Raw genomic sequence first — 113,778 nt, forward strand, 5'->3', positions numbered from 1 at the left:
GACATTCATCGACACACTGTTGAGTTCTCAAAGAACACGCACACACCATCACCACGACCCTATGGCCGCCGCTCCGGGGCAACTTTTCCAGCCTATCCCATCATGATCATCGGCGCAAACCGCTAAACATTCGGGGAAGAACTGGAGGTGAAGCACAACCATACATGATGGAAACTACTTCGAAATTTGGTCAGGCACTTCGTACAACCTCGTGTCACTCGCCGTGAAGCGGGAGTCGGTGTCCGTGTCGCTCTGACTTGGAATAAGTTACGCGAACCTTCAATCAATTCACAAATCGCCTGGTCACTACAGCGAATTGGTCAGCCAAGGCCAGGTCAGACAGTTTTGTCATTCCACCAACGACGACTAGGCCCGAGTGTGACGCCGAGCACCGATACCTATTCGGTGCCCACCCGCTCGATCACTCCCCCGAGTCCACGGAGATTCTCGACGAATCGCGGGTACCCACGGTCGATGTGGAAGATGTCGTGAACTTCGGTGGTTCCGTCCGCGACCAAGCCGGCAAGCACGAGCCCGGCGCCGGCCCGAATGTCCGAAGACCACACCGGCGCACTCGACAACACTGGAACGCCGCGGATCACAGCATGGTGGCCATCAGTACGAGCGTCGGCGCCGAGTCGGATCATTTCCTCGACAAATCGGAAGCGTGATTCGAACACGTTCTCGGTGATCATCGACGTGCCCTCGGCAACCGCAGCCAAACCGATTGCCATCGGCTGCAGGTCGGTGGGGAATCCGGGGTAAGGCAAGGTTGCGAAATTGACCGCCTTAGGCCGTTCTCGCTGGATGACACGGAAGCCGTCGACCTCGGGCGTCACCTCCGCGCCGGCTGTCCGAAGCTTGTCGAGGACCAGTCCGAGATGCTTGTGGTTCACCCCGCGAACGCGGACATCACCCCTGGTCATAGAGGCTGCGACGCCCCACGTTGCAGCGACGATCCGATCACCGATGACACGGTGCGTAGTCGGTTCCAACTTGCGGACGCCTTGAATGGTGAGCGTCGAACTTCCGCCGCCCGACACCTTGGCGCCCATCTCGTTGAGCATGTTGCACAGATCCACGATCTCGGGCTCACGTGCAGCGTTGTCGATCACGGTCTCACCACGGGCGAGGACCGCTGCCATCAAGATGTTCTCGGTTGCACCCACCGACGGGAACACCAGGCGAATGTTCGCGCCGTGCAGGTCATCTGCCTCGGCAACTACACAACCATGCTCGATCTCGCTGCGCGCACCCAACAGGCGGAGCCCGGATTGGTGCATGTCGAGGGGCCTCGAACCGATGGCATCGCCGCCAGGCAAGGCGACGACAGCGCGCCGACAACGCGCAACCAGCGGACCAAGCACACACACCGACGCCCGAAACTGTTTCACCGCGTCGAAGTCAGCGTGATACTTCGGCTCGGCCGGCGTCGTGATCCGCACTTCGGAGTCTTCGAGTTCAACTTCGCAGCCCAGACCTCGCAAGACGTCCGCCATCAGGGGTACGTCGAGAATGTCCGGGCAGTTGGTCACGACAGTTGTGCCTTCGGCCAACAGCGCAGCGGCCATCAGCTTCAACACACTGTTCTTGGCCCCTCCCACCAGTACTTCACCTTCGAGGCGGTTACCCCCGGTCACAAGAAAGTGCTCACTCACGGTTCACAGCCTAGAGCCACAACCTCGTCGGCACCGCGCCGGTACCGTAGCCCTATGTCTGTTCACCTGACGAAGATCTACACCCGGACCGGCGACGACGGGACCACGGGCCTCAGCGATTTTTCCCGCGTGTCCAAGAACGATCCGCGTCTGATCGCCTACGCGGATTGCGACGAGACCAATGCAGCGATCGGTGTGGCCGTTGCCCTCGGCACTCCCCCGGAGAATCTCCTCGCGATGCTGCGCCAGATCCAGAACGACCTCTTCGACGCAGGGGCCGACTTGTCCACCCCTGTAGTCGAGAATCCGAAGTACCCACCACTGCGAGTGACTCAGGCTTACATCGATCGACTCGAAGGATGGTGCGATGAGCTCAATGAGCAACTGGCACCGTTGAATTCGTTCATTCTGCCGGGCGGAACTGCCCTGGGATCTCTGCTTCACGTAGCAAGAACCGTCTCACGGCGTGCGGAGCGTGCGGCCTGGTCCGCCATCGATGCGAACCCGGAAGACACAAGCGTCCTCCCCGCGAAATACCTCAACAGGTTGTCGGATCTGCTCTTCATCATGGGAAGAGTGGCAAATCCGGAAGGCGATGTGCTCTGGAAGCCCGGCGCCGGGGCTTGAGCGGGACCGGTCAGGCGGTGCGTCGCCTACGGGCGCGCCCGTCCGGCCGCGACTCGACCCAGGACAGGAAAGCTGTCAATGCCCCACTGTCCAAAGCGATTTCGTAGGCCGACGATCCGTCGTTCACCTTCACGACGACGATGTCGTCGCTCATGATGTCGAATTCGGTGCCTGAAGGAGAGCGACGGCTCTCGACCTCGATACCTTGACGATCAATTCTGGAGTCCGGGCCGGGCCGCAGACTCGACAGCTTGAAAAAAACGAAAGTGGTTTCGCCGTAGCGAATGATTCCGTGCCGCCACCCGCTGTCCCCCGGGGATGGCAAGACACGAAGCAGTGCAGCAGTACCGCCTCGGCGCAAAACTACAAGACGATACAGAAAAGCCGCGACGAGAACCGCGAGCAGCACAACCAGAATGATCAATACAGTCATTCCGAATGTCACTGTTCGTCGGCTCCCGTCGCGGCTTTACTCGAGTAACTTACGCGCGCTCGACGGCCCGGAGCTGACCCTTGGCGACCGCAATCGCTTCGAGGTCGCCCGAGTTCTCGGCCAAGACAGCCTTGGCTGCCTCGACGTCGATGTCCTGTGCCATGTCCGCGGACTCGGCAAGGATCGTCACCGTCGTCGCAGTGACGGAGAGGAATCCTCCGTGTACTGCAGCAACGATACGCTCGCCGTCGACCGAGGTGATCGACACGGTTCCGCCCTCGATCAGCTGACCGAGGACCGGCTCATGCCCAGGCATGATTCCGATTTCACCCTCGGTGGTCTGAGCGCTGACCAGCGTCGCCGAACCAGACCACAAGCGCTGCTCGACGGCAACGAGTTCTACGGTCATCTCAGCCATCGTGGACTACTTCCCGGCCATCTTCTTGGCTGCAGCCTCGACGTCGTCGAGTCCACCGCAGCTGTTGAATGCCTGCTCGGGCAGGTGGTCGAACTCGCCCTTGCAGACGCGGTCGAAGGCTTCGATCGTGTCGCGGAGCGGCACGACGGAGCCGGGCTCACCGGTGAACTTCTCGGCAACGATGAAGTTCTGGCCGAGGAACTTCTGGATACGACGGGCGCGGCCGACGAGGACCTTGTCCTCTTCCTGAAGCTCGTCCATACCGAGGATGGCGATGATGTCCTGCAGTTCCTTGTACTTCTGCAGGATGCGCTTGACCTCGTTGGCAACGCGGAAGTGCTCTGCACCGACGATGCCGGGCTCCAGGATGCGGGAGGTCGAGCTCAGCGGATCCACAGCGGGGTAGATACCCATCTGCGAAATCGGGCGCGAGAGCTCGGTGGTGGCATCGAGGTGCGCGAACGTCGTAGCCGGCGCGGGGTCGGTGTAGTCGTCGGCGGGCACGTAAATAGCCTGCAGCGAGGTGATCGAGCGACCACGGGTCGAGGTGATGCGCTCCTGGAGCTCACCCATCTCGTCCGCCAGCGTGGGCTGGTAGCCCACTGCCGAAGGCATACGGCCGAGGAGGGTGGAAACCTCGGAACCTGCCTGCGTGAAGCGGAAGATGTTGTCGATGAACAGCAGAACGTCCTGGCCCTGAACGTCGCGGAAGTACTCCGCCATCGTCAGTGCGGACAGGGCGACGCGCATACGCGTTCCGGGCGGCTCGTCCATCTGGCCGAAGACAAGGGCGGTGTCCTGGAGGACGCCCATCTCTTCCATTTCCAGGTGGAGGTCGGTGCCCTCACGGGTACGCTCACCGACGCCTGCGAACACCGAGGTGCCCGAGAACTCGCGAGCGATACGCGTGATCATTTCCTGGATCAGAACGGTCTTGCCGACACCGGCGCCACCGAACAGGCCGATCTTTCCACCCTTGACGTACGGGGTGAGAAGGTCGATGACCTTGATGCCGGTCTCGAGGATCTCGGTCTTACCTTCGAGCTGATCGAAGGCTGGTGGCTTGCGGTGGATGCCCCACTGCTCGCCGTCGCGGCCGAGGCCCGGGGTGTCGAGGCAATCGCCCAGTGCGTTGAACACGTGGCCCTTGACGACGTCACCGACGGGAACCGAGATCGGCTTGCCCGAGTCGGTCACTGCAGTGCCGCGGACGAGGCCGTCGGTGGGCTGCATGGAGACGGTGCGGACCAGGTTGTCACCGAGGTGCTGTGCAACCTCGAGCGTCAGCGTCTTGGCGACCGAGGGAAGCGTGATCTCGGCGTTCAGGGCGTTGAACAGTTCAGGAACAGCGCCACGCGGGAATTCAACGTCCACGACGGGACCGATGACCCGCACGACGCGGCCGGCTACGGCCGAAGCCGAACCTGCCCCGTTGTTTTCGGTTACTGCTGCGGTCATGTGCTAGTCACTTCCTGCGCTCGAGGCGAGCGCGTTGGCGCCGCCGACGATCTCGCTGATTTCCTGGGTGATCTGGGCCTGGCGAGCCTGGTTGGCCTGACGGCTCAACGTGTTCACCAGTTCGTTTGCGTTGTCCGTCGCGGCCTTCATAGCTGTACGACGGGCTGCCGACTCCGATGCCGCAGCATCGAGAAGCGACGAGAAGATACGAGTGCTGACGTACTTCGGGAGAAGAGCGCCGAGAAGCTTCTCGGGCTCGGGCTCGAAGCTGAAGTCCGCGACGGGGCCATTGTCATGGTCGTCGTCGTGGCCGTTGGTCAGCATGTCGTCACCGAGTTCGATGCGCTCTTCCGACACGAAGACCTCGAGAGGAGCCATGCGGCGAACCTCGGGAGTCTGCGTCAGCATCGACACGAAACGGGTGTAGACGATATGGAGTTCGTCGACGCCCTCGATCGTGCCTTCACCGTTCGGAGCGGCAACCTGGTTACCCGAACCAGCCATGAACAGCTCCACCAGGTGGCGGCTGGCCTTCGCTGCATCCGAGTAACCCGGATCCTGCGAGAAGCCCGTCCACGCAGCACCGATGTCTCGGCCGCGGAACGTGTAGTAGCCAAGCCCCTTGGAACCGAGCACGTAGACGACCGGCTCCTTGCCCTCGCTGCGGAGGAGAGCCATGAGCTCTTCTGCCTGCTTGAGGACGTTGGAGTTGTAGCCGCCACACATGCCGCGGTCACTGGTGACAACAAGCACGGCAGCCCGCTTGGGCTCCGGACGCTCGTTGAGCAACGGGTGATCGAGCGAAGCAGACGCACTCGCCAATTCGGTGAGTACCTTCGTGATCTCCTCGGCATACGGCTTGGACGCGGCGACGCGAATCTGAGCCTTGGTGATACGCGAAGTCGCGATCAGTTCCTGTGCCTTGGTGATCTTCTTGGTCGAGTTGACCGACTTGATACGAGACCGCAATTCGAGAATGCTCGCCATCGATCAATCACTCTCCCTTCGGAATTCGCAGTGTCATGGGCGCGTACGTCACTTGCTGACGGTCTTGCGCTTGACGTTGATCTGCTCGTTCGCGACCTCGTCGGCGCCCAAAGCGTCAGCCTCGGCTTCGTTCACGACCCGGCTTCCGTCGGATGCGATGAAGCCTTCCTTGAACTTGTTCGTTGCAGCGATCAGCTCAGCAGCGTTGTCGGCATCGAGTGCCTTACCGCCGTTGATGCTGGAGTAGACGCCTGCAGCCGAGTGCTTGAGGTCTTCGAGCAGTTCCTTCTCGAAGCGACGGACGTCGCCGATCGGAACGCTGTCGAAGATGCCTTCGCCGGCGAGGTAGATCGAGACGATCTGGTCCTCGACGGGGATCGGGCTGTACTGATCCTGCTTGAGCAGCTCGACCAGACGGGCACCGCGCTCGAGCTGAGCCTTGGAGGCAGCGTCGAGGTCGGATGCGAAGGCGGAGAACGCTTCGAGCTCACGGAACTGAGCCAGTTCCAGACGCAGCGAACCGGAAACCTTCTTCATGCCCTTGGTCTGTGCAGCGCCACCGACGCGGGAGACCGAGATACCGACGTTGATCGCGGGGCGAACGCCCTTGTTGAACAGGTCGGACTCGAGGAACACCTGACCGTCGGTGATGGAGATGACGTTGGTCGGGATGTAAGCCGAGACGTCGTTCGCCTTGGTCTCGATGATCGGCAGAGCCGTCAGCGAGCCACCGCCGAGTGCGTCGGACAGCTTCGCCGAACGCTCCAGCAGACGGGAGTGCAAGTAGAAGACGTCACCGGGGTAAGCCTCGCGTCCCGGCGGGCGACGCAGCAGGAGCGAGATGGCGCGGTACGCCTCTGCCTGCTTGGTCAGGTCGTCGAACACGACCAGAACGTGCTTGCCCTGGTACATCCAGTGCTGGCCGATGGCCGAGCCGGTGTACGGTGCGAGCCACTTGAAGCCTGCGGAATCAGATGCCGGAGCAGCAACGATGGTGGTGTACTCCATCGCGCCCTTCTCCTCGAGGGCAGCCTTGACGCCCGCGATGGTGGAACCCTTCTGACCGATGGCAACGTAGATGCAGCGCACCTGCTTGTTGACATCGCCGGAATCCCAGTTGGCCTTCTGGTTCAGGATGGCGTCGATGCAGACCGCGGTCTTGCCGGTCTTGCGGTCGCCGATGATGAGCTGGCGCTGGCCGCGGCCGATCGGGGTCATGGCGTCGATAGCCTTGATACCGGTCTGGAGCGGCTCTTCGACCGGCTGACGCTCGAGCACCGAAGCAGCCTGCAGTTCGAGTGCACGGTTTTCGGTGCTCTCGATCTCGCCGAGGCCGTCGATGGGCGCACCCAGCGGGTCGATGACGCGGCCGAGGAAAGCATCGCCGACGGGAACCGACAGAACGTCGCCCGTGCGCTTTACTTCCTGGCCTTCTTGGATGTTCTGGTAATCGCCAAGGATGACGGCACCGATTTCGGTGGCATCCAGGTTGAGCGCGACGCCGACGATTCCACCGGGGAACTCCAACAGCTCGTTGGACATAGCCGAAGGCAGGCCAGAGACGTGCGCAATGCCGTCACTGGTGTCGGTCACTGTGCCGACCTCCTCACGGGAGGCCTCCGGGGAGTAGCTCGCGGTGTAGTTGTCGATCGCGCTACGGATCTCGTCGGAGGAGATCGTCAGCTCCGCCATGTTTTTCCTGCTCTCGGTGTCTGGTCTTCGAAAAGATCTGGAGTATGTGTTCGGCTGAAGGACTACTTGAGGTTCTTCCGCAGTGCTGCGAGTCGACCCGCTGCGCTGCCGTCGATAACCTCGTCGCCCACCCGGACGACCAAGCCGCTGAGGAGTTCTGGATCGACCTCGACGTGCACTGCTACCGGCTTCCCGTAGGTGCGGGTAAGAGTGCTCGCCAAGCGATCCGACTGCTCCGAGCTCAACGCCGAGGCGCTGCGAACGTGAGCAACGGTGGTATCGCGCTGCGCTGCGGCAAGATTCGACAGCTGATCGAAAGTGTCTGCGGGTGCAGACTTCAACCGGCCGACAGCCTGTCCGGCGAGTGCCTCGGTGACCGCGGTGACCTTGCCGTAGAGCAAGCGGGAGAGGAACTCACGCTTGCGGGCTGCGGGAACCGACAGATCCGAGAGCGTCTGCTCCAGGCTGGGATCCCCTGCCACGATGCGACCGAGACGGAAGAGCTCGTCCTCAACGGTGTCCAACTGGCTCTGATCGGCTGCGGCGCGGAGCAGAGCTTCGCGTCCGAGCAGTTCGAGCGAGTTGACCAAGTCGCGGGCCGCAGACCAGTCCTGGCCTGCAGCTGCCTTCACGGTGGCGAGCGCCTCGGCGCCGACCTTTCCGGAGAACAACTGCTCTGCCAAAGCCTGGCGACCAGCGGCCGGTGCCGAAGCGTCAGCCAGCGCGCTGCGAAGAGCGCGCTGGCCGTCGAGTACCTCGACCACCGAGAAGAGCTCGGACCCAGCCTGAGCAGAAGCAGCAGTTGCGGCTCCTGCAGAGACGGCGCCCAGGGCACTGCTCAGCGCAGAACGAGTCTGCGCCAAGGCTTCACGGCTCGCTGCGTACATGTTGCTCACTTCCTGGCTGAATCAGCGCTGACGGTGTCGAGCTCGTTGAGGAATCGATCAACCGTTCCGGCGCGCTTCACGTCGTCGGCGAGGGACTCACCGATGACCTTCTCGGCCAGGTCTACAGCGGTCTTGCCGAGATCCGAGCGGAGCTCAGCGACGATCTGCTGGCGCTGGGCAACGAGCTGGCTGTGGCCTGCGGCCACGATGCGGTCGCTCTCGTCCTGCGCCTGAACCTTCATGTCAGCGATGATCTGCTGACCCTGGGTACGCGCTTCCTCACGGATCTGCGCTGCCTCGGTACGAGCTTCGGCGAGCTGTGCGCGGTACTGCTCGAGCGCTGCTGCTGCCTCCGCCTGTGCGTCTTCGGCTTTCTTGATGCCGCCCTCGATCTGCTCGGTGCGTTCGGCCAAGACCTTCTGGAACTTCGGAAGTACGAGCTTCCAGAAGACGAAACCAACTACTACGAGCGCGACCGCGGACCACACGATGTCGTATGTCTCGGGGATGAGGGGATTGTGTTCAGTCGTCCCCTCCGCCGCGAGAATTGCGATGGTGGCTGCCATGTCGGTCTTAGAAGATGAAGCCGGCGACGAGGCCGATCAGCGCGAGGGCCTCGGTGAATGCAATACCGAGGAACATGGTGGTACGAACCTGGCCGGCCATCTCGGGCTGGCGGACCATGCCTTCGATTGCCTTGCCCACAACGATGCCCACGCCGATGCCGGGGCCGATTGCTGCGAGGCCGTAGCCGATGGCTCCGTAGCCGCGCGACTTGGTCTCGACAACTTCCTGAGCGAGGTAAGCGATGCTCATGGTGTTCCATTCCCTTTCTGTTGACCTCCGCCGGATTCGGCAAGAGGCTCAGTTCTTGGTGTAGCTGGTGAGGAGGTAAAAGGTCAGTGCTCGTCGGCGTGGAGCGCCAGATCGATGTACACCGCGGTCAGCAGCGCGAACACGTAAGCCTGCAGGAAGATGACCAGCAGCTCGAAGAACGTGAATGCGATACCGGCAATGATCGACGGAACACCGAAGATTGCCTGGAATCCGCCGGACACGAAGAAGAAGTAGTTCGTCGCGCTGAAGAACAGCACCAGCAGGATGTGGCCGGCCAACATGTTGGCCATAAGACGAACCATCAGCGTGAACGGACGCAGGATGAAGGTCGAGATGAACTCGATGGGCACCAACAGGAAGTGCAAGGGCAGCGGGACGCCGGGAACGACGATGCTGCTCTTGACGTACTTGAAGAAGCCGTACTTCTTGATTCCCACGTAGTTGAACACGATGTAGGCGAGCGCTGCGAGTACCAGCGGCATACCGATTCGCGCGTTCGGCGAGATGTTCAGGAAAGGAATGATGCTGGCCAGGTTGCTGGCGACCACGATGAAGAAGATCGTCGTGATGACCGGCAGGAAGCGCTTGCCCTGTTCCTTGCCCAGGATCTCCTCGGCGATGTTGATGCGAACGAAGTCGAGCGCAAGCTCAGCTGCGTTCTGAAGTCCGCGGGGAACCAGTCGAGGGCTGCGCATCGCGATCACGAAGAACGCTGCGACCAGCACCGACATCAGCAGACGGATCAGCATCAGACGGTCGAGCTCGAAGGGGCCCGCGTGAATCAACACGGAGGGCGGGAAAAAATCGTCTAGTGACGGCGCATGGAATTCATCCGCGGCCAGGGTGGTGACGCTCAGCGTTCTCTCCCGTAGTCGGTCCGCAGCCATCATTGACTGCGGTTCGATCGGACATTGACGATCTACAAGTCGACAAGTTCGACTCGCGCATTCGTCAGCAGCTGGAGAACCCTAGAGGGGCCTGGCGTCTGTCGGTGTCGGCGACTCTCGTCGACTCAGCGGTCAGAATTTCGACCACCTGCGAGCACATGGCATCGTCGGCTGAGTGTTACTCGGCCCACCATTGCTCTCGCTTGAACCGAACCTTATCAAGTCATCTACGACATTGTGTAGATGGGGTACCTGGAAGTCCGATTAGTTACGTCTTGTAGTACTACTCAGCGTCGTCGACGTTGCTGCTGGGAGTGGGATCGACGTACGGAGTTTTGGTTCCCAGAACACCGTAGGTCTCCGCTCCGAGCACCACGACCAGCGACATGATGATGACCAGGACGAGGGCGGTCTTGTTGTAGAAATCCATGTCCGAAAGGACAAACAGAACCACCATCGCGAGAATCATCTTCAGCAGCCAGGTACCGAGCAGAACTGCGCCGGCCGTGAGCGCGGGCAGCTTTGCCGTGAGCAGCACGCCCAGCGCCGTGAACAGGATGAACCCGCCGCCGACAGCTGCGCCGATCAAAGCGCCGTAGACGCCTTCCTTACCGGCGAAGAGCCCGCCCAGGAGCGCGCCGACCACGGCCAGCGCGATCAGCCCCATGACACCCCACTTCACGGCCGACTTCATGGCGGCGGTCGAATCAGGGATGGGTTGCGAGGCAGGTACAGGCTGCGGCGTGTTCGTCACGATGCCCAAGGGTAATGGATCGGAAAAAGTGGCTAGCGCCGCTGCTGCTTGCGATCGATCAAAGACGGCACGGCGGTGAAGAACAGTGCAAGGACCAAACCTGCCGCAACGAGTACGACAACCAGTTGCCGATTGAGCAGCGACGATCCGACCGCGCCGAAGGCCAGAACGCTGACCCACAGGTAGATGACCAGCACGACTCGTCGGTGCGAGTGTCCGATCTGCAAGAGTCGATGATGCAGGTGCATCTTGTCCGGACTGAACGGACTGACGCCCGCTTTCGTCCGGCGGATCACGGCCAGGAACATGTCCAGCATCGGGATGAACATCACGGCCCCGACCAGCAACAACGGCGCAAGAAGGCCGACCAGATCCCGGGTTCCGTAGGCAGCAAGCGGAATGCGTCCGGACGCGCTGGTGGAGATCGCGGCCAGCATCAGACCGATCAACATCGACCCGGAATCGCCCATGAAAATTCGCGCCGGGTTGAAGTTGTGTGGAAGAAAACCGAGACAAGCGCCTGCCAATGCCGCGGCAATCATCGCCGGCGGGTAGACACTCGCGTCGCCGCCCTGATCGTGGAGTAGACCGATCGAGAAGATGAGGATGGCCAGGGCAGCGATAAGCCCCAACCCGGCGGCCAGCCCGTCGAGACCGTCGACGAAGTTCATGGCGTTGATGGTTGCCACGGCAACAGCAACCGTGAACAGTCCGGATTGAATCTGATCGAGAATGATGGTGGACCCGCCGTCACCGCCGAACGGGTTGTAGATGATGAACCAACTGACGCCCATCACGACAAGAACTCCGGCAGCAGTCACCTGACCCACGAACTTGGTGAGAGCGTCGAGACCCCACCTGTCGTCGATCACGCCCACGAGGACGATGACGGCTCCCGCAACGAGTGCGGCATGAACGTCAGGACTCCCGAAGCCGAAACCCCTTGTGAGCGCGGGCAATTGCTGGGCGAACAGCAGGCCGACAGCCATGCCGATGTACATTCCGACGCCACCGAGACGCGGAATCGGCTCGACATGCACGTCCCGATCACGCGGTATGGCGACAGCGCCGAACCGCAGCGCGAACAACCGGACTGCGCCAGTCGCCAAGTAGGTCACCACCGCCGCCGTGCACAGCACGAGCAGCAGTTCACGGATGGGGACACCTGCTCCCCCGCCCCCCTGTGCAAGATATGAGGTCGCTTCGTAGGTAGTGATCACTGCGCGAGATCACCCGTTTGGCGGGGATAGGCAGGCTTTGCCCGAACCAGTTCGCGAACGCCGTCGGCAACTGATGCCAACTCGGCCTCACCGGACGTAGTGGCGGGGTCCGCGACAACTGCGCGCGCGATCAACTCCCCCACGATGCTCATGTCGGAACGGTTGAAACCCTGTGTCGTCACGGCTGCGGATCCGACACGGATGCCGGACGTGACGGCCGGCGATTGCGGATCGAACGGAATTGCGTTCTTGTTGAGAGTGATCGATGCCAGGCCGCACCTGCGCTCGGCGTCGACTCCGGTGACCCCGCTTGCGCGCAGATCGAGAAGCGCCAGATGGGTGTCGGTTCCACCGGACACGGTGCGCAGACCGCGAGCTTCCAACGACTGCGCGAGCGCCGACGCGTTGGCAACCACTTCCTGTGCATACCAACGATATTCCGGTGTCGACGCTTCTTTGAATGCCACTGCCTTTGCTGCGATCGCGTGCATCATCGGCCCACCCTGGATGAAGGGGAAGACCGCGCGATCGACAGCCGAGGCATGCCGGCTGCGGCACAGGATCATTCCACCGCGCGGGCCCCTGAGCACCTTGTGCGTCGTCGCGGACACTACGTCGGCATACGGAACGCACGACGGTATCGCCTGGCCCGCCACGAGTCCGATGAAGTGGGCGGCATCGACCCACAGGATCGCACCGACCTCGTCTGCGATCGCGCGGAAGGCTGCGAAGTCGATGGTGCGGGAGTACGCGGTCGCGCCGGCGACGATGATTTTCGGCTTGTGCGCCAGAGCCAGGGCGCGAACCTCGTCGTAGTCGATCAATTCGGTGGCCGAATCGACGTGATAGGGAACGGTGGTGAACCACTGCCCCGAAAAGCTGACCCGAGATCCGTGAGTCAGATGCCCGCCGTGCGGCAAACTCATCGCCAGTACGGTGTCGCCGGGCTTGGCGAATGCGGCGTACACCGCGAGGTTGGCAGTGGCCCCCGAATGCGGTTGGACGTTGACGTGCTCAGCGCCGAACAGTGCTTTTGCCCGGTCGATCGCCAGATTCTCGGCTGCGTCGACATACTCGCACCCGCCGTAGTAACGCCGACCCGGATAACCCTCGGCGTACTTGTTGCTCAGGGTCGAACCCAAGGCGGCCAGGACCGCGGGGCTGGTGAAGTTCTCGCTCGCGATGAGTTGAAGCCCGCCGCGCTGACGCTCGAGTTCGGCCAGCGCAATAGCCGCGATCTCGGGATCTGCCGTGGCAAGCTCACCGAAATCCGGTCCCCAGTACGTGGATTCCCCCGCGCGCTCGCCGCCGGCGCCGACCATCGTTACGAAACTCCCTCTACGAGGCTTTCCGGACTGGTGCCCAATACCTCGGCGATGGATTCTGCCGAGACGGCACCCACTCGCAAGATACGCGGTGAATTGCCGGTCAGGTCGACGATCGTGGAAGCAACGGCGTGTTCGGCCTTGCCTCCGTCGAGGTACACGCTGGCAGAGCCTCCTAGCTGATCGCGGGCTTCCTCAGCGGTGGTGGCAGGCGGACGCCCCGAAATGTTGGCGCTCGAGACGGCAAGCGGTCCGACATCGCGCAACAATTCGAGGGCAACCGGGTGCAAGGGCATGCGAAGCATGACGGTTCCGCGGGTATCGCCCAGGTCCCAGGCGAGTGAAGGGGCCTGCTCGACGACCAAGCTCAGTCCACCGGGCCAGAACGCGCGGATCAGATCCCGCGCCTGCGGGCGCACGCTGTAGACGAGTCCGTCGATGGTGTTCCACGATCCGACCAGAACCGGGACGGGCATGTCTCGTCCACGGCCCTTGGCGCGCAACAGACTCGTGACAGCTTCGCTGTCGAACGCGTCGGCGGCGAGTCCGTAGAGGGTGTCGGTAGGGAGAACTACGAGTCGGCCGGCCTTGAGCGCGTTCTTCGCGGCGGCCAAGCCTGCGGTTCGGGAATCTGTCTGACTGCAGTCGTACACGGTGCTCACTCAGCCATCCTTTCACTCTGCGCTTCGGGCGTTCGATTCCGCTGGGCTTCGACGTCAGTGGCGACGCGTCTGGCGACGACGAATCGAGGACGACCGGCAAGATCGGGATGCTGCGCGACATCGCCGAATACCCGACGCGCCGAGAACAGCGCAGCGACGCCGTCACCGTTGGTGTCGTCGTGCTCGATGCCCGCCGCACCGCCGATGCGAAGCCACCGCGCGATGTTGCTGATCATGGGTTTGATGACGGACAGGCCGTCTGCACCACCGAACAGCGCGGTGTGTGGGTCGTAATCCATGACCTCAGGCTGCAATTGCGCGCCGTCGGGGATGTACGGCGGATTGGACACGACCAGATCGACGCCACCCTCGAGCCCTGGCAACAGGTTCCGATCGGTGACATCGCCCTGATGCAGGTGGATCGGCGTATCTCCGGCGGCTTCGCGGTCGGCGGCATTACGACGCGCCCACGCCAGCGCGGCGGGCTCCTTCTCCACGGCGTGCACGACTGCGTCGGGGCGAGCCTCGGCGATGGACAGCGCGAGGACACCCGATCCCGTGCACAGGTCCAGCACTACCGGCGGCTTGCTTCCGCAACCTTCGAGGAACGAGAGCGCCCAACCCATGAGCAGTTCGGTTTCGGGCCGCGGAATGAACACACCCGGACCGACAGCGACGTCGATGTTGCCCATCGACGCGACTCCGATGATGTGCTGCAACGGAATCCGCTTCACGCGTTGCGCAACCAACTCGTCGAACGCCGCGATGACCTCGGGATCGACCAACGGAATCAATCCGAGGCGCGTGCGTTCGACACCGAGCAGGTGGGACGCCAACAACTCGGCGTCGGTGCGTGGGCTGGGCACACCTGCGGCGTCGAGCTGTTTTGCAGCTTCGATCAGCGCCAAACGAAGTGGAAGTCGACTCACGGGTACAGCCTGCCACGCTCGACCGACACGCGGTTCACCGAGTTCCCGGCGGGATCGAGGTCCGTCATGGTCTGCATCTACTCGGCCGCGAGACGCGCCTCTCGGTCCGCCTTGCCCAATGCGTCGAGAAGTGCGTCGAGCTCACCGTCGAGCACCGCGTCGAGGTTGTGCGACTTGAATCCGATGCGGTGATCGGTGATGCGGTTCTCGGGGAAGTTGTAGGTGCGGATGCGCTCCGAACGGTCCACCGTCCGTACCTGGCTCTGGCGGCCTGCCGACGCTTCCGCGTCCGCGGCCTCCTCGGCGACTACCTGCAAACGGGCTGCCAGCACCTGCATGGCGCGAGCCTTGTTCTGAAGCTGCGAGCGCTCGTTCTGACAGGTGACGACGATGCCGGTCGGAAGGTGCGTGATTCGAACAGCGGAGTCCGTCGTGTTGACGCCCTGACCGCCCTTGCCGGACGAACGGTAGACGTCGATACGCAGGTCACTTTCGTCGATCTGGACCTGCTCGACCTCTTCGGGTTCCGGGTACACCAGAACGCCGGCAGCCGAAGTGTGAACGCGTCCCTGGGATTCGGTGACGGGCACTCGCTGGACGCGGTGAACGCCGCCCTCGAACTTGAGCCGCGCCCACACTCCGTCCGGGGTATCGGACTTGCTCTTGATCGACAGTGTGGCTTCCTTGTATCCGCCGAGATCGGAGACCGTCGCGTCGAGAATCTCGACGCGCCAGCCGTGCCGTTCCGCGTAGCGGACGTACATACGGGCCAGGTCCGAGGCAAAGAGTGCGGATTCCTCGCCACCCTCACCGGACTTCACTTCGAGGACGATGTCGTCGCCGTCATGCGGATCTCGGGGTGCCAACTGATCGGTCAGCGTCTGCTCGAGTTGCGCGACCTCGGCTTCGAGATCGGGGATCTCGGCGGCGAAGCTGGAATCGTCGGCAGCGAGTTCGCGCGCGGCTTCCAGATCGTCCTGCGCGGCCGTGAGCTTGTTGTACGTCGACATGATCGGCGAGAGCTCGGAGAACCGCTTACCGACGCGCCTGGCAGCCGCAGGGTCGTTGTGCAGCGCCGGATCGGACATCTGTGCTTCGAGACCGGCGTGCTCCGCCAAGATGTCGTCGATGGCCGAGGGCTGGGTTGCGCCTGCCATGGTTCGCTCCGCTCTGAGTTTCGATTCCTACGGTGCGCGCTTGAAGACAGTTCGACGCCGGCACCCGGAAAACGCGCAAACCGAGTGCAGGCACAAAAAAGCCGACGCCCGATCTGCACATGGCAGATCGGGCGTCGGCGGAACAGCTAGGACTCGGTGGCCGGAACCTTGCTGTCTGCACGCTTGCCGTAGCGAGCCTCGAAGCGAGCGACGCGTCCACCGGTGTCGAGAATCTTCTGCTTGCCGGTGTAGAACGGGTGGCACTGCGAGCAAACCTCGACGTTGATGCGTCCGGACTCCTTGGTGCTGTGGGTCTCGAACGTGTTACCGCAACCGCAGACGACGGTGGTCGCTACGTAGGTTGGGTGGATTCCTGCCTTCATGGTGTCCCTTTCAATGGTCGCCGGGTCGACGTCGCCAATCGACATCGTGAACCGGAACCGGACTCGGCCGTTCAGTATGCCAGATGCGGTACTTCACCAGAAATTCCGCGTCTCGCACGCCTCGGGGTGGCTGTACGAAGTTGTCAACGCACTGCACCTCGGTTTTGTTCCGTCCACGCAAAAGGCCCACAACCAGCTGGTTGTGGGCCTTTCGACGTCGAGTCGATCAGTCGTCGATCGCACCCGGTGCGGTCTTGGAGACCTGCATCAGGAACTCGAGGTTGTTCTTGCTCTTCTTCAGTCGATCGATCAGCAGATCGATGGCCTGATGCGAGTCCAGACCGGACAGGACGCGGCGGAGCTTGTGCAGCACCGCAGCTTCGTCCGGGCTCAGGAGCAGCTCGTCCTTACGCGTGCTGGACGGGTTGACGTCCACGGCCGGGAATACGCGGCGTTCGGCGATCTTGCGATCGAGCTTGAGCTCGGCGTTGCCGGTGCCCTTGAACTCTTCGAAGATCACGGTGTCGCCGGTGGATCCGGTCTCGACCATTGCGGTAGCGATGATGGTGAGCGATCCACCGTTCTCGATGTTGCGGGCAGCACCGAGGAAACGCTTCGGCGGGTACAGGGCCGTCGAGTCGACACCACCGGAGAGGATGCGTCCCGATGCCGGCGAGGAGTTGTTGTATGCACGACCCAGACGCGTGATGGAGTCGAGCAGTACGACGACGTCCTTACCCATCTCGACCAGTCGCTTCGCACGCTCGATTGCCAGTTCGGCAACTGCGGTGTGATCTCCCGGCGGGCGGTCGAAGGTGGAGGAAATGACCTCACCCTTCACGCTGCGCTGCATGTCGGTCACTTCCTCGGGACGCTCGTCCACGAGGATGACCATCAGGTAGCACTCAGGATTGTTGGTGGCGACGGCATTCGCGATCGCCTGCAACACGCTGGTCTTACCGGCCTTGGGCGGGCTCACGATGAGGGCACGCTGGCCCTTACCGATGGGCATCACCAGGTCGATGACACGCGTGGTGAGAATGTGCTGCTCGGTCTCGAGGCGCAGACGCTGGTTCGGGTACAGCGGCGTGAGCTTGTTGAACTCGGGGCGCTTCTTCGCAGCCTCGACGTCGCCGCCGTTGACCGTGTCGATACGGACCAGCGGGTTGAACTTCTGACGCTGGCTGCCCTGCTCACCGTCACGCGAGACCCGGACGGCACCGGTGATGGCGTCGCCACGGCGAAGGCCGTTCTTGCGGATCAGGTTCATGGAGACGTAGACGTCGTTGGGACCGGCGAGGTACCCGGACGTACGCACGAAGGCGTAGTTGTCGAGGACGTCGAGGATGCCGGCGACCGGCTGCAGGACGTCGTCCTCACGGATCTCGGTCTCGCGCGAATCGTTGGGTGCGCCACCCTCTCCGCGGTCGCGACCACGGCCACGACGCTCACGGAAGCGGCGTCCGCGGCGTCCGCGTCCACCCTCTTCGTCGTCGTCCGGGCCGTTGTTGCGGTTGTCCGTACGCGGACCGGCGTTGTTCTGGCCTGCGTTGTTCTGGTTACCGCGGTCCTGACGATCCTGACGGTCCTGGTTGCCCCGGTTGCCCTGGTTGTCGCGCTGGCCCTGGTTGTCCCGCTGGCCCTGGTTATCGCGCTGGCCCTGGTTGTCGCGGTTGCGCTCGCGGCGGGGACGCTCGTTGCCCTGCTCGGCGGGAGCCTGATCAGCGTCGGACTTGCCCTCGGTGCGCGCCGGACGCTCGCCCGGAGCCTCAGCTTTGGCGGTCTCGTTGACCTTCGAGGTGTCGGCGGCCTTCGAGGTGTCGGCGGCCTTCGAGGTGTCCACGTCGGACTTGGCCGAAGGAGCTTCCTGCTCGATGCTCAGTTCACCCTGGTCGGGCGAACCTGCACGACGAGCGGCGCCGCGACGCTGACGTCCGCGACGGGGTGCGCTCTGATCGGAATCCTCGGCGGATTCGGTACGCGCAGGCGCTGCCTCGGCGGGAGCGGATTCTGCCGCGGGGGCCGTTTCGGCTGCGGGGGTTTCGGTACGTGCTGCGCGAGTGCTCTTGGCACGGGTGCGCGTTACGGGTGCGTCGTCGAGCGTGAGTTCGCTCTGTGCGGGTGCAGCCTTTGCGCTGCCGCCCTGGCGCTCCTTGATGGCTGCGATCAGGTCGCCCTTGCGCATGCCGGAAGTGCCTTTGATGCCCAGTTCACCCGCAAGAGTGCGGAGTTCGGTGAGCACCATGCCGGAGAGTCCGGCACCACGGCGCGTTTCGGCACGCTTCGTGGAGGTCGCCACCGCACCGTTCGATGCTGAAGATGACGCCTGAGAATTGTCGCCTGATTCCGACCCGGCGGGTGCAGAAGTGGCGATGAGGTCCGTATCGGTCACGGAGGTCCTTTCCTTCCCTCACTCGCACTGCGCAAAGTCGAGGGTTCGTCCCGCAGTTCGATTGAATACCGAACTCGGTGGTGCCGTACGTGGTTGCTGTCCAGAACTGCCGGCTTGTCCGCCGTCACATGATTGTCGGAAACTCTCGCCTCAAACTTTTCATGCGCTCGCAAACCTGCCCAACGCGCCTTCGTCGTCGATTCACTCCCCCGTGTGGTGAACCCCAGAGTTGTGGAACCTCTGAGTGTTCGATCCGCGGAGGATCCAACCTTCGGAGAAGGTACAAGCGCGAGGATCATGCCTGCGAGAATCATGCCAAGGACTGTGGACCCCGATTGGGAAGGAGTTTTGCCCCCTGGTGATGCACCGGCGACTGACGCGCACGATGTACGGACATAGCCCAGGATAGCGCCCAAACCTGAGTCCGGCAAGAATTTGGACGAGTGGGTGTGTCAGTTCACTACCGATCGGTAGTGCGCGATCACCAGGACCAAGGCGGGGATCAGACCGTGGTCGTGGATACTTCGACGCCGTCGGCGATATCCAATTCGAGCACACGGAGTCCGTCTGCCCGCGCCGCTTCGGCGAGTTCGACGGGGAAAGGTTCTGTGCTGAGCGCCAACACAGTGGGACCTGCTCCGGAAACGGTCGCAGCGATGCCGGCCTCACGCAGGATGCCGATCCACCGAGTCGTGAGCGGAAGAGCGGGCGCGCGCTGTGCCTGATGCAGGCGATCCTCGGTGGCTGCCATCAACAGATCGGGACGAGCCGTGAGCGCGACGACGGCCAGTGCACTGCGGCTCGCGTTGAACGACGCATCCTGGTGCGGAACCAATTCGGGCAGGAGCCCACGGGTGTGTGCGGTGGACGACCGTTCCTCGGGAACCAGTGCAACGGCACGGATATCGGGATGTACGTCGAGTTTCGCCGCCGAGTAGATCGGCTCGTCGCCTTCGACGGCCGGCGGGCAACTCCACGAGACGACTGCGCCGCCGAGAACACTGGCAGACGCATTGTCCGGGTGACCTTCGAACTCGGAAGAGAGCTGAACCAACTGCTCTTCCGTCAAACCGATCTCGGCATCGAGTGCGCGTGCCAGACCGTTGGCTGCTGCCAGTCCACCGACGGCCGCGGAAGCCGAGGACCCCAGCCCGCGTGAATGCGGGATCGCGTTGCGGCACAACACGTCCAGGCCACTGGCCCACACTCCAGCCGCTTCGAGACCACGCTCGATTGCGCGAACTACGAGATGCGAAGGACCCCAAGGGACGTCGGCGGCGCCTTCACCTTCGACGCGAATCTGGAGACCTGAATCCGTTGTGGTGACCACGATTTCGTCGTACAACCCCAACGCCAGACCGAGGGTGTCGAACCCCGGCCCCAAGTTTGCACTCGAGGCCGGTACGCGAGCAGTCACCGAAAGGCCGATAGGCAGGGTTATAGTCATGTCAGACACCGGATTCCGCGGAGTGGTCGATGAATCCACGGACACTATGCAAGCTCGAGGGCAGCCGCAACGGCAACGGGATCGACACCGATCGGCTCGACGTTCGGCATACCCTTCAAAGCCGTGTCAGGATCCTTGAGACCGTTACCGGTCACCGTGCACACGACGGTCAGGCCCGGCTCGAGCCAGCCCTCTGCACGTGCGGCGAGCAGGCCGGCGACGCTGGCTGCCGACGCCGGTTCGACGAAGACGCCCTCGGTGGCGGCGATCAAACGGTAAGCCTCGAGGATCTTCTCGTCGGTGGCGGCACGGAATGCACCGTTCGACTCTTCCTTCGCGGCGACAGCGCCGTTCCAGGAAGCGGGGGAACCGATTCGGATTGCGGTAGCGATGGTTTCGGGATCCTTGACGGGTGCGCCGTTGACCAGCGGAGCCGCACCGGCAGCCTGAACGCCGAGCATGCGAGGCTTGACCGTGGTCAGACCGTCCGCGTAGTACTCCGAGTAACCGCGCCAGTACGCGGTGATGTTTCCGGCGTTTCCGACCGGGAGGGCGTGCACGTCGGGAGCCTTGCCGAGCACGTCCATGATCTCGAATGCCGCGGTCTTCTGACCTTCGATGCGCACCGGGTTGACCGAGTTGACCAGACCGATGGTGGGGAATTCCGCCGTGGTCTTGCGTGCCAGCTCGAGGCAGTCGTCGAAGTTGCCCTGGACCTGAATGATCTTGGCGCCGTGCATGACTGCCTGCGCAAGCTTGCCCATGGCGATCTTGCCCTGCGGGATGAGCACGGCGCAGGTCATGCCGGCCTTGGCTGCATACGCAGCGGCCGAGGCGGAGGTGTTGCCGGTGGACGCGCACAGAACTGCGCGCTGGCCACGGGCCAAGGCGTCGGTGACGGCCATCGTCATGCCGCGGTCCTTGAAGGAACCGGTGGGGTTGAGACCCTCGACCTTGAGGTAGACGTCGCAGCCGGTGATCTCGGAGAGGTGGCCGGCCGGCAGGAGCGGGGTGCCGCCTTCGCGCAGGGTGACGGTCTTCCAGTTGTCACCGATCGCGAGACGGTCCCGGTATGCCTCGATGAGACCCGGCCATGCCTTGTGGACGGGGTTGACGATGCCGGTCATTGTTCAGTGCCTTCCAGTCGCAGCACGCTGGTCACAGCGGTGACGAATTCGAGTTCGTTGAGGGCCGCCACGGTCTCGGACAGAGCCGCGTCGGTTGCTACATGAGTGACGACCACCAGACGCGCGCCGGCGCCGGCGCCCTCCTGGCGGACGACGGAGATGCTCACGCCGTGCTTGGCGAACTCGGCGGCGACTGCGGACAGCACGCCTTCCTTGTCCGCGACCTCCATGTTCACGTAGTAGCGCGTGAGGATGTCGCCCATCGGGGCGACCTTGAGCTTGGCGTACTTGGACTCACGGGGGCCGCGGCCGCCGTGAACCTTGTTGCGCGCCGCCATCACCAGGTCACCCATCACCGCGGAAGCGGTGGGGGCGCCGCCTGCGCCCTGGCCGTAGAACATGAGCCGGCCGGCGTTCTCTGCTTCCACGACAACGGCGTTGAACGCGCCGTTGACCGAAGCGAGCGGGTGGCTGAGCGGAACCAGCGCCGGGTACACGCGAGCAGAAATCCGCTCCTTGCCCTTGGGCGTGATGATGCGCTCGCAGATCGAGAGCAACTTGATCGTGCAGTCGAGTGCCTTCGCCGACGCCAGGTCGGCAGAGGTGATCGTGGAGATTCCTTCGCGGTACACGTCCGCGGCAGTGACGCGGGTGTGGAATGCGATCGACGCGAGGATCGCCGCCTTCGCTGCCGCGTCGTAGCCTTCGACGTCCGCGGTCGGATCGGCTTCCGCGTATCCGAGGCGTCCGGCTTCGGCCAGTGTCTCCTCGTAGTCGGCGCCGGTCTCGTCCATCGCCGAAAGGATGAAGTTGGTGGTGCCGTTCACGATTCCGGCGACCTTGTTGACACGGTCTCCGGCCAAGGACTGCGTGAGCGGGCGGATCACGGGGATCGCGCCGGCAACAGCGGCCTCGAAGTACAGGTCGACCGAGTTGGCCTCTGCAGCCTCCGCCAATTCACCGGTGTGGTCCGCGAGCAGCGCCTTGTTGGCGGTGACGACCGACTTACCGGAATTGAGCGAGGAGAGAATCAGCTTGCGAGGGAGCTCGATTCCGCCGATCACCTCGACGACGATGTCGACGTCGTCACGACCGACCAGGGACTCGGCGTCCGTCGTCTGCAGTTCCTCGGGGATTCCGCGGTCCGAGCCGATACGACGAACGGCAACTCCCCGCAGTTCCAACGGGGCGCCGACGCGGGCTTCGAGTTCCTCGGCCTGCTCACGAATGATCCGGACGACCTCGCTCCCGACGTTGCCGAGGCCGAGAACGGCCACACCGATAGCGCGATGCGCCGATTCGCTCGTCACTGCGATACCTCCAAGCTGAGCAGATCTTCCACTGTTTCCCTCCGCAGAATCACGCGTGAGACTCCGTCACGCACCGCCACCACGGCTGGGCGGGTGAGCAGGTTGTACCTGCTCGACATCGAATAGCAGTATGCACCGGTCGCTGCTACCGCTAGTAAATCACCGGGCCCGACGTCCTCGGGCATCCAGGTGTCCCGAATGACCACGTCACCGGACTCGCAGTGCTTACCGACGATACGTGCAACGACGGGATCAGCCTCGGAAGTTCGCGAAACCAACTTGGCTTCGTACTCCGCACCGTAGAGGGACGTGCGGATGTTGTCGCTCATCCCGCCGTCGACGCTGATGTAGCGGCGTGTCAGCGAGCTACCCACCGTGACGTCCTTGATGGTGCCGACCTCGTAGAGCGTCACCGTGCCCGGTCCGGCGATGGCGCGGCCGGGTTCGACGGCAAGCGTCGGCTCCGGCAGCCCGGCCAGTGCGGACTCGTTGCGCACGATGTGACCGAGCTTTGCTGCCAGTTCGTCGACGGGCGGCGGGTCGTCGGACGGGATGTACGAGATCCCCATGCCGCCGCCGAGGTCGATGATCGAAATCTGCTTGGTCTTCTCGACGCCGAACTCGGTGACGACCTCGCGGAGCAAACCGATCACGCGGTGCGCTGCCACCTCGAAACCGTCGACGTCGAAGATCTGCGAACCGATGTGGCTGTGCAGTCCGACCAGTCGCAGGTTTTCGGCGGCGAAGACGCGGCGGACCGCGTCGATTGCCGCTCCCCCTGCCAGCGAGAATCCGAACTTCTGATCTTCGTGTGCAGTGGAGATGAATTCGTGCGTATGCGCTTCGACACCGACGGTCAGGCGGATCAACACGTCCTGAACGACACCGGCCTCACCGGCGACACGATCGAGTCGATCGATCTCGATCGCCGAGTCGAGCACGACGTGCCCGACACCCGCGGCGACACCGGCGGCCAGTTCGGCGACGGACTTGTTGTTGCCGTGCATGGCAATTCGTTCGGCCGGGAAATCAGCGTGCAATGCGATCGCCAGTTCGCCGCCGGAACAGACGTCGAGCGAGAGGCCTTCGTCGGCAACCCAGCGTGCGATCTCGCCGCAGAGGAACGCCTTGGATGCGTAGTGCACCTTGGCATCCGGGCCGAAGGCGCGCGCCATGTCACGGCAGCGCGAGCGGAAGTCGTCCTCGTCGATGACGAACAGCGGGGTGCCGTACTTCTCGGCAAGTTCACTGACCTTGACACCCGCGAGGGTTACTTCGCCGTCGTCACCGCGAGAAGCGTTGCGCGGCCACACCTGCGGTGAGAGTTCGGCGAAGGCTTCGGGGCTGGTTGGACGGTCGGGCAAGCCGGGGGCCTGCAACTGCTCGGCATGCTTGGGGCCGGCGGGGTGCGCGTTCACATTTGCTCCGGTGCGGTGACGCCGAGCAGTTCGAGGCCGTTGGCCAGGACCTGTCGGGTGGCGGCGCAAAGAGCCAGACGTGCGCGATGCACGTCGGTGGCGTCTTCGTCGCCTTGCGGAAGGATGCGGCACGCGCCGTAGAAGCGGTGGTACGCACCCGCGAGTTCTTCGAGGTAGCGAGCAATACGGTGTGGCTCACGCAAATTCGCTGCGCTCGACACGACGCGCGGGTACTCGCCGATCGTGCGGATGAGGTCACCCTCCTGCTCGACGGTGAGCAGAGCGAGGTGGCTCGCGTCGGCCGAGAGTCCGAGGTCTGCGGCGTTGCGGGCGATCGCGGAAAGGCGGGCGTGCGCGTACTGGACGTAGTAGACCGGGTTCTCGCTGCTGGTCTTGGTCCACAGGTCCAGGTCGATGTCGATGCTGGAGTCGACCGACGAGCGGATCATGACGTAGCGCGAGGCATCGACGCCGATTGCCTCGACCAGGTCGTCGAGGGTGATGACGGTGCCTGCACGCTTGCTCATCTTGACGGCGGTGCCGTCCTTGACGAGGTTGACCATCTGGCCGATCAGCACCTCGACGGTGTCCGGATCGTCACCGAAAGCGGCGGCGGCAGCCTTGAGACGGCCGATGTATCCGTGATGGTCGGCACCGAGCATGTAGATGCAGAGGTCGAACCCACGGGCGCGCTTGTTCTGGAAGTAGGCGATGTCACCGGCGATGTAAGCGGCGTTGCCGTCGCTCTTGATGACGACGCGATCCTTGTCGTCACCGTAATCGGTGCTCTTGAGCCACCAAGCACCGTCTTCGTGGAAGAGGTTGCCCGAACCCTTGAGGGATTCGACGGCCTTCTCGACAGCACCGGATTCGAAGAGCGAGTTCTCGTGGAAGTACACGTCGAAGTCGACGCCGAAGTCGTGCAGGGTCTGCTTGATGTGCGTGAACATCAATTCGACGCCGATGGCCCGGAAGGTTTCCTGCTGCTCGTCGGCCGGCAGCTCCATGACGTCGGGGCGCTGCTTCAGCACCGAGGCGGCGATGTCGGCGATGTATGCACCGGCGTAACCGTCTTCGGGAGCAGGTTCGCCCTTCGCTGCAGCGATCAGCGAACGCGAGAAGCGGTCGATCTGGGCACCGTGGTCGTTGAAGTAGTACTCACGTGTGACCAACCCGCCCTGCGCGGACAGAATGCGTCCAAGCGCGTCTCCGACTGCGGCCCAACGGGTTCCACCGAGGTGAATGGGACCGGTGGGGTTGGCCGAGACGAATTCGAGGTTGATCTTCTTGCCGGCGAGGGAATCACCCGAGCCGTACGACGCGCCGGCTTCGAGAACCGACACGACGATCGCGCCCTGGGCATCTTTGTCGAGCCGAATATTGAGGAAGCCGGGTCCGGCGATCTCGGCGGATTCGATTCCGTCGGCAGCGGTGAGGGCTTCGGCGATCCAGCCCGCCAGCTCGCGGGGATTGGTACCGACCTTCTTGGCTACCTGCATGGCAATGTTGGTGGCGTAATCGCCGTGCTCGGGGTTGCGTGGTCGCTCGACGGTAAGGGTTTCGGGCAGCACGGATACGTCGAGGCCACGATCGGCAAGGACGCTCGCTGCGGTTCCGCGGAGCAGTTCGGCAAGGTCAGCTGGAGTCACAGGTATTCATCCTATTGCCTGGACACCGGAAGTGGAGACTCGCCTCACGCCTCGCACTCGGCGAAGCTAGTCGAGGCCGCTGTGGCGTGTCGCACGCCACTCTCAAAGTTTGCCCTCAGACTCGGAAAGTACAGTGGTAATGCCCGAGCTACCACCGCGTACCTACATGCGCGGGCGCGCTTCACCTCAAGCCCACACACCGAAAGAGCCCAATCGATGCCAAGCGGTTCCGATAGTCGCGGTCCCAACAAGAACTCCGGGGCCAAATCAGCCAAGGCCATCAAGGCCGCCAACAAGAACAGTCGGCCGGCCAAGAAGGGCAAGGGTGGCGTCCCCGCTCCCCGCCAGATCCCCTGGCTGTCGATCGGCGCCGGTGTGGCTGTGCTCGCACTCATCGCCGTGCTCGGTATCAATCTGTGGCCCAAGGTCGAGGAGCGGCAGGCCCTCGAGCCGTACAAGTACAGCTCGGAGAACAAGGATCCGTCAGACAAGATCGACGGTGTCCTCAAGATCGAGTACCCGGCGGGCCAGCACGTCGATTCCACTCAGCGCGTCGCGTACGACCAGACCCCGCCGTTCGGTGGCCCGCACGACGCCACCTGGGCGAACTGCACCGGAACCGTGTACGCAGACCCGATCCGCACCGAGAACGCCGTCCACTCGCTCGAGCACGGTGCCATCTGGATCACGTACAACCCTGATCTCGTCGATCAGGACCAGATCGACAGCCTTGCCGGACGCGTCAACGGCAAGTCCTACATGCTGATGTCGCCCTATCCCGGCCAGAGCAGCCCCATCTCTCTGCAGTCCTGGGGCCATCGCCTCGAGGTCGACAAGGCCGACGACGATCGCATCGATCAGTTCATCACTGCGCTGAACCAGAACCCGAACGTCTACCCCGAGGTCGGCGCGAGCTGCACCAACCCGCTGTTCACTCCGTCGACGTCGCCGTTCGATCCGACGCCTCCGGGCCCCGGCGCCATTCAGATGGACGGCACGGGCGCTACCCCGGCCACCGACGAGCAGGTTCCCGCCGGTGGATAGTTCACAGACCACCGATCAGTCTTCGAAGCCGAGTCAGCGCACCGCGCTGCTGATCATCGGTCTGATCGGCGCGATCGCCGTCGGTTTTGCATTGGGCGCATTCACCAATCTCCTCGGGCCCGACGCGAAGTCGTCCCTGACCGTTCCGGCATCCGATTCGGTGGACGTCGGATTCGCGCAGGACATGAGCGTGCATCACAGCCAGGCCGTCGACATGGCGTCGATCGCTCTGACGAAGTCCACCGACAACGACGTGCGCACGCTCGCGTTCGACATCTTGACCACGCAGCAGAACCAGCTCGGTCAGATGCAGGCGTGGCTGACCATGTGGGATCAGCCGCTGTCCAAGGTGGGCCCGTACATGGAATGGATGTCGTCCGATTCGGGCTCCGGCCACGGATCGCACGGGACTTCGGCCACGATGGACATGGCTCATTCGGGCCCGGTCGACACCATGCCAGGCATGGCGTCCCCCGAGGACCTTGCGGCGCTCCGCGCAGCGGAAGGTCTGCAACTCGACACCTTGTTCCTGCAGCTGATGCTTCGTCACCACGAAGGTGGGCTTCCGATGATGGAGTACGCAGCAGCTGACGCCACCGAGGGGCCGGTGCGCAGCCTGGCGCAGACCATGGTCAACACACAGCAGAGCGAGTCCAAGCTGATGACCGATATGTTGGCAGCTCGCGGCGCAGTGCCGCTGCCCATGAACTGAGCAGAACTGAACTGAACTGAACTGAGAAAATTCAGACCCGAACTGGGCCTGGTCCTGAAATTTCAGGACCAGGTCCAGTTTTCTACCTCCGGCATGTCTTCGAGGTGCTCGACGATGTAGCGCGAGTGCTTCTCGAGCTGGGTGCGGCAGAACTCCGCCAACTCGGACGCGCCGGCGGGCCGACGCTTGGAGCGTCGTAGCGCCTCGATCACCAGGTGGTAGCGGCTCATCTTGTTGAGGACAACCATGTCGAACGGTGTTGTGGTTGTTCCCTGTTCGCTGAATCCGCGAACGTGGAAGCGCTCGGGACTCGGACGCCCGTGAATCAGTTCGTGCACCGCACGCGAGTAGCCGTGAAACGCGAACACGACGTCGGTCTGCGCGGTGAACAGATCGAGGAAGACCCGCTCCCCGAATCCGTGGGGATGCTCCGTCGGCGTCAGCAGCGCCATCAGGTCGACGACGTTGACGACTCGGGTGATCAGTTCCGGCGTGTGATCGCGCAGCAACTGTGCAGCAGCCAAGATCTCCTGCGTCGGTACGTCTCCCGCTGCGGCCAGCACCACGTCCGGTTCCTGTCCGCGAGCTTCGGTCCCGGCCCACTCCCACACCGAAGCCCCCGCCGCACAGTGCTCGTGAGCCTGCTCGAGTGTGAGGTATTGCAGGTGAGGTTGCTTGTCCACGACGATCAGGTTGACGTGGTCGGTACTGCGCAGACAGTGATCGGAGATCGAGAGCAAGGTGTTGGAATCCGGCGGCAGCCACACGCGGATCACGCTGGGAGCCAAGGGAATGACGGCGTCGATCATGCCAGGACCCTGATGCGAGAATCCGTTGTGGTCGTTGCGCCAGCACGTACTGGTCAGCAACACGTTGAGCGAGGCGACCGACGCTCGCCACGGCAGGTCGACTGCGTGTTGGAGCCACTTGGCGTGCTGGATGAGCATCGAGACACTGACCATCGCAAACGCTTCGTAGCTCGCGAACATCCCGTGTCGGCCAGACAACAGATAGCCCTCGAGCCAACCCTCACAGAGATGCTCGCTGAGAACCTCCATGACGCGTCCGTCCGCGGACAGTCCGTCGTCGTAGTCGGTGATCGGCAGTTGCCAGCAGCGGTCGGTTGTCTCGAACACGGCGCCGAGGCGATTGCTCGACGTCTCGTCCGGGCAGAAGAGTCGGAAGATCCCGCCACTGTCCTCGGTTTCCGTGGCGGCGTAAATGTCGCGCAGAAGCTCGCCGAGCACTCGCGTCGTCTCGTGGAAGGTCGAACCCGGGGATTGGATGGGTAGCGCGTATTTTTCGAGCGGCGGCATCGGGAGATCGACGCGAAGTCGTCCACCGTTCGCGTACGGAGTGCTCCCCATACGCTTGTCCCCCGCCGGCGAGAGCGCCGCCAGTTCCGCGGCCAGTGATCCGTTGGCGTCGAACAACTCGTCCGGACGGTACGAGCGCATCCACTCTTCGAGTTGCCGCAGATGTGATTCGTTGCTTCGCACGCCGGACAACGGCACCTGGTGCGCACGATGTGTGCCCTCGACCAAAATTCCGTCGACGGTGTGCGGTCCGGTCCATCCTTTCGGCGTCCGCAACACGATTGCCGGCCACGAACCCGTCCACTCCTCTCCGCGGCGTGCGGCACCCTGCATCTCGCGGATCTTCTCGTGCGCCTGCGAGATCGCTTGATACAGCTGAGGAAACACCACGTCGGGATCGTCACCGGAGACGACGATCGGCGCCCACCCCTGTCCACCGAGGTAGGCCTGGATGTCTTCGTCGCTGCTGCGTCCGTACACCGTCGGCCCGGCTATTTTGGCGCCGTTCACGTGCAGGATCGGCAGGACCGCGCCGTCGCGTCGTGGATTCAGGAACGCCGGGAGCTTCCACGAGCCGGACAACGGCCCGGTCTCCGCTTCGCCGTCGCCGATCACGCAGGCCACCACGAGGTTCGGATGATCGAAGGCAGCACCGGCCGCATGGGCAAGGGCGTAGCCGAGCTCGCCGCCTTCGTGAATGCTTCCGGGTGTCTGCACACTCACGTGGCTGGGCACCCCGCCGGGAGCGGAGAATCGCCGACACATCCGGTGGATACCCTCGGCGTCGGCCGAGACTTCCGGATAGATCTCCGAGTACGTTCCCTCGAGATACGTCGACGCGACCAGGGCCGGACCGCCGTGCCCGGGACCGGTCACGTAAAGCCAGTCCGCATCGGTGGCGACGATGTGCCGATTGAGGAGCGTGTAGATCATCGACAAACCGGGACTGGTCCCCCAGTGCCCGAGCAGACGAGGCTTGATGTGCTCGGCGCGTAACGGTTCCCGCAGAAGCGTGTTGTCTTTCAGATAGATCTGCGCAACGGTCAGGTAGTTGGCCGCTGCCCACCACTTCAGGTCGAGCGCGAGCTGGTCTTCGGAATAGTGGTGATCGGTCATCAACGACTCCCGTACCTCACGAGGGTGCCCGAGCAGTCCGCCCGAGCCTGTGCTCACAGGCGAGCCTAGGCGTAAAAAGCATCCGAGTCAGTCGGTACAGATGATTCGACGACCATGGTCCCCGGCCGCATACTCGACAGCCTGGAGCGAGGACGCCATGCCGAGACGGGGACCGGTTTGGTCCTGTGGCCCCGTGATGCGCTACGCTAACGCAGCCCAATCGGCACACCGAAAGTTCGGTGCGCCCCCGTAGCTCAGGGGATAGAGCGTTCGCCTCCGGAGCGAAAGGTCGCAGGTTCGAATCCTGCCGGGGGCACCACGAAGACACAGGTCAGCGATCCATCTTTCGCCTCTTCACGGTGCCACGTCAAAAGTTTCAGGGTCATCTGCCCGACTGCTGTCGATCTCACACCTCGCATCGATCCTGCTCCCACGTACACGATGCGTCAGCTGCCGCGTTTGTCGCAGTAGCCGAGACCGGGACGACGCGGTAGCCGCGGCTCGAACGCGCGCTCAAAGTTCAACTGTGCGTTCGCCGTCGCTCATTCGGCATTCAACTGACTCTCACCGGCGGATCCGTCCTGGTGCGTGAGCGGGCACTACTTCAGCAAGCCGAAGGCAGCTCGGCCGCGCAGGAGTCTCTCCTACGCGGCCGAGCGCATTCGCGGATGAAGCAAGTATTCAGTTGACCTCGGCCAACTCCTTTTCTTCCTCAGCGCGCCTTTCACGCACGGATCTTCCACGCAGCGAGCTCCCACGTACGAGCGGCGAGACGGTGATCGCCAAGCCCACCAGCGCGACCCCGGTGACAAGGATCAGTCCGGGATGGAACTGCTCGAACCCGGCGGTACCGGCGCCGGACGCGGTGTGGGATCCGGCGGTCACGAGGGCAGTAGTCAGGGCGAGCACGAGCGCCGCACCGACCTGAGCAGACGTGTTCACCAGACCCGACGCCAAGCCCTGCTCGGAGTCGTCGACGCCCGAGGTGGCCTGAGCCATGATCGAGGTGTAGCCCAACGCAAATCCGAGTCCGAGCAGGATGACGCTCGGCAGAATCGCCACGACGTACGACGGTGAATCGCTGCCCGCGAAGAGGAACCAGAGGTACCCGACGCTGAGCGACGTCAATGCCGCGATGATGAGCTTGGCACTGCCGTACAGGTCGACCAGCCGTCCGACGAACGGCGATCCGAATGCGACAATGATGCCCGCGGGCAGCAGTGCCATCGCCATCTTCAGGGGCGACCAGCCGAGGGCCGACTGCAGGAAGATCGTCATCATGAACTGGAAGCTCAGGTAGGAACCGAAGAGCGCGATGATGGCCAGATTCGCACGAACGATAGTGCCGACGCGCAGAAGCCCAAGTCGCACAAGCGGATGCGCCACCTTCTTCTCCACGAAGAAGAACGTCGCCAGAAGCACGGCGGCGACGGCGAACGAACCCAACGTCATCGGGTGTGCCCATCCACGGGTCGGAGCCGAAACCATCGTGTACACCGTGAGAAGCATTCCCGTCACCAGGGTGACGGCGCCGACGAGGTCGTGTCCCCCGGTATCTGCGGGACGGTCCCGCGGAATGAGGAAGTACCCACCGATCAGCGCGATGACGGCAAACGGAACCGGCATCAGGAACGTGAATCGCCAACCGGCACTGGTCAGCAGCCCACCGAGGATCAGACCGGACGAGTAACCACTGGCGCCGAACACGGAGAACACCGACAGCGCACGGTTACGGGCCGGACCTTCCTTGAACGTCGTGGTGAGAATGGACATTGCGGTCGGAGCGGTGAAGGCCGCAGCCAATCCCTTCACGAATCGTGATGCGATCAGCAGTGTTCCGTTGTCGACCAGTCCACCGACCAGCGAGGCGATTGCGAAGACGGTCAGCGCGATCAGGAAGACCTTCCTGCGCCCGAGAAGATCGGCGGTACGTCCACCGAGTAGCAACAGGCCGCCGAATCCGAGGACGTAGCCGTTGATGATCCACTGCAGCGAGGTAGTGGTCAGGCCCAGTTCATTGCCGATGGACGGAAGAGCGACGCCCACCATCGACACATCGAGACCGTCGAGGAACAACACGAGGCAGAGCACCGCGAGGATGCCCCACAGCTTGAGGGACCAGCCCTCCCCTGTGGCCGGATCCGAGGATTCCGTAGAAACCGGGGCTTCCGGCGAATCGAATGGTTTGAGTGTCGAGTCTGTGCAAGTCACGTCAGCGAGAATAGATGCACATGCACATAATGCACAAGCATTTAATGCAATTGCACGTAATCGAGTCTTCAACTAGAATGCGGTCGTGACGTCGGAATCCGAATTGCGCAACACCTGGCGCTCGCTGTCGACCAGCTACAACGACATCGCGTGCGAACTCGATCGCCAGATGCAGTCGGCGCATGGGCTGAGCATGAGCGACTTCGAGGCTCTCGACCGACTCATGGACGCCACGTGCGAACGTCCACGCATGCAGGAGCTTGCCTCGGAGATGTACCTGAGTCCCAGCGCGCTCTCCCGTAGCGTGGCCCGTCTCGAGAAGGCCGGACTGGTTCAGCGAGCACTGTGCGAGGCCGACCGGCGCGGAGTCTTCGTCGACGTCACCGACAAAGGACGTCAGGTACACGCGGACGCCAGCAAAATTCAACTGGCCGTACTGGATTCACGCCTGCGCGAGCAGTAGCCGCACGTCAGAGGAGCACCACAGAGCGCCCGGCCACCGGGCGAGGGCCGTTCCGGACTAGACTGACGACATACCGACGCGCCTTTCTGTTGCCGTCGGCGATCGACAGCAGCGCAGCCAGCACGCTTTCACGCGGTCCTGGCCGAGGCAATCTGCCAGCGTTTCTGCGGCTTCTGCTAGTCCCTCAGGCTCCTGCCTGACATCTCTACCTGCTCCTATCGAGAGATACACAATTGAACAACGCACGCACGCTTGGAGTCATCGGACAGTCGAGCAAACCGGCAGAACGCCGGTTGCCGATCCATCCTGCGCATTTCGATCGCATCGATGCCGAACTACGTTCTCGGATCTACCTCGAAGAGGGCTACGGCCACCCCTTCGGCTACTCCGACGACTACCTCTCGCGACTGGTTGCCGGAATCCGCACGCGCAAGCAGATTTTGGCGGAAACCGATGTGGTTCTGCTACCGAAGCCGTTGGTGCGTGACCTCGCCGAACTACGATCCGGTCAGGTTCTCTGGGGCTGGCCGCACTGCGTCCAGGACACCGAACTGACACAGATCGCGATCGACAAGAAACTGACTCTCATCGCCTTCGAGGCCATGAACTTCTGGCACAGCGACGGATCGTTCAATCTGCATGTGTTCCACAAGAACAACGAGCTCGCCGGCTATTGTTCGGTACTGCACGCCCTGCAGTTGATCGGTTCCACCGGAGACTACGGCCGCCGTCTCACTGCTGCCGTGATCGGTTTCGGAGCCACTGCACGCGGCGCGGTCACAGCACTCAAGGCGCACGGTATCCACGAAGTGGACGTCCTCACCCAACGTGGAGTCACCGCGGTCAGCTCCCCTATCCACTCGGCGCGCATGGTCTCGTTCGACAACAACAACGGTGACGTCCGTGGCAGCCACGTGATGCTCGACAACCACAGCGTGCCGGTACCCGGCTTCTTGGCCGAGCACGACATCGTCGTCAACTGCGTACTGCAGAACACCGACGCCCCACTGACTTTCCTGACCGAGGAAGACCTCATGGACTTCCAACCCGGCAGCCTCATCGTCGACGTGTCGTGCGACGAAGGCATGGGCTTCAGTTGGGCTCGCCCCACCTCGTTTGCCGAGCCGACCTTCATCGTCGGTGACAACATCACCTATTACGGCGTCGACCACAGTCCGTCGTACCTGTGGAACTCGGCATCGTGGGAAATCAGCGAGTCTCTTCTCCCCTACCTGCCCACCGTGATGGCGGGAGAGACGGCATGGAAGGCAGACGAGACCGTCGATCGGGCCATCGAAATCCGTGACGGCGTCATCGTGAATCCGGCCATCACACGGTTCCAGCACCGCTCGCCGGACTACCCGCACGCCGTCATCGCGGAGTAGCCGCCCCGATCAGGCCTGGCCGGCTGCCGCGTTGATCGGCGCCATGTCGAAATAGTCGCGCCAGGCACTGATCTGTCCGTCCGCGACTTCGAATACCCCCATCACCGGGAGCGCTACCTCGGCGCCGTTGATGGTGAAGACGTCGACGCGTTCGTTCATCACGACGCTGCCGTCCGCGACCTGACGCTTGATCTGAAAGTCGATGTTTCCGAAGGCACCGACAAATTGCTCGATGAACGCGCGGACGGCCTCGCGGCCGACAACGGGCTCCATCGGAATGTTGTGATAAACGACGTCATCGGTGAAGTACTCGACGATCTTCGCGACATCGGCGTCTGCCCACAGTGCGCAGAATTCGCTGACCAGCTTGTCCGGTGTCATTGTGTGCCAGCCTCTTTCGAATTGTCTTCGTGGGGTTCGATGATTGCCATAATGCTTTCGATCTCGCCTGCCGGTATCCCGAAGTACTCGGTGACGAAAACCGTGACGGCCGGCGCCTGGCCAGGTGTTCCGAGGTCCAGCAGATACCGCGCTACGACGCTCTCGCCCCACTCGCGCAGCGCGAGTTCACGTATCGCCACGATTCCGCGATACTGCTGCCCCTGTTCGAGCTCGTTGCTGATGAAAGCACCGGTGTCACCGGTTCGCTGACCGTTCTCGACTCGCCAGGCGTCGGCGGCAAAACGGACCTTCGTTGCGTCATGAGTGAGCAAGGCGTTCACGTATTCACGAGCCATGGCGACGCGCCCGCTGACCGCAGACTCCGTGGAGTGCTTGGCAATTGCGCCGAGGATCGACTCAGCCAATGCTGGTCGGCAGATCACGAGGTCCGGCAGGTAGGGGTGAGATTCGTTGTAGAGCAACGGCGAACCGTCGATGCGGCTGCAATGCAGTCCTGCTGCCTGCGCGACGCCGACCGGTGCCGCCGAGTCCCATTCCCACTGCCCACCGGCGTGCAGATACGCATCGACCTCACCACGCACCACCGCCATCGCCTTGGCGCCGGCCGACCCCATGTGCACAACGTCTGCGCCGAGTTCGGCAGCCACGGCTTCGGTGAATGCGGGCGGCCGCGAGCCACTGACGACTACCCGGAGCGGAGAGTTGGCAGTCACCGAGACTGCCTCGTCGCCACTGGAATAGACGGCGCCGAGCGCGGGCTGCGACACCGCGGCTGCGGTAATCCCGCTATCGCGCTCCCAAAGCGCCACGTGCACTGCCCAATCCGAATGATCCGGGAGTCCGTATTCCTTGGACCCGTCGAGCGGATCGATGATCCAGACTCGGGACGCCTCCAGGCGACTGCGATCATCGGCCGATTCTTCCGAGAGCACGGCATCGCCCGGCCGCTCGGCCGCCAACCGGTCGAGGATGTAGGAATCGGCGGCCTTGTCGCCCCGCCGACCCAGCTCACGACCGTCGTCGACACCCAGACCCTCGGCTCGGATCCCCAGGAGGATCGCACCAGCGGCCTGCGCCAATTCCGCCGCGAGTGCCTCGTCGGCGATTCTGCTGTGTGTGGATTCGCTCACCGGTCCAACACTTCCATAATTCGCAGCGCAAGTTCGGTAGGCGTTCCGTCTTCGGGTCTGATCACCAACTCGGGGCTTGTCGGAGCTTCGTAGGGATCGTCGACGCCGGTGAATCCCTTGATTTCCCCGGCCCTGGCCTTGGCGTACATACCCTTGGGGTCTCGGGCTTCACATTGCTCGATCGGGGTGTCGACATAGACCTCGACGAACTTCAGTCCAGCGGCCTCATGCGCCGCCCGCACTCGATCACGATCTTCGCGGTACGGGCTGATCAGGCAGGCCACTGCCACGGCCCCGGAATCAGCGAACAATTGCGCCACCGAGCCGACTCGGCGGACGTTCTCGGCGCGGTCATCGGCACTGAATCCCAGATCCGCGTTCAATCCGTGCCGGAGGTTGTCGCCGTCAAGGCGGTACGCCGGGATACCCGCGGCCACCAAACGCCGCTCGAGTTCCACCGCGATCGTGGACTTACCCGAGGCCGAGAGACCGGTGAGCCACACAGTCCCGCCGGTAGTCGCACGTTCCTCGCGAGAGACCTCCGAACTGTGCCAGACGACGCGCGATTCCTTGAGTGTCGGTCCGTTGATCATTCCGGCGGCGACGGTATTGCCCGTGGTTTCGTCCACGAGAATGAAGCTGCCTGTCACGCGGTTGCGGCGGTAGGGATCGAACATCAACGGCTGCTGCGTTTTGATCGAGATGCGACCGATCTCGTTGAGGGACAGAGATTCTGCCTTCTCGTCGCGGTGCAGAGAATTGACGTCCAGGCGATAGTCGAGCTTGACGATCTGCGCCTTCGTGGAGCGCGTGGTGTGCAGCAACGAGTAGCGATTGTTCTCCGACAGCGTGGTCTGTTCGGTCAGCCAACAGACCATCGCATCGATTTCCTGCCCGACCTGCGGCCGGTTGTTGAGCCGACACAATTGGTCCCCACGGCTGACGTCGAGATCGTCGGTCAGTTCGATGCACACGGCCGCGGGCGCAAACGCCTCGTCGATCACGTCGCCGCCCGGCCCGTGCACTGCCTTCACCGTCGACGTGAATCCAGAAGGCAACGCCACGATTTCGTCGCCCGGCTTGAAGACGCCACTGGCCACCGTTCCCGCGTAACCACGGAAATCGTGGAGGTCGGCGTCAGTCTGCTTCTGCGGACGGATCACGTACTGCACTGGAAACCGAGCATCGATCAAGTTGCGATCCGAAGCGATGTGCACCTGCTCCAGATGGTGCAACAGCGACGGCCCGTCGTACCACGACATGTTCTCAGTCCGCGCAACGATGTTGTCTCCCAACAGCGCCGAGACTGGAATGAACGTCAGATCGTGGACGTCCAACTTGATCGCGAACTGCCGGAATTCTTCCTTGATCTCCTCGAATCGTTCCTGAGACCAGCCCACCAAGTCCATCTTGTTCACACACAACACGAGGTGGGGAATACCCAGGAGAGTCGACAGGAAGGCATGGCGCCGCGTCTGTTCGAGCACTCCTTTACGGGCATCCACCAGGATCAGGGCGAGATCTGCCGTCGAAGCGCCGGTCACCATGTTGCGGGTGTACTGCTCGTGCCCGGGAGTGTCCGCGATGATGAACTTGCGGTGAGGCGTCGCGAAATACCGGTGGGCCACGTCGATCGTGATGCCCTGTTCACGCTCGGCGCGCAATCCGTCGGTCAGTAGCGCGAGGTTGGCGTACTCGTCTCCGCGTTCTCGACTGCTCCGCTCCACGGCCTCGAGTTGATCCTCGAAGATCGACTTGGAGTCGTAGAGCAACCGGCCGATGAGTGTGGATTTGCCGTCGTCGACACTGCCCGCCGTAGCGACTCTCAGCAGTTGCGGCATCAGAAGTACCCCTCTTTCTTACGATCTTCCATGCCGGCTTCGGAAATACGGTCATCAGCTCTGGTTGCGCCGCGCTCGGTAATGCGGCTCGCAGCAACCTCTTCCACGACGGCGGCCGGATTTTCGGCCGACGATTCGACGCATCCGGTGCACGTTGCGTCGCCGACCGTGCGGAAGCGCACCAACGCCTCGTAGGACTCCTCACCCGCGCGGAGCTCGAGGAAGCGGGTGCGTGCCAACAGCATTCCGTCCCGCGGAACCACCTCACGCCGATGGGCGTAGTAGATGCCGGGAAGGTCGATCTGCTCGATCTCGATGTACTGCCAGATGTCGAGCTCTGTCCAATTGGAGAGCGGGAAGATCCGAATATGTTCGCCCTTACGGTGTTTGCCGTTGTACAGGTTCCACAGTTCAGGCCGCTGCACCTTGGGATCCCACTGCCCGAACTCGTCCCGGAAGCTGAACACTCGCTCCTTGGCTCGCGCTTTCTCTTCGTCGCGGCGAGCACCACCGAACACTGCGTCGAACTTGTTGTCGCGAATTCCGCGCAGCAACGCGTGCGTCTGCAGGCGATTGCGACTGGAACCGACTCCGGTGTCCTCGATGACGCGTCCGGCGTCGATGTCGTCCTGCACGCTGGAGACGACAAGGCGCAGGTTGAAGCGATCGACCGTGCGGTCACGGAACTCGATCACCTCGTCGAAGTTGTGACCGGTGTCGACGTGCATCACGGCGAACGGCAATGGCGCAGGCCAGAATGCCTTCGCCGCTACGTGCAGCATCACGACAGAATCCTTACCTCCGGAGAACAGGAGGACCGGCTTTTCGAAAGTCGCTGCGACTTCGCGGAAAATATGGACCGCCTCCGCTTCGAGGGCTCGCAGATGCGACAACTCGTAGGCGGGCGGGGTCTGGAGTGTTGCCATGTCTTTCGCTCCTGAGCATCACTGACTCCGTTGCGGGAACTTCGTCACCGCATCGGTACATTTATGTACCGGACTGGTTCTAAATTGAACGCAATCACAGAATAGAACTCGTTCTACCCAAAGGTCAATGAGCGGCAACCAGACGTCACAGACCGCGAACCGGACTCCGTCCACCAACTTCCGCCGTCACCGCATCCGCCGCCGCAACCAGAGCCGCGGCGCGTCGCTCGATCTCGGCACCCGAAATTGCGCCGCCGACATACAGCGTGAGCACCAGCGCCTGGTGCCCTTCGGCGTCGTAGGTCGGGGCGGCGATGAGACTGACCGGATGCTCGTCGTCAGAGCTGATGTCGCGCCCCAGGTACACCCGCTCGCCCAGGCTCGAGACCATCTCACCGAGCAGCTCACGCACTTCGGGCGGAAGATCGTGCGTCGCAACGCCCGCCATCAACGTGTGAAGTCGCTGCCCCACCGGATCCAGACTTTCGACCAGGTACCCCGCGGATCGGCACTCGCGGACCACGTTCCACAGGCGCTCGCGATCCAAGCGCACCGGCAAGCTCGGCTCCTTGCTCAGCCAACTGTCCATGTCGTGATCCGAACCCCAGAGGACGTACATCAGTCCGACCGGCGGAGCGAACGGATACACCTGACCGACCTTGGCGGTGCGACGCGCGCCGATCGGTCCGGTCACTTCGAGAACACTGATCTGATCACCGATCACACCGGACGCCGTGCACGTCGTGCCGAACTCCGCGCTCACCTTCTCCAGGTGGGTGCGGGCAATAGGTCCGACGGCAAACCCTCGCTGAGCTGCACGTCCGGCCGCGATCAAAGCTGGACCGAGTCCGTATGTCTTGGACACCTCGTCCCGTGTCAGGTACCCACGGTCAGCCAGCGCCGTGAGAATTCCCAGGCAGGTCGGCTTGCTGATCTCGAGGGCGCGGGCGAGTTCCGACAGCCCGAACCGCTGGTCAGGGCGGCCGACGAGGTAGTCGAGCACCTGAACCACCCGTTCGGTGGGAGGCGATTGCCTCCCCCTCGAGCGACCCTCTTCAGGCGCCTTCTCCGGTCCACCCATTGACCACTCCCTAGAACGCGTTCTATTGTCGGAATACCAAACATCTACCCCATAGGTACATATTTGTACCACGACGCTCTGGGCCGGCGACATAGTCGGAACTGTGAGGAGCCAGCGTGCTGACGGACCCGTTTGCCGAGGCGATCGCCGAAGCCGAGAAATTGATCGAGACTGCGCCGCACATCAGATCCGAGCAGGATCTACTGGAGGGATACCAATATCTGGCCGGCGGAATCATCGCGACGACGCATGCCGCGTGGGCCGGCGAAAAGACCCATCCGAGTTTCATCCAGGGCACCGGACCGTTCACCAAGATGGGCCTCGACAACCCGGACACCCTGTACTTCGGCGCTCGTATCAACGACGACAAGGAATACAAGGTCACCGGAAAGCGCGGCACCACAGCCGATCTCAGCTTCCAGGTGTTGAGCGGGAACTACACCAACTCGAATGTTCCCGGCAGCGAGATCGCCTTCGACGACCGCGAGCTGGAGATAGACGACGACGGCAACTTCGTCGCGTGGTTCGGCCCCGGTCCTGCCGACGGACGAGCCAACTATTACACCCTGGCGCCAGGATCCTCGCAGTTGGTCGTGCGCGAGGTCTACAGCGATTGGAGTCAGCAGCGCGGCGTGATCCGCATCGAGCGCACCGATTCGATCGGGATCGCGCCGCCGCCCCTCACCGCGGAAGACACCGAGAAGCGGTATGCACGGGCCGGGAAGGCTTTGGTCACGCGGGTCAAGACGTGGCTGCAGTTTCCGGAGTGGTTCTACCTCAAGCTCACGGTCAACACCATGACCGAACCGCGACTGACTCCGGGCGGACTGGCGACGCAGTACTCGTCGGTGGGACATTACGAACTCACCGACGACCAGGCGATGATCATCACCGTTCCGGCGTCGGACGCACCGTATCTGGGATTCCAACTCGGGAGCCTCTGGTACATCTCGCTCGACTACGTCAATCATCAGACTTCCCTCAACAACGGCCAGGCACAGGTGGATCCGGACGGGATGGTCCGAATGGTGGTCAGCGCGAAGAACCCCGGTGTCACCAACTGGATCGAAACCGTCGGGCATCCGCGCGGCATTCTTCAGTTCCGTTGGCAGCGCGTATCCCGTGAGCTGACGCCCGAGGACGGCCCAACCGTCGACATCGTTCCAGTCGAAGATATTGCGAAGCACCTGCCGCATTTCGACACCAACGCCATCACCGCCGAGGAGTGGGCAGCGCGAATCGCCCAGCGCCAGGGCGCCATCGACAACCGAATGCTGGGGTAATCATGACCGCATTGCTCGAAGACCGTGTAGTAGTCATCTCCGGAGTCGGTCCGGCACTCGGCCGCGCTTTGGCCCTTCGTTGTGCGTCGGCCGGCGCGAGTCTTGTTCTCGCAGCGCGCACACAATCGCGACTCGACGACGTCGCGAAGGAAATCGTCGATGCCGGTGGACGCGCCGTCACCGTGTCCACTGACATCACCGACCAGGCTTCCGCCGAGAATCTGGTGGCCGAATCCATTGCCGCCTACGGCAAAGTCGACACCCTGATCAACAATGCATTCTCGATACCGTCGATGAAACCGTTGGCTCGCACCGATTACCAGCACATCCGCGACAGCATCGAACTGACCGTACTGGGTGCGTTGCGTCTGACTCAGCTGTTCACGCCGGCCCTTGCCGATTCGGACGGCTCCGTGGTGAACATCAATTCGATGGTGTTGCGGCATTCGCAAGAGCGTTACGGCAGCTACAAGATGGCGAAGTCCGCCCTGCTCGCCATGTCGCAGTCCCTGGCCACCGAGCTCGGTCCGCAGGGAATTCGTGTCAATTCGATTGCACCCGGCTATATCTGGGGCGACACCCTCAAGGGTTACTTCGCGCATCAGGCCGAGAAGTTCGGCATGACCGCCGAGCAAATTTACGAGCACACCGCCTCGAACACCGACCTCAAGCGCCTACCGACGACAGATGAAGTATCCGACGCGGCGATCTTCCTGGCGTCTCCGATGGCCAGCGCCATCACGGGCCAATGTATCGACGTCAACTGCGGCGAATTCCATCATTAGGAGCACCATGACTGAACGCACTCACGTCGGCACCGTCGAGGATCTCCACGCCTCGGCAACGCGGATGACCGGACTTACGGATTTCGGCGTCGACGATTACACCGAGGCTCTGTCGGTCCTCCTCGAGTCCTACGACCGCGACGAGGATCTGACCCCCTTCGGCAGCAAGATCTCTCGGGTATTCCTTCGCGGCGCGCTGGTGGCACGTCTGCTCAGTGAATCGGCATGGAAGGAACACCCTGAGCACGCCGACGTCAAGATCGAGCGTCCGATCTTCGTCACCGGATTGCCGCGCACCGGCACCACGGCCCTGCACCGCCTCCTCACAGTCGACCCGGCCCACCAGGGCCTCGAGATGTGGCTGACCGAGTTTCCGCAGCCTCGACCACCTCGTGACACGTGGGAGTCGAACCCGGTCTTCGCCAAGATCGAGGAGACGTTCGGCCAGCACCACGTCGAGCATCCCGAATTCATGGGCGTGCACTACATGTCAGCCAGTGAAGTCGAAGAGTGCTGGCAGCTGCTACGCCAGACGTTCAAGTCCGTGTCCTACGAGTGCCTGGCGAACCTGCCCACGTACTCCGCATGGCTGAAGGACCAGGAATGGTCGAATGCCTATGCACGACACAAGAAGAACCTGCAGTTGATCGGTCTGCCCGATCAGGATCGACGGTGGGTCCTCAAGAACCCGAGCCACCTGTTTGCGCTCGACGAATTGATGCAGGCGTACCCCGATGCGCTCGTCATTCAGACTCACCGCTCCCCTACGACGATCATTCCGTCGGTGTGCAGCCTGGCCGCTCAGGCAACGGATGGTTGGTCGAACACGTTCACCGACAAGGTGATCGGCGAAAGTCAGCTCGAATTGTGGGCCAGGGGTCTCGAGCAGTTCGACAGTGCACGCGCACACCACAATCCCGCACAGTTCATCGACGTCGACTATCAGGACTTCGTCACCGATCCGCTGGGCACCGTCGAGAACATCTACACGCACTTCGACATCCCGTTGACATCTGCCGCGCAGCAGTCGATGGAGGCCATGCACGAGGAAAGCCGCTCGGGTGCTCGCCGACCTTCGCACAAGTACACGCTCGAGGAGTTCGGTCTGACGAAGGAGCAGGTGGAAGAGCGATTCGGAACTCGCTGACCACCGCTGGCCGACGACCTCGCTGACAACTGAAGCCCCGCCGATCGGCGGGGCTTCAGTGATCGAAACGCGTTCAGCTGCTGAGATGCTCACCCAGCAGTCGGTCCAACTCGTCCGGCGCCTCGTCCGGAATCCAGTGGCTCACGCCGCTGAGAACCTCGAACCGGTAAGGGCCGTCGACAAACGCGGGGGTGAGCGCAGAACCCTTGGGCCCGATGGCAGCATCGCCGTCGCTCCAGACGTGCATGGTCGGCACGGTAACCCGGGCAGTTGCGGGGTTCGGCTTGGTCATCCACATCGCGCGATACCAGTTCAAGCCACCGCGCAGGCGGCCGGGAGCCAGCATGGCATTCAGATCGCGCCGTGCGTTCTCCGGCGTCTGTCCGCTCGAGATCAGGAACTTCTCACCCGCCGACGTGGAGGACAGAACCTTCTCGGGAACGAAGGGCAATTGGAACGCCCCCATGTACCACGATTTCAGTCCCTGTGTGCTGGTCACCATCGCCTTGACGAACGCCAGTGGATGCGGAACCGACACCGCGGTAACGGTATTGAGCAAATCGGGCCGCTCGGCAGCGACCTGCCATGCAACTGCGGCACCCCAGTCGTGGCCGACCAGGTGCACCTTCCCCACACCGAGTGCGTCGATCAATGCGACAGAATCTGCGGCAAGCTCGGACCCGCGGTACGCCCAGCGCGCTTTCGGCCGCGCGCCGGGTGAGTAGCCTCGCTGATCCGGTGCGACGGTACGGAAGCCACGGGCGTGCAGTAGCGGTGCGAGCTGATCCCACGAGCTCGAATCCTGCGGAAAACCGTGCAGGAGGACCACGACCGGACCGTCGATCGGCCCTTCGTCGCGTACGTCGAAGGTCAGTCCGGACCGGGAGTACGAGGTGAGGCGATCCGCCGGTGAAGTCATAGCGCCACGCTAGTCTTCGCGACACCCGTAACCGGAGCCTTTTCGCCGGCGCGCAGGAATTGACCCGTCTTTTCGGTTCCGAATCCCGGGGCGAATTCGCCGTCGCTGTAAACGAGTCGGCCGTTGATCACGGTCGCGACGGCTGCATCGTCACTGCGGTTGACCATCCGGCTGATTCCGCCGTACTCGGGGACGATTGCCTCGAACAACCCGTCGACCGACTCGTCGAGCCCGGCCGGGTCGATGACAACGAAGTCCGCACGGTCACCCTGGCGTAGATGCCCGGCATCGATTCCGTACCAGTCCGCCAGTTCACCGGTCAGGCGGTGGATTGCGCGCTCGATGGTCAGGAACGGCTTGCGGTCACTCTGAGCGTCCTTGACGCGCTTGAGGAGTCGCACCGGGTAGTTGTAGAACGCCATGTTGCGCAGATGCGCACCGGCATCGCCGAAGCCCATCTGTACGCCGGAACTCGCGGCGAGTTTCTTGGCGAACTTGGGACGATGATTTGCAATGGTGGTGCGCCAGCGAAGATCTCGCCCGTACTTGACCACCAAGTCGAGGTACGCGTCCACCGGGTGCACCCCCCGGATGTCTCCGACCTGACCGAAGTTCTTGCCGATCAACGTCTCGTCCGGGCAACCGACGATGACGGCGTCGTAGAAATTGCGGTGCCAGATGCGGGGTGAGAACTTGTTGTCGTAGTCCTTGCGGAATGCGCGGCGGTACGACTCGTCCTGGAGCAGCTTGTTGCGCTCCACCTGGTCCTTGAGATGCAACGCGGCGGCGCCGGCACCGAACTCCTCGAACACGACGAGGTCGATTCCGTCTGCGTAGACCGTGAAGGGAACCGGAAGGTGCTGCCACTTGAAATCGGTCTTGGCGAAACGGTTCAGCAGTGGGGCCGCAGCGAGCATGAAGTACACGATCACCGGGTAGGCCTTCGAATCCGCACCGGAGAGCAGCGAAGTCTTGAGCGGCTTCTTGCGTCCGATCGCAGAACTCTCGGCGAAGAACGCCGCGACGTTCGGATGCAGGTTGATGGTCGGAGCGCTCTGCAAGATCTTTCCGCGATCACGAAGGATACGGTTGAGGAATCGGAACTCCTTCCACCGCGCGTACGTCGACGGCAAAGAGCGAGAACGGTATTCGTCGCCGTCGATCTTGTCGAGGGCATTGGTCATCGACGACAGACCCAGCATCCCCGCATCGATGGCGTCCTCGAGCATCGAGCCCATCCGGCCGAGTTCCGAGCGGCTCGGCTTGACCTTCTTGTCTGTGCCTCGCCCCAAACCGAGTACGTGCGTGCGAATGTCGGAGTGACCGATGAATGCTGCGACGTTGGGTCCGAGCGGGAGCGCGTCGAGTGCGGCGGTGTAAGCGGCGGGGCCGCTCCAAGTCTTGTTCGCTTCGAGGATGCTCAGCACCGCATCGTGGGGAACTGCTTCGACTCGGCTGAACAGGTCCGCGATCTCGCGCGGGGTCGAATACACCGTAGACAGTGAGCAATTACCGAGCACGACCGTCGTGACGCCGTGGCGAACCGATTCCGGAAGCCCTGGGCTGACCAAGGCTTCGGCGTCGTAGTGCGTGTGGACGTCGACAAAGCCCGGGAGAACCCACTTGCCGGCCGCATCGATCACCTCGGTGTCCGGTCCGATTTCGAGGCGCGTCGTGGACACCTCCGCGACCACGCCGTCTCGAATTCCGAGATTTCGACGCAGACCAGGAGCCCCCGTCCCGTCGAACCACAACCCGTCGTTGACCACGATGTCGAAAGCAGACACTGTCGGACTCCTCGCCTCACGTATGTGTTACCTCACGTTATAGACAGCGTTGAGTAAAAGTCAATGAACCTTTCGAGCCAATACATAAGATGACGGAATGCCTGCAGTCCCCCGCTCCCCCGAAGACCGTCAGAGGCAAATCCTCGAGGTAGCAGTACACATGTTGCGGACCGAGCCTTTCGACCAGCTGTCGATGGATCGCGTCGCAGCCGAGGCCGGTGTCTCGCCGCCACTGCTGTTCCACTACTTCAAGAACAAGAAGGGTTTCCAGAACGCCATACTCGAGGCCGCCTCGGCCGATCTCGAAGATCGAATGCGGCCGGATCCCGAGCTACCGATCACGTCCCAGCTGCGTTCAGGTATCGAGACTTTCGTCGATGCCGTTATCGAGCACCCCACCATTTACCTCGCCGTTATGCGGATGGCCGGCAGCGGCGACGTCCGGATGCGCACGATCTACCGCGGGATGCGCCGCACCTTCACCACGTGGATCGTCGCCGCGCTCACGGATCTGAGCATCGAGTCGAATGCGACGGTCGAGGCAACCATTGCCGGATGGCAGGCATTCATGGAGGAAATCGTCGTCAACTGGATCGACGAGCCAACCCTCGAACGAGGCGAGATGGTCGACCTCTGCGAACGAATTTTCTACCACTGCCTACCGGCCGCCGGCATCAGCGTCGAGCAAATTGTGGCGGCAACGGTGGCTGCGACAGCTAGCGAGTCCGGCGCAACACAACTGTGATCTGCGCGCCGGGGTTTCACAGGTGGTCACGATTGGGTATCTTGCTTGCAGTGGCGCTGGACCACGACCCCAACACATAAAGGATCCAACATGGAGTCTGTCGAAAACGTATTGCCCGAGGGTGTCAAGCTCGAAGACATCTTGAGTGTTCTCAAGGTCGCAGTTGCGGGCATCGGCCTCATCAGCGCGTTGTCGGCATTCAGCTGATCGCAAAGCGTCATCGACAGGCCGGACTTCGGGGAGCCCGGCCTGTTTTTTGTTTCCGTTCCTGAACAATCCGTGAACTTCTCAGCAACTTCAGCGCAAAGTGGTCATTTCGACCCAAACAAGCGTCCAATTTGCTAGTTTGTGTCTGCGACACGAGGTCGCATGGAAACACCACGCAGACACAACCTTGTACATACACACCTGTACATACGACACGGAGGACCGAAACATGGGTTCCATCAACACCCTCAGCGCCGTCATCGACATCATCAAGGTCGTCCAGCCGTTGATCGCCAAGCTCAACCTCAGCTGATTCGCTTGCACCACACCCCTGCCAGGGCGTAACTCGAAATGGGGCCGACAATGTCGGCCCCATTTTCCGTCGGCGCCTTACCTCAGCCGAGCGCCTTCTTGATCTCTCCTGCCAGCGCCGAGGCTAGTTGCGGCGGCACCGCATTGCCGATCATCGTGCGCACCGCTCCCCACTTGCCTTCGAAGACGTAGTCGTCGGGAAAGGTCTGGAGGCGAGCAGCTTCTCGAACGGTCAACGAACGGGTGTGTTTCGGATGCACATTGCGTGAAGCCGAGATCATCCCGAAAGTGGTTCCGACCGTCGACGCCGGCTCGTCCCACCGCAGTCGCTTGTACGTCGTGTTGTATCCGGACGACGGTCGCATGGCCGGATCTTCGTTGTCGTGAGCCGACATTCCTTCCGGCACATCGCGCAGCCACCGCAGGACGTGCTCGGGATGCTCGACGGCCCAGTGCAACGGATCTGTTTCGCAGGCCTGCCCCGATTCCAGCGGGGCCAGGTCGACGGTGGCGTCACGAAAAGTTCGCAGCGGCGCAACACCATTCACGCCGTGAGTCTTCGGCGGAAAACGCAGTGGCCCGATACCACTGTCCCGGCGCGTCGCCACGATGAACACTCGCTCCCGGAACTGCGGGACTCCGTAATCCTGCGCGTTGACCGTATTGATCGACGCGTCGTAACCGCGTGCAGTCATCTCGCCGAGAATCCGGTCGACGACCATCCTGCCGTCCGGGTCTTTCATGCTCAGCAGCAGCCGAACGTTTTCCATCACCACGACCTTCGGCCTCACCAGATCGGCGAGCTCGAGTAGGTTCCGGAAGAGATGGTTACGCGGATCGTCGCGGTCTCGGCGGCCGGCGAGACTGAAACCCTGACACGGCGGCCCCCCGGCCAACACATCGATGTCCACTTGTGCCAGAAGATCTTTCACACGGCCTTCGTCGATCGCCCGGATGTCCTCGCCGAGGCACTTCGCGCCGGGGAAGTTCCGATCGAAGGTAGCGCGCGCCTCCGGCACGACTTCGATGTATCCCTCCACCGAAAACCCCGCCATCCGAAAGCCTTCGGCCATACCGCCACAACCCGAGAACGCCGTCAATACGGTGGGGCCGCCGCTTCCTGCCCCTTCGATTGCACGCCGGGTCACCGAGGCGGGGTCGTTGACGGGTGTCACCCGACGCGCGCGGGTGCTACCGCTCGATCGCTTCCGCGGCGCCGCGTAGGTGCCCTCACGCTTCGCGGATTCCAATGCGGTGAGGGCCGCGAGAACTGCTCGCTCCGCCGGTGGTTTGGGATACGCCTTGTCGAGTTCCCACGCGGAGACGACGGCTGACGAGACTCCCGCGAGGCGGGCGAACTGGAACTGACTGATCCCCACGTCCATGCGCCGCGATCGCAGGTCCTGTCCCGAAATCAAATCAGTGCCTCACTCATGTGGTCCGCTCGCTCCGGCAGCCCAGACTATCTCAGCCGACGACGTGAACCAGGACTACACAAGAGAGACCGGCAGGCGGTATGCCTGCCGGTCTCCGACACGAGCGGATGACGGGATTCGAACCCGTGTGAACGGCTTTGCAGGCCGGTGCCTAGCCACTCAGCCACACCCGCGTCAGTGAGTAACTCTGCCCCGAGTGACGGCGTCGAACCACAGTTCCGCTCAGCATGATTCGAGTGCAATCCCACCAAGCGTTCCATTCTCTGGGAAAACTGCGGGCCCTTCGGGAACAAATCGGTCAGTCTCGATGCTGACTCCCTCGGTGGGCGCAGGTCATTCGATTGCGGCCCAAATTTCGACCGAACGACCGAGCAGTTCGCCAGACCCAGACAACCCAGAAGGTTTCATGAGTGCCGAGAACACCGCCATCGCCCCGCCTGTGAAGGCAGCGCCGCCGTTGGAGGCGGCCCCGCTGGAAACGAGCAGTGTCGACCGTAAGCCGAGCGTCGGCAAGATCCTGGCCCTCGGTTCCATGACGGCGCTTGGGCCCTTCACCATCGACATGTACCTGCCCGCGCTGCCGGATATCGGCGCCGATCTCGGAGTCTCGTCGTCAACGGTTCAGCTGACGATCACCGGAACTCTCATCGGCCTCGCACTCGGACAGCTGTTGGTCGGGCCGCTCTCGGACACTCTCGGCCGCAAGAAGCCGCTCCTTGCCGGAATCGGCGTGCACATCCTGGCGTCGCTGCTGGCTGTCTTCGCACCGAGCATCGCGGTCCTCGGCATCCTGCGGGTATTCCAGGGCATGGGCGCGGCAGCCGCGGCAGTGGTCACCATGGCGATCGTCCGCGACCTCTACAGCGGTAACACCGTTGCCGTCGTGATGAGCCGGCTGATGCTCGTGCTCGGTGTTGCACCGATCCTGGCGCCCAGCATCGGCGGCGCTCTCCTCGTCGCTCTCGACTGGCGCGGGATCTTCGTCGTCCTCGCATTGATCGGCGTCGGCACGGCGATGATCGGTGCGTTCGGACTTGCCGAAACACTGCCGCGGGAAAAGCGTCGCCCGAGCGGATTGAAGTCGGTTCTCCGTACCTACGGTTCGCTGCTCGGCGACCGCACGTTCATGGTCCTGACGCTCGTCTCCAGCGTCGGCATGGCGTCGTTGTTCGCGTATGTCTCCGGGGCGTCGTTCGTCTATCAGGACCAGTACGGCCTCAATCAACAGGAGTTCGCGCTGCTCTTCAGCGCAGGCGCTATCGCGTTGATCGGTGCTTCCCAGGTCAACGTCCGACTGCTCGACCGCTGGACTCCTCAGCAGATCACCAAGTGGGCGCTCGTCGCTGCGGTTGTCTCCGGCGCGGTAGTTATCACTGTCGCGGTCCTCGAACTGGGCGGGCTGGCCGGATTCGTGATCGCACTGTGGGTCATGGCCGGCGCCATCGGCTTTGTTCTCCCCAACGCCCCGGCGCTGGCTCTCGCTCGTCACGGCGAAGCGGCCGGTACTGCTGCGGCGATGCTCGGTGCGTTTCAGTTCGGCGTTGGCGCGGCCATCGCGCCCGCCGTCGGCCTACTGGGAAACACCAGCACGGCTCTAGCCGTCACGATGACGGCGTGTGTGTCGCTCGGGCTGATCGCTCTTCTGGCTACTACCCGAAAGAGTGAATCGGTCTAACCGGCAGCGGAGAACCACTCGCTGTAGAAGGTGGCAAGTCCCAGGACGCACGAGATCGCGACGAAGATCCAGAATCTTGCGATCACGACGGTTTCCGGCCAGCCGAGTAACTCGAAGTGATGATGGATCGGGGCCATCTTGAATACGCGTCGGCCGGACGATCGGAACACCAGAACCTGGATGATCACCGACAGGATCTCAGCGACGAACAGGGCGCCGATGATGACCATCAGCAGCTCGGTGTGCGTCGTGACGGACAGGCCGACCACCAGGCCGCCGAGCGCCAAGGAGCCGGTGTCGCCCATGAAGATCTGAGCCGGGGCCGCATTCCACCAGAGGAAGCCCAGGCACGCTCCGCCTGCTGCGGCAGCGACGATCGCGAGATCGAGAGGGTCACGAACGTCGTAGCATCCGGCGGCGGGCTCGAGGACACACGAGTTCCGGTACTGCCAGCCGGCGATGACGACGTAGGTCCCCAGGATCATGCCCATCGAGCCGGCTGCGAGACCGTCGAGACCGTCGGTGAAATTGACGGCGTTGGACCAGGCGAACACCAGAATGCAGAAGAAGACCACAAAGCCGATGGCCCCCATCGAGAACACCGAGATGTCACGAACGTGGGACAGATACTGACTGCCAGGTGTGACTCCGTTGTTGTTGGAGAACTGCAGGAACAGAATGCCGAAGATGATGGCGCTCGCCAGCTGACCAACAGTCTTGGCCGTCTTGTTGAGCCCGAGGTTGCGCTTCTTGCGGATCTTGATGAAGTCGTCGAGAAAGCCGACGATTCCCAGTGACGTCGCGAGCGCGAGAACCAACCAACCGGACGCAGACAGCCGCGGTAGCCGCGAGCCGAAACCGATGATGTGTGCCGCCAGGTAGCCCGCCCACATGCCGGCGATGATCGCGATGCCGCCCATCGACGGGGTGCCACGCTTGCCTTGGTGACTCTGCGGGCCCTCGATCCGAATCTCGTGCCCGAGCCCCTGCCGCGAAAGCACACGAATGAGAAACGGAGTCAGGAAGAGGGCGACGAACAACGAGACGCCACCCGCGACGAGGATTGAAATCACCCGTGGGACTCTACAGACGTAAGCGGCTGCGACACACAATCAGACAAGGCACCCGACCGCTTCGGAGCATGGGATGATCGACCTTATGTCTCCCCCCGCACCGCTCCCCCTCGACCCCATCGAAGAGGCGCATCGTCAGTGGACGGAGCACGGGTGGAGCGACGTCGCCGACGGTATGGCTGCGGTCACGTCGGTGATGCGAGCCCAGCAGATCATGATGGCGCGGGTCGAAGAGGTACTCAAGCCGCTCGGGTTGACCTTCGCCCGCTACGAATTGCTGACGCTTCTCACCTTCACCAGGTCGGGCGCACTCCCGATGGCCAAGGCCAGTGCCCGCCTCCAGGTTCACCCCACCAGTGTCACCAATGCCGTCGACCGTTTGGAGAAAGCGGAGTTGGTCAGGCGGGTCCCGCATCCCAGTGATCGACGCGCGACGCTCATCGAGATCTCCGACGCCGGTCGCGCACTGGCCCTCGAAGCGACCGAAATGCTCAACAGCAAGGTGTTCGCTCACCCCGGACTCCAGCAGGACAAGCTCGAACAATTGGTGACGATCCTCACTGAGCTTCGCAAGAGCGCCGGGGACTTCGACACCGGCGGCGCGCCCACCAAGTGGTGAACCGACCACCCGTACACAAAGAAACTGCCCTCACACTCTCGACGAGTGTGAGGGCAGTTTCAGCGGTCTAGAAGTTCAGCGGGCTCGAGTTCAGCGGTGCTTGAATTCGGCCGACCGCTTCTCCACGAATGCGGCCATGCCTTCCTTCTGATCCTCCGTCGCGAAGGTCGAGTGGAACACCCGACGCTCGAAGCGGACGCCCTCGGCGAGGGTGGTCTCGAAGGAGCGGTTGACTGCTTCCTTGGCCATCATCGCAATCGGCAGCGACATCTCGGCGATGGTGGTTGCGGTCTTCAACGCGTCGTCGAGCAAGTCGGCGGCAGGAACGATCCTGGCGACCAGGCCTGCACGCTCGGCTTCTTCTGCGTCCATGTTGCGGCCGGTGAGGCACAGTTCCATGGCCTTGGCCTTGCCCACGGCGCGCGTAAGGCGCTGCGAGCCACCGATACCCGGAATGACACCGAGCTTGATCTCCGGCTGACCGAACTTCGCGGTATCCGAAGCGATGATGAAATCGCAGAGCATCGCAAGCTCGCAGCCACCACCGAGCGCGTACCCGGAGACAGCTGCGATCAGCGGCTTACGAGCTGCTGCAACGCGGTCCCACGGGGTGAAGAAATCCTCGACGTATGCGTCCATGTACGTCTTGGACTGCATTTCCTTGATGTCGGCGCCGGCGGCGAATGCGCGCTCGGAACCGGTGATCAGGATGGCTCCGATGCCGTTGTCCGCTTCGAGGTCGGCAACCGCAGCGACGACCTCGTTCATCAGCTCGGAGTTCAGTGCGTTGAGAGCCTTCGGGCGGTTGAGCGTGATGACGCCGACGCGACCCTTACGCTCGAGGATGATGGTGTTGAAGTCGGTCACTACTGTCCTTCGGTCGAACGGTCACGGATGTCGTTGATGATGGCAGAGAAGTCCTGACCGCCACCGCCCGCAGCGTGGAAGCGACTGTAGAGTTCGGCGGCCTTGAGCCCGATCTCCGCATCGACGCCGTTGTTGCGCAGCGCATTTGCAGCCAGACCGAGGTCCTTGTCCATCAGCGCGACAGCAAAGCCGGGCTGGTAGTCGTTGTTGGCCGGGCTGGTGGGCACCGGTCCCGGTACCGGGCAGTTGGTGGTCAGTGCCCAGCACTGCCCCGAGGCGTTGGACGCCACGTCGAAGAGCGCCTGGTTGCTCAGGCCGAGCTTCTCGCCCAGCACGAACGCCTCGCTGATCGCGATCATCGAAATGCCGAGGATCATGTTGTTGCAGATCTTGGCAGCCTGGCCGACACCGGCGGCGCCGCAGTGAACGACCTTGCGGCCCATCACGTCCAGCAACGGTGACGCGGCCTGGAAGTCCGCTTCGGAACCGCCCACCATGAATGCGAGAGTGCCTGCGGTTGCCCCGACGACTCCACCGGAGACCGGTGCGTCGACGCTGCGGTGACCGGCTGCTTCGGCTTTGTCGTGTGCCTCGCGGGCATCGGCGACGTCGATGGTGGAACAGTCGATGAACAGCGTGCCCGGTGTTGCCACCGGCAGCAGTTCTTCGTACAGACCGAGAACATGCTTACCGCTCGGCAGCATCGTGATCACGACGTCAGCACCGCGAACGGCGTCGACTGCCGAATCCGCTACCGATGCACCGTCTTTGACTGCCTGCTCCAGCGCCGCAGGTGCCAGGTCGAAACCGACGACCTTGTGTCCGGCCTTGACGAGATTGGCCGCCATCGGGCCACCCATGTGACCGAGTCCGATAAATCCAATGGTGCTCATTAGTGATGCTCCTTCGGCGGTGATCAGTTGCCTTGCAGTTGAGGGGCGAGTCCGAGCTCGTTGTCGCCCAGCGGGGCGAAGTAGGCGTCGACGGATTCTGCGGTGACATCGTCGAGAGTTGCCGGCAACCACTTCGGGTTTCGGTCCTTCTCGACGACCTGGGCGCGAATGCCCTCGACCAGATCGTGTGAGGCGAGCGCAGCCGTCGAGACCCGGAACTCCTCATTGAGGACTTCTTCCAAGCCTGCTGCTTCCTTGGCATGGCGCAGGGACCGCAGGGTCACCGACAGTGCGATAGGCGACTTGCCGAGAATCTGCTCCGCGGCCTTCTCCGCCTCGGGGATTCCACTTGCGCGAAGACGCTCGACGATGGTGGATACGTCGTCGGCGGAGTACGCGGCGTCGATCCAGCTCTGCTGGGCCAACAGTTCCGACACCGGAGCCGGCTCCGCGTACTGCGCCACGGCGTCGGCAACCGAAGACGAGGCGAGCGCAGCGATGAACGTCTCGATGTTCTCCGACGGGATGAAGTGATCCGCGAAGCCTGCTGCGATGGCATCGCCAGCGCTCAGACGCGCTGTGGTGAGCGCGATGTGCGTTCCGAGTTCGCCGGGAGCACGCGAGAGCAGGTACGTTCCGCCCACGTCGGGAATGAAACCGATTCCGGTCTCGGGCATTCCGATCATCGAGCGCTCGGTCACGATGCGAATGTCGCCGTGTGCGGACACTCCGACGCCTCCGCCCATGACGATCCCGTCCATGATCGCGACGTACGGCTTCGGGTAGTTCGCGATCTCGGAGTTGAGGATGTACTCCTCACGCCAGAAGTCGAGCGAACCGGTCTTGCCGTCCTTGGCGTCGTGGTAGATCGAGACGATGTCGCCGCCGGCGCACAGACCACGTTCGCCGGCGCCCGTGAGTACGACTGCCTTGACGTCGTCGTCGGACTTCCATTCCTCGAGTGCCTTGGCCATCGCCTTGACCATCGAGTGGTTGAGGGCGTTGATCGCCTTGGGCCGGTTGAGGGTGATGAGCCCCAGCCCATCACGCTTTTCGATCAATACCTCGAGCTCGTCGCTCATGCTGCTCCCTGCTTTCCCTGACCTGATGCGACCACGCTGCGCGCGATGACCACCCTCATGATCTCGTTGCTGCCTTCGAGGATCTGATGAACACGAAGATCGCGAACGATCTTCTCGATCCCGTACTCAGCAAGATAGCCGTACCCGCCGTGAAGCTGGAGGGCCTTGTTGGCAACGTCGAATCCGGTGTCGGTGGCAAAGCGCTTGGCCATCGCACACAACTCCACGACGTCGGGCGCTCCGTCTTCGAGTGCTGCGGCGGCGCGCCACAGCAGTGTCCTGGCCGCTTCGAGTTCTGTGCGCATGTCGGCGAGCTGGAACTGCAGGGCCTGCGACTCGATCAGTGCCGAACCGAAAGCCTTGCGGTCCACCAGATATGCAACGGCCTTCTCCAGTGCCGACTGAGCCCCACCGACCGAGCAGGCGGCAATATTCAGCCGACCGCCGTTGAGACCCTTCATGGCGATGCGGAATCCGCTGCCCTCTTCACCGAGCATGTTGGCAGCGGGAACGCGCACGTCTTCGAAGATCACCTGACGAGTGGGCTGCGCGTTCCAACCCATCTTGACCTCGTTGGCACCGAAGGACAGTCCAGGTGAATCCTTGGGCACGATGAACGCCGAAATGCCCTTGGCACCTGCAGATCCGGTGCGGGCCATCACGACGTACACGTCGGAAGTGCCTGCGCCGGAAATGAACTGCTTGACGCCGTTGAGGATGTAGTCGTCACCGTCGCGAACAGCCTTGGTGCTCAAGCCCGCAGCATCGGATCCCGCACCGGGTTCGGTGAGGCAGTAGCTGCCCAGTTGGTCCATCGAGCAGAGCCCGGGAACCCACTTGTGGCGCTGTTCGTCATTGCCGAACTGGTCGATCATCCACGTGACCATGTTGTGGATGGAGATGTACGCGGCGATCGACGGATCACCCTTGGCGAGCTCTTCGAAGATCCGGGCAGCGTCGACGCGGCTCAGCTCACTGCCGCCCACGTCTTCACGAATGTAGATACCGCCCATCCCCAGGGACGCCGCCTTACGGAGGACGTCCACCGGGAAATGCTTGGTCTGATCCCACTCCACTGCGTTGGGCGCCAGATGCTCGGCCGCGAAGTCGCGGGCAGTGTCACGAATCGCCCGCTCGTCATCGGTCAGAGTAAACATGGAAAGTGTTCCGATCAGTTCATCGTGGGGATGACGAAGTGGTTGTCAGGAGCGGAGTCTACGGAGCGACCCTCCTGACCTGCTTCCTTCTTGCCGGAAGGCCAGCGCTGCGTCACGGTCTTGGTCTTGGTGTAGAAGCGGAAGGAGTCGGGACCGTGCTGGTTCAGGTCACCGAATCCGGAGCGCTTCCAGCCACCGAAGGTGTGGTACGCGATCGGGACCGGGATCGGCACGTTGACGCCGACCATGCCGACGTTGACGCGAGCGGTGAAGTCACGCGCGGTGTCGCCGTCGCGGGTGAAGATGGAGACGCCGTTGCCGTACTCGTGTTCGGTCGGCAGACGAAGTGCCTCTTCGTAATCGGCAGCACGTACCACCTGAAGGACGGGTCCGAAGATCTCTTCCTTGTAGATGCGCATGTCCGAGGTGACGTTGTCGAACAGGGTTGCGCCGGCGAAGAATCCGCCTTCGTGGCCTTCGAGGGTGAAGCCGCGGCCGTCGACGACTGCCGTTGCGCCCTCGTCGATGCCGATCTGCACGTAGTTGTTGACGCGGTCGAGGGCATCCTGGCAGACCAGGGGACCGAAATCGACGCCTTCGTCGTCACTGCGACCGATCTTGAGCTTCGCGACGCGTTCCTTCAGCTTCGCGACGAGAGCGTCCGCGGTCTCCTCGCCGACGGGAACGGCAACCGAGATGGCCATGCAACGCTCGCCGGCGCTGCCGTAGCCCGCGCCGATCAGGGCGTCGGCAACCTCGTCGAGGTCGGCGTCCGGCATGACGATCGCGTGGTTCTTGGCGCCACCGAAGCACTGTGCGCGCTTGCCGTGAGCTGCGGCCGTCTCGTAGATGTACTGAGCGATCGGCGTGGAGCCGACGAAGCCGACGGCTTTGATGCGATCGTCGGTGAGCAGAACGTCGACAACTTCCTTGTCACCGTTGACCACGTTGAACACGCCGGCGGGCAGTCCCGCTTCGAGGAACAACTCGGCCAGGCGCAGCGGCACGGAGGGGTCGCGCTCGGAGGGCTTGAGGATGAAGGCGTTACCTGCGGCGAGGGCGGGGCCGGCCTTCCACAGCGGGATCATCGCGGGGAAGTTGAAGGGCGTGATGCCGGCAACGACGCCGAGCGGCTGACGCATGGAGTACACGTCGATGCCGGTGCCGGCACTCTCGGTGAATTCACCCTTGAGCAGGTGCGGAGCGCCGACGGCGAACTCGATGACCTCGAGGCCGCGCTGGATGTCGCCCTTGGCGTCGGCGACGGTCTTGCCGTGCTCGGACGAGAGGAGGCGGGCCAGGGAATCCATCTCCGCCTGAGCGAGCTGCAGGAACTTCATCAGCACGCGGGCGCGCTTCTGCGGGTTGAACGCTGCCCACACCAGCTGCGCCTCTTCGGCATTGGCGATGATGGCTTCGGTCTCGGCCTTGCTCGCGAGGGGGACGCGGGCCTGCACCTTGCCGGTGTTGGGATCGAACACGTCTGCAAATCGATCAGATGTCCCGGGAACACGCTTGCCACCGACGAAGTGCGTCAACTCGTGAACCGTCGCATTTTCAACCATTGTGCTAACCCGTTCCTTGCTCGTATGGACCGCCGAGGAGGCAGCAGTGAATATGTCTACCATCCTATAGTTGGATGTCCATGTATGTCTAGAGCCCAAAGGGCTGTGCGCCTTTATTAACCGCGGGGGGTTAAGAAAGGCGCACAGCGCGGAGCGCGGCTGCCGCTTCCTGCGCGACTACGGCATCGGTGACGTCGTATCCATCCGATCCCCCACCAGGTCCGCCGGACACCGCGACAACCTTGCGTGCCGAGAGATGCACTGCATCGACGCCGACGGCAGCGACTGCCGCAATGTCGTCGACGGTTATTCCGCCACCCGCCATGATCTGGATCCGGCCCGCGGCATGTTCGACCATGCGACCGATCTCGTCGAGTCCCTCACTGCAAGTGTCCGCACCCCCGGACGTCAGCACGCGGGTCACGCCGAGGTCGATCAGTTCGTCCAGCGCGGTCAGACGGTCGGTCACCACGTCCATCGCACGATGTACTGTCACCTCGACTCTCGCCGGGTCGACGCATCCGATGATGCGGCGCAGCACGACGGTGTCGATCGAATTGTCTTCTGTCAGCGCGCCGATCACGATGCCGGCAGCTCCCCCCGCCACTGCAGCACGGACGTCGTGCTCCATCACCCACACTTCGTCGGGTGAGAACACAAAACCTCCGGCGCGCGGACGGATCAGCGGGTGTACCGCGATCCCCACTTCCGACGCTGCCTCGATCACGCCGATGCTGGGCGTCACTCCCCCCGTCGGGCCGAGGGCCGCACACACCTCGACTCGAGTTGCTCCTACCGAACGCGCGATCCTCGCCCCCCGCACGTCCTGCACAGCCAGTTCCAAGACGGTCATGTCAGAAGGACTGCCACGACGGCTTGTGTTCGAGCGCGTACCGGTAGTAATCGGCAAGCTTGAGCGAACTGGCCGCAGCTTCGTCGATCACGACGGTGACATGGCGATGCAATTGCATCACTGAAGCCGGGCAGAAAGCAGACAACGGACCTTCGACGGCAGCGGCGATCGCATCGGCCTTGCCTTCTCCGGTCGCGATCATCACCAGATGCCTTGCATCGCTGATGGTTCCGAGCCCCTGGGTGAGCACGTGGTGCGGAACGTCGTCCACACCGTCGAAAAACCGCGCATTGTCGATCCTGGTCTGTTCAGTCAGTGTCTTCACGCGGGTGCGCGACGTCAAAGACGATCCGGGCTCGTTGAAGCCGATATGGCCGTCGGTGCCGATGCCGAGCAACTGCACGTCCACTCCCCCGGCCGCCGCGATGCTGTGGTCGTACCGGGCGATCTCCTTCTCCGGGCACGGCGCTTCACCGTTGGGGCTGGACACCATCGCCGGATCCAGGTTGACGTGATCGACGAACTCCGACCGAATCACCGAGTAGTACGACTGCGGATGGCGTTTCGGCAATCCGAGGTACTCGTCGAGCAGAAAGGCTCGGGCCAGCGAGAAGTCGAGTTCGGCGTCGCGATGCCGCGCTGCCAGTTCACGATAAGTTCCGATCGGCGACGACCCCGTTGCGAGCCCGAGCGTCGTCGCCCCGGCTCTGACATATCCTTCGACGATGTCCGCGACGGTCGAGTCGACCTCCGCGGGTGTCGGCTGAATTACGATTTCCATGATTTTTCCTTTCCGGCGGCCTTTCCGCCGAGTAGTACACGCCCCAGGCGCAATTGACGATCTGTGACCACGATGTCGGCGCGAGCGCCGACGGCCAACGATCCGAGTAGGTCGCCCAGTCCGAGCAGGCGCGCTGGGCTCCGAGTTGCTGCTGCGACCGCGTCTTCGAGAGCGACTCCACCGTCGAATACGGTGCTACGGACCACATCGAGCAATCTTGCAGTCCCTCCGGCGATGGCACCGGAACTGCCGTCGGTGGTCGCGAGCCTCGCGACGCCTTCGTGCACCGTGACGTCGAGAGCGCCGAGTTGGTAGTCGCCGTCGTCCATTCCGGCAGCGGCCATGGAGTCACTGACCAAGGCGATCTGGTCCGGGCCGACAGCATCGAAGACCATCGACACGGTCTCGGGAGCAAGGTGCACTCCGTCCGCGATCAGTTCCACCACCATCTCGCCTCGCGCCGCCGCCGCCAGACACGCCGCTACGGGGCCCGGCGATCGATGGTGCAGCGGCGGCATCCCGTTGAACAGGTGGGTCGCACTGATCTGCCCGGCCCAATTCCCGTGCACTGCAGCACCGATGCGCGCCGACGTCGTTGCCGCGTCGGCATCGGTGTGACCGAAACTCGGCACGATGTTGCGATGTCGCATGATCGCGAGCAACTCTTCGAAGTTCTCGGTCTCCGGCGCCAAAGTCATGGACCGTACGGTGCCCCGCGCAGCGTCACACACGGCTTCGAGCAGATCCGGATCACCGGGAATGATCGCCGCCGGATCCTGGGCACCGCAGCGGACACCGTTGATGAACGGTCCCTCGAGGTGGATACCCAGAAGTTCTCCGCGTTCGACCAGATCGGCGAGCATCGTTGCTTGCCGCACCAGATCTGCGCGCGGTGCGGAGACCAGGCTGGCCAACATTCCGGTCGTGCCGTGCTCGCAATGATGCGCTGCGGCGCGGCTCGCACCATCGGCGTCGGTGTTCGGAAAACCAGCACCCGCTGCGCCGTGACTGTGGACATCGATCAGTCCAGGCATGATCAATGAGTCGGAACGTTCCGGAATGGCAAAGACGGGCGCCGCCGCGACGTAGTCCGCAGCCGAGCCGACCCAGCTGATCTTCTGACCGTCCACGACGACAACGCCGTCGTGAATCTTGCCGATCGGTGACCCGATCACCGTTCCCCGCAGCACAATCGGATCGATTACCGTGGCCGAGCCTGGCGTGCTCATGCGGACTCGAGAATCCGCGCGACGGCTGCTCTACCCTCGATCGGGTTTCGCGCGCCCCGCGCCGCAGCGGCCATGTCCTTGCACACCGCCAGATCGAGTGACACCAACTGAGCGCGCACGGCGCCCAACGCCGGGACCGACATCGACAAACTCGTGACGCCCAAACCGACCAGAACCGGAGCCAACAGCGGATCCGACGCGGATTCACCGCACACTCCAACCGGTTTCCCGGCGTCGGCGCCCGCCTGACCGACCATCGCGATCAGATCGAGGACCGCCGGCTGCCACGGATCGAGCAGTTGCGCCAGGCTCCCGGCCATACGATCCACGGCGCAGGTGTACTGACTCAGATCGTTGGTACCGATACTGACGAAATCGAGATGCTCGAGGAGGTCCCTCGCCCGCAAAGCGGCAGCTGGAATCTCGATCATCGCTCCCACCTTGCCGATTCCCCGCGAACGCGCGAGTTCTGCAAAGTCTTTCGCTTCGTCGGCCGTGGCCACCATCGGCGCCATCACCCACAGGTCGGCGCCCGTCGCGTTTCCCGCGGCGGCGAGAGCGTCGAGCTGACTGATCAGAGTGTCGGGATAGACCGTGCCTACTCGTAACCCACGGATGCCCAGTGCCGGGTTCTCTTCGATCCCGAGATCGAGAAACGGCAACGGTTTGTCCGAACCCGAATCGAGAGTGCGGACCACTACCTTCTGTCCGGCGAAGTGTTCGAGAACCGACGTGTACGTCTGGGCCTGCTCCTCCACCGAAGGAGCGTCGTGACGCCCGAGATACGAGAATTCGGTACGGAACAGTCCGACGCCCTCACAATCCGCCGCCCCGGCCCGGGCGGCGTCCTCGAGGGTTCCGATGTTGGCCGACAATCTCACCGCGAATCCGTCACGTGTGCGACCCGGACCACGCGCCGAAGCCAACTGCTCTGCCGCGCAGGATGCTTCGAGGGCTACCCGCTCACACATTTCCACAGAGGGATCAATGGTGACCGTTCCGGTAGTGCCATCGAGGATGAGGAGTTTGCCCTCCATCAGCAGGTCGGTTCCCGAGCAGTTCACCACGGCCGGGATTCCGAGCGACTTCGCCAAGATAGCCGTATGGCTGGTCGGGCCTCCTTCCGCGGTCAACAGTCCGACCACGTCGCTGTCACCGAGCGTCGCCGTGTCCGCCGGCGCCAAGTCGCGCGCCACGAGGATGTATGGATGACCCGGAGTGGGGATTCCGGGCATCGGCTCACCGCGGAGCACGGCAACAGCTCGCTGTCCGAGATCACGCAAATCGGTTGCCCGTTCGGCCATGTATCCGCCGAGCGCCGTGAGCTTTTCACAGAACGTGTCGAAGGCGATCGCCACCGAGTGAGCTGTCGGCAACCCGGACTCCAGGTTCGCCCTGGCCGCCTTCACGATGCCCGCGTCGCGCGCCATCGCAGCAGAGGTCGTCAGGATTTCCGCGGGTACACCTTCGACGGACTGTGCACGAGTGAGCAGTTCCTCCGCCACGGCGTCCAGTGCCTCTCGGATTCTGTTCAGCTCCGCCTCGGGACTGCCCGTGACCCGATCCGACGCCGAGGTCGGTTCGGGCGTGGAGAATCGCAGCCACGGCGCACATACCGAACCCGCGCTCACTCCGATACCCGCAATGCGGTTGTCCACACTCGCCGTCATCAGGCTTCGTCCAGTTCCGAAGCGAGAAGCTCTGCGAGTGAACCGACCGCGGCATCGGCGCCGTCACCGTCAGCACGCAAGGTCACCGAATCGCCGAATGCGGCACCGAGAGTCATGACCGACAACATGCTGGAGGCGTCGACGGGTTCGCCGTCGCCGAGCGAGATGGTGACGTCGACCGGTAGGTCGGCCGCGGCGCGCGCGAAGAGCGCTGCGGGTCGTGCGTGGAGTCCGACGCGGGATCCGATTGTCGTGGTTGCGATCGCCATGTTCAGCGTCCTTCCAGTTCCTTGTCGAGCTTGTGTTCAAGTTCTGCGACGAGTGGGGCGTCGGTGCGGGTATCGCCCTCGGCTGCGAGTGCCAATTCGGCCTCGAGCAGCGCGGGGTCGGGCTCACCTGCGGCCACCTCGACCTCTTCTTCTCGTCCCGGCGTGCGCAGGTTCCACTTCTTGATCACGAAACTGAAGAGGAAGTAGTAGATCAGCGCGTACCCGAGCCCGATCGGGATCAACATCCAGGCGTTGGTCGCCTTGCCGAAGTTCAACACATAGTCGAAGAAGCCTGCGGAGAAGGTGAATCCGTCGTGGATACCGAGCGCATTGACCAGCGCCATCGACGTTCCGGTCAACAGTGAGTGGATGACGTACAGCGGCCACGCGACGAACATGAAGGAAAATTCGAGAGGCTCGGTGATACCGGTGAGGAAGGCGGTCAGGCCGGTGGACAGCATGATGCCGCCGACGAGCTTCTTCTGAGAAGGCTTGGCGTTGCGCCAGATTGCGAAGGCTGCAGCGGGGAGGGCGAACATCATGATCGGGAAGAATCCGGTCATGAACGTACCGGCGGAGGGGTCGCCGGCGAAGAACCGGTTGAGGTCGCCGCGAACGATCTGACCGCTCGCGTCCTGGTAATCGCCGATCAGGAACCACACGGCGGAGTTCAAGATGTGGTGCAAGCCGGTGGGGATCAGGAGGCGGTTCGCTGCGCCGTAAATGCCGCCGCCGACAACGGTATTGGAAGCAACTGCTTCACCGACCCAGTTGAGGCCGGAGTTGAACAGCGGGTACACGAATGCCATCAGGACACCGACGACAAGACCGGTGATTGCCGTCAGAATGGGAACGAGCCTGCGCCCGTTGAAGAATCCGAGATAATCGGGAAGCTTCGTTCGATAGAACCGCTGCCACAAGATCGCCGACAGCAAGCCCATCACGATGCCGGCGAGCACACCGTAGTTGATCAGGGATTGATCCCCGTTCGGGTCGGTTTTCCCTTCGAGAACGATCGGCGACATCGCCTTGAACACTCCGTCGATCACCATGTAGCCGACGACGGCTGCCAAGGCAGTCGAGCCGTCGGCCTTCTTGGCCCAGCCGATCGCGATACCGACGGCGAAGATCAGCGGCAGCCACGTGAAGACGGCTTGTCCCGCCGCAGAGATCACGGCCGCGGCACTGTGCATCGAACTGAACCGCCCGAGCAGGTCGTCCTGACCGAGGCGGAGCAAAATTCCCGCAGCCGGCAGAACTGCGATCGGAAGCATCAAGCTTCGGCCGAGGCGTTGAACCCCGGCGAACACTTTCGATTCCTTCTTCGGGGTGTCTTCGAGAGTCATCAAAGGACCTTCTTCGTTCGCCGGGCCGCGTCGCGATCGGCCAGTGGTTCTGGAAATTCGGGTGTCGTGCACGTGCAGGTTTCGTGAAAATGCTGGTCACGGTTCATGCTCGGAAGTGAGGCCGAAACCGTTTTGCCGAAACTGTTGTGGAGCCGGACTTCCAACGGGTACTGTCCGGTCATAACCAGTTGTAGTTTTACCTGGTCGAGGCGAGTTGTCAACACCCAAATGTGACATACGTAACCGGGATAGCCTTGACCAGCAACTAGTCAGCCCACCTGTACGACCGTTCAACGATCACGACCAACCCGACAATCAGGAGCAGCAAATGTCGAAAGCGGAAGCAATCATCAAGGGCCTCGGCGGCGCAGAGAACATCGTCGAGATCGAAGCGTGCATCACCCGCCTACGCACCGAGGTCAAGGACGGCGCGAAGGTGAACGAAGCCGCACTCAAGGCTGCCGGCGCACACGGCGTGCTCAAGGCCGGAACGGTCGTCCAGGTGATCGTCGGACCCGAGGCAGACACCCTTGCCGAGGACATCGAGGACATCCTGTGACGGTCGTCCTCGCCCCGCTGCCCGGCCGGGTCGTCGCACTGGCAGACGTCCCGGACCCGGTGTTCGCTCAGCAGATGGTCGGCTCGGGCGTCGCCATCGAACCTGCCCGCGATCAGGGGCCGCTCACCGTTGTCGCGCCGATCAGCGGGAAGATCCTCAAACTTCACCCCCACGCATTTGTGATCTTCGGAGAGAAGGCCACCGGCGTGCTGGTCCATATCGGCATCGACACGGTCAAACTCGAAGGCGACGGATTCACTCTCATCGCCGCCGAGGGCGACACGGTCAATGCGGGTGATCCCGTCGTCAGCTTCGATCCAGCGCACATCGACACCACCGGCTACTCGGCGATCTGCCCGGTTGTGGTGATGGATTCCAAGCCGGACACCGTCGAATCCCCTTCGGTCGGTAGCGACGTCACCACAGGCGACACGCTGTTCGACTGGTCGGCGTAACGCAAAGGGCGGGCACACCTTCCGGTGTGCCCGCCCTTTCGGTTCGATCGATGGCTACTGGTCGCCCCGTGTCTTGGGCCGCGCTTGACCCTGGACTTCCATCTGCAACTGGTAGCGGTCGGATCGGTACCAACTGCGAGTGTGCTCGACCGGTGCGATCTCGCTGAACGACACTCGATCGAAGTACAAGACCGGAGCGCCTTTACGAGTGCCCAGAAGAGTCGCGATCTCAGTACTGGCACCGTCTGCACTGACCGTCTGTTCTGCCCGATCGATCGGCTTGTCGTACCTGTCGGCAGTCGCCCGGTAGATCGACCCTGTCAAGTCCATGTCGAGCAGACCCGGCAACAGTTCAGGATTGAACCAGCCGTCGTCGACGCTCACCGGCTCGCCATCGGCGAGGCGTAAGCGCTTGACGTGATAGCCCTCGGAACCCGGTCGCATATTCAGTGCGGCAGCAGTACTTTCGGGGACAGGACCCTGTTCACTGACCAGGACCACAGTAGTGGGATGGTGCCCCTGGGCACGCATTTCTTCGGTGAACGACGCAAGGTGCAGCTTGGACTGGACGGCACGGTGCGCCACGAAGGTGCCCTTGCCACGTACACGCACGAGATGTCCGTCATTGACCAGTTGTCCGATGGCTTCACGAACGGTGATCCGACTGACGCCGTAGTCCTGCATCAGGTTTCGCTCGCTGGTCATCAAGTCGCCAGGCTGGAGTTCTTGGGTGCACTTGCGCAAGAGAATGGTGCGCAACTGCTCATGTTTGGGTATTGCGCTGTCGCGCAAATGAACGGGCATCACAGCGACTGTCCCTCCGAGAAATGAATAGTCGTCTATTCGCCGACGATATCGATATGAAATCGCGGGCAGGTCCCGACCGGACCGGTCCAATTAACGATACTGGAATTCACGACAGGAAACTAGCACCAGTCCGGAGTTGTCCGTTTTCAACCGTCCAACCGTCGGTAGATGGACCGTATTTCGTCCAAGGCGACGTTCTGCTGAGCCATGTCCAATCCCAGTGCCGCAACCGCCTCGCGCAGCCGTCGGACATCCAGATCGTCGATCGCCGCACGAAAAGGCACGTTCGGTAGCGCCGGCAGCGCGGCCGCGATTCCGAACCAATTCTCGACGTCGAGCGGAACTGTCGACTCGTCTTCCACTCCGCCGATCAACTGCTCCAGGTCGACACCGCGAAGTCTCAGCAACCTCAGCGGATCGGTGTCGATTCGCTCGGCGGTCAAGAACGCCACGGCCGCAGCGTGTTTGCACGGCCAACCGACATCGGGGCAGGTGCAGTCGAAGCGGAAAGCAGACGGGCCGTCCGGTATCAGTTGAGCGGCAAGCATATCGGGGACAGTGCCGGACACCAGTGCGGCAAGGCTTCCCGGCACTCGGCGGATCTTGGTGATGATGTCGTCGATATCCGATTGATCAAGGGTCTCGATCGACAGAGTGGAAACAAATGGCTGCAGTTGACTGCCCTGAACTTCGGCCGTCACCACTCCCGGTTCGATGTCGAGCGCCAAGACCTGGCCCGAACGCGCGTACGTGCGCCCCCGTGTGACACGAGGTTTGTCGCCGATTTCTTCGACGACTCGGACAAAAGCCTTGCCCCAGAACGTCCTCCCGAACGCGGGGCGGGGCTTGACCGGCGCAGGGGCTCGTCGCCGAGGCCCGGTGTACTCGCTGAAGTCGGGGCCCTTGCCGCGCGGACTCATTCGCCCACCGCGTCGTCGCCGAGTCGCAACAACTCGTCGAGTTGCTCGACGCTCATCTCCGTCACCCAGTTCTCGCCCGTCCCGACTGCAAGTTCAGCGAGTTCGCTCTTACTCGCGATCATCGTGTCGATCCGCTCTTCCAAAGTTCCGACGCACACCATCTTGCGGACTTGCACGTTCTTTCGCTGGCCGATGCGGAACACACGGTCCGTCGCCTGATTCTCCACCGCAGGGTTCCACCATCTGTCGAGGTGAACCACGTGGTTGGCCGCTGTGAGATTCAGGCCGGTGCCACCGGCCTTGAGCGAGAGCACCATGATGGGCGGGCCGCCTTCACCTTGGAACGCCTCGACCATGGCGTCCCTTCCGGCTTTCGACACTCCGCCGTGCAGGAACGGAACATCGGTGGTGAACCGGTCGGCCAGGTACGGCACCACTAATTCTCCGAACTCACGAAACTGTGTGAAGAGCAGAACCTTCTCGTCGTCGGCGGTGACCGACTCGACGATGTCCTCGACAAGACCGAGTTTTCCCGAACGGTGTTGCCCGCGGCGCATCATCGGCGATCCGTCACGCAGGAAGTGCGCCGGGTGATTGCACACCTGTTTGAGTTTGGTCAGCGCAGAGAGGACGGCACCCTTGCGCTTCATGCCTTCCGTCCCCTTGATCTGCGCCATCATCTCGTCCACCACCGCGCGGTACAACGCGGCCTGTTCCTCACTGAGATTCGCTCGAACCGTCATCTCCTGTTTCTCGGGTAGATCCGCGATCACGGAGGGATCGGTCTTCACCCGCCGCAGCACAAATGGTGACGTGACGGCTCGCAGTCGCGAGACGGCAAGTTGGTCTTTTTCCCGCTCGATCGGTACGACAAACCGTTTGCGGAACATCTGCTCCGAGCCGAGCACCCCTCGATTTACAAAGTCGAGGATGGACCGTAATTCGTCCAGTCGGTTCTCCACCGGCGTTCCGGTGAGAGCAACTCGGTGGTCCGCAGGAATGCTGCGAGCAGCGCGCGCCTGAGATGTCTTGGCGTTCTTGATGTGTTGAGCTTCGTCGAGCACCACTCGTCGCCAGTCGAGATCCTTGAGCGCCGCGACGTCGCGAGTCATGAGTGCGTAGGTGGTGATCACCAGATCACTCTCACGAACTGCCTGTTCCAACTCCGCCCCGGTAGCGCGGTCCGAACCGTGATGAACGTAGACACGCAGGCTCGGCACAAATCGCGCCGCTTCACGCTGCCAGTTTCCGACCACCGACATCGGGCACACCAAAAGCGTTGCTGTCCTGGACTTCTCGTGCGCAAGTAGCGCCAACAGTTGCAGCGTCTTACCCAAACCCATGTCGTCGGCCAATACCGCACCGAGCCCGAGAGCGCTCATGTACGCCAACCAGTCGAGACCGCGTCGTTGATACGGGCGCAAAGTCGCGTTGACCGTCGACGGCACCGCGACCTGCTGCGGAGCCACCGACTGGTCGAGCAAGGCGGAAGCCCATCCGGTTGCCTTCACTTCCTCGACCGGCAGGTCTTTGAGGTCGTCGGCGATCAAGTCCTTGATCAGATCGACAATCGCTCGGTCCCCGCTCGAATGCCGTTGACTGACAAAACGAGCCGCGCGGGCGAGGACGTCTTTGTCTGCTTGAACCCACTCGCCGCGCAACTGGACCAGATCGGACTTCGCGTCGACGAGACGAGTCATTTCCTCGGCGGTGAGAACCTTGTCTCCGAGCGCCAATTCCCAATCGTATTCCAGCAATTGGTCCATACCGACCGTGCGATTCTCCGCCACGATCGGAGATGCCGCCGACGTCACCCGCACACGCAGTGAGGGAGAGACCACGTTCCACGCACGCGGGAGCAGCAGCGTGATCCCTCGCTCCCGCAAGACAATCGCGCCATGTCCGACCAGGTCCATCACGACAGGAGTGGGCAGCAACAGGTCGAGACTGTCTTCGTCTCGCGGCACGTCGCGAAAACGGGGGTAAGCCTTGATCGCCTCTTCGAGCTTGCGGCTGCCGAGCTGGATGCGTGTGGGATCGGCCCGGTGCAGTCGAACACGCTCGGGTGCTTCGCCTTCGAGACGTAGACACACCTGAAGGCGCCACAGCGCGTCGTCGTCCGGATCGGCATTGTCGTCAAGTTCCGGTTCGATCAGACGCAGAACCAGGTCCGGCTCTCCGGCGGTGAACGTCGAACCCCATTCGGAGAGTCCCTCAGCCGCTCGTACCGACGCTTCGTCGAAAGAGTCTCCGGACAGCACTGCCTGCCACAGCGGGGTCTGCATCACCGGTACCGAGCCACCGAGAACTCGACGAACGATCGGATCCGTGAATTCGTTTGTGATGTCTTCGATCGTCGCCCGCGGCGAGCCGACAGCCCGCTGTACCGGCGGCATGGCAACTACCAGTTCACCGATCCAGGCGCGCTGGCGTTCCCCTACCGACAACTGCCAACGCGGCCACCAACTGCCTTCGGCCCGCGTCAGAGCCGGTACCATTCGCCCAGCACGTACCCAACGGTCGATCCCTCGCGCCACGTGCACGAGAAAGTGCAGGTCGCCGGCAATTCGCTGGTCGTCGGCCTTGAACCGCAGTAAGAGATCGACCGCGTCCGGCGGTGCCAACGCAACAGCTGCGTACTCACTCTGCAAAGGTCCGCCAGGCACAGGCGGCATAGCGACATTCACACGATGACGGAACTTGCGATGCAGGACAGCACTGACCGGATCACGGGGATCGTCGGTCCCGGCACCGTCGTGCCCGTCGACCCACAGTTTGAGCCCCGATCCCGGTGACCAGAGTCCATGCAGCATCCGACCATCCAATCAGGTGCCACCGACACCACCGCTCCTCACCACCCTTCCGGACCGCCCTATCGATCTGGCAGGGCAATAGGCTGGCAGGCATGACGACGGCATACGGCTTCACCGAGTACGGCGGACCCGACACACAGTCCTACTTCGACGTCACCCTGCCACCGCCCGGCGCGGGACAACTGCTGGTGTCGGTCCGAGCTGCGGGAGTCAACCCAGCCGACTGGAAGGTTCGCGCTGGTACCCGAAAAGACACCGTCCCGGTGACGCTGCCTGCGGTTCTGGGCCGCGAAGTGTCCGGTGTTGTCATCGGAGTAGGTCCGCGGGTCGCCGAGTTCCAGGTCGGCGACGAAGTCTTCGGCGCTACCGCCACCGGCTTCGGCGGATACGCCGAGTCGACATTGCTCAACGTCTCGTCGACAGCGCACAAGCCACCTACCGTGCCATGGGCGGACGCCGCGGTGCTGACGGTCGCGGCGGGAACGGCCTACGACGCTCTCCACGATCTCGGCCTCGAGCCTGGGGCGACACTCCTGCTGCTCGGCGCCGGTGGCGGCGTGGGTCGCAGCACGATCGCGCTTGCACTGGCGCGGAGCATCAACGTGATCGGTGTCGCGAGCGAGTCCAAGAGAACCGCGATCGAGGAAGCGGGAGCGCGCTGGGTTGCCTCGGGGGACGGATTCGCCGACGACGTGTCCGCGTTGTCCCCAGTCGGAGTGGACGCGGTTTTCGACCTGGTCGGCGGGGACACTCTCACCCGCGGTGCCGCGCTCGTGCGATCGGGCGCGCCGATCCTGAGCATCGCCGATCCCGTGGCGGCGAGCCGCCTTGGCGGCGGCGGAGTCGAACGCCGAAGGACTACAGCAGTATTCACAGAGGTGGCGGCACTCGTAGCCGATGGGACCCTGAACCCGTCTGTGTCGGGTCTCTACCCTTTCGCCCGCGCTGGTGACGCACTCGCTGCAGTCGAAGACGGCCATGCGGCCGGCAAAGTGGTGATCGAATTCGGCTGATTCCTGTCGGCCCGCGGTGGTTCAATCACCGTCTACGACGGGCGGGGTTCAATCACCGTCTACGACGGGCGGGGGCACAGGTGGTTGCACGGTTATTCGCGATCACGTCGATGCTCGTGCTCGTATGTCTCGTCGCATCCTGCGGATGGTTCGGGGACGAGCGTCTCGATTCGGCCCCTGGCAGCCCGACGCGATCGGAACTCGAAGAGTTGCTGTCCCGGACCGCGATCGTCGACAAGCGTCCACATCCGGGTGGATACGAGCGCGGCTGCGGTAACGGCGAGGCCTGCGTCTTCGGCCCCGCTTGGTCCGACGACCAGGACGCACCAGGTGGCCACGACGGGTGCGATACCCGCAACAACGTCCTGGCCCACGATCTCTCGGACGTGGTGTTCAAACCCGGTACACGTAATTGCGTCGTACTGTCCGGAGTGATGACCGACCCGTACTCCGGCGATCACATCGAATTCGAACGCAGCCAGGCCAAGTCCGTCCAAATCGACCACGTCTTCCCGCTCGCCGCGGCCTGGGACTTCGGCGCGAACTCCTGGACTCCTGCGCTGCGGATGAGGTTCGCGAACGACACGTCACTGAACCTGTTGGCCGTCAACGGCCCCGACAACCAGTCGAAAGGCGACAGCACGCCCAGTGACTGGTTGCCGCCCGATCCTGCGTACCGATGCTTCTACGCCGGCAAGTACCTGACCGTCGCGATTTCCTATGGCTTACCAGTCAGCCAAGCTGATCATTCGGCCCTGACGGATCTTGCCACTCGCTGCTGATCTAGCGGCAGTCCTTCACCACTCGCCCGCTCTGGATGACGAGTGCGATCCGCTCACGATCGGCAAAGATCGAGGGATCCGTCAACGGATTGCCGCGGAAGGCAACGAGGTCGGCGAACTTACCGACTTCGATGGTGCCGACCTCGTCGGCGATTCCGAGAATGTCGGCGTTGATCCGGGTAGCGGAAACCAGTGCATCCATGGGTGTTTCGACCTTCGCGCGCAGGACCAACTCCATCCCACGGCCCGTTTGATCGGTACCGATGAGGTCGGATCCCAGCCCCACTCTGACCCCGGCATTTCGAGCGGCGAGGAGCCCGTCGATCTGCCCCTGCATCATCTTTCCGATGCGAGCCGAAATCGATTCGGGCAGACCCGCCGACGCCGCACTGTCCGAGAGCGCCTGCACCACAGCCAACGTCGGCACCAAGGCGACGTCTTGCTCGGCCATCAACTTGGCGGTCTCGTCGTCGATATCGGAGCCATGCTCGACGCATTTGGCGCCGGCAGTGACCGCGTTCCGGATTCCCTCGTTGTTGTGGGCATGCACCGTGACATACGTACCGCGCGCATTGGCTTCCTCGACTGCGACTTCGATCTCGTCGACCGTGAACTGCGTGTCGGTGAGCTTGTCATGAGTCGATACCACTCCCCCGGTGACGCACAGTTTGAGGAAGTCGGCACCTCTGCGGAACGTCTCACGAACGTTCTTTCGCATTTCGTGCGGACCGTCGGAAAGCAGAGACATACAACGCAATCCGGGGATGTCGTGATCGGACCAGTCCGAAGTCGGCTCCCACTCCGCTGCCAGATGTCCGTGTCCACCGGTCTGGCACTGGATCGGGCCGCACTGAATGATCCGCGGACCCGGAATCTTGCCCGAGGCGACGACTCCGGCCAGTCCGCCGTCGATTCCGCCGCAGTCACGAACGGTGGTGAATCCCCCGTCGAGGGTCGACGCGCAGGTCGCGAACATGTCGGCAGCAAGCTCCGCTACCGAGATCTGACGCCGCAGGCTCGGTGCGAGATCGCTCGATCCACCGAGATGAACGTGTGCGTCGATGAGGCCGGGCGTGATCGTCAGCCCGGTGCAGTCCAGCACCTCCGCTCCCTCGGGTGGCGTGCCACCGAGTGCACTGATGCGCCCGTTTTCCACAGCAACAGCGCAGTTCTCGATCGGGTCGGCGCCCGTTCCGTCGATGATCGTTGCACCGGTCAGCCATACGACAGACATATTGAATGTTCCTCCGACGTGTACCGATCGCCGGAAGAATCCGCCGACATACCGAATAGGGTTCGGTTAGTATGATGCATATCGGCTCCCGAAATCAAGGAGTTGTCATCAATCGATCGAGTCCCAGATTGCCCGCGAGTCCGAGATTGCCCCGAATCCCTTACCAGGAGAATCGATGCCGCGTCCCACCCAGCCGATACTGAACACCGGCAACATCACCGATGCGGCATTGGACGCTGTCGACGCGACCGGCGACTTCACCATGCCCGGGATCGCCAAGCAACTGAACGTGACTCCGTCTTCGCTCTACACACACATTTCAGGTCGATCCGAGATCGTCGAACTCATGCGCATCCGCGTGATGTCGTCGATCTCGGTCCCCGAACCACCCGCAGGGTGGAGCGAGCGGATCAGCGCGTGGGGGTGGGCCTATCGCCGAGCTGCGGTCGAGCACTGGCGCCTCATCCCGCTGCTCATGACACGAAGCGTCCGTACCGAGGTGACCTTCGCAATCGATACTGCACTGGTTCAAGCATTTTCGGACGGCGGTTTCGATCCGACCGACACTCGCCACGCAATTTCGACACTCGACAGTCTGGTTCTCGGATCAGTCGTGAAACTGTCGACGCCGGACGTCGCGTGGACCCAATCCTCCAACCCGAGCGAGATCACGCGCGAGGCTACGACCCCACTGCGAACCGACGACACCTTCGACTTCGGCCTACGAACCCTGATCGCCGGATGGATGGCTCAGCGAGTCGTTTGCCTGTATACCGAACCCCATTCGGATTTTCCCGTCACTTCACGGTGAACGACCTGGTGTGCCAGCCAGTGGCTCCACCGGGAATCGGCGGAGTGCGCTCTTCCACCTGAACGTTCCCGTCCAAGTCCGTCGCTCTGACCTGCACGGTATGCAAGCCTGAGCCCGCGTCCCACATCCAGGACCATTGACGCCACGTGTCGATCGAGTACTCCTGAGCCAGCGTCGCCGGTTGCCATTCACCGTTGTCGACGCGAACCTCGACCTTCTCGATCCCGCGATGCTGCGCCCAAGCAGTTCCCGCCACAAGCACCTGTCCCGGCTCGATCGGCGCCAAAGCTGCCGGTACCTCGATACGCGACGACGTCTTGATCGGTGCCTGCGCGCCCCAACCGCGCTGGGTCCAATAAGCCTCGACCTTGTCGAAACGCGTCAACTCCCACTCCGTCACCCACTTGGTGGCGGACACGAAACCGTACAACCCCGGAACCACCTGCCGAACGGGATAACCGTGCTCGAACGGCAACGGCTCACCGTTCATCGCCACGGCGAGGATCGCGTCACGGCCGTCCGTGACTATCTCGACGGGAGTCCCGACCGTGAAGCCGTCGACGCTGGTCGAGAGGAGCATGTCGGCGTCGGGATGGACACCGACTTCGTCGAGCAGATCCTTCATGGGGTAACCGATCCACTTCGCATTCCCGGCCAGAACGCCACCTACCTCGTTGGAAACGCAGGTCAGCGTGATCACTCGTTCGATCGGCGTTCGCGCCACCAGATCGTCGAACGACAACGTCATCTCGCGGTCCACCATTCCGTGAATCCGTAGTTCCCACGAATCCGTCGTCAGTTGCGGAACAAGGAGCGCGGTGTCGATTCGATAGAAGTCGTCGTTGGGCGTGATGTACGTCGATGCACCCGAGATCCCGATGTCCGCACCCGCCGGAATCGGCGGCGCCGGGTCAGCGGCGGTGGGCACGACGAAGTCTTCACGATTCGCCACCGCGCCGGCGATTCTCTGCCCCACGAACTTTCCGGCCGCGCCCGCTGCCGCAGCCACTGCCAACGCCGCACCTGCCAGCAGAAGGAACTGACGACGAGGCAACCACGAGTCGGCGACGCCCGGCGAGAGCGGCACCTCCAGTTGCGTGATCAACAATCGCAGCGTCGCGACGCCCGCCACCACACCGACCAGCGTCGGGAACACGTACATCGCATCGGCCGTCGGGCGTTGCATCGCTGCATACACACCAACCGCACCCAGAAGAACGAGGATGACACTACCGATCGGGCGGCGTCGCCGTTCCAGTAATCCGGCCACCGCGCCGAGCAGAACTATCAAGATCGACATTCCGATGAACAGCGCCGGCTTGTCATTGGTGCCGAAGGTGTCGATCGCGAACTCTCGGGCCCACGCCGGCGTTCGGTCGACGGTGGTTGCACCTACCGCGTAGAACGGCGATGCGTCCGGGTTGATCGGCAGCGCCACCAGTTCACCGATGCCCAGGACGACAGCCGCGGCCAACACTCCGGAGATCGCATGGGCAGCCCACCTACGACGCGGTGGACGAGATTCGGTGCTCGGATGCTCGTCGATGTTCTGTGTGACCATGTCGTCTCGGCTCTGTTGGTGCGAGTGGTGCTTCGATCGGATACCCGACATTCGGCGCTGCGGGTCATCCGGATGGGTGTACCTCCTCCATCAAGAACTACCCCGTCGTCGCGATTAGAGTGGGAACGATGACCGTCGACCTCAACAAGGACACGCTGCTGTGCATGTCGCTCTCCGGGCGACCGAGCAATATCGGCACCAGGTTTCACAATTACCTCTACGAGGAATTGGGCCTGAACTTCGTCTACAAGGCCTTCACCACCGAAGACATACCCGCCGCGATCGGCGGCATACGTGCACTTGGGATTCGAGGATGCGGGGTGTCGATGCCGTTCAAGGAACAGGTCATCGAGCACATCGACGTGATGCACGATTCGGCCAGTGCTATCGACTCCGTCAACACGATCGTCAACGAGTCCGGGGTGTTGCACGCCTACAACACCGACTATCAGGCGGTCGCCGATCTGCTGCGTGACAACAACGTCGACACGAGCCTGTCCGTTGCTGTCGCCGGAAGTGGCGGCATGGCAAAAGCAGTCGTCGCTGCGGTGCGCGACACCGGTTTCACCGACGTCACGGTGATCGCACGCAACCGGGAAGTAGGGTCAGCGCTCGCGAAGCAGTACGGCTTCGACTGGCAGGCCGAGCTGGGCGAGTTGCGTCCCGGTGTGCTGATCAACGCGACGCCGATCGGTATGTCCGGCGGCGCGGAAGCAGATGCACTGTCGTTTCCCGAACAAGCAGTGCGCGCAGCCACGGTTGTCTTCGATGTCGTCGCGATGCCCGCGAACACACCATTGATCGCGTTTGCCACCGAACTCGGGAAGACGGCGATCACCGGAGCATCGGTCATCGCTCTGCAGGCGGCCGAGCAGTTCGTTCTCTACACCGGTGTGCGTCCGAGTGCGGAGCAGATCCAGCGAGCGTCGGAATACTCACGGGCATAGGACCACGACGCCGTGAACGAGACCGGGGAGACTCCACCTCAACAACTCGCGCGGAACTTCAACGAGTTGTTGCAAGAACTGCGCGTTGCGCTCTCGGGTGTGCAGATACTGTTTGCCTTCCTGCTGGCCGTGGCCTTCACCGAACGCTATGAGGAGGCGTCGACGTACATCCGCGGCATCCACTTGGTGACCGTGATACTTGTCGCCATCTCGTTCGGGTTCCTGATGGCGCCCGCTGTCTGGCACCGTGTGCTGTTCCGTCGTGGGCACCGCGAGAACATCTTGCCGATCGCCAATCGATTCGCTCTGTGCGGCATAGCTTTTCTCGCCGCCTCAATGACCGGCACAGTCCTGTTGATCGCCGAGGTCGCCGTCGGAGGTGTTGCCGCCAAGGTCCTGGCAGCGTGCGCCGCGATCATGTTCACGGCACTGTGGTTCCTCGTGCCGTCATTCATCGATCGCACCAAGAACTGACTCAGGCTCCGGTGTCGACGGCGCGAGTGCTGTCGTTCGACCACTGTGACCATGAGCCCGGGAACAGAGTCGCGTCGTAACCTGCGATCGCGAGCGCCGCAATCTGGTGCGCTGCAGTCACTCCGGATCCGCAGTACACCGCCACCTTGTCTCCGACGCCCAGTCCGGCGAACCGCTCACGCAGGCCGTCCGCATTCACGAACCGACCGTCGCCGGTGATGTTCTGTGCGGTCGGCGCGCTCACCGCACCGGGGATGTGCCCTGCGACGGGATCCATCGGCTCGACCTCGCCGCGGTACCGCTCCCCCGCTCGGGCGTCGAGAAGCACACCGCCCGCACGCGTCCAGTCGCCGACGCCGTCGATGTCGACAGTCGGCATGTTGCCGCCGGTGAAAGTCACGTTGCCTTCAGTGACCGACTCACCGATACCGGCCGCCAACGGCAGTCCCGCGGACTCCCAGGCCTGTAGCCCGCCGTCGAGTAGTCGGACATCCGAGAGCCCGGCCCACCGCAGCAGCCACCAACCACGGGCAGCGGCCGTGTTGCCGGTGGCGTCGTAAAGCACCACCGAATCACCGTCGTCGATTCCCCAACGACGCGCAGCGTCCTGCAGGTCTTCGAGACTCGGCAGCGGATGCCTTCCCGTGCCCGGCGACGGCGGCGAGGCAAGTTCCTCGTCGAGGTTCACGAAAACCGCGCCGGGAATATGGCCGTCGCGAAAATGCTGCTCGCCGTTCGAATCACCCAGCGCCCATCGGACATCGAGCAATCGCGGCGCAGCGCCGGCCTCGATGAGAGCGGACAGTTCTTCGACGTCGATCAGCACGGGAAGTGTCATGAGCCCATCCTGACACGACCACTCATGCAACCCCGAAGAAGGCACCGAGGCCCACCAACAACACGCCTGTCACCACGTCGATTCGCTTGCCGACGCCAGGGCGACGCAGCTTCTTGCCGGCTCCGGCCGCCAGCACCACCACGATCGCCCACCACAACGCTGCGGCGACGACCGTCGCGCCCGCCAACATCAACGTGCGCAGCCCTGCGCCTTCACCCGGCTCGATGAACTGCGGGAGGAGTCCGAGAAAGAACAACAACGCCTTCGGGTTCAGCAAGTTCGACAGGAATCCGTAGCGAAACGCCGTGGTGGCGGCAATCGGTTCCTTTGCCGCCGGAATTCCCTCGTCCGAGGCTCTGGCTTTGAATGCACTTCGGATCGCCGAGATGCCGAGCCAGGTCAGATATGCCGCCCCGGCGTACGTGAGCGCGGAGAGCAACTGCGGACGCGTCGCGACGAGGGCGGAAAGACCCAGTGACGCCGCAGCGGTGTGAACGAACAGCCCCGAGATCACGCCGGCAGCCACCACCGCGCCGGTCCGACGATCTGCCAGAGAATGACGCAGGATCAGGACAAAATCCGGTCCCGGCGTGAACAGGACGATGGATAGCAGGGAGCCGAAAGCGAGCCATTGACCGACACTCATCCGAAATACCTCACACCCGAGCTGATTCGAGACACATGTTCATGCCAGGAGTGTGCAACTGGATCCGGGAAGTTCAAAACGACTCCGGATATAGTACGGCAGATGACGAAGAATGAGCCTCTGGATCCGGTGGACTGGAAGATTTTGGCCGAATTGCAGAACGACGCGTCGATCACCAACAAGGTGTTGGCCGATCGAGTCGGTTTGGCGACGTCCTCGTGCCACGAGCGCGTACGACGCCTACGCGCCAACGGGACGATCAGCGGCATTCATGCGGTTGTCGACCCGGCTGCGGTGGGTCGGTCGATGCAGGCGATCATCGCCGTGCAATTGCGACCACACCGCCGCGACCTCGTCGACCGCTTCACGGCCGACGCGCTCGCATTGCCGGAAACCCTTGCCCTCTTCAACGTCTCGGGCCCGGAGGATTTCTTCCTCCACGTCGCGGTCCGCGACAGTGCTCATCTACAACGGGTACTGATCGACCACCTCGCCGCGCACCCCGAGGTCTGGCACGCCCAAACGCACCTCATCTACGGCAAAGCGGTCACCTCGCCCATCCGACCGGACAGGTAATTCGCGCCTCGAGGTGGTCGGGCAGAATCACTGACCATGTCGGACTCCACAGAAACAACCGAACCGGAAGCCGTTCGCAGCAACTCACAACCGATGAGCGCAGGCATCGTCACGGCCCTCGTCGGCTTCACCAGTTCGTTCGCGGTGGTGCTCACCGGACTCGCCGCCGTCGGTGCGGACGCAGCCGAGGCGGCGTCCGGTCTGTTGGTTCTGTGCGTGACCCAAGCATTGGGAATGCTCTGGCTCTCACGCCGGTATCGGATGCCGATCACCCTCGCCTGGTCGACGCCCGGTGCCGCTCTGCTCGCCGGCGCGGGTGCGGTCGAGGGTGGGTGGCCGGCCGCGGTCGGCGCCTTCGTCGTCGTGGGAATCGCGATAGTTCTGACCGGATTGTGGCCGACGCTCGGAAGAGTCATCTCGGCAATCCCGACGCCCCTCGCGCAGGCGATGCTCGCGGGAGTTCTGATGCCGCTGTGCCTGGCGCCGATCATCGCCGTCCGGGACGCACCGGCAGCGGTCGCACCGGTCATCCTGGTCTGGCTTGCGGCGCAACGCTTCTCCAAGCGATGGGCGGTTCCGCTCGCGTTTCTCACTGCGGCGATCGTGATCGGGATCAGCCTCGTCACGTCGGATCGCGCGCTCGACGCCGGCGCCATGATCCCTCGCATCGATCTCACCGCGCCGTCGTGGACCTGGCAGGCGATGATCGGCATCGCCGTTCCGCTCTACATCGTCACGATGGCTTCGCAGAACATTCCCGGTGTGGCGGTGATGAATTCGTTCGGATACACCGTTCCCTGGCGACCGTCGATGATCGTGACGGGTATCGGCACCATCGTCGGCGCTCCGGCCGGTGGCCACGCGATCAACCTCGCGGCAATCAGCGCAGCCCTGGCCGCCGCCCCCACCGCACATCCGGATCCCAAACGCCGATGGATCGCTGCCTTCACCGCAGGCTGGGCGTATCTCGTTCTCGCTGCGGGCGCGGCCGCCGTGGCCGCTCTGGTAGCTGCCGCTCCGGCCGGCGTCGTGGAAACTGTTGCCGGACTGGCACTCCTGGCAACACTGGCCGGTGCCCTCACTTCGGCGCTGAGCGAGGCGAGTGAACGTGAAGGCGCCGTGGTCACGTTTCTGATCGCCGCATCCGGCGTCAGTATCCTGGGAATCGGTTCGGCATTCTGGGCACTGTTGGTGGGACTGATCGTGCGTGCCGTCCTGCAGGGCACCACCCTGCCCTCACTCTCGCGAAAGTCCTCACTACAGTCGAAGCCGTGAGCACAGCGCAGACGCCCCCGTCGATCAGCGAGTTTCCCGTCCTCTGGCCCGTCCCGACGCGGTGGGACGACAACGATCACTACGGCCACGTCAACAACGTGACCTACTACTCGTACTTCGACACCGCGGTCAACGCCTGGCTGATGTCGTCCACGGGAACTGACATCCGCAACCTGCCTGCTATCGGCGTCGTCGCCGAGACGTCGTGCCGGTACCTGAGCGAACTGTCGTTCCCCGAGCAGTTGCAGGTGGGTATCTCCGTCGAAAAGCTGGGCACCAAGAGCATCGTCTACTCCCTCGCGATTTTTCACGAGGTCGACGGCGGCAATTGGGAACCCGCTGCCAGCGGACGCTTTGTTCACGTCTACGTCGACGCTGACACCCGCAAGCCGGTGGAGATCCCGGCCGCCATCAGATCGGCAGCCGGGACCTTGACCGGAAGCTAGCTCAGACCGAGCTGATCTGCCGTCAAGACGGCGCGTGCAACGATTCCGTCGATCAGCGTGACCGTCGGCCCGCCGTGCTCAGCCTTGTTGCGCGGATCGTCGAGAATGCGTCGCAGCACGCCCTCGGCGATGATCGAGAGCTTCCACAGCGCGAGTACGTGCCAGTAACCGACAGCTGACACGTCGCGGCCAGTCGCCTCGACATAGGCAGAGACCAACTCCTCGCGGTTCGGGAAGCCTTCCAACGTGGACGCCATGAACGGACCGGCAACTTTGTCGCCGGCTTCCGGCCAGTACGCGAGGAGCGCACCGAGATCCGCGAGTGGCTCCCCCAACGTGCACAGCTCCCAGTCGACGACGGCAACGATGCGTCCCTCGACCGGATCGGTGATGACGTTGTTGAGGTGGAAGTCGCCGTGGACCAAGGTCACTTCGCTCTGTTCCGGAATGTTTCGGTGCAGAATCTCGGCCAACCGGTCGACGTCGGGAACATCGCGGGTCTTCGACTTCTCCCACTGCGCCGACCACCGTTTGAGCTGACGCTCGGCAAAGGGCTTGCGGCTGGCCAGATCGTCGAGGCCGGTCTCTTCAAGGTCGACCCCATGGATGCTCGCGAGGGTTTTCGGCATCGCCAATCCGACCGCACGACGCTCGTCCTCGGTCAGCTTCTGAGCCACCGGTACGCCGTCGATCACGACGCCGTCGATGTAGCTCATGAGAACCAGCGGAGCGTCCGTGATCTCCGGGTCTTCCGTGATGCCGAGGATCTTGGGAACGGGCACTTTGGTGCCCTGGAGCGAGGACAGAATGCGGTGCTCACGAACGACGTCGTGCGCTGACGCCAACAACGTGCCCAGTGGAGGTCTGCGCAGTACCCACCGTCCTCCGCCCGCATCTGTCACGGAGTAGGTCAGGTTCGATTGCCCGTTACCGATCCTCTCGAAAGTCAGTGGTGTCGTGGCGCCGACCCCCAGTTCGGCGATCCACGCGGAAACAGCTTCTTCGTTCAAACCGACTGCAGTCACCGCACCGATGCTAGCGGTTGATTTCCGATCGGTTGGCCGTACCGACACGTTTGTTACTCGCCAGTTCGCAATTCCGGCCTTGATACAGCGGTGAAAACACTTGCGGATTTCCCGATCAGGGGGATCCTGATGGTAGAGCGACAACTGCATACAACACATCGGGATTGTGCGGCGTACTCACGAGGCGCGCCGGGCATGAGCAGAAACCGAGGTGAGCGAAGATGATCGACAACCTCGATTATCCGGTCCAACTCATCCAACCGAACGGCGCACGCGTGTGCCGTCCCGAATTCGACCGTCTCATAACAGACATCGGGCCCGACGAACTGCTGTCGTTGTATTGCGATCTCGTCGTGAGTCGCCGAATCGACACCGAAGCTGTTGCCCTGCAGCGTCAAGGCGAAATAGGGTTGTGGGCTCCGATGCTCGGCCAAGAAGCCTCGCAGGTCGGTTCCGCGAGAGCGCTTGCCCCCGACGACTTCGCCTTCACGAGCTATCGCGAACATGCCGTCGCGTACTGCCGGGGAGTTCCCGCCGAACTGCTGACTACCATGTGGCGCGGAATCTCCCATTCAGGCTGGGATCCAGCACAATTCAACGTCACCAATCCGGCGATCGTCGTCGGCTCTCAAGGTCTGCACGCCACCGGATACGCACTGGGCGCGCATCTGGACGGCGCCGAGATCGCGACGATCGCCTACTTCGGTGACGGCGCCTCGAGCCAAGGCGATATCGCCGAGGCGATGGGATTTGCCGCCAGTTTCCGTGTCGGCGTTGTCTTCTTCTGCCAGAACAACCAGTGGGCCATCAGTGAACCGGTATCCCTGCAGTCCCGCACACCCATCTCACATCGGGCGATCGGTTACGGCATTCCGGCGATCCGCGTCGACGGCAACGACGTCCTTGCCGTTCTCGCAGTCACGCGCTCGGCGCTCAATCGCGCACGCGAAGGCAGCGGCCCGACGTTCATCGAGGCGATCACCTGCAGAATGGGCCCGCACACGACGTCCGACGATCCGAGCAGGTACCGCACCGATACGGATATGTCGGAGTGGAGAAACCGCGACCCGTTGGAGCGAATGCGTCTGCTCCTCGGACATCGCGGCCTTCTCGATGAGAACGCCCTCACCACCATCGCGGCGGCCGCCGACGACGTCGCAGCCGGGCTGCGACGCGCAACCATCGCACTCGCCGATCCGCACCCGTCAGCGCTGTTCGATCACGTCTACGTCGAGGCACACTCGTTGATCGACGCTGAACGCGAAGAGCATCGCGTGTATCTGGGCAGCCTGGAAGGGGCTCTGTCATGACCGTCATGAATCTGGTGACCGCGCTCAACGCCGGCCTGAGACGCGCACTCGAAGACGATCGTCGCGTGGTGATCATGGGAGAGGACGTCGGCCGTCTCGGCGGCGTATTCCGGGTTACCGACGCCTTGCAGAAGGACTTCGGCGATACCCGGGTGATCGACATGCCGCTCGCCGAATCAGGGATCGTGGGAACAGCTTTCGGCTTGGCTTTGCGCGGATACCGTCCGGTCTGCGAGATCCAGTTCGACGGTTTCGTCTACCCGGCCTTCGATCAGATCGTGTCCCAGGTGGCAAAGATCCACTACCGCACCCGAGGCACTGTGACCGCACCACTGACGATCCGGATTCCCAGCGGCGGCGGAATCGGTGCGGTGGAACATCATTCGGAGTCGCCGGAGGCGTACTTCGCTCACACCGCAGGACTGCGGGTGGTGTATCCGAGCAATCCGGTCGACGGTTTTCACATGATCCGACAGTCGATTGCCGCCGACGACCCGGTGATTTTCCTCGAACCCAAACGGCGCTACTGGGACACCGCCGACGTGGATACCGATGCCGCGCCTGAGCTTCCGCTCCACCGTGCCCGCGTCGCCCGCTCAGGAAACGACGCGACAGTGGTTGCGTACGGATCCATGGTCACCACCGCACTCGACGCCGCGCGGATCGCCGAAGAAGAAGGCCATGACCTGGAAGTGGTGGATCTACGTTCGCTCTCCCCCGTCGACTTCGACACGATCGAGACGTCCGTGAACAAGACGGGCCGTCTGGTCGTCGTCCACGAGGCGCCGAAGTTTCTCGGCGTCGGCGCCGAAATCGCAGCACACGTCGCAGAACACTGCTTCTACCAGTTGGAGTCGCCGATCCTGCGGGTCACCGGATTCGACATCCCCTATCCGCCCGCCAAGCTCGAGCAGTTTCACCTTCCGGACGCCGACCGGATCCTCGCGGCGCTCGACCGGACGCTGGCGGCATGAGTACAGCGCAGGAATTCCGATTGCCGGATCTCGGAGAGGGCCTGACGTCCGCCGATCTGGTCGAGTGGACGGTCAAGGTCGGCGAGACTGTGGTACTCAATCAAGTTCTCGCCCAGGTGGAGACGGCCAAAGCTCTGGTCGAACTGCCCTCTCCCTACGTCGGCGTTGTCAGAGAACTCCTCGTCGAACCTGGCACCACTGTTCCGGTCGGCACTCCGATCATCCGTATCGAGGGGCCTGCCGATCCGCGTGATCCACAGTCGCCGAATGTGCTGGTCGGGTACGGGCCCACGGCTGAGCAACCGAGTCGGCGACGGAGCAGGATCGCGCCGCACCCGCAGCCCCGACCGACACCGGAGCGACGGCCCGCAACACCCTCGGCGCGACGCGCGGCGCGTGAAGCAGGAGTCGATCTGAGTGAGATCCCCGGAAGCGGGTTCGACGGCGCCGTCACCGCGGCTGACGTCGCAGACGCGCTTCACTCAAAGGCGCCGTTGGATGAAGCGGCACAGCCGACCTCATCCGGCATGCGGAAACAGATGGCGTCGGCGATGGTTGCCAGCACCCGCGCTCCCCAGGCCAGCGTCTTTCTCACTTCCGATGTCACGGCGTCGACGGAACTGCTCGGCAGGCTCCGTTCCTCGGACGCGTTCACCGGGCTGTCCCTCACTCCACTGACTCTCGCGGCCAAGGCATTGGTGACCGCAATCGCGTCGCACCCGATGGTAAACGCGCATTGGGACGAGGCTCGCGGCGACGCCGTCATCGACGATCACGTGAATCTCGGCATCGCCGTCGCCTCCAAGCGTGGGCTGTCCGTGCCCAACATCAAGAGCGCCGAGAACCTGAACCTGGTGCAACTCGCCCGCGCCGTGACCGAACTGACTGTCGCTGCCCGCGCGGGAGTGACCGACGTCCATCACCTGACCGGCGGCACCGTCACGATCACCAATGTCGGAGTCTTCGGCGTCGACGGCGGCATTCCGCTTCTCAATCCAGGAGAAGCCGTCATCCTCTGCCTGGGCTCGGTGAGCGAGCGTCCGTGGGTGACCGAGCGCAAGATCGAAGTGCGGAGCGTCGTGACACTGACGTTGACGTTCGACCACCGCGTGCTGAGCGGTGAGCAGGCCGCGAGATTCCTCTCATTTGTCGCAGAGATGCTCGCGGACCCCGACCTGTTGCTGTCTCACCTGTAAAAAGGAACGAGTGAGCGTCAACCCCACCGACCGCGCAGTCCCCACCTCCGCCCTGGTACGCGCCCGGGCCGGTATCTTCGGCATCTTCGGCATCAACGGATTTCTCCTGGCGATGTGGGTCGTCCACATTCCGTCCATCGAACACCGTGTCGGAATCAGTCACTCGACGCTCGGCTCACTGCTTCTCCTACTCGCTGTCGGAGCCATTGCCGGTATGCAATTGAGCGGCCCGCTCGCCGATCGATACGGCAGCAGGCGCATGGTCATCCTCGCGGGCAGCGGGTTGGCATTCGCCACCCTCGGCCCGGGGTTTGCCACGAACACCTGGCAACTCGGCGCTACCCTTGTGGTGTTCGGCTTCGCGAACGGCGCTTTGGACGTGTCGATGAACTCGCAGGCTGTCGAAGCCGAACAGCTGTACCGGCGTCCGATCATGGCGGCCTTTCACGGCATGTTCTCCGTCGGCGGTGTGTTGGGGTCCGTCATCGGATTCGGCACTCTCGCACTGGATCTTCCGCCGTACGTCACGCTCAGCATCGCGTCGGCAATCGGTTTGCTGGCGGTCTGGCTCTGCTCGCGCCCCCTGCTCCCCCACGTCCACGTGCACGCAGATACGGCGTCGACTGCAGGAAAGACGCACGGCAGATTCTCGGCTCGCGTGCTCGCGCTCGGAACCCTCGCCTTTGTTCTGATGCTGGCCGAGGGAGTGGCAAACGACTGGAGCGCGCTGCAGGTCAAGGAAGATCTCGGTGTTTCGAATGCCGTTGCCGCACTGTCGTTCGGCGCATTCTCCGCCATGATGACCGTCGGCCGGTTCACCGCGGATTGGATCAGCGCGGCAGTCGGCCCGGTGGCCGTGGTTCGCTACGGCGCATTGCTGTCGTCCGTCGGCATGCTGACCGTCGTGGTATCCGACTGGCTACCGCTGACGCTGCTCGGTTGGGCACTGTTCGGCGCCGGCCTGTCGGGATGTATTCCGCAGATCTTCACCACGGCCGGAAATCTGGGCTCAGGTTCGGCCGGTACCAACATGTCTCGCGTCGTCGGCATGGGATACATCGGATTCCTCGCCGGGCCGGCAACCATCGGGTGGGTCACCAAGCTTGTGCCTCTCACCACAGCAATGCTGATCCCATTTGCATGCGTCCTGGTCGCAGCGGGTTGTGCGGGTGTCGTTCGGCGCGATTCTCCGACCGCCTACAGACCTCACAGCTGATCCTCACGATCGACACAGACTCAACAGGGATGCTGGTACTCGTGACCGTCTCGACCTCCACCCAGCACCCTGCTCCCTCCACAACCACTCGCTTCCTCGTTCTTGCTGCGATCGCCGTCGTAGCGTTGGGCGTCTTGTATTTTGTGCGACCCGCCTCGCCCGGTTTGAGCGTCCCGGATCAGGTGCGCGCACTTGCCGAGTGGACGGTAGGCCGATTCGACGTCACCGCTGTACTCGCAGCCACTACCGCTCTGGCCGTCGTCTCGATGGTCCGCGGACTGCCATACGGCATCGGCGCGATCCTGCTCCTCGGAATGGGCGCCAATCTCACCAACGCGGCATTCGGTTCCTGGCTTCCCGATGTTCCCCAGGACCTACTGCCCAGCGGTCACGTCGCAGCGGCGACCGCGCTGTACGGCTCGGCGATCTTGATCTCCGCCCCGCAGTGGCGTCCGGTGGTCGCCGGACTCGGGTTCGCCGGGGTTGCTGCGATCAGTGCCAGCGCACTGGCCGCCGAGTTGAGCGGCCTTTTCGGCGTGATAGCTGGAGTTCTGATCGCTCTGGTATGGGCCTGTGCCGCAGCCATTTTGATGGCACGATCGCCCATCGCCGCGAAACGTGAAGAGCTACGCCCGGATACGGCTGCAATCGCGTTCTCCAGGCACCGGAGCATCCGACTTTAGTCCTAAATCTTTGGGATCCAGAGATTTTCGCCGATAGCTCGCCCGCCACGCTCGGACATGACGTATGTTCGGAAATGTCCGAATCAAGTAGTTCCACAGCGAAGGAGTCTTTACCGTGAGCCTCGAAGATCTGAACCCGCTCGAACTGATCCAGAAGTTGATCGAACTACTTTCCGGCTTCTCCTCCGACCCCGAAACTCCCGAGGTCCCGTAAAACGTCGCCAGAGGCGCCTGTTCCGCGTTTTGTCTCGGACCAGGCGCCTTTGTCGTTGCAGCACAAGAGGTTGTTGCCGCACACGGCTACGAAGAAAGGCGCCCACTCGCGCTTGCGAGTGGACGCCCCTTTACGAGTGCCAGCGCTACAGCGCCTTGAGTTCCTCGGTAACTTCGGAGACCGACTTCTTGGCGTCACCGAAGAGCATCGAGGTGCCCTCGGCGAAGAAGAGCGGGTTCTCGATACCGGCGAAACCGGAGTTCATCGAGCGCTTGAGCACGATGACGGACTTCGACTGGTCGACGTTGAGGATCGGCATTCCGTGAATCGGTGAGCTCGGATCGTTGCGCGCCGCCGGGTTGGTGACATCGTTCGCGCCGATCACCAAGGTGACGTCGGTACGCGCGAATTCGTCGTTGATGTCGTCCATTTCCTTCATCGCGTCGTACGAGACATCCGCTTCTGCAAGAAGAACGTTCATGTGACCGGGCATACGACCGGCGACCGGGTGAATGGCGTACTTGACCTCGACGCCCTTCGACTCGAGCAACTTCGCCATGTCCTTGACTGCGTGCTGAGCCTGCGCGACGGCAAGTCCGTATCCGGGGACGACGATGACCTGGTTGGCGTAGGCCATCTGGATAGCCGCGTCGGCCGCCGAGGTCGCCTTTGCCGTGCGCACGACACCGTCGGAGGACGGCGCTTCTCCGCCGCCGCCACCGAAGCCGCCGGCGACGATGGCCGGGATGGACCGGTTCATGGCCTTGGCCATGAGGTTGGTCAAGATCGTGCCCGAAGCACCGACGATCATGCCGGCGACGATCATCGCCTGGTTGTTGAGCGCCAAACCTGCAGCAGCAGCCGACAAACCGGTGAGAGCGTTGAGCAGCGAGATGACGACGGGCATGTCCGCGCCGCCGATGGGCAGCACGACCATCAGTCCGAGGATGCCCGAGAGAACGAGCACGCCGACGATCCACAGTGAGCTTGTCGGGCCTTCCGGCGAGATCGCCTTGATACCGATGATCACCGAGAACGCGATAGCGGCAATGAGCAGCAGAGCATTGAGCGGCTGCTGGAGCTTACCGATTCCGATCGGACGACCAGGCAGGGTTTCCTGCAGCTTCAGGAACGCGATCACGCTGCCCCAGAAGGAGATCGATCCGATCACCGCGGCAAAGAGCGACGCGATGACGATATGCACCGTCGGCGACTCACCGTGCTGGAATGCGGTGAACCCGTCCGAGTCCAGGAATTCCGCGTACGCGATCAACGCGACGGTGCCGCCACCCACACCGTTGAACAGTGCGACCAACTGCGGCATGGCCGTCATCTTCGTGCGGAGCGCCGGCGGCACACCGAGCACGACACCGATGACAAGGCCGGCAGCGATGAGGATCCAGTTCCCCATCTCCGCATCACGAATGGAGATCAGAGTTGCAACGACGGCGATGAGCATGCCGACCGCGGCGATCTGGTTGCCGCGGACTGCGGTCTTCGGGCCGGTAAGACCCATGAGGCCGTAGATGAACATCGAGAACGCGACAATGTAGAGCGCATTGACCAGGTATTCCATTACTGGTCACCATCCTTCGACACAGACTTGGCGGCCGGCTTGGCCTTGAACATCGCCAACATGCGGTCCGTGACCACGAAACCACCGACAACGTTCACGGTTCCGAAGACGAGCGCGACGAACAAGATGATCTGCAACCCGATCGAAGGATCGTGCACCTTGCCCAGGACGACCAACGCACCCAGGACGACGATGCCGTGGATGGCGTTCGTACCGGACATCAGCGGGGTGTGCAGGGTGTTCGGAACTTTGGAGATCACAGCGAAACCGACGAATCCGGACAACACCAGGATCGCGATGTTCGCCAGAAGTGATGTGTACATCAGGCGCCCTTCTCTTCACGGGTGACGCACGCACCGGCCAGAACCTCGTCGGAGAAATCAGGCGCCAAGGCACCTTCGACGAGCATGAGTTCGATCAGCGCGGAAATGTTCTTCGAGTACAACTCCGACGCATGCTCAGGCATGGACGCCGGCAAATTCAACGGAGAGCAGATGGTCACGCCGTGCTTGACGACGGTTTGACCCGGCTCGGTCAGCTCGCAGTTACCACCGGTTTCACCCGCGAGGTCGACCACGACACTGCCCGGCTTCATCCCTTCGACCGCGGCTGCGGTGACCAGGCGCGGCGCGGGACGCCCCGGAACCAGAGCCGTGGTGATCACGACGTCGAAGCCCTTGATCGCGTCTTCGAGTGCCTGCTGCTGCTTCGCGCGCTCGTCGTCGGTCAGCTCGCGGGCGTAGCCACCTTCGCCGGCTGCATCGATTCCGAGGTCGAGCCACTGCGCACCCACCGAACGCACCTGGTCTGCGACCTCAGGGCGCACGTCGTACCCGGTAGCGCGGCCACCGAGACGCTTGGCTGTCGCCAGCGCCTGCAGACCTGCCACACCCACTCCGAGCACCAGAACGGTCGCAGGCTTCACCGTGCCCGCAGCGGTGGTGAGCATCGGGAAGAACCGCGTCGACTCCGATGCCGCCAACAGAACAGCTTTGTATCCCGACACGTTCGCCTGCGAGGACAACGCGTCCATCACCTGCGCGCGGGAGATACGAGGAATCGCCTCCACGGCGTATCCCTCGATCCCGGCGGCCTTCAATTCGGCGATGCGGTTGTCTGCATTACGCGGATTCAAGAATCCGATGAGCTTCGCGCCGGTGCTGATCCGGGCGATCTCTTCCGTCGACGGGGGCGCAACCTTGACCACCACGTCAGCAGTCCACGGATCGCCGATCTTCGCGCCGGCAGCGGTGTAGAGCTCGTCGGGAATCAACGCCCCGAGACCAGCCCCGGACTCGACGACTACGTCGACACCCTTGCCGATCAAAGCGGACACAATTTTGGGCACCAACGCGACCCGACGCTCACCGTCACTCGATTCTCGAGGGACGCCGACCGACGGACGCACTTGTGCGCTCTTCGATGTTTCCATTTTCCATTACCTTCTGCGGTTGGTGGTTCGCCTGCTGCGACGAGCGGCAACCAGCATGTGATGAGCGGAAGATGACCCGCTTTTGGGTGAATGGTGACTGATAGTAGCCAGAGTTACCGCGGCGTAGGGAAACCGACGACGCACTTTCTCCATCTGAATCGAGTCCGAACAGTATGTTTGGACATACCCGGAGAAACCTACTGTGAGGCCGATCACACTCGAATGGCGGGCTATTCCACTATTTGAAACGGCCGAAAGACGTAAAGGCATCACAATGGCGCGCCGAATCATCACCGTCGAGCGAGTTTACGAACCTGCTTCCGAATGTAACGCCGTTCGCCTCCTCGTCGACCGACTCTGGCCACGCGGCGTCAAACGCGAAAGCCTGCAGTACGACGACTGGCCGAGGGACTTGGCACCCTCCCCTGAATTGCGAAAATGGTACGGCCACGACCACACCCGTTTCGACGCATTCAAAAGCAGATACATCGACGAATTAGATGCATCTCCCGTTCGCGAATACGTCCAACGCATCGCACCGACAGCGGATGCTCGACCCGTTGTCCTGCTGACAGCAAGCAAGGACCTGCCATACAGCCATGCGCAGGTCCTTGCCGACTATCTTGCAGAAATACTCTGATGTCCTAGCATTTCGCCTGAGGGTCAATTGCTCACATATTGAGACCGCAACTTGTGCTTCACGAGTTTTCCTGTCGCGGTCCTAGGCAATTCGTCGGCAAAGTCAATGCTTCTCGGAGCTTTGAAATGTGCAACCTGGCTGCGGACGTATTCCAGCAATTCCTCGGCGACATGGGCGCTCGGCTCGATTCCCTCCGCAAGTTGGACAACCGCCTTGACCTGTTCACCCATTTCTTCATCGGGAACACCGATGACTGCCACGTCGAACACCTTCGGATGCAAGGTGAGGATGTTCTCGGACTCCTGCGGATAGATATTGACGCCGCCAGAGATAATCGTGAATGCCGCGCGATCGGTCAGATAAAGAAAGCGCTCGGAATCGACGTATCCGATATCTCCACTTGTCGTCCACGTCGGATGATCGGGATGCTGCGCGGCAGCCGTTTTCTCGGGATCGTTGTGGTAACGGAACGGCAGAGTCTCTCGTTCCCAGAACACGGTACCGATCTCGCCGACCGGAAGATCGCGCCCACCGTCGTCACAGATGTGCACGATCCCCATCACTCCGTCACGCCCGACGGAACCCGGATGTGACAAGGCCTGCTCACTGTTGATGAAGGTGGCTCCCGACCCCTCAGTCGAGGCGTAGTACTCGTGAATCACCGGCCCCCACCAGTCGATCATTGCCGTCTTCACTTCGGGCGGGCAAGGAGCAGCAGCGTGAATTGCGACTTTGACCGTCGAGACGTCGTAACGATCGCGGGTCTCCTTGGGAAGTTTCAGCATTCGAACGAACATCGTCGGCACCCACTGACTGTGCGTCACAGCGTATTTACCGATCAATTCCAGCGCAGTCTCGGCTTCGAAGGCATCCATCAAGATCACGGTTCCGCCGACCGAATTGATCACGCCGCAAAAGCGCAGGGGCGCCGCATGATAGACCGGCGCCGGGCACAAATAAACTGTGTCGGAATCGAACCCGTACATCGGCGCAAATACCGCTGTGTACGGATCCATGGTGGTGTCCACCTCACCCTCCGGAAGATCTCCCTTGATCCCCTTGGGCCTTCCGGTGGTTCCGGACGAGTACAGCATGTCCGCCCCACGTGGCTGTGAATCGAGTGGATCGGCGGACTGAGCGTCGATCGCCTCCTCGTAGTCGTCGAAACCGTCGAGAGTGCCGCCGTAGACCAATCGATGACGAACACGCGGAATCAGATTCTCGCCCAACGGAACTGCTGCCGACGCCTGCCCTGACGCGACCAGAATTGTCGCCTCGCAGTCGTCGACGATGTAGGCAGCCTCCGAAGCGGTGAGATGCCAGTTCACTGCAGTGATGTACAGACCTGACCTCAACGCCGCCCAATAGACCTCGAACGCCCGCAGATCGTTGTTCGAGATGAGAGCGACGTGGTCCCCTGGCTTGGCACCGACGCTTCGGAAGTACCGCGCCAGCCGCGTCGACCGTTCGTCGAGTTCCCGATAGGTGATGGACTCACCCGTCGCCGGGCGAATGACGGCGGGCTTGTCCGGCGTGGACTGGACAAAATTTCCTGGAAACACGAAGACTCCTCTGTCGGTGACGACAACGCCGCGTGAGCCTGCTTCGGCGTCGACAATCCTGGTCTACCACAGGAACTCTGCCTCCCTCGGATGTTTGGCGACACCGACTCGAAGCCTGGGAATCCCCGCTCACTTATCCGCCGCGACATACAGTGAGGAGAACCGCACCGTCCGAAACAGGAGATGTCCACATGAGTGGTTGGCCCCAGGACTCAGTAGTCGACGCATTGACCGAGGAATGGAGTGTCATCGACGCACTGCTTGCCGAACTCGACGGCGATCAGTGGTTGGCTCCGTCGAACCTACCGGGGTGGACGGTTCACGACATCGTGTCCCACCTGATCGGTACGGAATCTCTGCTCGCGGGCATCAATCCGCCGTCGATCAATCTGGACGTGCACGCATTGCCCCACGTCCACAACGAGATTGCGGCGTTCAACGAGCGCTGGGTCGAAGGCCTGAGGCGGACACCGCACACGGACCTGCTGGCCCGATATCGCGACATCACCGCCGAGCGAACCGAAGCGCTGCGCTCGATGACCAACGCGGACTGGGACACAGAGACACAAACTCCGGTTGGTCTTGCGCCTTATGGCCGATTCATGCGTATCCGGACCTTCGACTGTTGGATGCACGAACTCGACATCAGAGACGCAGTTGGCATTCCAGGCGAAGAAGGCGGACTGCGCGCGGAGACTGCATTCGGCGAAATCACCAGCGCGCTCGGATTTGTCGTCGGAAAACGAGGAAAGGCGCCAGAGGGAGCACGGATCACTTTCGAACTCGAAGGGCCCCTTGCTCGTTCACTTCACGTCTCGGTCGACGCGCGCGCATCAGTAGTCGAGGAACTGGACAGTCCGGCGACAACGACCATCACGATGAGCTCACCGCTCTTCACCCGAATTGCCGGTGGCCGCGTCCACGCGTCGGATCATCGAACCGACATCTCGCTTCGCGGTGACGTCACGGTGGGCACACGCGTCGTCGACAATCTGGCGTTCACGATTTGAGGGTTGGGTGGGCCGGTCGCGAAGGTACTGAGTGGTGAAGCTGTTTCTCTCGTCCTACAGATTCGGCGATCACGCCGAGGCTTTTGTCGATCTCGTAGGCCGCGGCGCTCGCATAGCGGTCATCGCCGCGGCTGCTGATTCATGGCCGCTCAATGCCCGCAGTTCGGCAGTCACCAGCGAATTGACCCCTTTACGAGCAGCGGGCTTCACAGCGGAGGAAGTGGACGTCCGAGATTTCCTGGGTGCACCGGAAGCACTCGAAGTCCGGCTTCGTGAATTCGACTGCGTGTGGGTCCGCGGCGGAAATACGTTCGTCCTGCGTGCACAGTTAGCCCGAAGCGGCGCAGATCGGGTCATCGAGATGTTGGTTCGTTCCGGTGCTGTGGCCTATGCGGGATACAGTGCGGGAGCGTGCCTGGCGACTCCGACTCTGATCGGGCTGGACGCGTCGGACGACCCCGCTGAAGTCGTGCCTACGTGCGGTATCGACCCGATCTGGTCCGGGCTCGCGCTGGTCGACTTCGCGATAGTGCCGCACGGCGGCGATTCGTTACTCGAAGATCCCCAGATTACCGCTCGGACGGTTGCGGCGCTGACCACTGCGGGCGCGCAATTCACCGTGCTCACCGATCAGGACGCGGTTCTAGTCGACGTTTGAGCCGTCGACTAGATCACAGCTGAGCGTCAGCCGTGCTCTGCCACCGCGGTTCCGGCCGCCGGCGACTGACGCTCGAGCCTCGTCCACGCAATCTCCCAGCGCTTGACCGAGACCTCGTCGGCGTCCTCGAGTAGAGCGTCGAGGAGCAAGCGTGGATTCTCTCGCCATGCAAGCTCAGCGGCGTGGACCTCTGCAGCGGAGAACAATCCGGAAGCCTCGAGATCGCGAATCCACTCGCAGATCTCACCCCGGTGAATCCGAGCGATGGTCTCGTATCCCAGACCTTCGTCAAGGAAGTCGTACGAAAAAATTGCGGCAAAGTAACTGTTCGACTCACGCTGCCCGAAAATCATGTGCGTTCCTTCCTCGAAGTTGTCCGACGAAGACTCGAAATCGAACCGTTGTTGCGCCGCGCCAAAAGTTCTTCCGGCGAAGGTGTAACGCTTCTTCTATCCCCGACGATTCAAACGCTAACCCCCCGAGCGGGTCTTTGGGATCACGTCCAAGAAACGATCTGATGACCAAGGCAATACCCATGGGGTTTTCGGCACCTTGCACCTATCACCGACACGCGATCAGCGCGCCGCTGACCTGCAAATTGCCCGGTTCAGGCCCTCTTCTTAAAGCATCCGAACAGACGACAAAAAAGTTTGTGACACATCCCACATGTTGGGATGTTTACGATCGCAATGCATATGTATCACCGGATGTGGGCATGAAAGCACGGACAAATCGGCACGTACAGACCAGTTTTGTTCGTTCTCCATGGCGACGAAGGTCCCTTGAACGGTCGTCCAGTTGTAGTTGCGCTAAGTAACGGATCCCACGTCAGCGAATGATATTGCGGGCGGCCTGCCAGGTAGCGTGCTCCAGAGAACGCAGACGCGGCGCGGCGCAGCCGGCCGCCCTTTCGAAACGGAGCCCGAAGATGACCGAGACAGTGGCGCACAATCCCGCGGAAACGCGTTTCGAGATCCGAGTCGACGGCGAACTCGCCGGTTTTGCCGAGTACTCGGACCATTCCGGCGTCCGTGATTTCCACCACACGGTGACCTATCCGCAGTTTCGTGGGCGCGGACTTGCCGCAATCGTTGTGCGTGAAGCGCTCGATCAGACCCGGAACGAGGGATTGAAGATCCTTCCGACGTGCTCGTACGTCGAGAAGTTTGTTGCAGAGAACCCCGTTTACCAGGCATAACCGAACGAAGACGATCCGCGAAAACCACTCGCGGACCTGCAGACCCCGCTGCTAGCGTCGATGGTGCCGTCGTCGAACTCGTCGAAATCCGAGTCGAAACCCTGGTCGGCACCATCTCGGGGAAGGAAAGAACGTGGTCGCCTCAGCAGATCGGCGTCCACCTACATCCTCGGACGTAGCTATTCCCAGCTATCTCCCTCTCGTACTGGTCAATCTCGCGACGCTGTTCTCGGCGATCGGCAACGGTATCGCTATCGTCGTGCTCCCCTGGCTGGTCCTCGAACGAACGGGCAGGGCCACCGACGCGGCGATAGTGGCCGGCGCAGCAGCCATTCCGCTACTCGTATCGAGCTTGTTCTCGGGGACATTCGTCGACAAGTTCGGACGTCGTCGTACCTCGATGATTTCCGACGCACTCTCCGCGATGTCGGTAGCAACGATTCCGATCATCGCGGCCACTGCCGACCTGACCATCCCGGTGATCGCGGCGTTGGCCGCGCTCGGCGCCGTGTTCGACCCCGCCGGAATGGCGGCGCGGGAGTCGATGCTGCCCGCCGCAACTCGGGCCGCCAAGTGGAAACTCGATCGAACCAACAGTGTGTACGAGGCCAACTTCAATGTCGCGTACCTGATCGGCCCTGGCATCGGCGGTGTCCTGATCGCAACGATCGGAGCGGTGAACACGCTCTGGGTGACGGCGGCAGGCTTTGTGTTCTCGATAGTCGTGGTCGCCTTCATCCGGCTTCCCGGGGCCGGGGTGCCCGAACACGAACATCGGCCGAAATCGATCTGGCACGGCACCCTCGACGGTCTTCGGTTCGTCTGGAACAACAAACTGCTCCGCACTCTGGCTCTGATCGACATGGCCGTCGTCGCGCTCTACATGCCGGTGGAGAGCGTCGTGTTCCCGGTGTACTTCACCGAGTTGGATCAACCTGCCCAACTCGGATCGGTGCTGATGGCCTTGGCGATCGGCGGCATCATCGGCTCTCTCGCTTATGCTCCACTCGCACCGATCATGTCCCGACGCCTGATCATGATTTTTGCGGTCGCCGTTCTCGGCATCGCAATGCTCGCGATGGCGCTCCTCCCCCCGCTCTGGGTGATCCTCGTACTCGCCGGGCTACAGGGTCTCGTCTACGGACCGGTCGGACCGATCGCCAACTACGCCATGCAGACGCACAGCCCGGAGCACATGCGCGGACGCGTCGTCGGTGTCATGACGTCGACGGCCTACGCCGCCGGCCCGCTGGGCTACCTTGCAGTCGGCCCTCTGCTCGATCAACTCGGAATCGCGTCGACCTTTGTGGCCCTGTCGATTCCGATCATCCTGATCGCCGCTGTCTGTGCTTCCCTGCCGGTGCTTCGCGAACTCGATCGTCCGCGGCACTCGACCGACGTCAGTTGAACCCCATCACGTCGTTGCCCCAGGCGACGCGCAATCCGTGATCGGGGTCGCTGACGAGGGTGTCGGCGGAGTCGATCAACAGCGTCGACCGCTTCTCTTCCTCGTACGGCGCCCAGTGCTTCGAGCCGTCGAGGGCCGCCGGCACGGCATGCCTGGCGAAGGCCAGCCATCGCCGTTGAATACGCCCTGCTACCTCCATCGCGGCCTTACGTCCGCCGAGCCAGAACGTGGGATCGACGTTCAGGGTTCCGAAATTACCGAATACATAAGGTAATTCGGTCGCGTGGCCCGCCCCGATCCGTGCCGCTTTGAGCATCGGCGTCGCGTGATCGAAGCGGTAGACCCAGGTGGGGGAATGCCTGCAGTGAGCGTCGGCAATCCACAGGGTCGGCATGCGAAACGCCGCGTCCCGTGAAAGCGCCAGCGCACCACTCGGTTTCGCATGGTCAGGGTAAGCCGACATGATCTCGGCGAGTTTGGTTGCGGAGATATCGGGGTGATCGTCGGCCAGTAATTGCAGCATGGCCTCGACGGACTGCGCGCTCACCGGCATCAGGGGCGACTTCATGAACTTGAAGATCGACGCCTCGTCCTTGTTGGAACCGATGATCAGCGGGATCCGGTGCGCATAACCCTTCTGGAAAGCCGCAACCGGGTAGTGCGGCACCAGATCGCGATCGACGACGGGCGCCATCGCCAAAGTTCCCGGAATCCGGGTCGGGATTTCGTTGACCAGGTCATCGCTTGCCTTGACGAGCAGTTCGAGATCCGTGGTCAGCAGATCGCCCGCATCTTCGGGCTCGATCGAGAGCAGTTCGAGAAACCGCTCCGCCACGGTCTTGGCGCGCTCGGCCCCGTAGACGGAGGTCGCGGGCGGACTTTGAGCGATCGCGCGGTGGAACAGACCTTCGGCGCTGGGACAGGTCATGAGCGTCGTGATGGATCCTGCGCCGGAGGACTCACCGAAGACGGTCACCGCTCCCGGATCTCCGCCGAACGCGTCGATGTTGTCTCGAACCCACTCGAGTGCCGCAATCTGGTCTCGCAGACCACAGTTCGATTCGAAAACGGTATCCGCGGTGGAGAATCCGGACAGGTCCAGGAATCCGAGGGCACCGACGCGATAGTTGAAGGAGACGAGAACAACGTCTCCGGTTTCAGCCAGATGACGGCCGTCGTAGATCGTTTGCGCGGCGGACCCGAGGCAGTAAGCACCGCCGTGAATCCACACCATCACCGGTCGCGGCGTTCCGTCGGGGCGCGGGGCCCACACGTTGATCGACAGACAGTCCTCGTCGATCTTGAAAGCACGGTCGATCGGAACCGCCGGACTCTGCCCTTGCGGCGCGATCGGCCCGAACTCACGACAGTCGCGCACCCCGTCCCACGGCTCTGTGGGTTGCGGCGCGCGGAATCTCCGCTCACCCACCGGCGCTGATGCGTAGGGCATGCCCTTCCACGCGAACACTCCGCCATCCGGATATCCCCGTGCTTCTCCGCCTCGGGCACGGATGACGAGAGTTCCGTCCTCGCCAAGATTCGGTCGAACGTCGGTCTCCATGTCTGAATCCCCTCCCGACCCGCGCGTGTGGCAAACAAGACCAAACGTACCAACTTAAGGCCGGTGTGCGCCGATTACTCAACTGCCAGGTAGGCGCCGACGAAGGAGAGGCTCGGTGTTAAGGTCGCCTAGTTCTGACACGGGGTGCTCCGCATGGGCGGGGCTGAGAACACACCCGGGAACCTGATCAGGTAATGCTGACGAAGGGATGTCATGGCTACTACGCAGCCTGCATACAATTCTGCCGAAAACTCGGTGGCCACAGCGCCGTCGACGGATCGGTTCACCGATCGACTCTGGGCCGAGACGAAGGCCCTCCGCGAGTCGATCGACTCACTCGAGTTCCTCAAACGCCTCGGCGACGGAACACTGCCTCTCGACGCGTTCCGTACGTACATCGAGCAGGACAAGCTCTATCTGGAGGGATATTCGAAGGCCTTGTCCCTGGTCGCGGCGCACGCACCCGATCCGCAGTCCGCGGGCTTCTGGTCCAATTCCGCGTCCACGGCAGCGACAGTGGAATCTGCGCTTCACGACGGACTGCTCACCGGCGGACTTCTTCCCGCGGGATCGGGAAAACTGGAGCATTCGCAGGCCTGCCTGGGATACGTCTCGTATCTGACGGCGACTGCAGCAACCGCGCCTTACCCGGTCTCCGCAGCGGCGGTACTCCCCTGCTTCTGGATCTACGCCGAGGTCGGCCGCGATCTTGCCGCTTCAGCGTGCGAGGTGCTCGACGGCGATCCGTCACACCCGTACGCGCAGTGGGTCACAACCTACGACGCACCCGAATTTCACGAGTCTGTGGCGCAGGCTCGCGTACTGGTCGACGCGGCCGCTGAGGCAGCCACCGAGACAGAGCGTGAGGCGATGAGTGAAGCGTTCCGAATCGCCAGTCGCTACGAGCTTATGTTCTGGGATTCCGCACTCCACCAGCAGCCTTGGCCGGCGTCGTGATGTCGTTTGCGGCACTACGCCGCACCCTCGCCACCTCTGCCGCGATCGCAGCCGCGTTCACAGTTCTGACCGGATGCGCCGCCGACACCGGCTCTTCCGACGGGACCATTCGGTTCGCACTCGACTGGACACCGAACACGAACCACACCGGTTTGTACGTTGCACTCCAAGAGGGCTACTTCGAGGACGCTGGTCTGGACGTCTCGATCCTGCCGTACAACAACACCTCGCCCGACACCCTGGTCGACGCCGGCAATGCGGAGTTCGGTATCAGTACGCAGAGTCAGGCCACGTTCGCCCGTGCAGCCGGCGCCGCCACGACGTCCGTCATCGCGCCACTTCAGCACCGCGCCACCGGCATCGGCGTGAAGGCGGATCGTGCGGACATCACGCGCCCACGTGATCTCGACGGGAAGACGTACGCCGGGTTCGGTGATCCCGGCGAAGTCGAAACGCTGCAGCAGATCATCCGCAACGACGGCGGGACCGGGAACTTCACCACGGTCACGCTCGGAACTTCCGCGTACGAAGCCGTGTACTCGGGCCAGGCAGACTTCACCGTCTCCTACTTTGCTTGGGAGGGCCTCGAAGCGGAGCGAAACGGAACTCCGATGCGGTACTTCCAGTACACCGATTACGGCTTCCCCGATGCGTATTCGATCGTGATCAACGGCAACCAGCAGTGGTTGCAGGACCATCCCGACGAGGCACGCAAGTTCGTCAAGGCCGTTCAACGCGGATATCAGACTGCTGCCGACAACCCGGACCAGGCCGCGCAGGATGTCATCGACGCGAACCCCGGAGCTTTCACCGACGAAGACCTCGTGCGTGAGAGTCAGCGGATGCTCGCCGCCGACTACATGAAAGACGCCAACGGCGTTGTGGGCGCCCAGAATCTCGAAACCTGGTCGGGTTATTCGGGATTCCTCTTCGAGAACGGATTGCTCGCCGGACCCGACGGAAAGCCGTTGACCCAGAAGCCGGACTTCTCGGAGTACTTCACCAATGAGTATCTCGACGCGTCCTGACGTGAGCGGACGATTGGTCTCGACCATGCGGCGGGCGCTTCCCGCGCTCGCCGTGGTGGTGCTCCTCGTGGCGGCGTGGCAGGTTTACGTCGAGATCAGTGGGATTCGGCCGCAGGTACTTCCGTCTCCGGGGCGCGTTCTGTCACAGGGGTGGGACAACCGCGAGATCATCTCCGGACACGCCTGGTCGACGTTGCAGGTCACGTTGGTCGGCTTCACTGTTTCATTGGTGTTGGCCTGGATTCTTGCTGTGGTCGTGGACTTTTCGCCGTGGTTGTCACGAGCCCTGGTGCCGTTGTTCGTCGTCTCGCAGACGTTGCCGATCATCGCCATCGCGCCACTGATGATCATCTGGTTCGGCTTCGGACTGCTGCCGAAGGTCTTGGTGATCGCGCTTGCGACGTTCTTCCCGATGACCATCGGCCTCATCGAGGGATTTGCCGCGGCCGACCGGGAGGCGGGCGCTCTCCTGCGCAGCATGGGCAGCACTCGTTGGCAGGAGTTCCGCTACGTCCGCCTACCTTCGGCGATTCCGCGATTCTTCACTGCCCTGCGTATCGGCATCACCTACGCGGTGGTGGGTGCAGTGTTCTCCGAATACGTCGGCGCTACTTCCGGTTTGGGCATCTACATGAGCACCCAGAAGAACTCCTTCCGCACCGACCTGGTCTTGGCGGCCGTACTGGTGACGGCATTGATCAGCGTCACGCTGTACTTGCTGACGTTCGCTGTGGAGCGCATCGTTGCACCATGGGCCATGAACGAGAGGTCGCGGGCATGACTGACCATACGGTCGAGAACGCAATGGTCGAGATCCAGGACCTGACCAAGAGATTCGACACTGCCGGAGAATCGCGTCTTGTGCTCGATTCGGTGTCCTTTGGCGCCGACGCGGGCGAGTTCGTGTCGGTCATCGGGCCGAGCGGCTGCGGCAAGAGCACGATCTTCAACGTCCTGGCCGGGCTCGAATCCCCGACCGCGGGTTCGGTCCGTGTCGGCTCGCGCGCGACAGAATCCGAAGCAGCCGCCGAGGTACACACCGCGTACATGCCGCAGAAGGATCTGCTGTTTCCCTGGCGCTCGGTACTGGACAACACGGCCCTCGGTTTGGAAGTGCAGGGAGTCGCCAAGAAGGAAGCACGCGAGCGCGCTCGCGAGTTGTTCCCGGCGTTCGGACTGTCCGGATTCGAGGACGCTCGGCCGTCGCAGCTCTCGGGCGGCATGCGCCAGCGAGCGGCAATGCTGCGCACCGTTGTTCAGGGCAAGCCTGTCCTGCTGCTCGACGAGCCGTTCGGCGCTCTGGACTCGTTGACTCGCACCGAGATGCAGGCCTGGCTGCAAGACGTGTGGCAGCAGTACCGGTGGACCGTGTTGATGATCACCCACGACATTCGCGAGGCGATTTATCTGTCCGACCGCGTGGTCGTTCTGTCTGCGCGTCCGGCGACGGTCAGGTGCGTCGTCGACGTTCCTTTGCCGAGGCCACGCGAATTGGACATGATCACCTCGCCCGAGTTCGCCGAGGTCGAGCGTGAACTGCTTGCCGTACTCCACGACGAAACGCGCAAATCGATGCGGCCGTAGCGATTACTGACAATGCGCTGAGAGCGCGCCGATTTCACCTGCCGTTCAAGAGAAAGTGCATCGCGACGGTGCAACTTCGCGTACGATGTCGCGGCATTTTCGCCCAAAACGCCTTAATATCAGCAAGATCCGAACGCTCGACACGCAGTCCGTCAACGCTGCACAATTCTCTGTACTCTTCGGTAACGTACACTCGGTCGCCTACGAGACCAACGGCCAGAAGGTAACTGGACGGTAAAGCGGAATCGTGGAGGCACAGTCATCGCAACAGATTTGGAAAGGGACAGCGTGAGCACACTGCAGTCAGGTCAGAGCCTCGGAGTCGGCCAGGAACTCAAGTCCGACAACGGCGCGTACACCCTCAGCTTGCAGGACGACGGCAACCTGGTCCTGTCCGAGGGTGGACAGGCTGTTTGGGCCGCAGGCACCAACGGATCCGGCGCCAACCGCGCCGAGGTGCAGGCTGACGGAAACTTCGTCATCTACAAGGACTCCGACGCCGTGTGGGCATCGCAGACCGCAGGCAACGACGGTGCCTCCCTCTCGGTTCAGGACGATCGCAACGTCGTTCTGTCCGCCGGTGGAAACGCTCTGTGGTCTTCGGACACCGCAATCGAGGCGCCGGCCGCCGAGGCTGCCCCCGAGCCCGCTCCGGCACCGGAACCGGAACCTGCGCCCGCCGCTCCGGCAGCGCAGAGCTACACCGTCGAAAGCGGCGACACCCTGTGGGCGATCGCAGAGCGCTTCTACGGTGACGGCAACCAGTACCAGCGCATCGCGGATGCAAACGGCATCCCGAACCCGGATCTCATCAACGCCGGTCAGGTACTGACGATCCCCGCCTGATTCACTGCTTGACCTGGCCCTGGGTGCCGACGTTCGCGTCGACCCTCAGGGCCTTTTGTGTTCTACGCCACACAGATTCGTGTCTCGCCCAGCAGGCCCTGATACTCCATTGCGGCATCTTTTCGCCTACAGTACTTCCGTACTGCTCCCGAAGGACAGGTGTGCATGAAAGACAGAACAGTCATGATCGGCGCTGTCGCAGTGGCCGCTCTCTCTCTGACATCAGGCCTCGTTTTCGGCGGAGCAGCCGGCGCATTCGGTGCCGGCGGCCCTGTGGTGAAGCCTCCCGCTCTGGTCTCGTCGGTTTCCGTGGAGTCCGTCGCAGGGATCGAACCGGCCGCGTTCTACAGCTCGGTGGCAGTTCCTACCGTTGTCATTCCGCCGACGCCGACCTGGCGAATCGCCGACGAGACGACCGCTCCTCGCAATCAGCCGCTGGTGGTGACCGCGACAAGCACGAGCTCCGCTACGTCCACTACGACTGCAACGAGTACGACAACACCGGTCTCGTCCACGACCACCGCGTCGGCTACCGCGACCTCGTCGCCGACCGCGACAGCCACGACCACCAAGACCAGCACCGCCCCCGTTGTCACGACCGGGTCCACGCCGCCCGTCGTCGAAGTCTCGCCCGTTCTCGCCGGATAGTCCTCGCTCTTTCGCCCGCATACCGCCTGGCGTGACGGCGGTTACAGGCACACTTCAGTCGCCGCTCTCAAATAACCGATCTACCTGCGACTACCTTCCTCTTCGTCACGGTTCGTAGCCCGCTGCAATCCGGTCGACTGGAAAAGGACAGCAGCATTGTCGGAGCCTCGCGATACCGTATAGGTCTGAGCTTTTGCGGAAGGAGGTGGCTGATGAGCGCAATGGGCTTCGATCTCGATGTCAGTGTCGACCGGGCGTGGGCAGAATTTCAACGTCGCCTCGGCGATCACATTTCCATCATGGTCGACGGCGACGTGCTTGCCGTGGAATCGTCCACCGGCGACTTCGATCCAGCTGACGGCGCAGCGCCATGCGTTCAGTTCCTCGTGTGGGACAAGAACACAGTCCGCTGCGAGGTTCCTTCCAACGACTTCCTGCATCCGCGCTATCGACTCGAAGACGCCGACGAACAAAAGTTGATCGCACTCGGCTGGAATCCGCCTTCCGAGAATCTCGAGGATCCGAACAACTCCCCCGCCTTCTGCGTCGACAAGGCACAGAACTGGGCCGATCAGCTCGCAGCGATGACTGTCGCTGCATTCCGTGATGTGTTCGGTGTGCAGCACCCGGCTTTTCTATCCAGCGATCTCACCGGCAACGAACAGACTCCGGATTTCGATCCGTCGGTCGTCGAGTCGACAGAACTTCCGACACTCGACCCCACCGCGGCCTACATGCCCAACGACATCGACCACCTCAAGGAGTTGGTCACTCTCGCTTTGCTTCCCATGCTCGGCACTCTTCCCGAGCGAGACAGCGACGGCGACATACCCATTCGTGTCGGTTCGACGGTCATGTTCGTCGGTCCACTCTCCGAGTCCATGGACGTGCAGTTGTTCTCCCCACTCGTTCAGGACATCAGCAACCGCACTCGTGCAGCCGAGGTCATCGCCGATCTCAACCGCAAGTGGTCGCGCATCAAGTTCGTCTTGATCGACGACCGTCTGTCGGTGTTCCTCGAGGTGGCGGGTTCGCCATTCGTTCCGAAGCAACTGACGGATACGTGCGCGGCCTTGACGTCCTTCCTGCGCACCGTGGACGACGAATTCGCCGCACGTGTCGGCGGAGACCTCTTCTTCGCGAACAAGAACGGTGATTCCTCCTCGCTACAGCCCGATCTGACGGCCGAGGACCTGCCTCCCGAACTCGAGACCCTACTGCACCTCGATCTGGATGTGGCCGAGGATCTCGATGCGGTGGCGGATGTCTGCGGTCGCGATCGCGATCTGATTCTTCAGCTCCTCCACATCAGTAACGAATGGCAGATTCAGCTGCGTAGTCAGGCCGTCGACGCCCACAGTCGCGGGGACGCCGAAGAGGCTGCGGGCTACGAGGATCAGGTCGGTGGGTGGGAACTCATGGTCGACCGCCTGCGCGGGGCTTTGCGACTGGTGGTCCTGCCCAATTCTCGAACCGAGACGCCGGCAAAGCCGCAACCTGAGCAGATGGGCCTGTTCGCCGATCCCTTGCAGCAGAGCCTCTTCGACGATCCGTCCTGACACGACGGATCGCCGTTCTCACTATTCGAAGTGGGATTTGAAGATCTGCCCGTGGACGCCCACGGTTCGATCGACTACCTGCGAGACCGTGAAATCCGCTGCGGCAGAAAGATAGGCGTAGGCCGTCGCTCGATCCATTCCGCGATCATGCTCGAGGAAGTCGAGCGCGTTGACCACCGCGCGCCGCATGGCACCGTCGAGGTCACTGTTCTGCCCGTCGACCGAACCGTTGGGGTCGGACAGGCCGATCGGAATCCAGGCCTCCTCGGTCTCTGCGAACGGGTATCCGAATGCCACCGACGGGGCGTCGCCGGAATCCTTCTTGCACACGCTCAGTCGGAACGTGCCGCGCAGCGAACCTTCCATCGCCGTCAGCGCTGCCTCACCATCGCCCATGGCCATGTGTGGGTCACCGACGTAGAACAGGGCGCCTTCGGCAAAGACCGGCAGGTAAAAGGTTGATCCGACGCCGAGATGCCTGATGTCGATGTTCCCGCCGCCCAGCGTCGGAGGAATGGAGTTCGACGACGGGGATGTCGGATCGGCGTCCGTGGAGTAGGCAACTCCCATCATTCCCATGAACGGACGCAGAGGGAACCGCACCTTCGATTCACCGAAGGGCATCACACCCTTACCGTCTTCGATCGCCGTGAAAGTGGAAACACCGCCGTACTTCAACGGATCCTTTGTCGCCCGCCCGTCCGTGGCGACCGGCGGCATGACTTCGTCCAGAGTGATTCCCGCCGGAGCGGTTCCGTCGGCCGTGACGGCGAGAGCACCCTTGCCGTGTCTGCTCGACACAACACCGTACGGCACGCGGGGAATGGCTTCGACGGTCTCGATCTTGAGTACGTCCCCGGGCTGTGCGCCCTCGACGAAGACGGGTCCGGTGACGACGTGGGGGCCGTCCTTGTCGAAGTTTCGTTCGGTTCGGTTGTATTCGGCCGCAACGGCAATCGCGTCCTCGAGCACGTCTTGCTCGGAAACGCCTTTACTGCCGAAGTATTCGAGGGGATTGCGACCTTGATCCTCGAGAATTCCCTCGTGTGAGAGTGCGTCGATGGTGACGGTCTCGCCCGACTTCATCCGCATCACTTCGCGGGTGTGAATGTTGGGCACATAGCCCCACATGACGTCCGACGGATCCGAACTCAGATAGTGATCGCCGCTGACATTTCCGCGGCCCGGTTGCAGTATCGGAACACCATCGGCGAATGGCAGTGCAGAGGAGGATGATCCAGCCGGCGATGCGTTCGAGTGCGCGCACCCCGAAGCCACACCGGCAACTCCTACGCCCGCGCCGAGGGCAGCGACTGCCCTCATGAATCCGCGTCGGCCAAGTCCTTTCGTCAGGTCTTCGGCTGCGTTGCGGGCAAGAGTGTTTTCCATCGAGTTTCCTCCGGAGTGCGTGACGATGTGCGACTGCGAAGAAAGCTAGACCCGATTTGTTACTCGTTCATTACCATTTCATGGCAAGGAAATACCGTTGACTGAGAATGAATTCAGCGACGGCGAAGCCGCCAGAGCGAGGTCGTCTCTCGTGCCCGGGCTGCGTGAAGCGCATCGGTTCGGTCACTGACCTTTGCGTGCGTCGGCTTGACGTCCATGCGGTCGACAACGGTGAGTCCACCAGCCGCGATCAGGTCGTGCAATTCCGATCGCGTTCGGAGACCGAGGTGTTCGGCAATGTCGGAGAGGATCAGCCACGCTTCTCCCCCGTCGTCCAGATGCGCTGCGACGCCTGTCAGGAAGCCCTTCAGCATTGCTCCGGCCGGGTCGTAGACCGCGTATTCGATGGGTGAGGTGGCCTTGGCCGGAATCCAGGGAGGATTGCACACCACCAACGGGGCAGAGCCTTCGGGAAAGAGGTCGGCTTCCACCACGTTCACCTGATCGCCGTAGCCAAGCCGCGAGAGGTTGCTACGGGCGCATTGCAGTGCCCGGGGGTCCTGGTCGGTGGCTGTCACTGTCTTGACGCCGCGCTGCGCCAGTACGGCGGCAAGAACGCCGGTGCCGGTGCCGATGTCGAAAGCCGATTCCGTCGACGGCAGTGGCGCAGACGCGACAAGGTCGACATACTCGCCGCGGACGGGTGAGAACACTCCGAACGCGGGATGGATGCGGGCGTCGAGGGCCTCGATGAAAACGCCTTTGCGGTGCCACTCGTGAGCACCGATGGCGCCGAGAATGTCACGCAACGAGCGAACCGACGGCTCACCGGTAATCCCGAACGCCTCGGTCAAAGCTACTTGCGCGTCCGGGGAGCGCCGAAGTGGAATCGACAGATCTGCGTCCAAGGGAATGAGCAGCATGCCGAGAATCTGCGCACGACGCCCTTGGGTCTGCCGGTGGAGATGGAAGGCTTTGGCGGGATCGTCGGATGCTCGGCGCGGCTTGCGGTCGATGCGCGACGCCACGGCCTTGGTCAGTTGGCGAGCGTTCTGAAAGTCTCCGTGCCACAGCAACGCCGTGCCTTCGCACGCCAAGCGATAGGCGTCGTCGGCCTTCATCGTGTCGTCGGCGACGACGATGCGCTTGGGCGCCGGGGCGTCGCTCGTCGAACCCCAACGGGCCGATTGCTCGGCGTCGTTCTCGGTCCACACAGCGAATTGTTCAGTCATGTAAGCCCTTCCGGCGTCCGACGCATAGCGGCCGGTCTACCGGCTGATGTGGTCCAGATCTGCAAAATCTGCTTGTCTGGTGTCCACACTAGTCGGGACCGGCCGCGCTACATGACTGTGAGAGGGATGTCAGCCCTTGGCTACGCGAGCTGCCTCGGCGATCCGAGCCTCGGCGACCGCGTCAGCAGCCTCGCCGGCAAGAATTCCGTCCTTCTTCGACTTCGCGAAGATCTCGGTGACCGTGTCGAAGATCTTCTCGACCTTGAGCTTGACCTCTTCGGCCGAGTTGCCCTTCAGCTCGCCGGCGACCTGGATGAGGCCGCCGCCGTTCGCCACGTAGTCAGGGGTCCAGGTGATGCCGCGGTCGCGGAGGATGTTCTCGACCTCGGGGACGGTGAGCTGGTTGTTGGCAGCGCCGCAGACAACCTCGGCCTTGATCGAGAGTGCGGTCGCGTCGGTGAGGGTTGCGCCCATCGCGCACGGTGCGTAGACGTCCAGATCGGCGTCGATGATGCTGTCGACGATGCTCACCTGCGGGAAGTCCGCCTTGACTCGGTCGAGCGCTGCGGCGTTGACGTCGGTCGCGAGAACGGTCGCGCCGTCCGCGAGGAGAAGCTTGATCAGCTCGTAGCCGACCTTGCCTGCGCCCTCCACACCAACGGTCTTGCCCGCGAGCGACGGAGTGCCCCAATGCGACTGCGCTGCAGCGCGCATCGACTGGAATACGCCGAGGGCCGTCATCGGAGCGCTGTCGCCGGAACCGCCGACGGTGGCGTTGCGGCCGACGACGAAGTCGGTGTTGCGGCCGATGATGTCGAGATCGTTGGAGTTGGTTCCGACGTCACCAGCGGTGATGTAGCGGCCGCCGAGGGTCTGGACGAATTTTGCGTAGGCGCCGAGCAATTCGTCGGTCTTGGCCGTTGCGGGGTCGCCGATGATGACCGCCTTGCCGCCGCCGAGGTCCACGCCGGCAACCGCAGCCTTGTAGGTCATTCCGCGCGAGAGGCGCAAAACGTCTGTGACTGCGGCAGATTCGTCGGAGTACGGGTAGAAGCGCGTTCCGCCGAGCGCGGGGCCGAGCGTCGTGGAGTGGATGGCGACGATGGCCTTGAGGCCACTCGCAGGATCCTGGAAGAAGCTCACCTGCTCGTGGGGGTAATCGCGCAGATAGTCGGCGCGATCGAACACGCCCGCAGTGTCGTCATGGGAAACAACGGAGTTCACGGGCTCGGCGGTGAGAGTCATTGTGGGATAGACCTTTCCGAAGAATTACGGGGTGCAGTCGAAATATTGGGGCGAAGTGTTCATTGGGTACTATTGGGACAAATAACCCAAAGAGAATCCCGCTGAGCAATTCGTGGAACCAATGCTCTGCCTGAGTTACGATTTGGTCAATGCAAATCTCTTGAACTAGTCAATTCGATCATCCAGTGACTCAAATCACTGAGGAGAGGTTCACAAAGTGCTCAGCATCGACAAGCTCGACGTCCAGTTGCTCGGACTGCTCAGCAAGGACTCGAGGATGAGTGTGGCCGAGTTGGCCAACTCGTTGGGCGTCGCCCGCAACACCGTCCAGTCGCGAATGAAGCGCATGGAATCCAACGGACTTCTCACCGGGTTTCGGCCGAATCTCAATCTCCCCGAGGTCGGTATCCCGATTCAGGCATTTGTCGGTCTGGAGCTCGAGCAGGGCAAGATCAGCGCAGTGGCCCGCAGTCTGACCGAGTTGCCCGAGGTGATCGAAATTCACGCCACAACCGGCCGCGAGGATTTGCTCGTTCGCGTCGCCACGTCGACGCACGCGGCGCTGCAGAAGTTGGCCGAGCAGATCGTGTCGCTTCCAGGCGTCACGCATTCCACCACGACCATCGCTCTGACCAATCCCCTTCCGTATCGAATTCAGCCTCTCCTCGAGCACCTCACCAATGACGCCGGCTGGGGTCGTTCGACTGCCTTCCCCCGTCAACAGGACTAGGACGGGTGGTCGCGGCGATGCTTCCCGGTGCGCTAGTTTCATGGTTATGAGTGAGATCCAGGGACAGCGCATCGCGTTCATTCAGGCGACGTGGCATCGCAACATCGTCGACCGTGCACGCGACGGATTCACCGACGCGATCGTCGAGCTCGGCTACCCCAAGGACACGGTTGATTTCTTCGAGGTACCGGGGGCTTTCGAGATCCCGCTGCATGCTCGGCGGTTGGCCAAGACCGGCCGCTACCAGGCGATCGTCGCCGCAGGTCTGGTCGTCGACGGCGGTATCTACCGGCATGACTTCGTGGCGACGGCTGTCATCGACGGTCTGATGCGCGTGCAGCTCGACACCGACGTTCCGGTCTTCTCGGTGGTCTTGACGCCGCATCACTTCCACGAGCACGCCGAGCACGTCGACTACTTCAGCACGCATTTCGTGAAGAAGGGCGCCGAGGCTGCGCGCGCGGTCGACGCCACCGTCAAGTCGTTGAAGGCCCTGCCCACCAGCTAGTCGTTACCCAAGTCTCGCTGAGTCGAATGCCATCGGCTCAGCGAGATTTTTTGTGTCTATCGAGGGGTGTCGACGCTTGCCAGTGCGGAGGCGTTCGAGTCGTCGACTTCGCCGTAGCGGTCGACGCATTGCTGGAAGAAGTCCCGCATCTCGGTGACCACTTGGATGTGGCTGTTCAATGACTTCTCCAACGAATCTTCACCGCCGACGGCCTTCTTGGAGAATTTGGCGGCCAAGTCCTGTCCTGACTTCAAAGTTCCCATCCCTTTGACCTCTCTGAGGTCCGAAACAGATCGCAGCGCAGCATCCAACTCTTCCCTCAGGGCAGTGAAAGCCGCCGTAACTCTCTTTGCCGAGTTGAAATCTATCGCCAGCTGATCGAACCCCAATCCAGCCATCAAATCCATCCGATCCACTTCGGTGCTAACAACGCACTCTTCGACCCAACGTCCTATTCACGCGCTCTCCATCACCGCTACCTAGGCACGTAACCTTCGAGTGCCGTCGCGTAACTAGTTGCAAGATCGCACGTCGCGCCTTGCATTTCGGCGCTTCCCTTTTTCTCGACCACGATCCAAATCGAACCTTGCTTCGCTTCTAATGCGACGTAGCACTTGCCGATTTCATCGTCGGATACCCGGTGGTACCGAACGCCCGGACGTCCATCCAACGATATCTCCTGGAAACCGATGTAGTCGGGATTCTCCTCAACCTCGTCGATCGTGAACCGATTCGAGAAAAGGACCACGTAGTACCAAGATTCGGTCCACGAACAGATCTTCCAGCCGGGTTGTTCGACGCCCTCGATGTCAACTTCCTCGGTAACCGGATCAAGCCCCACTTCTTCCAACACCGAGTCCGGAATGTCCTTGCACGGATCGAACAAACCCTCTTGGCCGGATGCAGGCTCAGCCGCCCCCTCCACGACTGAGCTGCATCCTGCCGCAGCCCACACCAACATCCCAGCCATGAGCAGTCGCCCAACCCCCACCGACCCCCGCATGGCACCCCCTGTTGATGTGGACCCACTCTATTGGATGCATCGGAGGCTCGATCGGTTCCCGCAATCTTGAAATTCCCAGGTCACGATCGCTGGTTCACTCAGAGCGCATCTCCAGCGATTGACGCTCAGCTCAGCAGTCGCATACTGGAGAAGTTGACTACGACTTCGGGAAGGCACCGAGTGAGCGCACCGAAAGCCCCGGCCAAACCAGCGATCCTCAGCGTCGACGACGATCCTGGTGTTTCGCGTGCCGTCGTTCGAGACCTCCGCAAGCGGTATGGCGAGAAGTACCGAATCATTCGCGCGGAGTCCGGCGACCAGGCTCTCGAAACCTTGCGTGAAATGAAACTTCGCGGCGACGCAGTCGCTGTGATCGTCGCCGATTACCGCATGCCCGGTTTGAGTGGAATCGAGTTCCTCGAACAGGCAATGGACCTGTATCCCGTAGCTCGGCGCGTTCTACTGACCGCCTACGCCGATACTGATGCTGCGATCGACGCCATCAACGTGGTCGACCTCGACCACTACCTCCTCAAGCCTTGGGATCCGCCGGAGGAGAAGCTGTACCCCGTCATCGATGCGCTGCTCGATGCCTGGGCAAGCTCGAGTCATCACCCCGCCGAGGAAACCAAGGTGATCGGCCATCGTTGGTCCGAGCGATCATCCGACGTCCGAGAATTCTTGGCACGCAACCAACTTGCCTATCGCTGGTACATGTCGGACGAGCCGGAAGGCCAACGACTGCTCTCGGCTGCCGGTACCGACGTACTGCGGCTTCCCGTCGTCATCGCATCCAGTGGGGATGTCCTCGTCGAGCCCACTGACGCCGAACTCGCCGACAAACTCGGGTTGAGTACCACCCTCTCCGAAGACTTTTACGATCTCGTTGTCATCGGCGGCGGCCCTGCGGGTCTGGGCGCTGCTCTGTACGGCGCTTCGGAGGGACTTCGGACGGTTCTCATCGAACGGCGGGCGACTGGCGGTCAGGCCGGCCAGAGCTCTCGAATCGAGAACTACCTCGGCTTCCCCGACGGAGTTTCCGGCGCACAGTTGGCCGATCGCGCAAGACGCCAGGCAACCAAGTTCGGCGCCGAGGTCATCACCGCGCGAGACGTCACCGGTTTGGAAATCAACGGCTCGGCCCGCACAGTGCGTTTCGACGACGGTTCGTCGGTCGACGCTCATTCGGTCATCTTGGCGACAGGTGTTTCCTATCGCCAACTTTCGGCGCCGGGGCTCGATACATACACCGGGCGAGGGGTCTACTACGGGTCAGCTGTCACCGAAGCCGCTCGGTGCAGCGAGCAGGATGTGTACATAGTCGGCGGCGCCAATTCGGCAGGCCAAGCTGCGGTCTATCTCTCCCGCGGAGCTAGGTCCGTCACGATTCTCATTCGCGGCAACTCGCTCGAAGCCTCGATGTCCTACTACCTGATTCAGCAGATCGAAAAGAATCCTAAGATCACCGTGCGCACGTGCACGGAGGTGATCGGAGCCGAGGGTGACGATCACCTCGAACGAATCACACTGCGTAACAGAGCCACCGGAGAAGAAGACACTGTCGATGCTCAGTGGTTGTTCATCTTCATCGGTGCCGCTCCACTGACCGACTGGCTCGGCGACGTGGTGGTCCGCGACGGAAATGGCTTCGTTCTTGCCGGCCCGGACCTTCCGTCCGAAGGCGTCACACCGGACGGGTGGCCGCTCGACCGCGCACCACATCATCTCGAAACCAGTGTCCCCGGGGTGTTTGTCGCCGGGGACGTACACGCCGAATCGGCCAAGCGCGTCGCGTCGGCCGTCGGAGAGGGCGCGATGGCCGTGATGTTCGTCCACCGCTATCTCGCTCAACAATAGGGAGATTCGATGTCCATTCCTGAATGCAGCCCAGACTTGCTTCGCACCCTGTTCCTGTTCGAGAAGCTCACCGACGATCAGCTCGAATCACTCTGCCAGGCAGGCCATATCACCGAGATCGATCGAGGTCAGGTCTACCTCGAAGGTGAGCCTGCCACCTGCTTCTACGTCCTCATCGAGGGCGAGGTGGTGCTGTCCAAGCTGTCGGGCGGCGAAGACATCGAGATCAACAGGACCACCCAGCGCGGCGTCTACTCGGGAGGATGGACGGCGTATCTCGGCGATCGTGTACCGCAGGTCTACGCGGGGTCGATGCGAGTGACGACTCCTTCGACGTTTTTCGTCCTGGACGCCGACAAGTTCGGCAACGCGATGCGCGAGTGGTTTCCAATGGCGGTTCATCTACTCGAAGGTGTTTTCTTCGGCAAGAAGAACACTCAGCAAATCATCGATCAGCGAGAGCGACTCCTTGCACTCGGATCACTGTCGGCCGGGTTGACTCACGAGCTCAATAACCCTGCAGCCGCAGCGGTTCGAGCGACCGCGTCTTTGCGCGAGCGTGTCGCAGGTATGCGCCACAAACTGGGAATGGTTGCATCGGGCACCTACGACCGCGATGCCCTCGTGACGCTCATGCGGCTTCAAGAGGAAGTTGCAGAGGTTGTCGCCAAGGCGCCGACGCTCACTCCCCTCGAAGCCTCGGATCGAGAGGATTCGTTGGGTGAATGGTTCGAGGATCATTCGATTCGAGAGGGTTGGGATCTGGCTCCGACCTTCGTGCAGGCTGGTCTCGACACCGCTTGGCTCGAGAATGTTGCTGCAGCCGTTGACGAGTCCGTACTCGAAGGCGCTATTCGCTGGCTGAATTACACCATCGAATCCGAACTCCTGATGAACGAGATCGCCGACTCCACAACGAGGATTTCGACTCTCGTCGGTGCGGCTAAACAGTATTCTCAGATGGACCGCGCGCCCTTCCAGACCATCGATGTCCACGAACTACTTGACAGCACGTTGATCATGTTGGGGCAAAAGATCGGGACCGGAATCGAAGTCGTCAAGGAATACGACCTCGCGCTGCCACCGATCGACGCCTACGCCGCCGAACTCAATCAAGTGTGGACCAACCTGATCGACAATGCGGTGTCTGCCATGGACGGATCGGGAACACTCACCGTTCGGACAAGCCGCGATGGCGACCGCGTGTGCATCGAGATCTGCGACACCGGCGCCGGGATTCCCGATGACGTCATCGACAGGATCTTCGAACCCTTCTTCACGACTAAGCCTGTCGGTGAGGGAACCGGTCTCGGCCTTGATATTTCGTGGCGAATTGTGGTCGGCAAGCATCGTGGTGAGCTTCGGGTCACGTCGGAGCCCGGTAACACCCGGTTCAGAGTTTTGCTGCCCATCGCGGGCCCACCGCGGGATACGCGCGACGACTAGTCGCCCTTGCACGGCCGGTAGGCAAAGCGCACGATGAAATGACCGACTTCAGTCAGCGAGAGGGTGGACCATGACCGACGGACTTCCAGCGGGGATCGAGCCGAGCGTGCCGCCCAGTGGCGCGGGATGCGTTGAATGCGATGCGAGCGGCGGTTGGTGGGTGCACCTGCGTCGATGCGCGCAATGCGGTCACGTGGGGTGTTGCGACTCCTCACCGTCACAGCACGCGAGCAAGCATGCGGCCTCGACGAAGCATCCGTTCATGCAGAGCTACGAACCCGGTGAGGATTGGTTCTGGAGCTTCGAAACCAATGAGGCGTACGACGGACCTGAATTGGCGGCGCCCACTTCACATCCCGTAGATCAGCCGACGCCGGGACCTAAGGGTCGTGTCCCAGCCGATTGGCAGCAACACATCCACTGACTCAGTTCGGTTGGTCGATCGACCACAAAGTCGAGACGTTCGACGCCTCCTGATTCAATGCGTTGTCGATGCAGGCTTGAAACTGAGCCTGCATTGCCTCCACGACCGCGATATGACTAGCCAACACATCGACGAGCGCATCCGGGCCGCCAACCGCCTTTTCCTCGAACTTAACCTGCAGTGCCCGGGCGGATCCGAGAGTGCCGAAGCCTCCCACTTGCCCGAGATAGTTCGCATCGTCCGACAGTGACCTGAACAGCGAAATTAGATCATCACACGCCTTCGCCAGATCCTCTGCGACCCTCTTCTCCAGATACAAACCGGACATCACATACTCCAATTCACTACGAGTCGAATCTCTTCCGAGCGTTATTCGGGAAGCAGCGGTAACACGGTCAGACCGACCCGCTCAACCAGTTCACACGGAGTTTCGGGGCGCTGGTCACCGACTTTCGCACCCACTCGAATCATCGCCGTGGACTGAGCAGTCGCGAAGGCGATATTGCACGCGGTGTCCG

Annotated in this window: 110 protein-coding genes, 2 tRNA genes, 1 pseudogene and 1 riboswitch (1 of these 114 only partly in view); of the genes and pseudogenes, 46 read left to right on the forward strand and 67 right to left on the reverse strand. The window is 62.5% G+C overall.

Annotated elements, in window-relative coordinates; genetic code table 11:
* Window positions 1-398: 398 nt before the first annotated feature.
* Window positions 399-1,658 (reverse strand): UDP-N-acetylglucosamine 1-carboxyvinyltransferase, encoded by a 1,260-nt coding sequence (gene murA / locus ACFWAD_RS26485; RefSeq protein ID WP_095971611.1) that lies wholly within the window; start codon window positions 1,656-1,658, stop codon window positions 399-401.
* Between the two features lie 54 nt (window positions 1,659-1,712).
* Here murA and ACFWAD_RS26490 point away from each other — a divergent pair, with 54 nt between their 5' ends.
* Window positions 1,713-2,285 (forward strand): cob(I)yrinic acid a,c-diamide adenosyltransferase, encoded by a 573-nt coding sequence (locus tag ACFWAD_RS26490; protein ID WP_378549222.1) that lies wholly within the window; start codon window positions 1,713-1,715, stop codon window positions 2,283-2,285.
* Between the two features lie 10 nt (window positions 2,286-2,295).
* On the opposite strand, the gene ACFWAD_RS26495 is transcribed toward ACFWAD_RS26490, so the two are convergent.
* The 22 genes from ACFWAD_RS26495 to argS form a co-directional block, all read right to left on the reverse strand.
* On the reverse strand, window positions 2,296-2,718 hold the full coding sequence (locus ACFWAD_RS26495) for a DUF2550 domain-containing protein (RefSeq protein ID WP_276117342.1): 423 nt from the start codon (window positions 2,716-2,718) through the stop codon (window positions 2,296-2,298).
* 49 nt (window positions 2,719-2,767) lie between these two features.
* Window positions 2,768-3,136 (reverse strand): F0F1 ATP synthase subunit epsilon, encoded by a 369-nt coding sequence (locus ACFWAD_RS26500; protein ID WP_003941287.1) that lies wholly within the window; start codon window positions 3,134-3,136, stop codon window positions 2,768-2,770.
* Window positions 3,137-3,142: 6 nt separating this feature from the next.
* Window positions 3,143-4,594, reverse strand: coding sequence for a F0F1 ATP synthase subunit beta (gene atpD / locus ACFWAD_RS26505; RefSeq protein ID WP_003941349.1), 1,452 nt, complete (start codon window positions 4,592-4,594; stop codon window positions 3,143-3,145).
* A gap of 3 nt (window positions 4,595-4,597) precedes the next feature.
* On the reverse strand, window positions 4,598-5,581 hold the full coding sequence (locus ACFWAD_RS26510) for a F0F1 ATP synthase subunit gamma (protein ID WP_003941320.1): 984 nt from the start codon (window positions 5,579-5,581) through the stop codon (window positions 4,598-4,600).
* Window positions 5,582-5,629: 48 nt separating this feature from the next.
* Window positions 5,630-7,273: a F0F1 ATP synthase subunit alpha gene (gene atpA / locus ACFWAD_RS26515; protein ID WP_007726218.1), complete on the reverse strand. Its 1,644-nt coding sequence runs from the start codon at window positions 7,271-7,273 to the stop codon at window positions 5,630-5,632.
* A gap of 62 nt (window positions 7,274-7,335) precedes the next feature.
* Complete coding sequence (locus ACFWAD_RS26520; protein WP_003941304.1) at window positions 7,336-8,160, reverse strand: F0F1 ATP synthase subunit delta; 825 nt, start codon at window positions 8,158-8,160, stop codon at window positions 7,336-7,338.
* A gap of 5 nt (window positions 8,161-8,165) precedes the next feature.
* The gene (locus ACFWAD_RS26525) at window positions 8,166-8,726 is read right to left on the reverse strand and encodes a F0F1 ATP synthase subunit B (RefSeq protein ID WP_003941337.1); all 561 of its coding nucleotides are present in this window, start codon (window positions 8,724-8,726) and stop codon (window positions 8,166-8,168) included.
* A gap of 7 nt (window positions 8,727-8,733) precedes the next feature.
* The gene (locus tag ACFWAD_RS26530) at window positions 8,734-8,976 is read right to left on the reverse strand and encodes an ATP synthase F0 subunit C (protein WP_003941327.1); all 243 of its coding nucleotides are present in this window, start codon (window positions 8,974-8,976) and stop codon (window positions 8,734-8,736) included.
* Window positions 8,977-9,059: 83 nt separating this feature from the next.
* A complete protein-coding gene (atpB, locus tag ACFWAD_RS26535; RefSeq protein WP_042445557.1) occupies window positions 9,060-9,887 on the reverse strand; it encodes a F0F1 ATP synthase subunit A in 828 nt (275 codons plus the stop codon).
* 280 nt (window positions 9,888-10,167) lie between these two features.
* On the reverse strand, window positions 10,168-10,638 hold the full coding sequence (locus tag ACFWAD_RS26540) for a hypothetical protein (RefSeq protein WP_378449328.1): 471 nt from the start codon (window positions 10,636-10,638) through the stop codon (window positions 10,168-10,170).
* Window positions 10,639-10,670: 32 nt separating this feature from the next.
* Window positions 10,671-11,858 (reverse strand): glycosyltransferase family 4 protein, encoded by a 1,188-nt coding sequence (locus ACFWAD_RS26545; protein WP_378549225.1) that lies wholly within the window; start codon window positions 11,856-11,858, stop codon window positions 10,671-10,673.
* Window positions 11,855-13,180 carry a serine hydroxymethyltransferase gene (gene glyA / locus ACFWAD_RS26550; RefSeq protein ID WP_378549228.1) on the reverse strand — a complete coding sequence of 442 codons (1,326 nt, stop codon included), beginning with the start codon at window positions 13,178-13,180 and terminating at the stop codon, window positions 11,855-11,857. Before glyA ends, ACFWAD_RS26545 begins: the two co-directional genes overlap by 4 nt.
* A 2-nt stretch (window positions 13,181-13,182) precedes the next feature.
* Window positions 13,183-13,845, reverse strand: a complete 663-nt coding sequence (locus ACFWAD_RS26555) for an L-threonylcarbamoyladenylate synthase (protein WP_230817059.1) — start codon at window positions 13,843-13,845, stop codon at window positions 13,183-13,185.
* A complete protein-coding gene (prmC, locus tag ACFWAD_RS26560) occupies window positions 13,842-14,774 on the reverse strand; it encodes a peptide chain release factor N(5)-glutamine methyltransferase (RefSeq protein ID WP_378549231.1) in 933 nt (310 codons plus the stop codon). Before prmC ends, ACFWAD_RS26555 begins: the two co-directional genes overlap by 4 nt.
* Window positions 14,775-14,851: 77 nt before the next feature.
* Window positions 14,852-15,931, reverse strand: coding sequence for a peptide chain release factor 1 (gene prfA / locus ACFWAD_RS26565; RefSeq protein WP_003941341.1), 1,080 nt, complete (start codon window positions 15,929-15,931; stop codon window positions 14,852-14,854).
* A 146-nt stretch (window positions 15,932-16,077) separates the two neighbouring features.
* Window positions 16,078-16,314 (reverse strand): 50S ribosomal protein L31, encoded by a 237-nt coding sequence (gene rpmE / locus ACFWAD_RS26570; RefSeq protein WP_003941310.1) that lies wholly within the window; start codon window positions 16,312-16,314, stop codon window positions 16,078-16,080.
* A 226-nt stretch (window positions 16,315-16,540) separates the two neighbouring features.
* Complete coding sequence (rho, locus tag ACFWAD_RS26575) at window positions 16,541-18,706, reverse strand: transcription termination factor Rho (protein ID WP_378549234.1); 2,166 nt, start codon at window positions 18,704-18,706, stop codon at window positions 16,541-16,543.
* A gap of 502 nt (window positions 18,707-19,208) precedes the next feature.
* Complete coding sequence (gene thrB / locus ACFWAD_RS26580; RefSeq protein ID WP_007726194.1) at window positions 19,209-20,153, reverse strand: homoserine kinase; 945 nt, start codon at window positions 20,151-20,153, stop codon at window positions 19,209-19,211.
* Window positions 20,154-20,197: 44 nt separating this feature from the next.
* Window positions 20,198-21,280, reverse strand: coding sequence for a threonine synthase (gene thrC, locus ACFWAD_RS26585; protein ID WP_003941280.1), 1,083 nt, complete (start codon window positions 21,278-21,280; stop codon window positions 20,198-20,200).
* Window positions 21,277-22,590 (reverse strand): homoserine dehydrogenase, encoded by a 1,314-nt coding sequence (locus tag ACFWAD_RS26590; RefSeq protein ID WP_378549237.1) that lies wholly within the window; start codon window positions 22,588-22,590, stop codon window positions 21,277-21,279. The genes thrC and ACFWAD_RS26590 overlap by 4 nt, the downstream gene beginning before the upstream one ends.
* The gene (lysA, locus tag ACFWAD_RS26595) at window positions 22,587-24,008 is read right to left on the reverse strand and encodes a diaminopimelate decarboxylase (protein WP_378549240.1); all 1,422 of its coding nucleotides are present in this window, start codon (window positions 24,006-24,008) and stop codon (window positions 22,587-22,589) included. The genes ACFWAD_RS26590 and lysA overlap by 4 nt, the downstream gene beginning before the upstream one ends.
* Complete coding sequence (gene argS / locus ACFWAD_RS26600; protein WP_378539446.1) at window positions 24,005-25,657, reverse strand: arginine--tRNA ligase; 1,653 nt, start codon at window positions 25,655-25,657, stop codon at window positions 24,005-24,007. Before argS ends, lysA begins: the two co-directional genes overlap by 4 nt.
* 216 nt (window positions 25,658-25,873) lie before the next feature.
* On the opposite strand from argS, the gene ACFWAD_RS26605 reads away from it, so the two are divergent.
* Window positions 25,874-26,701: a DUF3105 domain-containing protein gene (locus tag ACFWAD_RS26605; protein ID WP_378549243.1), complete on the forward strand. Its 828-nt coding sequence runs from the start codon at window positions 25,874-25,876 to the stop codon at window positions 26,699-26,701.
* Window positions 26,694-27,413: a DUF305 domain-containing protein gene (locus tag ACFWAD_RS26610; RefSeq protein ID WP_378539444.1), complete on the forward strand. Its 720-nt coding sequence runs from the start codon at window positions 26,694-26,696 to the stop codon at window positions 27,411-27,413. The genes ACFWAD_RS26605 and ACFWAD_RS26610 overlap by 8 nt, the downstream gene beginning before the upstream one ends.
* 62 nt (window positions 27,414-27,475) lie before the next feature.
* Here ACFWAD_RS26610 and ACFWAD_RS26615 read toward each other — a convergent pair whose 3' ends face one another.
* Window positions 27,476-29,845 (reverse strand): phosphoketolase, encoded by a 2,370-nt coding sequence (locus tag ACFWAD_RS26615; RefSeq protein ID WP_378549477.1) that lies wholly within the window; start codon window positions 29,843-29,845, stop codon window positions 27,476-27,478.
* A gap of 243 nt (window positions 29,846-30,088) precedes the next feature.
* On the opposite strand from ACFWAD_RS26615, the gene ACFWAD_RS26620 reads away from it, so the two are divergent.
* Window positions 30,089-30,164 (forward strand) — tRNA-Arg (locus tag ACFWAD_RS26620).
* Window positions 30,165-30,286: 122 nt separating this feature from the next.
* Window positions 30,287-30,459 (forward strand): annotated as a pseudogene (locus tag ACFWAD_RS26625) (LysR family transcriptional regulator); the annotation flags it as partial.
* 67 nt (window positions 30,460-30,526) lie between these two features.
* On the opposite strand, the gene ACFWAD_RS26630 reads toward ACFWAD_RS26625, so the two are convergent.
* Window positions 30,527-32,056, reverse strand: a complete 1,530-nt coding sequence (locus ACFWAD_RS26630) for an MFS transporter (RefSeq protein WP_378549246.1) — start codon at window positions 32,054-32,056, stop codon at window positions 30,527-30,529.
* Between the two features lie 85 nt (window positions 32,057-32,141).
* On the opposite strand from ACFWAD_RS26630, the gene ACFWAD_RS26635 reads away from it, so the two are divergent.
* Both ACFWAD_RS26635 and ACFWAD_RS26640 read left to right on the forward strand, forming a co-directional pair.
* Window positions 32,142-32,519, forward strand: coding sequence for a MarR family winged helix-turn-helix transcriptional regulator (locus ACFWAD_RS26635; RefSeq protein ID WP_003941367.1), 378 nt, complete (start codon window positions 32,142-32,144; stop codon window positions 32,517-32,519).
* 233 nt (window positions 32,520-32,752) lie between these two features.
* Window positions 32,753-33,904, forward strand: a complete 1,152-nt coding sequence (locus ACFWAD_RS26640) for a N(5)-(carboxyethyl)ornithine synthase (RefSeq protein WP_378549249.1) — start codon at window positions 32,753-32,755, stop codon at window positions 33,902-33,904.
* A gap of 9 nt (window positions 33,905-33,913) precedes the next feature.
* On the opposite strand, the gene ACFWAD_RS26645 is transcribed toward ACFWAD_RS26640, so the two are convergent.
* The 5 genes from ACFWAD_RS26645 to ACFWAD_RS26665 form a co-directional block, all read right to left on the reverse strand.
* Entirely contained in the window at window positions 33,914-34,285 is a 372-nt protein-coding gene (locus ACFWAD_RS26645; RefSeq protein WP_378549252.1) for a limonene-1,2-epoxide hydrolase family protein, read from the reverse strand.
* Window positions 34,282-35,436, reverse strand: a complete 1,155-nt coding sequence (locus ACFWAD_RS26650) for a 3'(2'),5'-bisphosphate nucleotidase CysQ (RefSeq protein ID WP_378549255.1) — start codon at window positions 35,434-35,436, stop codon at window positions 34,282-34,284. The genes ACFWAD_RS26645 and ACFWAD_RS26650 overlap by 4 nt, the downstream gene beginning before the upstream one ends.
* Window positions 35,433-37,277, reverse strand: a complete 1,845-nt coding sequence (cysC, locus tag ACFWAD_RS26655; protein WP_378549257.1) for an adenylyl-sulfate kinase — start codon at window positions 37,275-37,277, stop codon at window positions 35,433-35,435. Before cysC ends, ACFWAD_RS26650 begins: the two co-directional genes overlap by 4 nt.
* A complete protein-coding gene (cysD, locus tag ACFWAD_RS26660; RefSeq protein WP_378549260.1) occupies window positions 37,277-38,203 on the reverse strand; it encodes a sulfate adenylyltransferase subunit CysD in 927 nt (308 codons plus the stop codon). Before cysD ends, cysC begins: the two co-directional genes overlap by 1 nt.
* A gap of 145 nt (window positions 38,204-38,348) precedes the next feature.
* Complete coding sequence (locus tag ACFWAD_RS26665) at window positions 38,349-39,284, reverse strand: helix-turn-helix domain-containing protein (RefSeq protein ID WP_378549263.1); 936 nt, start codon at window positions 39,282-39,284, stop codon at window positions 38,349-38,351.
* 116 nt (window positions 39,285-39,400) lie between these two features.
* On the opposite strand from ACFWAD_RS26665, the gene ACFWAD_RS26670 reads away from it, so the two are divergent.
* The 3 genes from ACFWAD_RS26670 to ACFWAD_RS26680 are packed head-to-tail and all read left to right on the forward strand — an operon-like array spanning window position 39,401 to window position 42,499.
* Window positions 39,401-40,567, forward strand: coding sequence for a hypothetical protein (locus ACFWAD_RS26670; protein ID WP_378549266.1), 1,167 nt, complete (start codon window positions 39,401-39,403; stop codon window positions 40,565-40,567).
* A gap of 2 nt (window positions 40,568-40,569) precedes the next feature.
* A complete protein-coding gene (locus ACFWAD_RS26675) occupies window positions 40,570-41,352 on the forward strand; it encodes an SDR family oxidoreductase (RefSeq protein ID WP_378549269.1) in 783 nt (260 codons plus the stop codon).
* Between the two features lie 7 nt (window positions 41,353-41,359).
* Window positions 41,360-42,499 (forward strand): sulfotransferase family protein, encoded by a 1,140-nt coding sequence (locus ACFWAD_RS26680; RefSeq protein ID WP_378449311.1) that lies wholly within the window; start codon window positions 41,360-41,362, stop codon window positions 42,497-42,499.
* Window positions 42,500-42,572: 73 nt separating this feature from the next.
* Here the strand turns inward: ACFWAD_RS26680 and ACFWAD_RS26685 are convergent, their stop codons facing one another.
* Window positions 42,573-43,418: an alpha/beta fold hydrolase gene (locus ACFWAD_RS26685; RefSeq protein ID WP_378549272.1), complete on the reverse strand. Its 846-nt coding sequence runs from the start codon at window positions 43,416-43,418 to the stop codon at window positions 42,573-42,575.
* Window positions 43,415-45,205: an amidohydrolase family protein gene (locus ACFWAD_RS26690; RefSeq protein WP_378549274.1), complete on the reverse strand. Its 1,791-nt coding sequence runs from the start codon at window positions 45,203-45,205 to the stop codon at window positions 43,415-43,417. The genes ACFWAD_RS26685 and ACFWAD_RS26690 overlap by 4 nt, the downstream gene beginning before the upstream one ends.
* 97 nt (window positions 45,206-45,302) lie before the next feature.
* Here ACFWAD_RS26690 and ACFWAD_RS26695 point away from each other — a divergent pair, with 97 nt between their 5' ends.
* A complete protein-coding gene (locus ACFWAD_RS26695; RefSeq protein ID WP_378549277.1) occupies window positions 45,303-45,950 on the forward strand; it encodes a TetR/AcrR family transcriptional regulator in 648 nt (215 codons plus the stop codon).
* Window positions 45,951-46,344: 394 nt separating this feature from the next.
* Window positions 46,345-46,470, forward strand: coding sequence for a hypothetical protein (locus tag ACFWAD_RS26700; protein WP_003941303.1), 126 nt, complete (start codon window positions 46,345-46,347; stop codon window positions 46,468-46,470).
* Between the two features lie 82 nt (window positions 46,471-46,552).
* On the opposite strand, the gene dcm is transcribed toward ACFWAD_RS26700, so the two are convergent.
* Both dcm and ACFWAD_RS26710 read right to left on the reverse strand, forming a co-directional pair.
* Window positions 46,553-47,848 (reverse strand): DNA (cytosine-5-)-methyltransferase, encoded by a 1,296-nt coding sequence (gene dcm, locus ACFWAD_RS26705; RefSeq protein WP_378549280.1) that lies wholly within the window; start codon window positions 47,846-47,848, stop codon window positions 46,553-46,555.
* Window positions 47,849-48,007: 159 nt separating this feature from the next.
* Window positions 48,008-48,078 (reverse strand) — tRNA-Cys (locus ACFWAD_RS26710).
* A gap of 233 nt (window positions 48,079-48,311) precedes the next feature.
* Here ACFWAD_RS26710 and ACFWAD_RS26715 point away from each other — a divergent pair.
* Window positions 48,312-49,580 carry a multidrug effflux MFS transporter gene (locus ACFWAD_RS26715; protein WP_378549283.1) on the forward strand — a complete coding sequence of 423 codons (1,269 nt, stop codon included), beginning with the start codon at window positions 48,312-48,314 and terminating at the stop codon, window positions 49,578-49,580.
* Here ACFWAD_RS26715 and mraY read toward each other — a convergent pair.
* Complete coding sequence (gene mraY / locus ACFWAD_RS26720) at window positions 49,577-50,653, reverse strand: phospho-N-acetylmuramoyl-pentapeptide-transferase (protein ID WP_003941316.1); 1,077 nt, start codon at window positions 50,651-50,653, stop codon at window positions 49,577-49,579. The genes ACFWAD_RS26715 and mraY overlap by 4 nt on opposite strands.
* Window positions 50,654-50,738: 85 nt before the next feature.
* Here mraY and ACFWAD_RS26725 point away from each other — a divergent pair, with 85 nt between their 5' ends.
* On the forward strand, window positions 50,739-51,272 hold the full coding sequence (locus ACFWAD_RS26725; protein ID WP_378549286.1) for a MarR family winged helix-turn-helix transcriptional regulator: 534 nt from the start codon (window positions 50,739-50,741) through the stop codon (window positions 51,270-51,272).
* A 90-nt stretch (window positions 51,273-51,362) separates the two neighbouring features.
* Here the strand turns inward: ACFWAD_RS26725 and ACFWAD_RS26730 are convergent, their stop codons facing one another.
* The 11 genes from ACFWAD_RS26730 to ACFWAD_RS26780 form a co-directional block, all read right to left on the reverse strand.
* On the reverse strand, window positions 51,363-52,139 hold the full coding sequence (locus ACFWAD_RS26730) for an enoyl-CoA hydratase (RefSeq protein WP_283307405.1): 777 nt from the start codon (window positions 52,137-52,139) through the stop codon (window positions 51,363-51,365).
* Entirely contained in the window at window positions 52,139-53,032 is an 894-nt protein-coding gene (gene mmsB / locus ACFWAD_RS26735) for a 3-hydroxyisobutyrate dehydrogenase (protein WP_378549289.1), read from the reverse strand. Before mmsB ends, ACFWAD_RS26730 begins: the two co-directional genes overlap by 1 nt.
* A gap of 23 nt (window positions 53,033-53,055) precedes the next feature.
* Window positions 53,056-54,114: an enoyl-CoA hydratase/isomerase family protein gene (locus ACFWAD_RS26740; RefSeq protein ID WP_378549292.1), complete on the reverse strand. Its 1,059-nt coding sequence runs from the start codon at window positions 54,112-54,114 to the stop codon at window positions 53,056-53,058.
* Window positions 54,111-55,271: an isobutyryl-CoA dehydrogenase gene (locus ACFWAD_RS26745; RefSeq protein ID WP_378539430.1), complete on the reverse strand. Its 1,161-nt coding sequence runs from the start codon at window positions 55,269-55,271 to the stop codon at window positions 54,111-54,113. Before ACFWAD_RS26745 ends, ACFWAD_RS26740 begins: the two co-directional genes overlap by 4 nt.
* Window positions 55,272-55,285: 14 nt before the next feature.
* Window positions 55,286-56,836: a CoA-acylating methylmalonate-semialdehyde dehydrogenase gene (locus ACFWAD_RS26750; protein WP_214888709.1), complete on the reverse strand. Its 1,551-nt coding sequence runs from the start codon at window positions 56,834-56,836 to the stop codon at window positions 55,286-55,288.
* Window positions 56,837-56,966: 130 nt separating this feature from the next.
* Window positions 56,967-57,689 (reverse strand): copper homeostasis protein CutC, encoded by a 723-nt coding sequence (locus ACFWAD_RS26755; RefSeq protein WP_378549295.1) that lies wholly within the window; start codon window positions 57,687-57,689, stop codon window positions 56,967-56,969.
* A gap of 1 nt (window position 57,690) precedes the next feature.
* On the reverse strand, window positions 57,691-58,470 hold the full coding sequence (gene nagB / locus ACFWAD_RS26760; RefSeq protein WP_378449301.1) for a glucosamine-6-phosphate deaminase: 780 nt from the start codon (window positions 58,468-58,470) through the stop codon (window positions 57,691-57,693).
* Window positions 58,458-59,699, reverse strand: a complete 1,242-nt coding sequence (locus tag ACFWAD_RS26765) for an N-acetylglucosamine-6-phosphate deacetylase (protein WP_378549298.1) — start codon at window positions 59,697-59,699, stop codon at window positions 58,458-58,460. Before ACFWAD_RS26765 ends, nagB begins: the two co-directional genes overlap by 13 nt.
* Window positions 59,696-61,369, reverse strand: a complete 1,674-nt coding sequence (gene ptsP / locus ACFWAD_RS26770; RefSeq protein ID WP_378549301.1) for a phosphoenolpyruvate--protein phosphotransferase — start codon at window positions 61,367-61,369, stop codon at window positions 59,696-59,698. Before ptsP ends, ACFWAD_RS26765 begins: the two co-directional genes overlap by 4 nt.
* On the reverse strand, window positions 61,369-61,638 hold the full coding sequence (locus ACFWAD_RS26775; protein WP_019749212.1) for an HPr family phosphocarrier protein: 270 nt from the start codon (window positions 61,636-61,638) through the stop codon (window positions 61,369-61,371). The genes ptsP and ACFWAD_RS26775 overlap by 1 nt, the downstream gene beginning before the upstream one ends.
* A gap of 2 nt (window positions 61,639-61,640) precedes the next feature.
* A complete protein-coding gene (locus ACFWAD_RS26780) occupies window positions 61,641-62,984 on the reverse strand; it encodes a PTS transporter subunit EIIC (RefSeq protein ID WP_378539426.1) in 1,344 nt (447 codons plus the stop codon).
* A 328-nt stretch (window positions 62,985-63,312) separates the two neighbouring features.
* Between ACFWAD_RS26780 and ACFWAD_RS26785 the strand changes: the two genes are divergently transcribed.
* Both ACFWAD_RS26785 and ACFWAD_RS26790 read left to right on the forward strand, forming a co-directional pair.
* Window positions 63,313-63,543 (forward strand): PTS glucose/sucrose transporter subunit IIB, encoded by a 231-nt coding sequence (locus ACFWAD_RS26785; protein ID WP_283307394.1) that lies wholly within the window; start codon window positions 63,313-63,315, stop codon window positions 63,541-63,543.
* On the forward strand, window positions 63,540-63,998 hold the full coding sequence (locus ACFWAD_RS26790; RefSeq protein ID WP_378449297.1) for a PTS glucose transporter subunit IIA: 459 nt from the start codon (window positions 63,540-63,542) through the stop codon (window positions 63,996-63,998). The genes ACFWAD_RS26785 and ACFWAD_RS26790 overlap by 4 nt, the downstream gene beginning before the upstream one ends.
* A gap of 54 nt (window positions 63,999-64,052) precedes the next feature.
* On the opposite strand, the gene ACFWAD_RS26795 is transcribed toward ACFWAD_RS26790, so the two are convergent.
* From ACFWAD_RS26795 to ACFWAD_RS26805, 3 genes are all read right to left on the reverse strand, one after another.
* Entirely contained in the window at window positions 64,053-64,802 is a 750-nt protein-coding gene (locus ACFWAD_RS26795) for a GntR family transcriptional regulator (RefSeq protein WP_378549304.1), read from the reverse strand.
* A 149-nt stretch (window positions 64,803-64,951) separates the two neighbouring features.
* Window positions 64,952-65,725: an SWIM zinc finger family protein gene (locus tag ACFWAD_RS26800; protein WP_378549307.1), complete on the reverse strand. Its 774-nt coding sequence runs from the start codon at window positions 65,723-65,725 to the stop codon at window positions 64,952-64,954.
* A complete protein-coding gene (locus ACFWAD_RS26805) occupies window positions 65,722-68,538 on the reverse strand; it encodes a DEAD/DEAH box helicase (protein ID WP_378549310.1) in 2,817 nt (938 codons plus the stop codon). The genes ACFWAD_RS26800 and ACFWAD_RS26805 overlap by 4 nt, the downstream gene beginning before the upstream one ends.
* Before the next feature lie 92 nt (window positions 68,539-68,630).
* Between ACFWAD_RS26805 and ACFWAD_RS26810 the strand changes: the two genes are divergently transcribed.
* Together ACFWAD_RS26810 and ACFWAD_RS26815 are read left to right on the forward strand one after the other, a co-directional pair.
* Window positions 68,631-69,551 carry an NADP-dependent oxidoreductase gene (locus ACFWAD_RS26810; RefSeq protein ID WP_378549313.1) on the forward strand — a complete coding sequence of 307 codons (921 nt, stop codon included), beginning with the start codon at window positions 68,631-68,633 and terminating at the stop codon, window positions 69,549-69,551.
* A gap of 80 nt (window positions 69,552-69,631) precedes the next feature.
* Complete coding sequence (locus ACFWAD_RS26815; protein WP_378549316.1) at window positions 69,632-70,333, forward strand: HNH endonuclease family protein; 702 nt, start codon at window positions 69,632-69,634, stop codon at window positions 70,331-70,333.
* A gap of 1 nt (window position 70,334) precedes the next feature.
* Here ACFWAD_RS26815 and ACFWAD_RS26820 read toward each other — a convergent pair whose 3' ends face one another.
* Complete coding sequence (locus ACFWAD_RS26820; RefSeq protein WP_378549319.1) at window positions 70,335-71,567, reverse strand: amidohydrolase family protein; 1,233 nt, start codon at window positions 71,565-71,567, stop codon at window positions 70,335-70,337.
* A 175-nt stretch (window positions 71,568-71,742) separates the two neighbouring features.
* On the opposite strand from ACFWAD_RS26820, the gene ACFWAD_RS26825 reads away from it, so the two are divergent.
* Complete coding sequence (locus ACFWAD_RS26825) at window positions 71,743-72,378, forward strand: TetR/AcrR family transcriptional regulator C-terminal domain-containing protein (RefSeq protein ID WP_378549322.1); 636 nt, start codon at window positions 71,743-71,745, stop codon at window positions 72,376-72,378.
* Here the strand turns inward: ACFWAD_RS26825 and ACFWAD_RS26830 are convergent.
* Window positions 72,365-73,939, reverse strand: a complete 1,575-nt coding sequence (locus tag ACFWAD_RS26830; protein ID WP_378549325.1) for a molybdopterin-dependent oxidoreductase — start codon at window positions 73,937-73,939, stop codon at window positions 72,365-72,367. The two genes, ACFWAD_RS26825 and ACFWAD_RS26830, sit on opposite strands and share 14 nt — an antisense overlap.
* A gap of 128 nt (window positions 73,940-74,067) precedes the next feature.
* Here ACFWAD_RS26830 and ACFWAD_RS26835 point away from each other — a divergent pair, with 128 nt between their 5' ends.
* Together ACFWAD_RS26835 and ACFWAD_RS26840 are read left to right on the forward strand one after the other, a co-directional pair.
* Window positions 74,068-74,886: a shikimate 5-dehydrogenase gene (locus tag ACFWAD_RS26835; RefSeq protein WP_378549328.1), complete on the forward strand. Its 819-nt coding sequence runs from the start codon at window positions 74,068-74,070 to the stop codon at window positions 74,884-74,886.
* Between the two features lie 12 nt (window positions 74,887-74,898).
* The gene (locus ACFWAD_RS26840; protein WP_378549331.1) at window positions 74,899-75,360 is read left to right on the forward strand and encodes a DUF6328 family protein; all 462 of its coding nucleotides are present in this window, start codon (window positions 74,899-74,901) and stop codon (window positions 75,358-75,360) included.
* Window position 75,361: 1 nt separating this feature from the next.
* On the opposite strand, the gene ACFWAD_RS26845 is transcribed toward ACFWAD_RS26840, so the two are convergent.
* The gene (locus ACFWAD_RS26845) at window positions 75,362-76,198 is read right to left on the reverse strand and encodes a sulfurtransferase (protein WP_378549334.1); all 837 of its coding nucleotides are present in this window, start codon (window positions 76,196-76,198) and stop codon (window positions 75,362-75,364) included.
* 22 nt (window positions 76,199-76,220) lie between these two features.
* The gene (locus ACFWAD_RS26850; protein ID WP_378539414.1) at window positions 76,221-76,844 is read right to left on the reverse strand and encodes a LysE family translocator; all 624 of its coding nucleotides are present in this window, start codon (window positions 76,842-76,844) and stop codon (window positions 76,221-76,223) included.
* 102 nt (window positions 76,845-76,946) lie between these two features.
* On the opposite strand from ACFWAD_RS26850, the gene ACFWAD_RS26855 reads away from it, so the two are divergent.
* The 3 genes from ACFWAD_RS26855 to ACFWAD_RS26865 are packed head-to-tail and all read left to right on the forward strand — an operon-like array spanning window position 76,947 to window position 79,141.
* Window positions 76,947-77,420, forward strand: coding sequence for an Lrp/AsnC family transcriptional regulator (locus ACFWAD_RS26855; protein ID WP_003941284.1), 474 nt, complete (start codon window positions 76,947-76,949; stop codon window positions 77,418-77,420).
* A gap of 36 nt (window positions 77,421-77,456) precedes the next feature.
* Window positions 77,457-78,695 (forward strand): benzoate/H(+) symporter BenE family transporter, encoded by a 1,239-nt coding sequence (locus ACFWAD_RS26860; RefSeq protein ID WP_378549337.1) that lies wholly within the window; start codon window positions 77,457-77,459, stop codon window positions 78,693-78,695.
* Complete coding sequence (locus ACFWAD_RS26865; RefSeq protein ID WP_378549340.1) at window positions 78,692-79,141, forward strand: acyl-CoA thioesterase; 450 nt, start codon at window positions 78,692-78,694, stop codon at window positions 79,139-79,141. The genes ACFWAD_RS26860 and ACFWAD_RS26865 overlap by 4 nt, the downstream gene beginning before the upstream one ends.
* Here ACFWAD_RS26865 and ACFWAD_RS26870 read toward each other — a convergent pair.
* Window positions 79,138-80,166 carry a phosphotransferase family protein gene (locus ACFWAD_RS26870; protein ID WP_378549343.1) on the reverse strand — a complete coding sequence of 343 codons (1,029 nt, stop codon included), beginning with the start codon at window positions 80,164-80,166 and terminating at the stop codon, window positions 79,138-79,140. The genes ACFWAD_RS26865 and ACFWAD_RS26870 overlap by 4 nt on opposite strands.
* Window positions 80,167-80,387: 221 nt before the next feature.
* Between ACFWAD_RS26870 and pdhA the strand changes: the two genes are divergently transcribed.
* Genes pdhA through ACFWAD_RS26895 form a run of 5 tightly spaced genes read left to right on the forward strand, consistent with a single transcriptional unit; the run spans window position 80,388 to window position 85,545 of the window.
* Window positions 80,388-81,476 (forward strand): pyruvate dehydrogenase (acetyl-transferring) E1 component subunit alpha, encoded by a 1,089-nt coding sequence (gene pdhA, locus ACFWAD_RS26875; protein ID WP_378549345.1) that lies wholly within the window; start codon window positions 80,388-80,390, stop codon window positions 81,474-81,476.
* Entirely contained in the window at window positions 81,473-82,450 is a 978-nt protein-coding gene (locus ACFWAD_RS26880) for an alpha-ketoacid dehydrogenase subunit beta (RefSeq protein ID WP_378549348.1), read from the forward strand. Before pdhA ends, ACFWAD_RS26880 begins: the two co-directional genes overlap by 4 nt.
* Window positions 82,447-83,646 (forward strand): dihydrolipoamide acetyltransferase family protein, encoded by a 1,200-nt coding sequence (locus ACFWAD_RS26885; RefSeq protein ID WP_378549351.1) that lies wholly within the window; start codon window positions 82,447-82,449, stop codon window positions 83,644-83,646. Before ACFWAD_RS26880 ends, ACFWAD_RS26885 begins: the two co-directional genes overlap by 4 nt.
* 10 nt (window positions 83,647-83,656) lie before the next feature.
* Entirely contained in the window at window positions 83,657-84,862 is a 1,206-nt protein-coding gene (locus ACFWAD_RS26890; protein WP_378549354.1) for an MFS transporter, read from the forward strand.
* A 29-nt stretch (window positions 84,863-84,891) separates the two neighbouring features.
* Entirely contained in the window at window positions 84,892-85,545 is a 654-nt protein-coding gene (locus ACFWAD_RS26895; protein ID WP_378539406.1) for a hypothetical protein, read from the forward strand.
* A gap of 359 nt (window positions 85,546-85,904) precedes the next feature.
* Here ACFWAD_RS26895 and ACFWAD_RS26900 read toward each other — a convergent pair whose 3' ends face one another.
* The 3 genes from ACFWAD_RS26900 to ACFWAD_RS26910 are packed head-to-tail and all read right to left on the reverse strand — an operon-like array spanning window position 85,905 to window position 88,767.
* Window positions 85,905-87,335 (reverse strand): NAD(P)(+) transhydrogenase (Re/Si-specific) subunit beta, encoded by a 1,431-nt coding sequence (locus ACFWAD_RS26900; RefSeq protein WP_230817005.1) that lies wholly within the window; start codon window positions 87,333-87,335, stop codon window positions 85,905-85,907.
* Window positions 87,335-87,658 (reverse strand): NAD(P) transhydrogenase subunit alpha, encoded by a 324-nt coding sequence (locus tag ACFWAD_RS26905; RefSeq protein ID WP_003941319.1) that lies wholly within the window; start codon window positions 87,656-87,658, stop codon window positions 87,335-87,337. The genes ACFWAD_RS26900 and ACFWAD_RS26905 overlap by 1 nt, the downstream gene beginning before the upstream one ends.
* A complete protein-coding gene (locus ACFWAD_RS26910; protein WP_003941381.1) occupies window positions 87,658-88,767 on the reverse strand; it encodes a Re/Si-specific NAD(P)(+) transhydrogenase subunit alpha in 1,110 nt (369 codons plus the stop codon). The genes ACFWAD_RS26905 and ACFWAD_RS26910 overlap by 1 nt, the downstream gene beginning before the upstream one ends.
* Window positions 88,768-88,969: 202 nt before the next feature.
* Between ACFWAD_RS26910 and ACFWAD_RS26915 the strand changes: the two genes are divergently transcribed.
* Window positions 88,970-89,407 carry a DUF488 domain-containing protein gene (locus ACFWAD_RS26915; protein ID WP_378549358.1) on the forward strand — a complete coding sequence of 146 codons (438 nt, stop codon included), beginning with the start codon at window positions 88,970-88,972 and terminating at the stop codon, window positions 89,405-89,407.
* Window positions 89,408-89,430: 23 nt separating this feature from the next.
* Here the strand turns inward: ACFWAD_RS26915 and ACFWAD_RS26920 are convergent, their stop codons facing one another.
* Window positions 89,431-90,969, reverse strand: a complete 1,539-nt coding sequence (locus ACFWAD_RS26920) for an AMP-binding protein (RefSeq protein WP_378549361.1) — start codon at window positions 90,967-90,969, stop codon at window positions 89,431-89,433.
* A gap of 191 nt (window positions 90,970-91,160) precedes the next feature.
* Between ACFWAD_RS26920 and ACFWAD_RS26925 the strand changes: the two genes are divergently transcribed.
* Together ACFWAD_RS26925 and ACFWAD_RS26930 are read left to right on the forward strand one after the other, a co-directional pair.
* Window positions 91,161-91,979 carry a maleylpyruvate isomerase family mycothiol-dependent enzyme gene (locus ACFWAD_RS26925; RefSeq protein ID WP_378549364.1) on the forward strand — a complete coding sequence of 273 codons (819 nt, stop codon included), beginning with the start codon at window positions 91,161-91,163 and terminating at the stop codon, window positions 91,977-91,979.
* 34 nt (window positions 91,980-92,013) lie between these two features.
* Entirely contained in the window at window positions 92,014-92,637 is a 624-nt protein-coding gene (locus tag ACFWAD_RS26930) for a Type 1 glutamine amidotransferase-like domain-containing protein (RefSeq protein WP_378549367.1), read from the forward strand.
* 26 nt (window positions 92,638-92,663) lie between these two features.
* Here ACFWAD_RS26930 and ACFWAD_RS26935 read toward each other — a convergent pair whose 3' ends face one another.
* Window positions 92,664-92,990, reverse strand: a complete 327-nt coding sequence (locus ACFWAD_RS26935) for a hypothetical protein (protein WP_003941297.1) — start codon at window positions 92,988-92,990, stop codon at window positions 92,664-92,666.
* A 575-nt stretch (window positions 92,991-93,565) separates the two neighbouring features.
* Here ACFWAD_RS26935 and ACFWAD_RS26940 point away from each other — a divergent pair.
* Entirely contained in the window at window positions 93,566-93,835 is a 270-nt protein-coding gene (locus tag ACFWAD_RS26940; RefSeq protein ID WP_007726096.1) for a GNAT family N-acetyltransferase, read from the forward strand.
* A gap of 181 nt (window positions 93,836-94,016) precedes the next feature.
* A complete protein-coding gene (locus ACFWAD_RS26945) occupies window positions 94,017-95,243 on the forward strand; it encodes an MFS transporter (RefSeq protein ID WP_378549480.1) in 1,227 nt (408 codons plus the stop codon).
* Here ACFWAD_RS26945 and ACFWAD_RS26950 read toward each other — a convergent pair.
* Window positions 95,236-96,804: a carboxylesterase/lipase family protein gene (locus ACFWAD_RS26950; protein WP_378549370.1), complete on the reverse strand. Its 1,569-nt coding sequence runs from the start codon at window positions 96,802-96,804 to the stop codon at window positions 95,236-95,238. The genes ACFWAD_RS26945 and ACFWAD_RS26950 overlap by 8 nt on opposite strands.
* A 130-nt stretch (window positions 96,805-96,934) precedes the next feature.
* Window positions 96,935-97,030, forward strand: a riboswitch (TPP riboswitch).
* Between ACFWAD_RS26950 and ACFWAD_RS26955 the strand changes: the two genes are divergently transcribed.
* From ACFWAD_RS26955 to ACFWAD_RS26985, 7 genes are all read left to right on the forward strand, one after another.
* The gene (locus ACFWAD_RS26955) at window positions 97,018-97,761 is read left to right on the forward strand and encodes a TenA family protein (RefSeq protein ID WP_378549373.1); all 744 of its coding nucleotides are present in this window, start codon (window positions 97,018-97,020) and stop codon (window positions 97,759-97,761) included. It overlaps the preceding riboswitch by 13 nt.
* Window positions 97,761-98,789, forward strand: a complete 1,029-nt coding sequence (locus ACFWAD_RS26960) for an ABC transporter substrate-binding protein (RefSeq protein WP_378549376.1) — start codon at window positions 97,761-97,763, stop codon at window positions 98,787-98,789. Before ACFWAD_RS26955 ends, ACFWAD_RS26960 begins: the two co-directional genes overlap by 1 nt.
* The gene (locus ACFWAD_RS26965; protein ID WP_378549379.1) at window positions 98,767-99,570 is read left to right on the forward strand and encodes an ABC transporter permease; all 804 of its coding nucleotides are present in this window, start codon (window positions 98,767-98,769) and stop codon (window positions 99,568-99,570) included. Before ACFWAD_RS26960 ends, ACFWAD_RS26965 begins: the two co-directional genes overlap by 23 nt.
* Window positions 99,567-100,373 (forward strand): ABC transporter ATP-binding protein, encoded by an 807-nt coding sequence (locus tag ACFWAD_RS26970; protein WP_378549382.1) that lies wholly within the window; start codon window positions 99,567-99,569, stop codon window positions 100,371-100,373. Before ACFWAD_RS26965 ends, ACFWAD_RS26970 begins: the two co-directional genes overlap by 4 nt.
* A 288-nt stretch (window positions 100,374-100,661) precedes the next feature.
* Complete coding sequence (locus tag ACFWAD_RS26975) at window positions 100,662-101,219, forward strand: LysM peptidoglycan-binding domain-containing protein (protein WP_378539397.1); 558 nt, start codon at window positions 100,662-100,664, stop codon at window positions 101,217-101,219.
* Between the two features lie 165 nt (window positions 101,220-101,384).
* Window positions 101,385-101,867, forward strand: coding sequence for a hypothetical protein (locus tag ACFWAD_RS26980; protein ID WP_378549385.1), 483 nt, complete (start codon window positions 101,385-101,387; stop codon window positions 101,865-101,867).
* A gap of 212 nt (window positions 101,868-102,079) precedes the next feature.
* Window positions 102,080-103,426, forward strand: a complete 1,347-nt coding sequence (locus tag ACFWAD_RS26985; RefSeq protein WP_378549388.1) for a hypothetical protein — start codon at window positions 102,080-102,082, stop codon at window positions 103,424-103,426.
* Between the two features lie 21 nt (window positions 103,427-103,447).
* Here the strand turns inward: ACFWAD_RS26985 and ACFWAD_RS26990 are convergent, their stop codons facing one another.
* The 3 genes from ACFWAD_RS26990 to ACFWAD_RS27000 form a co-directional block, all read right to left on the reverse strand.
* Complete coding sequence (locus ACFWAD_RS26990; protein WP_378549391.1) at window positions 103,448-104,815, reverse strand: acetamidase/formamidase family protein; 1,368 nt, start codon at window positions 104,813-104,815, stop codon at window positions 103,448-103,450.
* A 113-nt stretch (window positions 104,816-104,928) separates the two neighbouring features.
* On the reverse strand, window positions 104,929-106,047 hold the full coding sequence (locus tag ACFWAD_RS26995; RefSeq protein ID WP_378549394.1) for a methyltransferase: 1,119 nt from the start codon (window positions 106,045-106,047) through the stop codon (window positions 104,929-104,931).
* Between the two features lie 129 nt (window positions 106,048-106,176).
* Window positions 106,177-107,292 carry a Glu/Leu/Phe/Val dehydrogenase gene (locus ACFWAD_RS27000; RefSeq protein WP_378549397.1) on the reverse strand — a complete coding sequence of 372 codons (1,116 nt, stop codon included), beginning with the start codon at window positions 107,290-107,292 and terminating at the stop codon, window positions 106,177-106,179.
* A 217-nt stretch (window positions 107,293-107,509) separates the two neighbouring features.
* Here ACFWAD_RS27000 and ACFWAD_RS27005 point away from each other — a divergent pair, with 217 nt between their 5' ends.
* Complete coding sequence (locus ACFWAD_RS27005) at window positions 107,510-108,022, forward strand: Lrp/AsnC family transcriptional regulator (protein WP_003941343.1); 513 nt, start codon at window positions 107,510-107,512, stop codon at window positions 108,020-108,022.
* Between the two features lie 46 nt (window positions 108,023-108,068).
* Window positions 108,069-108,530 carry a 6,7-dimethyl-8-ribityllumazine synthase gene (locus tag ACFWAD_RS27010; protein ID WP_003941401.1) on the forward strand — a complete coding sequence of 154 codons (462 nt, stop codon included), beginning with the start codon at window positions 108,069-108,071 and terminating at the stop codon, window positions 108,528-108,530.
* A gap of 56 nt (window positions 108,531-108,586) precedes the next feature.
* On the opposite strand, the gene ACFWAD_RS27015 is transcribed toward ACFWAD_RS27010, so the two are convergent.
* Window positions 108,587-108,937 carry a hypothetical protein gene (locus ACFWAD_RS27015; protein WP_378549399.1) on the reverse strand — a complete coding sequence of 117 codons (351 nt, stop codon included), beginning with the start codon at window positions 108,935-108,937 and terminating at the stop codon, window positions 108,587-108,589.
* 68 nt (window positions 108,938-109,005) lie between these two features.
* Window positions 109,006-109,500, reverse strand: coding sequence for a DUF3558 domain-containing protein (locus ACFWAD_RS27020; RefSeq protein WP_378549402.1), 495 nt, complete (start codon window positions 109,498-109,500; stop codon window positions 109,006-109,008).
* A 213-nt stretch (window positions 109,501-109,713) separates the two neighbouring features.
* On the opposite strand from ACFWAD_RS27020, the gene ACFWAD_RS27025 reads away from it, so the two are divergent.
* From ACFWAD_RS27025 to ACFWAD_RS27035, 3 genes are all read left to right on the forward strand, one after another.
* Window positions 109,714-111,390: an FAD-dependent oxidoreductase gene (locus ACFWAD_RS27025; protein ID WP_378549405.1), complete on the forward strand. Its 1,677-nt coding sequence runs from the start codon at window positions 109,714-109,716 to the stop codon at window positions 111,388-111,390.
* 9 nt (window positions 111,391-111,399) lie between these two features.
* On the forward strand, window positions 111,400-112,836 hold the full coding sequence (locus tag ACFWAD_RS27030) for an ATP-binding protein (protein WP_378549408.1): 1,437 nt from the start codon (window positions 111,400-111,402) through the stop codon (window positions 112,834-112,836).
* Between the two features lie 70 nt (window positions 112,837-112,906).
* Complete coding sequence (locus tag ACFWAD_RS27035) at window positions 112,907-113,260, forward strand: UBP-type zinc finger domain-containing protein (protein ID WP_378549411.1); 354 nt, start codon at window positions 112,907-112,909, stop codon at window positions 113,258-113,260.
* Between the two features lies 1 nt (window position 113,261).
* Here the strand turns inward: ACFWAD_RS27035 and ACFWAD_RS27040 are convergent, their stop codons facing one another.
* Together ACFWAD_RS27040 and ACFWAD_RS27045 are read right to left on the reverse strand one after the other, a co-directional pair.
* A complete protein-coding gene (locus ACFWAD_RS27040; RefSeq protein ID WP_378549483.1) occupies window positions 113,262-113,588 on the reverse strand; it encodes a hypothetical protein in 327 nt (108 codons plus the stop codon).
* A 41-nt stretch (window positions 113,589-113,629) separates the two neighbouring features.
* Window positions 113,630-113,778, reverse strand: partial view of a DUF3558 family protein gene (locus ACFWAD_RS27045; RefSeq protein WP_378549414.1) — the 3' end only. 346 nt of this gene lie beyond the right edge of the window; 149 of the gene's 495 nt are visible here — the last part of the coding sequence; its start codon lies beyond the right edge, outside the window — the gene reads right to left on this strand; the stop codon is at window positions 113,630-113,632.

This window comes from Rhodococcus sp. NPDC059969 (genome assembly GCF_042738325.1).
Taxonomy (GTDB): Bacteria; Actinomycetota; Actinomycetes; order Mycobacteriales; family Mycobacteriaceae; genus Rhodococcus_F.

Excerpts from the sequence above, each read along its gene's own strand:
- ACFWAD_RS26490 (WP_378549222.1), top strand. The coding sequence starts at position 1,713 with ATGTCTGTTCACCTGACGAAGATCTACACCCGGACCGGCGACGACGGG.
- ACFWAD_RS26495 (WP_276117342.1), bottom strand. The coding sequence starts at position 2,718 with ATGACTGTATTGATCATTCTGGTTGTGCTGCTCGCGGTTCTCGTCGCG.
- ACFWAD_RS26500 (WP_003941287.1), bottom strand. The coding sequence starts at position 3,136 with ATGGCTGAGATGACCGTAGAACTCGTTGCCGTCGAGCAGCGCTTGTGG.
- atpD (WP_003941349.1), bottom strand. The coding sequence starts at position 4,594 with ATGACCGCAGCAGTAACCGAAAACAACGGGGCAGGTTCGGCTTCGGCC.
- ACFWAD_RS26510 (WP_003941320.1), bottom strand. The coding sequence starts at position 5,581 with ATGGCGAGCATTCTCGAATTGCGGTCTCGTATCAAGTCGGTCAACTCG.
- atpA (WP_007726218.1), bottom strand. The coding sequence starts at position 7,273 with ATGGCGGAGCTGACGATCTCCTCCGACGAGATCCGTAGCGCGATCGAC.
- ACFWAD_RS26520 (WP_003941304.1), bottom strand. The coding sequence starts at position 8,160 with ATGTACGCAGCGAGCCGTGAAGCCTTGGCGCAGACTCGTTCTGCGCTG.
- ACFWAD_RS26525 (WP_003941337.1), bottom strand. The coding sequence starts at position 8,726 with ATGGCAGCCACCATCGCAATTCTCGCGGCGGAGGGGACGACTGAACAC.
- ACFWAD_RS26530 (WP_003941327.1), bottom strand. The coding sequence starts at position 8,976 with ATGAGCATCGCTTACCTCGCTCAGGAAGTTGTCGAGACCAAGTCGCGC.
- atpB (WP_042445557.1), bottom strand. The coding sequence starts at position 9,887 with ATGATGGCTGCGGACCGACTACGGGAGAGAACGCTGAGCGTCACCACC.
- glyA (WP_378549228.1), bottom strand. The coding sequence starts at position 13,180 with ATGGTCGGCGCCGGCGGCGAGCGCGCGGGGGAATCCACGTACTGGGGA.
- prfA (WP_003941341.1), bottom strand. The coding sequence starts at position 15,931 with ATGGCAGGCGCAACCCAGCCCTCGGCCATCGACGACATCTTGGCGGAG.
- rpmE (WP_003941310.1), bottom strand. The coding sequence starts at position 16,314 with ATGAAGGCAGGAATCCACCCAACCTACGTAGCGACCACCGTCGTCTGC.
- thrB (WP_007726194.1), bottom strand. The coding sequence starts at position 20,153 with ATGACTATAACCCTGCCTATCGGCCTTTCGGTGACTGCTCGCGTACCG.
- thrC (WP_003941280.1), bottom strand. The coding sequence starts at position 21,280 with ATGACCGGCATCGTCAACCCCGTCCACAAGGCATGGCCGGGTCTCATC.
- ACFWAD_RS26605 (WP_378549243.1), top strand. The coding sequence starts at position 25,874 with ATGCCAAGCGGTTCCGATAGTCGCGGTCCCAACAAGAACTCCGGGGCC.
- ACFWAD_RS26615 (WP_378549477.1), bottom strand. The coding sequence starts at position 29,845 with ATGACCGATCACCACTATTCCGAAGACCAGCTCGCGCTCGACCTGAAG.
- ACFWAD_RS26645 (WP_378549252.1), bottom strand. The coding sequence starts at position 34,285 with ATGACACCGGACAAGCTGGTCAGCGAATTCTGCGCACTGTGGGCAGAC.
- cysC (WP_378549257.1), bottom strand. The coding sequence starts at position 37,277 with ATGCCGCAACTGCTGAGAGTCGCTACGGCGGGCAGTGTCGACGACGGC.
- cysD (WP_378549260.1), bottom strand. The coding sequence starts at position 38,203 with ATGGCAACACTCCAGACCCCGCCCGCCTACGAGTTGTCGCATCTGCGA.
- ACFWAD_RS26665 (WP_378549263.1), bottom strand. The coding sequence starts at position 39,284 with ATGGGTGGACCGGAGAAGGCGCCTGAAGAGGGTCGCTCGAGGGGGAGG.
- ACFWAD_RS26675 (WP_378549269.1), top strand. The coding sequence starts at position 40,570 with ATGACCGCATTGCTCGAAGACCGTGTAGTAGTCATCTCCGGAGTCGGT.
- ACFWAD_RS26680 (WP_378449311.1), top strand. The coding sequence starts at position 41,360 with ATGACTGAACGCACTCACGTCGGCACCGTCGAGGATCTCCACGCCTCG.
- ACFWAD_RS26685 (WP_378549272.1), bottom strand. The coding sequence starts at position 43,418 with ATGACTTCACCGGCGGATCGCCTCACCTCGTACTCCCGGTCCGGACTG.
- ACFWAD_RS26695 (WP_378549277.1), top strand. The coding sequence starts at position 45,303 with ATGCCTGCAGTCCCCCGCTCCCCCGAAGACCGTCAGAGGCAAATCCTC.
- ACFWAD_RS26715 (WP_378549283.1), top strand. The coding sequence starts at position 48,312 with ATGAGTGCCGAGAACACCGCCATCGCCCCGCCTGTGAAGGCAGCGCCG.
- ACFWAD_RS26725 (WP_378549286.1), top strand. The coding sequence starts at position 50,739 with ATGTCTCCCCCCGCACCGCTCCCCCTCGACCCCATCGAAGAGGCGCAT.
- mmsB (WP_378549289.1), bottom strand. The coding sequence starts at position 53,032 with ATGAGCACCATTGGATTTATCGGACTCGGTCACATGGGTGGCCCGATG.
- ACFWAD_RS26740 (WP_378549292.1), bottom strand. The coding sequence starts at position 54,114 with ATGAGCGACGAGCTCGAGGTATTGATCGAAAAGCGTGATGGGCTGGGG.
- ACFWAD_RS26745 (WP_378539430.1), bottom strand. The coding sequence starts at position 55,271 with ATGTTTACTCTGACCGATGACGAGCGGGCGATTCGTGACACTGCCCGC.
- ACFWAD_RS26750 (WP_214888709.1), bottom strand. The coding sequence starts at position 56,836 with ATGGTTGAAAATGCGACGGTTCACGAGTTGACGCACTTCGTCGGTGGC.
- ACFWAD_RS26755 (WP_378549295.1), bottom strand. The coding sequence starts at position 57,689 with ATGACCGTCTTGGAACTGGCTGTGCAGGACGTGCGGGGGGCGAGGATC.
- nagB (WP_378449301.1), bottom strand. The coding sequence starts at position 58,470 with ATGGAAATCGTAATTCAGCCGACACCCGCGGAGGTCGACTCGACCGTC.
- ACFWAD_RS26765 (WP_378549298.1), bottom strand. The coding sequence starts at position 59,699 with ATGAGCACGCCAGGCTCGGCCACGGTAATCGATCCGATTGTGCTGCGG.
- ptsP (WP_378549301.1), bottom strand. The coding sequence starts at position 61,369 with ATGACGGCGAGTGTGGACAACCGCATTGCGGGTATCGGAGTGAGCGCG.
- ACFWAD_RS26775 (WP_019749212.1), bottom strand. The coding sequence starts at position 61,638 with ATGGCGATCGCAACCACGACAATCGGATCCCGCGTCGGACTCCACGCA.
- ACFWAD_RS26780 (WP_378539426.1), bottom strand. The coding sequence starts at position 62,984 with ATGACTCTCGAAGACACCCCGAAGAAGGAATCGAAAGTGTTCGCCGGG.
- ACFWAD_RS26785 (WP_283307394.1), top strand. The coding sequence starts at position 63,313 with ATGTCGAAAGCGGAAGCAATCATCAAGGGCCTCGGCGGCGCAGAGAAC.
- ACFWAD_RS26795 (WP_378549304.1), bottom strand. The coding sequence starts at position 64,802 with ATGCCCGTTCATTTGCGCGACAGCGCAATACCCAAACATGAGCAGTTG.
- ACFWAD_RS26800 (WP_378549307.1), bottom strand. The coding sequence starts at position 65,725 with ATGAGTCCGCGCGGCAAGGGCCCCGACTTCAGCGAGTACACCGGGCCT.
- ACFWAD_RS26805 (WP_378549310.1), bottom strand. The coding sequence starts at position 68,538 with ATGCTGCATGGACTCTGGTCACCGGGATCGGGGCTCAAACTGTGGGTC.
- ACFWAD_RS26810 (WP_378549313.1), top strand. The coding sequence starts at position 68,631 with ATGACGACGGCATACGGCTTCACCGAGTACGGCGGACCCGACACACAG.
- ACFWAD_RS26820 (WP_378549319.1), bottom strand. The coding sequence starts at position 71,567 with ATGTCTGTCGTATGGCTGACCGGTGCAACGATCATCGACGGAACGGGC.
- ACFWAD_RS26825 (WP_378549322.1), top strand. The coding sequence starts at position 71,743 with ATGCCGCGTCCCACCCAGCCGATACTGAACACCGGCAACATCACCGAT.
- ACFWAD_RS26830 (WP_378549325.1), bottom strand. The coding sequence starts at position 73,939 with ATGGTCACACAGAACATCGACGAGCATCCGAGCACCGAATCTCGTCCA.
- ACFWAD_RS26835 (WP_378549328.1), top strand. The coding sequence starts at position 74,068 with ATGACCGTCGACCTCAACAAGGACACGCTGCTGTGCATGTCGCTCTCC.
- ACFWAD_RS26845 (WP_378549334.1), bottom strand. The coding sequence starts at position 76,198 with ATGACACTTCCCGTGCTGATCGACGTCGAAGAACTGTCCGCTCTCATC.
- ACFWAD_RS26850 (WP_378539414.1), bottom strand. The coding sequence starts at position 76,844 with ATGAGTGTCGGTCAATGGCTCGCTTTCGGCTCCCTGCTATCCATCGTC.
- ACFWAD_RS26855 (WP_003941284.1), top strand. The coding sequence starts at position 76,947 with ATGACGAAGAATGAGCCTCTGGATCCGGTGGACTGGAAGATTTTGGCC.
- ACFWAD_RS26860 (WP_378549337.1), top strand. The coding sequence starts at position 77,457 with ATGTCGGACTCCACAGAAACAACCGAACCGGAAGCCGTTCGCAGCAAC.
- pdhA (WP_378549345.1), top strand. The coding sequence starts at position 80,388 with ATGATCGACAACCTCGATTATCCGGTCCAACTCATCCAACCGAACGGC.
- ACFWAD_RS26880 (WP_378549348.1), top strand. The coding sequence starts at position 81,473 with ATGACCGTCATGAATCTGGTGACCGCGCTCAACGCCGGCCTGAGACGC.
- ACFWAD_RS26885 (WP_378549351.1), top strand. The coding sequence starts at position 82,447 with ATGAGTACAGCGCAGGAATTCCGATTGCCGGATCTCGGAGAGGGCCTG.
- ACFWAD_RS26895 (WP_378539406.1), top strand. The coding sequence starts at position 84,892 with ATGCTGGTACTCGTGACCGTCTCGACCTCCACCCAGCACCCTGCTCCC.
- ACFWAD_RS26900 (WP_230817005.1), bottom strand. The coding sequence starts at position 87,335 with ATGGAATACCTGGTCAATGCGCTCTACATTGTCGCGTTCTCGATGTTC.
- ACFWAD_RS26905 (WP_003941319.1), bottom strand. The coding sequence starts at position 87,658 with ATGTACACATCACTTCTGGCGAACATCGCGATCCTGGTGTTGTCCGGA.
- ACFWAD_RS26910 (WP_003941381.1), bottom strand. The coding sequence starts at position 88,767 with ATGGAAACATCGAAGAGCGCACAAGTGCGTCCGTCGGTCGGCGTCCCT.
- ACFWAD_RS26925 (WP_378549364.1), top strand. The coding sequence starts at position 91,161 with ATGAGTGGTTGGCCCCAGGACTCAGTAGTCGACGCATTGACCGAGGAA.
- ACFWAD_RS26935 (WP_003941297.1), bottom strand. The coding sequence starts at position 92,990 with ATGATTTTCGGGCAGCGTGAGTCGAACAGTTACTTTGCCGCAATTTTT.
- ACFWAD_RS26940 (WP_007726096.1), top strand. The coding sequence starts at position 93,566 with ATGACCGAGACAGTGGCGCACAATCCCGCGGAAACGCGTTTCGAGATC.
- ACFWAD_RS26950 (WP_378549370.1), bottom strand. The coding sequence starts at position 96,804 with ATGGAGACCGACGTTCGACCGAATCTTGGCGAGGACGGAACTCTCGTC.
- ACFWAD_RS26955 (WP_378549373.1), top strand. The coding sequence starts at position 97,018 with ATGGCTACTACGCAGCCTGCATACAATTCTGCCGAAAACTCGGTGGCC.
- ACFWAD_RS26960 (WP_378549376.1), top strand. The coding sequence starts at position 97,761 with ATGTCGTTTGCGGCACTACGCCGCACCCTCGCCACCTCTGCCGCGATC.
- ACFWAD_RS26965 (WP_378549379.1), top strand. The coding sequence starts at position 98,767 with ATGAGTATCTCGACGCGTCCTGACGTGAGCGGACGATTGGTCTCGACC.
- ACFWAD_RS26970 (WP_378549382.1), top strand. The coding sequence starts at position 99,567 with ATGACTGACCATACGGTCGAGAACGCAATGGTCGAGATCCAGGACCTG.
- ACFWAD_RS26980 (WP_378549385.1), top strand. The coding sequence starts at position 101,385 with ATGAAAGACAGAACAGTCATGATCGGCGCTGTCGCAGTGGCCGCTCTC.
- ACFWAD_RS26985 (WP_378549388.1), top strand. The coding sequence starts at position 102,080 with ATGAGCGCAATGGGCTTCGATCTCGATGTCAGTGTCGACCGGGCGTGG.
- ACFWAD_RS26990 (WP_378549391.1), bottom strand. The coding sequence starts at position 104,815 with ATGGAAAACACTCTTGCCCGCAACGCAGCCGAAGACCTGACGAAAGGA.
- ACFWAD_RS26995 (WP_378549394.1), bottom strand. The coding sequence starts at position 106,047 with ATGACTGAACAATTCGCTGTGTGGACCGAGAACGACGCCGAGCAATCG.
- ACFWAD_RS27000 (WP_378549397.1), bottom strand. The coding sequence starts at position 107,292 with ATGACTCTCACCGCCGAGCCCGTGAACTCCGTTGTTTCCCATGACGAC.
- ACFWAD_RS27010 (WP_003941401.1), top strand. The coding sequence starts at position 108,069 with ATGAGTGAGATCCAGGGACAGCGCATCGCGTTCATTCAGGCGACGTGG.
- ACFWAD_RS27015 (WP_378549399.1), bottom strand. The coding sequence starts at position 108,937 with ATGGATTTGATGGCTGGATTGGGGTTCGATCAGCTGGCGATAGATTTC.
- ACFWAD_RS27020 (WP_378549402.1), bottom strand. The coding sequence starts at position 109,500 with ATGGCTGGGATGTTGGTGTGGGCTGCGGCAGGATGCAGCTCAGTCGTG.
- ACFWAD_RS27030 (WP_378549408.1), top strand. The coding sequence starts at position 111,400 with ATGTCCATTCCTGAATGCAGCCCAGACTTGCTTCGCACCCTGTTCCTG.
- ACFWAD_RS27035 (WP_378549411.1), top strand. The coding sequence starts at position 112,907 with ATGACCGACGGACTTCCAGCGGGGATCGAGCCGAGCGTGCCGCCCAGT.
- ACFWAD_RS27040 (WP_378549483.1), bottom strand. The coding sequence starts at position 113,588 with ATGTCCGGTTTGTATCTGGAGAAGAGGGTCGCAGAGGATCTGGCGAAG.